This window comes from Nonomuraea sp. NPDC003804 (assembly GCF_040610675.1).
GTDB lineage: Bacteria > Actinomycetota > Actinomycetes > Streptosporangiales > Streptosporangiaceae > Nonomuraea.
Genome location: NZ_JBEXMT010000007.1, coordinates 55695 through 166262, shown reverse-complemented (window position 1 = coordinate 166262; position 110568 = coordinate 55695). Strand labels below are relative to the sequence as shown.

The window sequence follows — 110568 nt, the reverse complement described above, 5'->3', positions numbered from 1 at the left end:
CGCGCTGGGCGGGTCTGGGCAAGCGGTCGCCGATGCTGGCGGGCGTGTTCGCGTTCTTCCTGCTGGCCTTCGCCGGCATCCCGCTCACCAGCGGGTTCTTCGGTAAGTACGCGGTCTTCGCCGCCGCGGTGGCCAACGGCGCGACGCCGCTGGTCATCGTCGGTGTGGTCACCTCCGCGATCGCCGCGTTCTTCTACGTCCGCGTGATCGTGCTGATGTTCTTCAGCGAGCCCGCCGCCGACGGCCCGACCATCGCGGTGCCCTCTGCGGCCACCGCGGCTGTTATCACTCTCGCGGCAGCGGTTACGGTAGTGCTGGGGGTTTTCCCGCAGCCTGTCCTGGATCTCGCTGACAAGGCTGCATCTGCCTTGTTCATCCGCTAAGGGGAATATATGTCTGCGCCACCGGTTGTTGATCTTCCCATCGACGATGAGCGGTTGGCGCAAGACCTTGCCAGCGGTCTCGCCTCCGTCGAGAAACTACTGCGCACGTCGGTCGAGAGCGAGGACGCCTTCGTCACGGAGGCGTCCAAGCACCTCATCGAGGCCGGCGGCAAGCGTTTCCGCACGATGATGGTGCTGCTGGCCGCGCAGTTCGGCGATCCCTCCGCGCCGGGCGTCGTGCCCGCCGCGGTGGTGATCGAACTCACCCACCTGGCCACGCTGTACCACGACGACGTCATGGACGAGGCCCCCGTCCGCCGTGGCTCTCCCTCCGCCAACGCCCGCTGGGACAACACGGTGGCCATCCTCACCGGCGACTACCTGTTCGCGCAGGCGTCGGAGATCCTCGCCGACCTCGGCGCCGAGGCGATCAAGATCCAGGCGCAGACGTTCTCCCGCCTGGTGCGCGGGCAGATCCGCGAGACGATCGGGCCCGCCGAGGGCGTCGACCCGATCCACCACTACATCAGGGTGCTGGCCGACAAGACCGGCTCCCTCATCGCCACCTCGGGACGCTTCGGCGGCCTGCTGTCCGGCGCCCCCACCGACGTGGTCGAACGGCTGTCCAGCGCGTGCGAGGCCATCGGCGTGGCCTGGCAGCTCGGCGACGACCTGCTGGACGTGGCGTCCGAGTCCGCCGAGTCCGGCAAGACGCCCGGCACGGACCTGCGCGAAGGGATCAGGACGCTGCCCGTCCTCTACGCGCTGGAGTCGTCGCCGTCGGCGCGGCTGCGGGAACTGCTCCAGGGGCCGGTGGCCGAGGAGGACGTCGCCGAGGCCCTGCGGCTGCTGCGGGCCGACCAGGGGATGGCGCGGGCCCGGCAAGAGCTGGAGACGTGGGTGAACAGGGCGCGGGCCGACCTGGAGGCGCTGCCGGACATCCCGGCGCGGGCGGCGTTTCTGGCGCTGTGCGACTACGTGGTGGAGCGGTCGGGCTGAGGGTCCGCTCGGGCCACCCTGGGGACGGTCCTGCTGGGCGGGGTTTCAGGGGGCGCCGTGACGGCGGGGGCCGAAGTCCTGCTGGGCGGGGCGCTCGCGCCGGGCGGTCAGCGGTGATCGGCGGGGGCGCCGGACCGGCTTGCCGTACCGGAGAGAACGGGTTCGGGTTCCGCGCGGCGGGACCGCCGCGCCGCCCTGAGGCTGTCGTAGGTGAAGATCACCAGCGCCAGCCACACGATCGCGAAGCCCGCCCACCGGCTGGCGGGCATCGTCTCCTTCGCGATGAGCACGCCCACCAGGAACTGCAGGATCGGCGCGATGTACTGCAGCAGCCCGATCGTGGTCAGCGGCACCCTGATCGCGCTGGCCGTGAAGAACAGCAGCGGCACCGCCGTCACCAGGCCGCCGCCCGCCAGCAGCAGCGCGTGCCACGGCCCGTGGTCACCGAACGTCGCGCCGCCCGACTGCTCCAGGTACACCAGGTAGGCCAGCGCCGGCCCCAGCAGCACCAGCGTCTCGACCGTGAGGCTCTCCGCGGCGCCGACGTTCGCCTTCTTCTTCACCAGGCCGTAGATGCCGAAGCTGACCGCGAGCGTGAGCGCGATCCACGGCAGCCGGCCGTAGTCCAGGGCCAGCACGAGGACCGCCAGCGCGCCGAACCCCACCGCCGCCCACTGCAGCGGCCGCAGCCGCTCCTTCAGCAGGATCACTCCGAACAGCACGCTCACCAGCGGGTTGATGAAGTAGCCGAGCGCCGACTCCACCACGTGGCCCGAGTTGACGCCGTAGATGTAGGTGCCCCAGTTGGCCGTGATGAGCAACGCCGCCAGCCCCAGCAGCCCGAACTGCCTCGGCTCCAGGTGCCTGAACCACGACCAGTGCCTGCGTACGGCCAGGATCGCCACCACCGCCACCAGCGACCACGCCATGCGGTGCGCCAGGATCTCGATCGGTCCGGACGGCTTCAGCAGCGGCCAGTAGAGCGGGAAGAGGCCCCACAGGGAGTAGGCGGCGACACCATAGAGCACACCACGGCGTTGGTCAGGCATGTAACCCATCTTCGCCCCTTACTCCATTAAATACAAATGCGTATTGCTATCTGGGATGATGTAGGGACTCTTAAGTGTTTGGACATAGGGTTGATGGAGGAGGAGGTACAAGATGGGCTGGCTGTTCGGCTCGCACAAGACATCGATGGTGAACCCCTCGGACGCCCTACCCGGACGTTCGACACCGATACCCGTCCCCGCCCGCCACGCCGTCCTCGACGCTCCGCTCGTCGGCGCGCAGGGCGAGATCGCGGACTTCGGGCTCGGCTGCTTCTGGGGCGCCGAGCGGAAGTTCTGGCAGACCCCGGGCGTGATCTCCACGGCAGTCGGGTACCAGGGCGGCTACACCCCCAACCCCACGTACGAGGAGGTGTGTTCCGGCCTCACCGGACATGCCGAGGTCGTGAGGGTCTGGTACGACCCCGCGAAGGTGTCGTACGCCGACCTGCTCAAGGTGTTCTGGGAAGCGCACGACCCCACCCAGGGCATGCGCCAGGGCAACGACATGGGCACGCAGTACCGGTCGGCGGCGTACTTCCATTCGCCCGAGCAGGAGAAGGCGGCGCTGGCGTCCCGGGACGCCTACCAGCAGGTGCTGAGGTCGGCGGGCTACGGCGACATCACGACCGAGATCGCCCCGGCCGGCGAGTTCTACTACGCCGAGGAGTATCACCAGCAATATCTCTTTAAAATGCCCAACGGGTACTGCGGGATCGGTGGCACCGGCGTGTCCTGCCCCGTCGGTCTGACCTCCGGCGAAGCTTGACCTGTCGGGCGCGGGCCGTGCCGCCAGGGCGGCCGCGTTCGGGGACACATGAGCCCGTCCATCAGGTCGTGGAAGACGCGGTCCACAATGCGGATAGTGGAAGAGCGCGCATGCGGTCCCCGAATGGAAGCGTTTCCTGGCCCGCGTACAGGACGTACCCGGCAATGAGCCGGTCGCCCAGTTTGCGGGCCAGATGTTGCAAGCCTCTGAAGTCATCGGCGCGTACGGTTTCGGTGGCCTTGACTTCGATGCCGATGATCTCGCCAGAGGCTCGTTCGAGTATGCCGTCGACTTCGACCCCATCTCGATCTCGGTAGTGATAGAGCTGTACAGGCTCCTCGGACCACGTGAGCTGGCGGGCCAGCTCGCCGAGGGCGAAGTTCTCGATCAGCGGACCCACGGGTGCCGTTATGTCGGACACCCGGGACGGGGTCAGGCCTGCCAGATGGGCGCCAAGTCCAGAGTCGACCAGCAGTAGTTTGGGCGTCGCGATCGCGCGTGTGGTCGCGTTGGAAGACCAGGCCGGAATCCGTCTGATGACATACACCAGGTCGAGCAGGTCGATATAGCGCTTCACGGTGTTTCGAGGTAGCCCGAGATCGCGGCTGATGTTGTCGATCACAGTCAAGCCGCCCATCCGTCCGGCGAGGATGTTGAGCAGACGCCGCATATCGGCGGGTCGCTCGATATCGGACATCTGCTTGACGTCTCGGTTGATCAGATCGGAGATGTAGGACTCGAAGAAACGGGCTCTTCTGCGATGGGACGGGCGGTGGACGGCCTCCGGATAGCCTCCGCGCAGCGCGCGATGCAGGTAGTCGGGACGACGAAGTCCGGCAGCCGCGACCTTGAGATCAGGACCTTGCCGGAATGCCTCGTCCACGAAGCCGTCGTCGCTCCGTTCGATCTCTCCCTGGGAGAGCGGCCAGAGTTCGATTGTCTCGGATCTGCCGGGAAGCGCGTCCGGCAAGTCCCGGAGGCCCAGAAGCCGGGCGGATCCTGTCAGCAAGAAGCGCCCTGGCCGTGGATCGGCGTCTACTTCCCGCTTTATGGAGAGAAGGAGATCCGGTACGCGCTGGATCTCATCGATGAGAAGAAGTCCGTCATGATGCACGACGCCATCGGGATCCTGTCTCGCCGCCGCGCGTACGGCTGCCTGATCCAGGTAGATCTCGCCGGCTCCTGCCGTCTGACGCACGATCGCCTGGGCCAGAGTGCTCTTGCCGACCTGCCGGGCGCCATTGATCACCACTACACGGGTGTCGGTGAGGGCTTCCATCGCCATGGCCTCGGCGCGACGAGGGAAGAGCGTGAGTTCATCCGTGTCCACGGTGCGGAGAATACTCCGCACCGACATGCTCTGATGGCAGATTTGCCGTACATCTCTTGGCGGATCTGCCGCATCTGTAGTGGCTGATCTGCCGATCAGCGGCCCGGCCTCTCGGTCAGGAGGGGGAGGGTGGAACGAAGTGCCCAGATGTCGCTGCAACCTCCACGGAGGCACTGTCAAGAGTGCCGTCCGCTTCAGTCTTACACCACGGGACACGCCGGAGCCGTCCAGGGGGCGGTCCCCGTCGTCAGCATCCGAGTGGGAGGCATTTGATGCCTGAACTAAGGCGCTACCACCAGCAGTATTGGGAGAAGAGTCCCGGCGGCTACTGCGGCATCGACGGCACGGGCGTAGCCTGCCCGGTCGGTCTGACCTCTGGCGGTGCCTAGGCACGTATAGCGGTCGGCGTCTGCGTAGAGCGAAAGATCAGCCTCTTTGCTACTTCGGGTAGTAAACTGGTCTCATGGGCATGCCTGAGCGAGAGTTCGCCCCCGGGGACGGGCCGGCGGCGAAGGTCAGCGTCTCCCTGAGAGCTGGCAACATTCGCGCCGTCCGAGAGCGAGTTGGAGCCCGCGGGTTCTCCGCCTACGTTGACGCCGCTGTGGAACGCCAGATCGAGCGGGATCTTCTGGAGGAGGCGCTCCAGGCGAACGAGGCTTCCGGGCCGATCCCGCAGTCGATGCGTGACGAAGCGGCGGAGCTGTTCCGCCAGGTCAAATCGGCGCCTGAACTCCGGGAGGACGGATGGCGCGCGCACGAAGCAGGCTGAGTGCGGGAACCGTGGTTCTCGACTGCGAAGGGCTCGCCAAGTGGTGCGAGGCTGACCAGCGGGTGACCGCGCTTGTGCGGGAGGCGCAGGACAACGACTTCCGGGTTGTGGTCAGCGCGATGACACCGATCGAGGCGCAAGACGTTCGTATCAAGAGCGATCGCCTGCGGTGGTACCTGTCTCGCCTGAAGATCGAGCCTGTGACCGAGGACATCGCATCACGGGCGATCGAGCTTCTCCGAGGCGCCCGCCTGCACGGTCACAAGTACGCCATAGACGCGGTGGTGGCGGCTACCGCGCTGCGCTCGGTGAGGCCGGTCGTCGTATTCACGTCTGATGAGGGCGACCTGAGCAAGCTGTGCGGGAAAACCGTGAAGGTGGTCGCGGTCTGAGGGTACTTATGAGTGACCGAGCGCGAGTCGCCTCCGGCGAGGCATGAGGCGTCTTCATGACGCGTCATCAGGTTCGCCCGACGATCGCTCGGCGGCGTGCAACAGCTCCATGTACGTCAAGACTTCTATGCGGCTCAGAGGAGCGCAGCCTAAGCTTCAGAATCGACAGCGCACATCAGAACATGTTCTGACATACACTGCTGGCGTGAGTGCCAGCCATGCCGACGCAGTGACCTTCTCTGATCTGTCGAGAAATCCGCGAGCAGTCGCCGAACGTGCGGCACGCCTTGGACGGGTGCGTGTCACGCACCGAGACGCTCCAGACTTCTACCTGACTGCAGCGGATCGCGAAGAAGAGCGCGAACGGACGCTGGCCACCGCGTCTCGTTTGTTCCTTGCGTTGATCAAGCATGATCCCACCGCGCGTGCCCTGGTCATTGCCATGCCAGAGGTCTTTCCTTGGGTTCGCCATCTGTCTTCGACCGAGCTGCGTGCCTTCACGCTGGAATTGGTCGAGGCTCTCTCGGATGCGGCCGAGCTGGATGTCGATACCACTACCCAAGAGGTCATAGCGGGCTGGCGGGCCACCGCCAGGATCAAGGCAGATCCTGCTCACTACGCCGAGGCTCGTAAGGCCACGAGCGGTGATTTCGGGCCGGTCCAGGTCTCCGCGTGAGCCCGAAGCGCGGAGACCGGGTTACGGTGCCGCCCCCAGATGGCGAATGGGATGTTCGGTTCGGTACCAGCGAGGCTGTCCGGGGTTGGGAAGAGCTGTGCCGCCACGCTTGTCCGGTGGGCGTCGCGCCTGCGGGTGAGTGAACCTGGAGATCTTCAACGAGGTCTCGGCGCTGTGGGCGCGGCACGTCGGCCAGCCGTACCCGAGCATGGGAGAGAGGTCTTCCCGGACTTCGTGCTAGCCCCGAGCAGGCATCGTGACCTCGTACGTCGGCTCCCGGCGGGGTGAGAGCGATGCGGAGCAGCGGCGCGTCCTGAGCACGTGCGCCCGTGATCTGCGCTGGGTGCTGAAGCGCTTCGTGGCCGCGAGGCCCGCGACTATGTGGCCGGGTCCGTCAGGATCACGGACCTGATCCTCGGCCGGCACCGCCAACGTGCTCCTGGTGGTACGGCGGGCCGCTATGACGGAAGACGCAGGGTGAACGTGGTGCGGACACCTGGCACGCTGGCGACCGTGGCTGTGCCGCCGTGCGCCTCGGCCAGGTTGCGCACGATGGCGAGCCCGAGCCCGCTACCGCCGGTCTGGCGGTTGCGCGACTTCTCCGCCCGCCAGAACCGGTCGAAGACGTGCGGGAGGTACTCGGCGCGGATCCCGATCCCTGTGTCGGTCACCTCCACGACGACCTGGTCGCCATCCTGGTGAGCGCCCAGCGTGATGTGCCCGCCGCGTGGCGTGTAGCGCAGGGAGTTGGTCACCAGGTTGCCGATGGCCTGGCGGAGCCGTACCGGATCCGCGGTCAGCGAGGGGTCGTCGGTGACCACGGTGGTCAGCGTGAGCCCTGCGGCTTCGGCGCGGCCTCGGTGGGCGATGCTTACCTGGTCGAGGAGGTCGCCGAGATGGACGGGTTCGACGTGCAGGCGGAGCTTGCCCGCGTCGGCGAGGGCGAGCTCCTGAAGGTCGTCGACGATGTGCTGCAGCAGCAGGATCTCCTCGACCAGCGAGGCGATCAGCGCGGGGTCCAACTCGGCGACGCCGTCCTGGGCGGCCTCCAGCCAGCCCCTGAGGTTGCTCAGCGGTGTGCGCAGCTCGTGGGAGACGTCGCTGACCATGGCCTTGCGCTGCTCCTCCATGCGCTGGAGGTGTTCCGACATCTCGTTGAACGCCGTGGCGAGCTCGCTGATCTCGCCGGTGGTCCTGACCGTGACGCGGGCGGAGCTGTCCCCGTCGCGCATCCGCTGCGCGGCGTGAGTGAGCGCGTTGACGGGCCTGACCAGGCGCCTGGCCGCCATGACGCTCACGCCCACGGTCAGCACGAGCACGAGGAGAGCGGCGCCGGCGATCGAGGGCAGCGGTATGAGCCGGCCGGTGGCCTCGACGGGGGAGCCGATGTACAGGTACGCCGCGGGGGCGACGTAGGGATCGAGTTGTTCCTTGCGGCCCGTGACGATGCAGGAGGAGATCACCTGATCGGGTTCGGCGGCCGGCGGCATCGGCTGTCTTTCCTTGGACACCCAGGCGAAGTCGAGACCGACCGACCCTCTTCCCGCGCCCTTGCCCTTGAGGCACCTGCTGACCAGGAGGTTGAGTTGTTTCAACGCGGCCTTCTCGGTGCGTGTCGGCGTGCTGAAGGTGGTGGCGTCGCAGCCGCTCATCACGACGGGGGCCGCAGTCGGCACCGGCATCGGCATCGGCATCGGCATCGGACTTTGCACCGGTCTCGACTGCTGACCGACCCCCTGGTTGAGGGGCGTGACGAGGGGTCTGCCGGTGTTCGAGACGGTCACCTGTACGGCCTGCCCGGTGCGGGCCGTACAGGCGGCGTAGGCGTCGGCGGCCTTCCTCAGCCGCGCGCGGTCGCGGGCGGACAGCAGGAAAGGGCCCACCGCGCGTGGATCGATACGGTCCCTGGCCGCTCCCGGCACCAGGGTCACGTCCACGGCCAGCGGGTCGACGACGGCCGACACCTTGGCGGGCAGTGGGGTCCCGGCGGTCGCCGAGTCCGCGATGAGGGTGCCGCTCTCGGCGGCCAGCGCGATGCGGCGGCTGTTCTGGGTAGCGAGGTCGCGCAGGGTGGGGGCGACATCCGACCAGTTCGAGTGGCGGGACGCGTAGCCGAGCAGGCTGTTGTTGATCCGGGCGTCGCTGGCCAGCGTCTGGCCCTGCTCGCGCTGGATGGCGCCGGAGGTGCTGCTGGCAGCCAGCCACGCGGTCGCCGAGATCGAGCAGACCGCCACGACAGCCGAACTCGTGAGCAATCTGACGAACAACGACCTCATGCGTGGGTCAGTTTGTAGCCGACGCCGTACACGGTCAGCAGCCGGACCGGGCGGCGCGGATCAGGCTCGATCTTCTTGCGCAGGTTCATCACGTGCACGTCGACCGTGCGCTCGGTGATGAACCTGTCGAACCCGTGGATGCGCTCCAGCAACTGCTTCCTGGTGAACACCCGCTCCGGCTCGGCGGCCAGCGTCTCGATGATCCGGAACTCCGCGAGCGTGCAGTCCACCACCGTGTCCGCCGCGGTGACGGTGTGCCTGACCGGGTCCACGAGGAGATCGCCCGCCTGGAACACCCGCCGATCGGTGCCCTTGGACTTCCCGGTACGGCGCAGCAGGGTCCGCACGCGGGCCATCAGCTCACGCGGGCTGTACGGCTTGGCGACATAGTCGTCAGCACCGAGATCGAGCCCCAACAGCAGGTCATCCTCGGTGGACCTGGCGGTCAGCATCAGGATCGGCAGGTCGGACTCGGCACGCAACGCCCGGCAGACGTCCAACCCGTCGACCTTCGGCATCATGACGTCGAGCACCATGAGGTCGGGGTCCGCTCGCCGCGCCTCGTCGATCGCGGAACGCCCGTCGTGCACGACGTGGACCTCATGGCCCTCCCGCTCCAGGTACCGCCTGAGCAGTTCGGCCTGCTTGGGGTCGTCCTCGGCGACCAGTACGTACGCGCACATGAGCCGAGGCTATGCCCATGTCAGGGATGCACATGGGATTCGCATGACAACCAAACAGGTTTCACACATTCTGTCGCCAGGCTGCGGCAGGTGAGAACCAACCTGCTTCGTACGGCTGCTGCGGCGACACTCGCCTTCCTGCTGGCCGGCTGTGTGGGCAGCGCGGACAGCGCTGTACGGCCCGAGCCGGCGGCCGGCGCCGGTTCCGCGAGCAGCGCCGTACGGCCCGAGCCGGCGACCGGCGCCAGTTCGAAGATCGCGACCGTCAAGGGATCTCGGATCACGGTCTACAAGAACAAGGAGGGGATGGCACAGAGGACGATCACGAGTCCCAACGACTACGGCGCGGCGCGTGTCTTCCTGGTGGAACGCGATGAGGGCGAGTGGCTCCAGGTGCTGCTGCCGGTCCGGCCGAACGGCAGCAAGGGCTGGATCAAGGCCACCGACGTGACGCTTGCGGAGACCTCCTACCGGGTGGAGATCGATCGCGCGGCGTTCAGGTTCACGGTCTATGACGGCGACAGGCCGGTCAGGACGGGCAGGGTCGCGACGGGCGAAGCGGGCACACCGACACCTCCAGGTCGTTACTTCTTCACCGAGCTGGTGAAGCCCGCCGACCCGGGCGGGGCGTACGGCGCCTACGCCTTCGGGCTCAGCGGCTTCTCGCCGGTGCTGAAGAGCTTCGCCGGCGGCCCGGGCCAGCTGGCGATCCACGGGACGAACAAGCCCTCCGCCATCGGCACGCGGGCCAGCCACGGCTGCGTCCGGATCGGCAACGACGACATCACCTGGATGGCGAACAACCTGGCGATCGGTACTCCGGTCGTCATCCAGGGCTGAGGCCCAACGCGAATGAACAGGGGAATCCTATGAAGATCAAAGCCACGCTCGTCGGCATCGGCGCGGTCCTGGCGCTGACCGCGGGCCTCGCAGGCTTCTCGGGCACGGCCACGGCCGAACCCGCGAAGCCGGCTGCCTCGCCCGTCTCGCCCGCCCCGGCGCCGGCCGACCAGCGGCCAGTGGTCAAGACGACGGGGGGCCCGGAGCCCGTCGTCGCCAGGCCGGCCTACACCGGCTGATCGTGGTGCGACGCCGTAGCCCTCGGGTCTGCGGCGCTGCACCTTGGCACCCGCTCCTGCCCGCGGTCGCGTCAGCGACCAGGCCATCGCGGGCGGGAGCAGGAGCCGGTGCGTCAACACCGCGTGCCAGAACATGAAGAGACGCCGCCTTCCCGGATCGACCAGTCGACGCCGGTGGGGAGCGAGAGGCCGGCGTAGACCTGGTTGAGGACGGTGGGCAGCAGGGCCTGGGCCGTGGTCCTGCCGCCGGGCGACAAAGTCAGGTTCGTCCAGATCACCAGCGTGACCTCGTTGTCCGTGTCGTGGCCGATGAAGGAATTGAAGCCGGGCAGCTCACCGCCGTGGTAGTACATCGAGGCGTTCGGACCGAAGCGCTGGTAGGCGATGCCGTACCCGTACTTCTTCCCGTCGGCCGGCGCGGCCGGGTCCTCGGCTTGCGGGCTGTGGAGCCACTGCCGCTGGAACGCCGGGTTGAGGACCTTGCCCGTCACCAGGGCCTGGATCCAGGTGGCCAGTCGTCCGCGGTGGAGATGACGCCTCCGGCGGCGGCGGCGTAGGAGGGGTTCTGATGGGTGTAGTCCACCGGCCGGAGCTTCCCTGACCGGGCCGCCGCCTGCACGTCGGCGGGGTAGGGCCGGTCGACCAGCGCGTAGGCCGTTCCGCCGTACATGTAGCCGTGCGAAGAGGGCATGGGGAGCGACAGGTCGTCGGCGGCGGGCAGCGAGGTTCCCGTCAGCCCGAGCGGGACGAACAGCCGGTCCCGGAGCTCCATCAGCTCTCCAGTCGCTGGGTGTTCGGGGAAAACCTTACCTCCGTCGCGGACGGAGAGAGCTTATTTCCCGCACAACCGCGCCGCCTTCGTGCGGCCTTGGGAGCTCTCTGCAAAGTCGTGCGCTTCTGGAAAGTGCCGAACGGCTACTGCGGGAGAGCTCCCCAAGCGCCCGCAGATTGCCGATATGGCCTCCTGCGCCATGGCTGACTTTCCAGCCAGGCAGGCAATCGTGCCTGGCTGGCGGTCCTCCCGTTGCGTACCTTCCGGGTGATGTGTCACATCAACCCAGGCGAGGGGTTCTATGGCGGAGCAAGGGAGCAGGGAGGGCCGGCTGGGCCGGACCAGGCGCGCCGCCGAGGCGGCCCGCGATGCCTCCCGCGAGACGCGGACGGCGGCGGAAGAAACCAAGCGTCAGGTCATCGAGGCGCAGGAGGCGATCGCGCGGATAGAAGAGGCGGTGAGGAGAGTCGAGGAGACCCTCCGTGAGCGCCACATCCCCGAACGAGAAGCAACTCCAGGGGAAGAGGTGGGGCGGCTGCTCCTCGCCTACATGGAGCAGGGCTACAAGAAGGGCAGCTGGAACCACATCCGGATCAGCAAGATCTACGAGCGGCTACCGCATGCAGTGGAGGAGAACCTTCGAGGCGCCGCCCTTCTCGCGCGGAAGATCCTCTCCTTGGAGTCGCCGGAGAGTGACGTCATCGACAAGGGCGCCCGGGCGGTCTTCGAGGAGATGGCCAAGCGAGGGGCGATGACCGACTAAGCGTTCCCGGCCGACGGGCCGGCCCCCGGCCTGCGCGGTCAGTCGCAGTATTTCCAGGTGCCTTCCGGGGTGCCTCCGTGGACGGCGGGCTGGGAGCCGATGCGGATCGTTCCGTGGAACTGGACGCACAACTGGTCGGCGTAGGCGTAGACCGGGCCCGCGAACCACTTGTACCGCGTGCTGCCGTCGGCCACCCCGATGTCAGGGCTGTCGTACTTGTTGTTCCTGTTCTTGTCCGCGAGGAGCGCGACGTAGAGATAGCTTGTCCGTCCGACGTAGGGGCTCGCCACCCGGGCTATGGCGCACTTCCTGCGCGTGAGGCGGCTGTGGTAGAGCGAGACGGTGCCGTAGACCTCCCCGTCCTTCGCCCCTACCGTGATGGGATAGCTGGCTACCTTGCGGAACGAGTTCCCTCTGCAGGTGCCCTGGGGGTAGGCCTGCGCGGGAGTGGCGGACACCAGGGTGAGGGCGGCCGTGGCGGTCAGGGCCGTGCCGCTCGCGATCCAACGTGTGATCTTCAAGGGGCCCTCGCGTGACTGCGCAGAAGACGGCTGTCGACCATCTCTGACAAGGGGATGCGGAGAAGATCACGCTAGCACGACCATCTTGGGCCGCTCCTGTCAGAACTCCACTCTGAGATAGAGGGGCCTGTGGTCGGACATGGAGGTGGGCGGAGGGACGTGACACTGACGGGTGCCGCCTTTGGTGACGAACAGGTAGTCGAGCTTCTTGCGTCTCTCGCCGGCGCTGTGTGTCCAGCGCCCGGTACGGCTGCTCCCACGCTGGTCGCACTCGCGGTAGGCCTGGTAGGCGGGCACGATGGCACGCCGACCGGCGGCGCTGCCGTCCGTGCTGTCCGGAGGGGCGACGTTGAGGTCGCCGCCGAAGACGCTGTGGTAGCCGGGCTTGGCGGCGTAGGCCATCAGTTCCTTGATCTGCCTGGTGCGGTACGGCGCGCCGGGCTGCCGGTCATCGTAAGCCGTGCCCACTGACAGGTGCGTGCCGCACGCGTGGACGCGCTTGGCGGGGATGGTGGCGCAGAGCACCGCCCGCTTCACGTACCAAGGCGGTGTGGTCAGCGGAAGGCTCTGGAAGGTCGCCGTGTCGGCGGCGACGGCGACCGTGATGCTCTGGGTGCCTCGCGGGCGGCCGAGCTTGTCGGGGTGGCAGGCGTACGGGGCCCCGGTGTTCGAGGTGAGGGCGAACGAGCGGACGGTCCACTTGCGGCCGGTGCGCTGCCGCAGTCCCAGTTCCAGGGCACTGTCGGCCCCGGTGCAGAATTCCTGCAAGAAGATCACGTCGGGTCTGATGGGCTGGTTCACGGCATATTCGCCGATCGCCTGCGCCAACTGAGGGGCGTCGGCACGGTAGAGGCCGCAGGCAGGGTTCGTGCCTGTGCAGACGTTCCACGTCATCACGGCCACCGCCGTCCGCGTTTCGGCCACGGCGGCAGGCGGCAGCAACGCCAGGACGGCGACTGCCGCCGGTATCGCCCGTGCCTTCATGATCGGCTATTGAACCAAAATCATGATTGTCGCGCCCCACGAACCGGTATCTCCTCATGCGGGCTGTTCCAGGGGTACGTATGCCGGTTATTCGTTCCGGGCGTCGTGGCAGGTGAGGTCTCCTGCGTGCTGGGCAAGATCGGCGGAGTGAGGGCAGACTCTCTCTGACGCCCGGAGTCTTCCACGATTGCTTTCCGCCCGGTGGGCCTCGCTTCTCCTGGAGCCAGCCGGTCTTCAACGAGGTCTCGGTGCTGCGCCGGGGGGTCGGTCGCCGCAGCGGGTAGGGGCCGGTTGGTCGGCTGCGGCGCGGGCGTCGGTCAGGGGGCGAGGATGCGGATGCCGTCCCCAAGCAGCTTCACGCCGAGGACGGCGAACAGGACGGCCATGATGGCGGTGTTGTGCCGGGCGGCCCAGCCCCTCCAGTTGTCGAGCATGCTCTTGGCGCGTTCTCCCATGAGCAGGAAGACCGCCAGGGGCGCAAGGAGTCCCAGGGAGGCGATGATCACGAACACGGCCAGTACCGTGATCTGCTGCCCGGGTGGAATCGCGGCCGCGCTGATGGAGGCGCCTGCGGCGATGGTGAGCGGGGCGTTCTTGAGGTTGGCCGCCGACAGCACGATGCCGAGCCCGAAGACCTTGGCCGGTGAGAAGCGGTCGATCGCGGACATCCATTTGGGGAGCTCCGCCTCCGCGCCCGCGGAAGGTCGCCGGTGCCACTGCCGCCCGCCGAGCACGACGAGCAGCACGCCCAGGGCGAGCTTGAGGTCGCCCACCCAGGCGGCGGGCTTCGACGGGGTCGCGCCGGCGGCCGGCCCGCCGATCGCCAGCATCACCGCGCCGAGCGCGAAGAGCCCGATGACCCATCCCAGGGTGAACAGCAGCCCGTTGAGACGTCCCCTCGGCGTACCCAGGATGATGATGATGGCGATGATCGGGAGTGGGCTGATCGCGACCGCGGCGGCGAGCCCGAGCACATCACCGAGGGCTGTCCCCATGGCGTCCTCCAACGACGATCACAGATGATCTCGCTGACCAGGCGCTCGGGGTCAGGCTCGCACGCTCGGCGCGCGTCGCGCGGACGACCGAGGCGCCCGGGAGCCCTCCCGCACCCATCATCCCACCCGGTCGTGGGATCGTCGTGGCGGCCTTGGCGTGGTCACCCGCGTCCGCCGTCGGGTCGGCCCTCTTCTTCGCGTCGCCGGATCTGTCCAGCGCTGAACGCAGGAGGGGCGAGGCGGTCCTGGCGCTTCCCCTGTGGAGCGGGCGGGCTGCTAGCGTTCCGATGATCGTCCGACCAGGGCGGAACGGGGGTGTAGGCGAGCCCGCCGTGCAGGCGGCCGTCGCGGTAGAACTCCTCGTCCTGGAGTTCGGAGCCCATGGCGCCGGAGGCGAAGCAGGTGATGGCGAGGTGGCCGCCGGGGGCCAGCAGCCTGTCCAGCAGGTTCAGGTAGCTCACCCGGCGGTGCGGCGGCAGGTGGTGCAGGCAGCCGGAGTCGTAGACCAGGTCGTACCGGCCGGGCCGGAGGTCGGCGGTGAAAGCGTCGCCGCAGTGGAAGCGGACGTCGGCGCCGGCCGTCCTGGCGCGCTCCTCCGCCCAGGCCACAGCCGTCGGGGACAGGTCGATGGCGTCGACCTCGAAGCCGAGCGAGGCGAGGTGGATGGCATTGCGGCCGGGGCCGCAGCCCAGGTCCAGCGCGCGTCCGGGGCGGAGCATGCCGCGTTCGAGGTAGGACACGAGGCTCTCGTCCGGCTTGTCGGCGAAGAAGGGGACCGGCTTGGAGCGGTCGGTGTAGAAGTCGTCCCACCAGGTGGACGCCTGCTCCGTCCATCGGTCGGCGTCCGACGCGAACAGCCGGTCGAGCAGGTTCATGACGTCGTCCATGGTGCGGATGCTGCGGTTCACTCGGGCTCCCTCGACGGTGGTGGGCGGCGCTTCTGATCCTATGGAGCGGACGGTGCGTCGGCGCAGGTCGGATGCCGTTCTCTCGTCGTACTGGCAGCCGGGAAGCGCAGCGACGCCGGGGGCGGGGGCAGGACCGCCGGGGCCGTCCCACCACAGGGCCCCCACCAGAAGGCCAGAAAGTCCCCCGCCAAAGACCCCACCAGAAGGCCCCCCGCCAAAAGGCCCCCCAGAAGGCCACGCCAAAAGGCCTCACCAGAAAGGCCCCACCAAAAAGCCTGATCACAAGGCCCACCTCAAACGCCGGGGCAGGGGTGGGCCTTGAGGTGTGGTGGCGGGTGGGTGGATGGGGGCCGGAGGTCTGATGCGGGGGCGTGGTGACGGGTTACTGTGGGAAGTCACGGGGTGAGGTCGGGACATGGCCGCAGATAGGCGGCATGTTCGGAGGGATGAGGCAAGCGCCGCGGACGGGGTCGCCCCGGTGCGGGGAGAGACCGGTCCGCTGGGGGGATCACGCACCGCCCTGAAGGGGGCAGCCCATGTCGATCAAGGTCGAGACGCTCTCGGGCGAAACCGTCACACTGGACGACGACAAACTCGAAGAACTCCGGATGACCTTCCGGGGTTCGCTCATCACGCAGGAGGACGCCGACTACGACGCTGTCAGGGCGGTGCAGAACGGGCTGATCGATCGCCGTCCCGCCCTCGTCATCAGGTGCTCGGGCGCCGCGGACGTCATCGACGCGGTCAATCTCGCGCGCGAGTACGGCCTGCTGGCCGCGGTGCGCAGCGGCGGCCACAGCATCGCGGGGCACTCCGCGCGCGACGGCGCGCTGCTCATCGACCTGTCCGGGATGCGCGGCGTCTGGGTCGATCCCGACGCCCGTCTGGTGCGCGTCCAGGGTGGCGCCACGTGGGGCGACGTCGACAGGGAGGCCCAGGTGTTCAACCTCGCCGTTCCGGGCGGGGTGGTGTCGACGACCGGCGTCGCCGGGCTCACCCTGAGCGGCGGCATCGGGTGGCTGCACCGCAAGTACGGCCTGTCCTGCGACAACCTGCGCGCTGTCGAGATCGTCACGGCCGACGGACGGCTGCGGCGGGCCAGCGAGCTGGAGAACGATGACCTGTTCTGGGCGCTCCGGGGCGGCGGCGGCAACTTCGGCGTGGTCACCGCCTTCGAGTTCGCCGCCCAGCCCGTCGGCCCGATCGTGATGTGCGCGGTCCCGGTCTACGCCGACCACCAGGACGAGGTGTTCCGCGCCTGGAGCGACTGGGCCGGGACGGTGCCCGACGAGGTCACCACCAGGGCCATCTTCTGGACGATCCCGACGGATCCGCACATGCCGCCGGAGATCCACGGCAGGGACGTGCTCATCACCGGCGCCCTGTACGCGGGGCCGCCCGACGAGGGGGAGAAGGTGCTGCGGCCGCTACGGCAGCTCGGCACCCCGCTCGCCGATCTGAGCGCCCCGATGCCGTACCGCATGTTCCAGGCGGCCTTCGACTTCTTCTTCGTCAAGGGCCAGCTGTCCAGCTACTGGAAGTCGCTGATGCTCAGCGGGCCTCCCAGCCAGGCGGCGGACGTGATCGTACGGCACGGGCTCGCGCGGACCTCGCCGGAGTCCATGGTGCACGTGCCGCTGCTCGGCGGAGCGGTCAACCACGTGAATCCGCACGCGACGGCGTACGCCGCGCGCGACGCGAGCAGCATGCTGAGCGTGGACGCCAACTGGCGCGACCAGGACGCGGACGCTCACATCGCCTGGGTACGGCAGGTCATCGCCGATGCCGAGAAGTTCTCGACCGGCCGGCCGTACCTCAGCTTCGACAGCGCCGCGCCGGAAGAGACGCCGGAGGTGGTCCAGTCGGCCTTCGGCGACAACCTGGAGCGGCTGCGGGACGTCAAGCGGCGCTACGATCCGGACAACCTGTTCCGTCTCAACGCCAACGTCGTGCCCGTCTAGGGCTGCGCTGAACAAGGAGTGATCGGGGCGGGAAGGGCGCCGGCAAGGCCGGGTGGAAGGAATGTGACCGCCGATCCGGGGTCAAACGGTGATGACGACCTTGCCCGCCGCGCGTCCTTCGCGCAGGTAGCCGATCGCTTCGGCGGCCTGCGCGAGCGGGTAGGTGCGGTCGATCGCCGGGGTGAGCCGTCCCGCCTCGGCCAGCTCTGTCAGGGCCGGCAGGTCCGCCTGGCGGATGGTGGTGAACAGGGGGTGCAGCTTCTGGCCGACGAACCGGTCGAGGAGCAGCATCCGCAGCTGGCGGTCGGTGCCGGTCAGCCATCGTCCGCCGTTCTCGCCGCCGACGACGACCAGCGTCCCCCTGGGGGTGAGGCAGCGGCGCAGGAGTGACAGCCGGCGGTTGCCTCCCGTGTCGACGATGAGGTCGTAGCGGTGGCCTGCGGCGGCGAAGTCGTCACGGGTGTGGTCGATGACCTCGTCCGCGCCGATCGACCGGACCAGCGCGGTCTTCGCGGTGCTGCACACGCCGGTGACGTGCGCGTCCGACACCTTGGCCAGCTGGACGGCGAACGTGCCCACGCCGCCGCCCGCGCCGATGACCAGGACCCGCTGCCCCGCCCGTACGGTGGCCAGGGCCTGGAAGGCGGTGCAGGCGGAGGTGGGGATCGCGGCCGCCTGCTCGAAGGTGAGGGCGGCGGGTTTGGCCACAAGCCGGTTCTGGTGGGTGCCGGCGTACTCGGCGAAGGCGCCCTCGCAGGTGCCGTACACCTCGTCGCCCGGCTGGAAGCGGGTCACGTCGCGGCCGACGGCGGCGACCCGGCCGGCCACGTCCTGCCCGGGGACGCGGACCCGCGGCCTGCGCACGCCCATGGCGAGGCGGGCCAGGTACGGCACGCCGGTGACGTGATGCCAGACGCCCTGGTCGAGGCCCGCCGCGACGACCTGGACGAGCACGTCGTCGTCGCCGACGGCCGGTTGGTCGATGTCGGCGAGGCGGAGCCGGTCGGGCGGGCCGTAGGTGTCGCGGACGATCGCTTTCATGGTCATCCTTCGGTGTCGGGGTACTGGAAGACCTCGTCGAGGGGGGCGCCGAACACCCGGGCGATCCGGAAGGCCATCTCCAGCGACGGTGAGTACCGGCCCTGCTCGATGGCGATGACGGTCTGGCGGGTCACGCCGATGCGGTCGGCCAGCTCCGCCTGGGTCATCTCGCCGTGGGCGAAGCGGAGGGACCGGATCACGTTCGTGACCTTGGTGGGCTTGCCCATGGTCAGAATCCCCGGCGGTAGGCGACGATCCTGGCGATCGACGAGGCGACGGCCGAGAGGGCGAAGGCCAGGTAGAGGGCGTTGGCGATCCAGAAGTGCTCGATCCTCGCCAGCGCCAGGCCGAAGGCGGTCACGCCGCCGAGGACCAGGACGAGGTACTCGACGCGCTGGCCGTGGAGGTGGATGTCGACGTCGCGCTCGTCCCGCTTGCCGGCCTCTCCGGGGGAGGCGATCGCGGTCACGACGCTGCCGGCGATGTTCATGACGACGGCCACGGTGATGGCGGTGAGCAGCGGCCAGACGTAGGCGATGTGGGTGACGTCCGTGGTCGGGAGCTGCCGGAGGATGACGGCGAAGTAGACGATGGGCACGCCGGTCGCGATCGCGGCGTAGATCCAGACGCGTTTCTCCTCGATGGACACGTATACCCCTCATGTAAAAGAAAGTAGACATCGAGGAATGTAAAACAACGCGGACGTGAGGTCAAGAATTCTTGACATCCCGCCGACTGTTGACGGTGCGCGGCGGTCGACTCTAGCCTGAGTCATCTACCTATCAGTTGGTAGGTTTTGGATGTGAGGAGCGAGATGGACGACAAGCCCGGCGTGGGGGAGAAGCTCGCCTTCTTCTCAGGAGTGCTCGGCGGCGTGCTCATGGGCGCCGGCTCCGGCTTCCTGCTGCTGTACCTCACCGACGTCGTGGGCATGGGCGCGGCGGCCGTCGGCACGCTGATGCTGGTCGCCAGGATCGCCGACGGCGCCAGTGACCCGCTCATGGGCTACCTCGTCGACCACCTCCCGCCCACCCGGTGGGGCAGGTTCCGCCCGTACGTCCTCCTGGGCGCCGTGCTGTGCGTCTTCTGCGTCGTCGCGCTGTTCGTCGTGCCCGCGATGCTGCCGAACGCGCTCGTCGCGGTCTGGATCACCTACCTGCTGTGGGGCCTGCTGCTGGACCTCTTCCAGATCCCGATGACCTCGCTGGTGCCCGCGATCAGCGGCGACCCCCGCACCCGCGGCCAGCTGGCCGCGATCGTCGGCGTCACCGGGCTGTTCGCGGCGGCGCTGGCCACGGGGCTGACCCTGCCGGTGGTGAACGCCCTGGGCGGCGGGACCACCGGCTGGCTCACCTACGTCATCGGCTCGGCGGTCGCCGGGCTCTGCCTCGTGACCGTCATGGTGGCGCGGGTGCGCGAGCGGGTGGTGCCGCTCTCGCCGGAGCGGTACCGGCTGTCGGACGTGCGCAAGGTGTTCTTCTCCGGCAGGGCGGTGCCGATCCTGCTGCTGTCGAAGGTGTCGGTGCAGGCGGCCAGCGGGGCGCTGACGGCGGCGATGCCGTACTTCTTCCTGTACTACATCGGCGACCAGAAGTACCTGTCGGCCGCGGCGTTCGTGATGGCGATCCCGATGGTCGGCGGCGCCGTGGTGGTGCCGGCGCTGGCGCGGCGGGCAGGAGCGAAGCCGCTGTACGTGGCGAGCCTCGGGGTGTCGGTCACCGGGCTGGCGCTGCTGATGGTCGTGCCGACGGATCCGCTGCCCGTGCTGGCCTGCTTCGCCCTGACGGGGATCGGGTTCGGCGGCGCGGTGGCGCTCAGCCTGGTGCTGCTGGCCGAGCTCACCGACTACACCGAGTGGAAGCACGGGTTCAGGACGGAGGCGTCGCTGGCGGCGATGACGTCCTTCGCGGCCAAGGCGGGCGGCGGGATCGGCGGCGGCCTGCTGGCCTACACGCTCGCGCTGACCGGCTACCGCAGCGGCGGCGTGGCGCAGAGCGCGGAGACGCTGAACGGGATCCTCCTGGCGCAGAGCCTCGTGCCCGCGGGGATCGGCCTGGTGGGCGCGCTGGCGTTCACGGCCTACCCGATCAGCAGGGCCGTGGCGCGGGAGGCGGCCGAGCGGCTGGCCGAACGGCGCACGGCCGTGGTGGAGCCGGCGTGACCGGCGCGGCGACGGCACGGGGCCGGCGGCCGGACAGGGGAGGACATGTGATCGTCAAGACCGGGCAGGGTGCGGTGCGGGGACACGTCGAAGGGGGGATCGCCGCGTTCCTGGGGGTGCCCTATGCCGCCGCGCCGTACGGGGAGGACCGGTTCAGGGCGCCGCGGCCGCACGACCGCTGGGACGGCGTGCGCGACGCGACCCGCATGGGCCCGACGCCGCCGCAGCTGCCGTACACGGGAGGGCTGGAGAAGGTCCTGCCCAGCGTGATCATCGACGGCGACGAGATCCTCAACGTGAACATCTGGGCGCCCGCGGAGGGCGCCGGCCACCCCGTCATGGTCTGGCTGCCGGGCGGCGCGCTCACCAGGGGGAGCAACGCGCTCGGCACCTACGACGGGCGCGCCTTCGCCCGTGACGGCGTGGTGCTGGTGTCGGTCAACTACCGGCTGGGCGCCGAGGGCTTCTCGGTGCTCGACGGCGCGCCCCCGCACCTGGGGCTCGCCGACCAGGTGGCGGCGCTGCGCTGGGTGCGGGACAACATCGCGGCCTTCGGCGGCGATCCCGGCAGGGTCACGGTCGCGGGCCAGTCGGCGGGCGGCGGGTCGGTGGCCGCGCTCCTCGCCCATCCGTCGGCGAAGGAGCTGATGGCCGGGGCGGTCATCCAGAGCGGTCCGGTCGGGCCGGGCCCCGCGGGGTCCTCACGGCGGATCACCGACCTGATGGCCAAGGACCTCGGCATCCCCGCCACGCGGGAGGCGTTCGCCGCCGTGTCTCCGGCGGACCTGCTGGCCAGCCAGGCGCGGACGCAGCGCAAGAGTGCGGGCTTCGGGCCCGTGCCGGGGAACGAGCCGGTGGTGTCCGATCCGGGCGCCGCGCTGCTCGACGGCGCTGGGGCGGACATCCCGCTCCTGATGGGGTACACGGCCGAGGAGTACCGGCTGTGGTACGCGCCCACCGGGATGCTCGACAAGGTCACCTGGCTGCACCTGCTGGCCGCGCGGTTGAAGTTCAGGGTGCCGCGGAGGGAGCTCGCCGCGCTCCGGCGGGCCCACCCCGGGGCGAGCAGCGGCGAGATCCTCGGCGACCTGACCACGGAGCTGCTGCTGCGCCGGCCGATGCACGCGCTGGCCGAGGCCCGCGGGGCACGCACGTGGATGTACGAGTTCGGGTGGCGCTCGCCGGTCCACGGCCTCGGCGCGGCGCACGCGGTGGAGCTCAACTACGTCTTCGACACGCTCGGGACCCCGGAGGCCGAGGCGATCTGCGGGCCGGGCGGTCCGCAGGAGCTCGCCGACCGGATGCACGCCGCCTGGGTGCGCTTCGTCACGTACGGCGCGCCCGGCTGGCCGGCGTGGGAGGAGGGCCGCCCGGTGATGGTGTTCGACTCGCCGGGCGGCGGCGTGGTCAGGCTGCCAGGCTCGCCCTGATGGCCTCGAGCAGGGTCGTCCGCCACTCGCGGGCGACGGGCAGGAGCGCGGTGAGCCCGTGCGAGCCGTGCACCTGCCCCTCGAACTCCCTGTAGGTCACCGGCACCCCGGCGGCCGCCAGCCGTTCGGCGTAGCGGCTGCCGTCGTCGGCGAGCGGGTCGTACTGGGCCGTCAGGATGACGGCGGGGGGAAGGCCGGTCAGGTCGTCGGCGTGCAGCGGGGAGACCAGCGGATCGGTGGGGTCGTGGTCGCCGAGGTAGTTCTCGACGCACCAGCGGATCTCCTTGCTGGTCAGCACGTATCCCTCGGCGTACGTGTCGACCGAGGGGGACGACAGCGTCAGGTCGAGCGCGGGGATCTCCATGATCTGCAGGTTCAGCGCGGGTCCGCCGCGCGCCTTGGCCAGCAGCGCCATGGCGGCGGCGAGGTTGCCGCCCGCGCTCTCGCCCGCGACGCCGAGCCAGCCGGGGCCGAAGTCCTGCGCGGCCGCCCACTCCAGCGCGTGGTAGCAGTCGTCGACGTGGGCCGGAAAGCGGTGCTCGGGCGCCAGCCGGTAGTCGACGCTGACCACGGTGACGCCGGTCCCCGCGGCGATGGTCCTGCACCGCGTGTCGGTGTCGTCGGGGTGTCCCGACCACCAGCCGCCGCCGTGGTAGAAGACCAGCGTGCCCGTGCTGTTCCCGCCCGCGCGGTAGACCCGCGCGCCGATGCCGTCGGGCGGGACGGTCACGTCGTAGACCTCCGCCACGCTGGGCGCGGGCTCGACGTAACGCGTGTACGGGCGTTCCTCGGCGGATCGCGCGCGCTGTGCCCGGCGGCGTTCGGCGACGTCGTCGTGCTCCGGCGTGGGCAGGGACGAGTAGAGCTCGAGCAGGGGAACGAGGAGGGGATCGAGTGCCATGACAAAAACCTACCAACTGATAGGTGGTTTTGTTAGCCTTGACTTCATGGCCGCACGCAAGCTCTCCACCGTGGGCGCCGCCCGCCGGGAGCAGATCCTCGACGCCGCCCGCGATCTGTTCAGCATCAAGGGCTACCGGGGCGCATCCCTGCGCGACGTGGCCGCCCAGGTGGGCCTCACGCCGGCGGGCGTCCTGCACTACTTCCCTTCCAAGGAGGCTCTCCTGGCCGCCGTACTGCAGCAGCGAGACGACACCGACATCCCCTGGTTCGAGACGACATGGGCGCAGGCGGGCAGCTTCCGCGAGGCGACCCGCGAGCTGATGGCCCGCAACATGGCCGCGGCAGGCGTCATGCGGCTGTTCGTGACCCTGTCCGCCGAGGCCGTCGATCCACGACACCCCGCCCACGAGTTCTTCCGGCATCGCTACCGCACCAGCCGGGAGCTGTTCTCCAGCACCCTCGACAAGGCCAAGAGCAGGGGCGAGGTGAGCGACACGGCCATGGGGCCCGTGCTCATCGCCGTGCTCGACGGCCTCCAGACCCAGTGGCTGCTCGAACCCGACTTCGACCTGCTCGCCTCCCTCGACGACTACCTGGACACGATCGCCCCGTGAACGACCTGACCATCGCCGAAAAGGCGTCGCTGACCTCCGGCGCCTCCCTCTGGACCACCAAGCCCGTCGACCGCGCCGCAATCCCCTCGATCACGTTGAGCGACGGCCCGCACGGGGTGCGCCGCCAGATCGTCGGCGGAGACCATCTCGGCATCGGGCACAGCATCCCCGCCACCTGCATGCCGCCCGCCGTCGCCCTCGGCTCGTCATGGGACGCCGACCTGCTGCGCAGGGTCGGCGCCGCCCTGGGCACCGAGGCTCGCTCGCTGGGCGTGCAGGTGCTGCTCGGCCCCGGCATCAACATCAAGCGCTCGCCGCTGTGCGGGCGCAACTTCGAGTACCTGTCGGAGGACCCGCTGGTCAGCGGCGTGCTCGGCGCGGCGCTCGTGGAGGGCCTGCAGTCGCGCGGCGTCGGCGCGGCGCTCAAGCACTTCGCCGCCAACAACCAGGAGACCAACCGGCTGCGCGTGAGCGCCGAGGTCGACGAGCGCACCCTGCGCGAGATCTACCTCGCCGGGTTCGAGCACGTGATCAAGCAGGCCCGCCCGTGGACCGTGATGTGCGCCTACAACAAGGTCAACGGCGAGTACGCCTCGCAGAACCGCTGGCTGCTCACCCAGGTCCTGCGTGAGGAATGGGGCTTCGACGGCCTGGTCATGTCCGACTGGGGCGCGGTCGACGACCGGGTGGCGGGGGTGCGGGCAGGGCTCGACCTGGAGATGCCCACCTCGGGCGGCGTCACCGACGCGCAGATCGTCGAGGCCGTCCGCGACGGGCGGCTCGACCCCGAGCTGCTGGATCTCGCGGCCCAGCGGGTGCTCGCGCTGGTCGCGCGGGCGCAGGCCGCCCAGCCTGAGGCGGTACGGGCCGCCCGCGCCGGCGCCGCCCCTGGCGTCTTCCCGCACGCCGGCACGCCGGACTTCACCCGCGCCTACGAGGCGGCCCAGGCCGGCGGCGCGGTCGCGATCGCCGTGGCGGGCGCCGAGGAGCACCACCGGCTGGCCCGCGAGGTCGCCGGGCAGTGCGCGGTGCTGCTGAAGAACGACGGCGTGCTCCCGCTCGCCCCCACCGCCTCCGTCGCCGTCGTGGGCGAGCTCGCCCGCACCCCCCGCTACCAGGGCGCGGGAAGCTCGCAGATCATTCCGACCAGGCTCGACGACGCGCTGAGCGAGATGCGCGCCGCCGCCGGCGCCGATCTGCCCTTCGCGCCCGGCTACCGGCTCGACTCGAGCGAGCCCGACGACGAGCTGGTCGCCCAGGCCCGCGCCGTCGCGGCGGCGGCCGACGTCACCGTGGTCTTCCTCGGCCTGCCCGAGGGCGCGGAGTCGGAGGGCTACGACCGCACCCACCTCGACCTGCCCGCCGGCCAGCGCACGCTGCTCGACGCGGTGACCGCGACGGCCGCCAGGACCGTGGTGGTGCTGTCCAACGGCGGCGTGGTGACGGTGTCGGAGTGGGACGCGAAGGTCGCCGCGATCCTGGAGGGCTGGCTGCTCGGGCAAGCCGGCGGCGGCGCCGTCGCCGACATCCTGTTCGGCGTGGTCAACCCGTCAGGACGGCTGGCCGAGACGATCCCGCTGCGCCTGGAGGACACCCCCAGCTACCTCAACTTCCCCGGCGACCCCGACGAGGTGCGCTACGGCGAAGGCGTCTTCGTCGGCTACCGGTACCACGACGCCGTCGACGGCGAGGTCAGCTACCCCTTCGGCCACGGCCTGTCCTACACGAGCTTCGCCTACTCCGACCTGACCGTGTCGGTGACGGGAGCCGACGAGGAGATCGCGGTCGAGGTGGCGGCACGCGTCACCAACACCGGCGGCAGGCACGGGCGCGAGGTGGTCCAGCTGTACGTGTCGGCGCCGAGCGCAACGGTCAGGCGTCCGGTCAGGGAGCTGCGCGGCTTCACGAAGCTCGCGCTGGAGCCCGGCGAGAGCGCCGAGGTCCGCTTCACGCTCGGCTACCGCGACTTCGCCTTCTTCGACGTGGCCGGCGGCCGGTGGCAGGCGGAGTCCGGCACGGCGCGCGTCCACGTGGGCGCCTCCTCCCGTGACCTGCGCCTGTCCGCCGATGTCGGCCTCGACGTGCCCGGCAGGCGTCCCGTGCTCACGCCGGACTCGCCGCTCGGCGACTGGTTCGCCGACGCGGCCGGCCGTACGGCGCTGCTCGACGTGGTGCGGGAGCCCTCCCGCTTCCTGACCGACGACTACGTCAAGACGATCGGCTCGATCCCGCTGAGCCGCCTGGCCAGGTTCCCCGGCTCGAAGATCGACCCCGAGAGTCTCGAGGAGCTGGCGGCGAGGATGCGCGATGATCGACCGTGAGCGGCTGGTGCGCGGCCACAACGTGGTGGTGACCACATGGCATCCTTCGTCCACGCTCAGCGTCGGCAACGGTGACTTCGCCGTCAACGTGGACGTCACGGGGCTGCAGACCTTCCCGCGCGAGCACGAGCTGCTGCCCAGGCCGGTCGTGGTGACCGACGAGCACGGAGTCAGGCGGCTGCCGCCGCGGGAGTTCGACCTCGACGACTTCCCCGTGCCGCTGCGCGTCCAGTCGACGTGGGGCTGGTACGCCACGGCGCCCGGCCGGCCGTACACGCTGGACGAGGCCGCCACCGGCTACCGGACCAGGCGTGGCGAGGTGCGCTACCCCGACGGTCTGGGCCCGGCGCCGGAGGCGGCGGCGTGGCTGTACGCCAACCCGCGCCGGCTCGACCTCGGCAGGCTGGGGCTCGACTTCGCCGGCCGGCAGGTGGGCCTCGGCGACCTGACGGCCACGCGCGTGGAGCTCGACCTGTGGACCGGGTGCGTGCACGCGCGCTTCACAGTGTTCGGCCGTCCCGTCGAGGTGTGGACGGTCGTCCACCCGGACCGCGACCTGGTGGCCACCCGGGTGCGGTCCCCGCTGCTGGCGGACGGACGGTTGCGGCTCAGGCTGTCCTTCCCCGATCAGGCCGACCCGCTGCTGGAGGGCGAGAAGCTGCTCCAGGAGACCGTGTACGGCGAGGCGTGGGCCGAGCGGCGGGTCGGCGACGCCCGGTACGTCGTGGAGGTGGCGACGGACGGCGTGCTCGGCCCTGAGCTGCTGATCGGGACCACGGCGGACGAGCTCACCGCCACCGCCGCCTTCGCCGCAACCCGCGCCGGAACCCGCGCCGGCGACCTGCCCGCCTCCGAGCCGACCACCGGAACCCGCGCCGGCGACCTGCCCGCCTCCGAGCCGGCCACCGGAACCCGCGCCGGCGACCTGCCCGCCTTCGAGGAGGTGCGGCAGGTGGCCGCCGCGCACTGGCGCGACTTCTGGACCCGCGGCGCCGCCATCAGCTTCGAGGGCAGCTCCGACCCCCGCGCCCGCGAGCTGGAGCGCAGGGTCGTCCTGTCGCGCTACCTCACCGCCGTCCACTGCGCGGGCACCATGCCGCCCCAGGAGTCCGGGCTGGTCCACAACTCGTGGGGCGGCAAGTTCCACCTGGAGATGCACTGGTGGCACGCCGCCCACTTCGCCGTGTGGGGGCGGCCCGACCTGCTCGAACGGAGCCTCGGCTGGTACCGGGACATCCTCGGCGCGGCCGGGGAGACCGCCCGGCGGCAGGGCTACGCGGGAGCCAGGTGGCCCAAGCAGGTCGGCCCCGACGGGCGCGAGTCGCCGAGCGACATCGGCGCGTTCATCATCTGGCAGCAGCCGCACCCGATCTACTACGCCGAGCTGCTCCGGCTGAACGGCGGCGGCGACGCCGTGCTGGAACGCTACCGGGAGATCGTCCTCGAGACCGCCGCGTTCATGGCCGACTTCGCCGAGGAGGACGGCGGCACCTACCATCTCGGCCCTCCGGTCGTGCCCGCCCAGGAGACCTACTACCCGGACCGGGCCCGCACGGCCGACCCGACGTTCGAGCTGGCCTACTGGGCGTGGGCGCTCGGGGTCGCGCAGGACTGGCGGGAACGGCTGGGCATGGGCAGGTGCGCCGCCTGGGACGCCGTCATCGACGGCCTGGCCAGGCCGCCGGTCCGTGACGGGGTCTACGCGGCGGTGGCGGTCGAGCCGTACACGGTCACCGACGACCACCCCTCGATGCTGATGGCGCTCGGGTTCGTGCCGGAGACCCCGATGATCGATCGGGACACGATGGCCGCGACCTACGACGACGTGCTGGCCCGCTGGGACTTCTCCAGCACCTGGGGATGGGACTACCCGGTGCTCGCCATGTGCGCCACCAAGCTGGGCCGGCCCGAGGCGGCGGTCGACGCGCTGCTCATGGACACACCCAAGAACCGCACACTGGCCGGCGGGCACGTGCCGCAGTTCCGCGGCGGGCTGAGCGTCTACCTGCCCGCCAACGGCGGCCTGCTCGCGGCGGTGGCGATGATGGCGAAGGAGGGCGGCTTCCCGCGCGACGGCACCTGGAGGGTCAGGCAGGAGGGGTTCGGCGCCTTCCCGACCGGCACGGTGAGCTGTGCACCCGCACAGTAGGCTCCCCGCCATGGCCTACCCGTCGTTGGCGCGGCTCGCCACCGAGCTGCTGCGGGACGTGCCCGAGCTGACCGAGAAGATCTTCGCGGCGATCGTGGCCGAGGACGAGACCTACGCCGCTCTCGACCGGGACCTGCTGGCCGAGGTCAAGGAGCACAACCGGCGCAACCTGCTGGCCCAGCTCACCGACCTGGCCGAGCAGCGCGCGCCGTGCACGGGGGCGTCGAGGGAGACGGCGCGGCTGCGGGCGGCGCAGGGCTTCCCGCTCGGCGCGCTGCTCCACGCCTACCGGATCGGGTTCAGGGTGCTGTGGGAGAGCCTGGTGGAGCGGGCCACCGCCCACCCGGGCTATCCCGTCGACACGCTGGCCACCTCCATGACCGCGATCTGGACTCTCGTCGACGCCTACTCGGTGGCGGTGACCGAGAGCTACAGAGAGACCATGGTCGAGCTGACCAGGCACGACGAGCGGCAACGGCTGGTGCTGCTGGACGTGCTCATCGAGGGCAGGGTGAACGACTGGACGGCGCTCGACGGCAGCGCGCAGGCGCTCGGCCTGCCCGCGAAGGGGCCCTACGTGTGCGTGGTGGCCGACCCTGGCACGGCGATGCCGGGAGGGTGTGCGTGGCGGCTGCGCGCCGACGACCAGGTGGGCGTGATGCCGGCCCGCTCGGTGGCGGGGATGCGGGGCAGGGTGGGGGTCAGCCCGCCGTACGAGCGGCTGACCGAGACGGCGGCGGCGCTGCGTCTGGCCACGCTGGCGCGCGCCAGCCTGCCCGAGGGGGTCACGGGCGTGGCGACGGTGGACGCGCGGCCGGTCGGCGCGCTGCTGGCCGCCAGTCCCGACCTGGCCGAACGGCTGGCGGGCGCGATCCTGGGCCCGCTGCTGGGCCGGCGCGACACCACGCGGCTGCTGGAGGCGCTCGAGGCGTGGCTGTGGACCGGCGACTCGACCGCCGACCTGGCCAGACGCCTGTACTGCCACCGCAACACCGTCCGCAACCGGCTGGACCGGGTCGAGCAGCTCACCGGAAGGTCGCTGGAGCGTCCCGAGGACGTGACGGCGCTGTACACGGGGGTGCTCGCGCTGCGGCTGACGAATTGTGCGGCGGCACAAGAGGGTGACGGGAAGCGGCGGCCGGCGCCTAGTGACTCGGGGACACCGCTTCACCAGGATCTGGACATACCCGTCCACCTACCGAGGCACGCGCATGATCGTTGACACCACGTACGGCAAGCTGCGGGGACGGATGGAGGACGGCGTCGCGGTCTTCCGCGGCGTGCCGTACGCCGCGCCGCCCTTCGGCGACCTGCGCTTCCGCGCGCCCGAGCCGCCCGCCTCGTGGGAGGGGGTGCGCGACGCGCTGGAGTACGGCCCGACCGCCCCCAAACGCCCCTACGCGCCGCCGCTCGACACGATCCTCCCCGAGATCCACATCGACGGCGACGACTGCCTCAACCTCAACGTCTGGACCCCCGGCCTGTCGGGCCGCAGGCCCGTCATGGTGTGGGTGCACGGCGGGTCCAACCGCAACGGGTCCAACTCCGTGCCCGTCTACGACGGCGGCGCGTTCGCCCGCAGCGGCGTCGTGCTGGTGTCGATCAACTACCGGCTGGGCGTGGAGGGGTTCGGCAGCTTCCCCGACGCGCCGGAGAACCGCGGCCTGCTCGACCAGGTGGCGGCGCTGGAGTGGGTGCGCGACAACATCGAGGCGTTCGGCGGCGACCCCGGCAACGTGACGCTGTTCGGCGAGTCGGCGGGAGGCATCGACATCGCCGCGCTGCTGACCGTGCCGTCCGTCGCGGGGCTGTTCAGCCGGGCGATCGTGCAGAGCGGCCCGCCCGCGGTGGGCCCGCCCGCGGCCGCCAGGAAGACCACCGCGATGATCGCCAAGCTGCTCGGCGTGCCGCCCACGGCCGCGGCCTTCGCCGCGGTCGACCGCGAACGACTGCTCGACGCGCAGGTGGCGGTCTCCCGCAAGGGCTCGCTGACGGGCGGGCCGGGCTTCGGCCCGGTGCTCGACGGGGAACTGCTGACCGGGCGCGACCTCGATCCCGACAAGCCCGTGATCTTCGGGCACACCAGCGAGGAGTACCGGCTCTGGTTCGTGCCGACGGGCCTGGCGGCACGGCTCAAGCCGGTCATGGTGCGCCTGGCGCTGCTGAAGCTGCGGGTGCCCGGCCGGGTGTTCAGGGGGTACCGGGCGCTGCACCCCCGGCTGTCGCCCGGCGAGGCGTTCGGCCTGCTGATCACCGACCACCTGCTGCGCGTCCCGCTCAGGAAGCTGGCCGACGCCCGGCCCGCCGGGCGCACCTGGCTCTACGAGTTCGCCTGGCGGTCGCCGTCGCACGAGCTCGGGGCCGCGCACGCGATGGAGATCCCCTTCGTGTTCGCCACGACGGCGACGGCGGAGGCACAACTGATGACCGGGCCCGACACGCCGGCCGCGCTGACGCGCGCCATGCACGAGGCATGGGTGCGCTTCGCCGAGACGGGTGACCCCGGATGGCCCGCCTGGTCCGCCGCGACCAGGCCGACGCAGGTTTTCGACGAGAACAGCCGCGTGGTCGCCGACCACGCGGCCGAGGTGCACGAGCTGTGGAGCAGATGATGCGTTATCGCGACCCCGCCCTGTCCGTCGAGGATCGGGTGTCCGACCTCCTGCCCAGGATGACCCTGGAGGAGAAGGCCGGGCTGATGTTCCACACGCTCGCGGTCATCGGCGACTATCCCGACGGCGCCGACTTCCCCTCGCTGGAGGAGATGGTCGGCGAGCGGCACATGTCCCACTTCAACCTGTACGGCACGCACGCCGCGGGCACCATCGCCAGGTGGCAGAACGAGCTGCAGCAGCGGGCCAGGGAGACCAGGCTGGGCATCCCCGTGACGCTGTCGACCGACCCCAGGCACGCCTTCATCCAGAGCGTGGCCGCCTCGATGAGCGCCGGCGCGTTCTCGCAGTGGCCCGAGCCGCTCGGCCTGGCCGCGATCGGCGACCCCGCCCTGGTGCGCCGGTACGCCGACATCGTGCGCAGGGAGTACTGCGCGGTGGGCATCAGGGTCGCCCTGCACCCGCAGATCGACCTGGCCACCGAGCCGCGCTGGTCGCGGATCTCCGGCACGTTCGGCGAGGACGCCGCGCTCACCTCCAGGCTGGTCACCGCCTACCTGGAGGGCCTGCGCGGCGGGCCCGAGGTCGGTCCGCGCAGCGTGGCGGCCATGGTCAAGCACTTCCCCGGCGGCGGCCCGCAGAAGGACGGCCTCGACCCGCACTACGCCAACGGCCGCGAGCAGGTCTATCCGGGTGGCAGGTTCGAGCATCACCTGGAGCCGTTCCGCGCCGCGCTGGCGGCGGGCGCCACGCAGATCATGCCCTACTACGGCATGCCGGTCGGCACGCCGTACGAGGAGGTGGGGTTCGGCTTCAACCGCGGGGTCGTCACCGGGCTGCTCAGGGAGGAGCTCGGGTTCGACGGGATCGTCTGCACCGACTGGACGCTGGTCACCGACCGGGTGGTCTTCGGCGAGCCGATCCCCGCGCGGGCGTGGGGTGTGGAGCACCTGAGCCCGCCGGAACGCGTCCTGAAGATCATCGAGGCGGGTGCCGACCAGCTCGGCGGCGAGCACTGCACCGAGCTGGTGATCGAGCTGGTCAGGAGCGGCAGGGTCGCCGAGGACCGGATCGACGCCTCGGTGCGCAGGCTGCTGCGCGAGAAGTTCGTCCTCGGCCTGTTCGACCATCCCTTCGTGGATCCCGACGCGGCCGAGGAGATCGTCGGCAACGCCGTCTACCGGGCGGAGGGCGCCGCCGCCCAACGCGCCGCCGCGACGCTGCTCAAGGGGCCGCTGCCGGCACTTGGGGCCGGCGCGGCACCGAAGGTGTACGCCGAGGGGTTCACCACCGGCCTCGCGGCCTGGGGCGTGGAGACGGCCGAGCACCCGGGCGCCGCCGACCTGGCGGTGCTGCGGATCGACGCGCCCTACGAGAAGCGCTCCACCTGGTACGAGTCGATGTTCCGCGGCGGCCGGCTGGACTTCCCCGCCGAGCGGCTGGCCGAGATCCTGGCCCTGCTCGACGCGGTCCCGACCGTGGTCGTGATCAACCTGGACCGGCCCGCGGTCATCCCGGAGATCGCCGAGCGGGCCGCCGCGCTGGTGGCCGTCTACGGCGCGAGCGACGAGGCGGTGCTCGACGTCGTCTTCGGACGTGCCACGCCGAAGGGGCGCCTGCCCTTCCAGCTGCCCCGCTCGATGGCGGAGGTGGAGGCGGGCCGTCCTGACGTGCCGCAGGAGAGCGCCGACCCGCTGTTCCCGTTCGGCGCGGGGCTGTGCTGATGGCGCAGGGGAGGGACCGACGGCCGTCCCTCCCCTGCCGCCGGTCTAGCCGGACACGGGGGCGATCAGCGTGCCCGCGAACGCCCGTCTGAGCAGCCCCGCCCGCATCTCGTGCACCAGCGTGAACGTCACGGTGCCGGGCGCGATCCAGCCGCCGTGCGGATGGGCGAGCACCCGTACGGCCGCCGCCGCCACGCCCGCCTCGTGCAGCCTGGCCAGGTAGCGCTCGCCGTGCGCCCGCAGGGGGTCGTGCTCGGAGATCACCAGGGCGGCGGGCGGGAGCCCGGACAGGTCGGGCGCGTGCAGCGGCGAGACGTAGGGGTCGCGCGGATCGCCGTCGGCCCCCAGGTAGTAGGCGGCGTACCGGAGCACCTCGGCGCTCGTCAGGCCGCCGAGCCCGCCGTCCGCGTCGTTGCCCTCGGGCGTGAGGTCGAGCGCGGGCGCGTCGAGCTGCTGGAAGATCGGCAACGGCAGCCCCCTGTCCCTGAGCAGGAGGCAGAGCGCGGCCGTCAGGTTGGCGCCCGCCGAGGCGCCGCCGAGCGCGACCCTGCGCGGGTCGATCCCGAGCTCGCCCGCGTGGTCGAGCAGCCACAGGTAGGCGGCCAGGCAGTCCTCCAGCGGCAGGGGGTAGGGGTGCTCGGGCGCCAGCCGGTAGTCCACCGACGCCACCGCGCACGGCACCAGGCTCGCCAGGGGGCCGCACTCGACCTCGCCGGCGTCGAGGTCGCCCTTGTACCAGCCGCCGCCGTGCAGGAACACCAGCAGCGGAGCCGGCTCGGCGAGACCCTTCGGCCTGGTCAGCCGCACCGTGATCGCCCCGCCCTCGACCGGCACCCGGTGTTCCTCCACCAGGAGCGACGGGTCATGAGGTGGCGCGATGAGCAGCATCGTCGCGTTGGACCTGCGGCGCTCCTCGTCGAGGTCGCCGGGCGTGGCGGGCGGCAGCTCGGCCGCGTGCGCGGCGAGCCTGCCGTAGAGGTGGACAAGCGGGGGATCGAGGTGCATGAACGCTCCCGTCGTTCTCACTGGCCGAGGGCGGATCCCACGGCCGCCAGGTCGCGCTCCAGCGACCTGGCGTAGGACTCGATGGCGTCGACGAGGTCGACCTCGTCGGGGTCGAGCAGCCACTGGGTGGCCAGACCGTCGAGGGTGGCCAGGATCTCCGCCGCCTTGCGGGCGGGCACGACGTCGGCCCTGATCTCGCCGCGCTCCTGGCCGACCGCCAGCGCGTCGGCGAGAAGCGCGCGCATTTCCCGGTAGCGGTCGCGGAAGAACGCGTGCGCGGGATCACCCTCGTCCAGGTTCTCGGCGAGCAGCACGGCGAAGAGTTTGGTCAGGCCGCGTTCGGCGCTGTTCCGGTGGGCGTAGGCGGGCATCTCGCGGACGGTGGCGAGGCCGCCGAGCGCGGTCACCTCGCGCGCGTAGTCCATGCTGCGCGAGTCGCGCCACTCGATGACCGCTCTGAGCAGGCCCTCCTTGTTGCGGAAGTGGTAGAGGAGGCCGGGTTCGGTGATGCCGACGCGGGCCGCGATCTCAGTCATGCCGGTGCCTCTGAAGCCTCTTCTCGCGAACATCTCCGCGGCGATTCCGGCGATTTCCTCGCGTCGCCCCGATGCCCTTCTCTGTGCCATGTCCGGCATTCTAGATTATTACTTACTTAGTTGTAAGTAAGGAGCTTGGATGAGGATTTCCCGGGTGCGTGTCGAGCAGTTGAGCGAGCCGTTCCTCGGCATCGGCGTCGCCGACCCCCGGCTGTCGTGGACGACCGAGGCCGACGGGCCGTGGCGGCAGACCGCCTACGAGGTCGAGGCGCGTGGCCGGCGGGTGGTGGTCGAGTCGGACGCGTCGGTGCTGGTGCCCTGGCCGTTCGAGCCGCTGGCGTCGAGGGAACGGGTGACCGTACGGGTACGGGTGCGCGGCGCGGGCGGCTGGTCGGCGTGGAGCGCTCCGGTGCCCGTGGAGGCGGGCCTGCTGTCCGCCCACGACTGGTCGGCCCGCTTCGTCAGCCCGGGAGAGGGCCGCGACCTGCTGCGCGCCGAGTTCGACGCGCGGCCCGGCCTCACCCGCGCCCGCCTCTACGTCACCGCGCTCGGCGTCTACGAGGTGGAGCTCAACGGGCAGCGGGTCGGCGCCGACGTGCTCGCGCCCGGCTGGACCAGCTACGGTCACCGGCTGCGCTACCAGACCTTCGACGTCACCGGCCTGGTCAGACCGGGCCGCAACGCGATCGGCGCGATGCTCGGCGAGGGCTGGTACAGCGGCCGCATCGGCTTCGCCGACGCCGGCGTCCCCTACGGCGACGGCGTGGCGCTGCTGGCCCAGCTCGAGCTCGTCCACTCCGGCGACGAGGTCGAGCGCGTGGTGACCGGCACCCACTGGCTGGCCGCGAGCGGGCCGATCGTCTCCAGCGGCATCTACGACGGCGAGTCCTACGACGCGGGACGGGAGCGCCGCGGCTGGTCGCGGCCCGGCCACGACACCGAGGACTGGACGCCCGCCCTGGCCGTCGAGCGTGACCTCGCCACGCTGACCGCGCCCACGGGGCCGGCCGTCCGCCGCGTCGAGACGCTGAGCGGCCGGAGCGACGGCGCCGTCGTGGACTTCGGCCAGAACCTCGTCGGCCGCCTCAGGATCACGGCCGAAGGGCGCGCGGGCGAGCAGGTCGTCCTCAGGCACGCCGAGGTGCTGGAGGACGGCGAGCTGTGCACCCGCCCGCTGCGCACCGCCGCCGCCGTCGACACCTACACCCTGCGCGGCGGCGGGGAGGAGACGTGGGAGCCGCGCTTCACCTTCCACGGCTTCCGCTACGCCGCGATCGAGGGCCCGGTCACCGGGGCGCACGCGGTCGTCTGCCACACCGACATGGCGCGCACCGGCTGGTTCGAGTGCTCCGACCCGCTGCTCAACCGCCTGCACGAGAACGTCGTGTGGAGCATGCGCGGCAACTTCCTCGACCTGCCCACCGACTGCCCGCAGCGCGACGAGCGGCTCGGCTGGACCGGCGACCTGCAGGTCTTCGCCCCCACCGCGGCCTTCCTCTACGACTGCGCGGGACCGCTCACCTCCTGGCTCGCCGACCTGGCCGCCGAGCAGGGCGAGGACGGCTCGCTGCCGGTCGTCGTGCCCAACCCGTTCGGCCCCGAGGCGGTCTTCGCGGCCGCCGGATGGTGCGACGCCGCGGTCATCGTGCCCTGGACGCTGTACGAGAGGTACGGCGACGCGGGCATCCTCCAGGACCAGTTCGACAGCATGCGCCGCTGGGTCGACCACGTGGCGGCGCTCGGCGAGGAGTACCTCACCGGCCGCCAGTTCGGCGACTGGCTGGACCCGTCGGCGCCACCCGACCGGCCCGGCGAGGGCAGGACGCCGAAGCGGCTGGTGGCCGCCGCCTACCACGTCCGCTCGGCGGACCTGGTCGCCATGGCCGCCGACGTGCTCGACCGCCAGGCCGAGCACGACCGCTACACCGCGCTCGCCGCCGCGGCGCGCGCCGCCTTCGCCGAGGAGTTCGTCACCGCCGACGGGCAGGTCCTCGGCGACTCGGCCACCGGTTACGCGCTGGCCATCCGCTTCGGCCTGCTGCCCACCGGGGCGCAGCGCGTCCGGGCGGGCGCCCGGCTGGCCGCCCTCGTCGAGCGGGACGGCCACCGGATCCCCACCGGGTTCCTCGGCACGCCGCTGGTGTGCGACGCGCTCGCCGACACGGGCCACCTGGAGACCGCCTACCGGCTGCTGACCCAGCGCGCGTGCCCGTCGTGGCTGTATCCGGTGACCATGGGGGCCACCAGCGTCTGGGAGCGCTGGGACAGCATGCTGCCCGACGGGTCGGTCAACCCGGGGGAGATGACCTCCTTCAACCACTACGCGCTCGGCGCGGTCGCCGACTGGATGCACAGGACCGTCGCGGGGCTGGCGCCCGCCGCGCCCGGCTACCGCAGGCTGCTGGTGGCGCCGCGGCCGGGTGGCGGGCTGACGTGGGCGAAGGCGGAGCTGCGCACGCCGTACGGCATGGCGGAGACGCGCTGGTCGCTGGACGGCGGGCGGCTGGCCGTGGCGGCCGTGGTGCCGCCGAACACGACGGCGGTGGTCAGCCTGCCCGGCCGGGCGCCCTTCGAGGTCGGCTCGGGACACCACCACTGGTGACCGGAGCCCCGCCGGTCAGCAGGCGCGCCTGTCCTCGATGTGGGCGATCGCGAGCTCGTGGCCGTCCTGGCCACGCTTGCCCCGTCCGAACAGGCCGACGGTGAGGTCGTCGCGGGCTTCGAGCTCGTCCTCCGCGACGTAGGTGAGGATGTCGGGGTGGTGGCCCGTCACGGCCCAGCCGGGGGCGTCGTCCAGGTCGACGGTGATGAAGTCGCCCGCCGGCGTCCCCGGCCGCACGGGACCGTACTCGCGCAGCAGTTCCGTGGCCTGTTCGGCGAGGTCGTCGGCCGGTTCCGTCAGGATCACGCAGGTGCCGTTGGCGAACAGCACCCACGACGTGGCGGGGTGCAGCAGCCGCCGCCAGATCGCGATCACGCTCTCGTGGGTCATGGCGGCCACGGTAGTGATCGGCTACGACAGATCCGATCTACGCGATCCCGGTGCTGAGCTGCTGCTCCTCGGCCGCGACCCGGGCGTCGTAGGCCGAGCGCGCGGCCGCGACGTGCTGCTGGTGCTCCTCCGTCCAGACGACCAGCGTCTTGATCGCCTCGTGCAGCGTGGCGCCGAGCGGTGTGAGCGTGTAGTCGACGCGCGGCGGCACCACGGGGTGGACGGTCCGCCGGACCAGGCCGTCGCGCTCCAGCTGCCGCAGCGTCACCGTCAGCATGCGCTGGCTCACGCCGTCGATCTGGCGGCGCAGCTCGGTGAAGCGCATGGTGCGGCGCTCCAGGAGCGCGATCACCAGCAGCGACCACTTGTCGGCGATCCGGTCGAGGATCTGGCGGACCTCGCAGTCGGCCCGCGTGTCCCACTGGATCACCTCGTCATCCATGGTTTCGCAGGAGTAACTCGGTGCCTTTGAAGTGCCGTCTTCCACAGTTCCTCATGGTGACGCAGGATGCTCTCGGTTACAAGAAAGAACCGACATACCTTTCGATACCGAGGGATCACTGTGTCTGCCACCGTCTCATCACCGCCGCTCGACCGGATGACACCGCGTGCCTGGGGAATGCTCCTCGTCCTGTGCGGCGCGATCTTCCTCGAGGGCATCAACGTCGCCATGCTCAACGTGGCCCTCCCCGCGATCAGGACCGATCTCGGCCTGTCCACCGGCGAGCTGCAGTGGGTGATGAGCGCCTACGTGCTCGGCTACGGCGGTTTCATGCTGCTCGGCGGGCGGGCCGCCGACCTGTTCGGCCGGCGCGCGATGTTCCTGTCGTGGCTCGCGGTCTTCCTCGTGGTCTCCGCGCTCGGCGGGATGGCGAGCGAGGGCTGGATGCTGATCGCGGCGAGGTTCGTGGCGGGAGTCGCCGCCGCGGTCATGACACCCGCCGGCCTGTCGATCATCACGACCAGCTTCGAGGAGGGCAGGCAGCGCAACCAGGCGCTGCTGGTCTACTCGGGCACCGCGGCCGGCGGTTTCTCGCTCGGCCTGGTGCTCGGCGGCCTGCTCGCCGAGGCCGAGTGGCGCTGGGTGCTGTTCGCGCCCGCCGTACTCGCCCTGATCATCCTGGTGGCGGCGGTGCCGCTGATCCCGAAGGCCGACCAGCGGCGGCAGAAGGGGCAGCGCGTCGACCTGGCGGGCGCGGTCATGGTCACCGGCGCCATCATGCTGCTGGTCGTCGGCATCGAGCGCGCCACCCACGTGGGCCCCGGCGTCACGGCGGCCACGATAGCCGCCGGGCTGGCGCTGTTCGCGCTCTTCGTCGTGGTCGAGCGCCGCTCGCCCGCTCCTCTGGTACGGCTCGGCATCTTCCGTTCCGGACCGCTGGTGCGCGCCAACCTCGCGGGACTGCTGTTCTCGGCCTCGTTCTTCGGCTTCCAGTTCGTCGTCGTGCTCTACCTCCAGGAGCTGCGCGGCTGGACGTCGCTCGAGACGAGCCTGGCCATGCTGGCGATCGGCGCCGACGCCATCCTCGCGCCGACGTTGACGCCCAGGCTGGTCGACCGCTTCGGCAACGCCAAGGTCATCCTGTACGGCCTGCTCCTCGCGGTGCTGTCGTACGCGCTGTTCCTGCCGGTCGGCATGGACTGGACCTACGCCGCCATGTTCCCCACGATGATCATCCTCGGTGTGGCGTTCGCGCTCGCCTACGGCCCGCTGACGATCGTCGCCACCGACGGCGTCGACGAGAACGAGCAGGGCCTGGCGGGCGGACTGCTCTACACCTCCTTCCAGTTCGGCGCCGCGCTCGGCCTGGCCGCCACCACCGCCGTCATCGTCACCTCGCAGAACCTCGCGGACTCCTACCGGTCCGCCCTCGTCGTGCCGCTCGTCGCGGCCGGCCTGGCCGCCGCGGTCAGCGCCTTCGGACTCAGGAAGGGAAGCGCCCGATGACCATCGCCTTCAGCGACATCGAGCAGGAGTTCAACGCCTACGTCGGCTCGATCGTGTACTCCACCATGGTCACGGTCGACGCCGCCAACCGGCCGCGCACCCGCGTGCTCATCCCCGTCTGGGAGAACGTCGACGGCCAGCCCGTCGGCTGGCTGGCCACCTACCGGACCCCCGTGAAGGCCGCCCACCTGGCCGGCAATCCCCACACGAGCTTCTCCTACTGGTCGCGCGGCAACAACTCGGTCGCCGTCGACGCCGTCGCGGCCTGGGTCGACGACGGCGAGACCAGACGTCATGTCTGGGAGCTGTATCGCCGGACCAGCCCGCGGGGAGCGGGCTACGACCTCGGGAACTTCTGGACCTCGCCGGCCGACCCGAAGCTGCACGTCCTGCGGCTGGAGCCGTACCGGATCCAGGTCATCCGCGGCATGGACCTGCGCGGCAGGATCTGGCGGAAGGCACCCGCGCTCACCTGAGCCGCGCCGGGGCGAACCTGCCTCCGGAAGCGACGCGCTAGTCGTCCAGGCCGCGGGCGCTCAGGGCCTCGCCCAAGGCGTCCGCGTGGCGGAGGGCACTGACCACCAGCGGCACCGCGAACGCCCGCACGCTCCACGAGACGCCGCGCGCCCGCTGCGCGTCCCGCACCCTGGTCGCGAGCGCCGAGATGACCGGCACGCTGCGGACGGTCAGCGACAGCAGCAGCGACACGCGGAACGGGTCGATCCCGAACGCGCGCAGCGGCGCGAAGCAGCGCTCGAAGCAGGCGGTCATGTCGGCGAACCTGGTGGTGAGCGTGACCAGTCCGGCCAGCGCCACCGCGAGCACGATCCGCAGCGTGGACGAGACCGCGCCGTAGAGGTCCACCAGCGCGAACTGCATGACGAAGAGCACCACGGCGAACCAGCGCAGTGGTCTGACCTGCGCCCACGCCGCGGCCGGCCCCACACCCGAGACCGCGTAGAGCAGCACGACCAGCACCGTGAAGCCGCCGAGCCACAGCGGCGAGCCGAGCAGCAGCAGCGTCGTGCACAGCAGCGCGAGACCCAGCAGCTTCGCCCCCGCGGGCAGCCGGTGCAGGAACGAGTCGCCGGGCAGGTAGATCCCGGTCATGACATGAGGTCCCGGTAGTGGTCGATCGCCGCCTTCGGCGTGGAGTCGGCCACCACCCGGCCCTGGTCGAGCACGAGGACGCGGTCGAAGGAGTCGAGCAGGCCGAGATCGTGGGTGACGACGACCACCTGCTGGGGAAGCCGGCCCATCAGGTCGGCGACCTGGCGGGAGTGACGCAGGTCCAGCAGCGTGGTCGGCTCGTCCATGATCAGGATCTGCGGGTCGAGCACCAGCACCGAGCACAGGGCCAGCAGCTGCTTCTGCCCGCCCGACAGCTGGTGGGCGGGATGGTCGGCGTGGTCGGCCAGGCCGTACCTGGACAGGACGGCGCGCACCCGCTCGGCCACCTCGTCGCGGGACAGGCCCTTGCGCCGCAGCGAGAACGCGACGTCCTCGGCGACGGTCGGCATCACGATCTGCGCGTCGGGGTCGGTGAACAGGAACCCCACGTCCCGCCTGATGCGGGCGGCGTGGCGGCGCGTGTCGAGGCCGAGGACGGTGACGTCACCGGAGGTGGGCAGGGCCAGCCCGTTGATCAGGCGGGCGAGCGTGCTCTTGCCGGAACCGTTCGCGCCCACGACGCCGATCCTGCGCTCCGGCAGGGACAGCGTCAGGTCGGACAGCACCTCACGCTCGCCGAGCGTGACGTTGACGCCGCTGAACTCGATCATTCACACCACCTCGAACAGGGCCGCCACGCCCATGCCGCCGCCGACCGCGGCGGTCGCCAGCCCCAGCGTCCCCGAGGGCGCGCCGGAACGCACGAGCCTGCTGAACAGCCTGGTCACCACCACCGCGCCGGTCGCGCCCCACGGATGTCCGAGGGCGAGCGCGCCGCCGTCGGCGCAGACGCGATCCAGGTCGGCCTCCAGCGCGTCCGTCACCGCGAGCACCTGCGCGGCGAACGCCTCCACGATCTCCACCGCCGCGACGTCCGCCATGCGCACGCCGGTACGGCCCAGCACCCGCCGGACGGCCGGCACGGGACCCCAGCCGGGCAGCGCGGGATCGCATCCGGTGACCGCGCCGGCCACCAGCCGCAGACCCGGCAGCCCCGCGCGCAGCCGCTCGGGCACGACGGCGACCGCCGCCGCGCCGTCGCTGATCGGCGAGGAGTTGCCCGCGCTGACCGTGCCGCCGGGCACGAAGGCGGCGGGCAGCCGCGCCAGGGTCTCCCTGCGCAGCACGCGGGGCCGCTGGTCGGCGCGCCTGCCGTCGATCTCCACCAGCTCGTCGTCGAAGCGGGCGGCGACCGCTCTGGCGTGGCTGCGGAAGGCGTAGTCGTCCTGGCGCTCCCGGGAGATGCCGTGCGCGGCGGCCAGGGCCTCCGCGGCGGGTCCCATGTCGGGATCGGGATGGCCTGGGGGCGCGAAGGGCGCCCTCCGGTACGGCTCGGCGGCCCCGCGCATGGTCCGCAGCGGCGCCGTCGACGCGCTCTCCACGCCGCCGGCGATGACCAGGCCGGCGTCTCCCGCGCGGACCGCCTGGCCCGCCAGCAGGATCGCGGCCAGGCCGCTGCCGCACTGGCGGTCCACGGTGAGGCCGGGCACGTCGTGTCCCAGGCCGGCGGCGAGCGCCGAGACGCGGGCCAGGTTGCCGCCGGGGCCCATGCAGTTGCCGAGCACGACGTCGTCGACCGCCAGGTGCGGGACCTCGCCGGCGACCGCCGCGATCACGGGCGCGGCCAGCCGGTCGGCCGGCAGCGACTTGTAGGCGTGGCCCGCCGTCCCGATGGGGGTACGGCGCGCGGCCACGACGACAGGCTGCTCGCTCATGTCAGACGAGCCGCCTCAGCTCGGGATCGCCACCGGCCAGCCGGGCGGCGACCACGCCTCGGGCCGGCTTGCCCGTGGGGGTGCGCGGCAGGTCGCCCATGGCGTACCAGCGCCTCGGCCGCTGGGCGGCGTCGAGGCCGCCGCGCGCGATCGCGTCGAGCGCCGCCCGCGAGGGCGGCGAGCCCTCCAGCACCGCGGTCACGACCGAGCCGAGCCGGGGGTGCGGCGAGCCGACGACGACCAGGTCGGTGACGCCCGGCACGCCGCGCAGCACGGCCTCGACGTCCTCCGGCACCACGGTCGCGCCGCCGGTCTGGATCGCGCCGTCGCCGCGCCCGCGCAGCCGCAGCGGCTCTCCCCGCCGGTACGGCTCGGCGAGGTCGCCGACGCTCATCCAGCCCTCCCCGTCGGTCTTCAGCGGTCCTCGCGCCCCGGCGAGGTAGCCCTGCGACAGCCACGGCGAGCGCGCCCACACCTCGCCGGCGCGCACCTGGATCTCGACCTCGGGGAAGGGGCGCAGGCCCGTTCCGTCGACGTCGACGGCGATGAACGACGTCTCGGTCGAGCCGTAGTACGACACGACCCCCACCCCGGCCTGGGCGGCGACCTCCCACGCCTGCGGGGACAGCGCGGCGCCGCCGACCACCGCGGTGCGCAGCGGGCCGCCGACCTCCTCCAGCACGTCGATGACGGCCGGCAGGCGGTGCGGCACCACGTGGACGACGGTGGCCTTCCTGAGCTGGACGGTCAGCGAGCCGGGCGACCAGCGTCCGGGGACGATCACCGTCGCGCCGGTCGCCAGGGCGTGGACGGCCGCGAAGCCGTACAGGGAGGAGACCAGCGGTCCCGGCACGAGCACGACGTCGTCGGGGCCGATGCCGGCCAGCGCGCCGAGGTGCGGGAACGAGCCGGCCCAGGACGCGCGGGTGCGGATCACGGCGCGCGGCCTGCCGGTGCTGCCGGAGGTCAGGCACGCCCACGCCAGGTCGCCGGCGGCGGGAGCGGCCGGGACCCGCGCGCTCGCGGCGACCGGGAGGGGCGCGTCGACGTGCAGGTCGACGGGGACCGTATCGGCCACCCGCGCGCGCTGCTCCTCGTCGCACAGCAGCGGCGTGGCGCCCGCCAGGTCGGCGGCCAGCACGGCGACGAGCTGGTCGACCGGGTCGGACAGGGTGATCGCCACCAGTCCCTTGCCGTCAAGGGGCCTGGAGATCACCTCCTGCCACAGCTGGGCGTAGGTCAGGGAGCCTCGGGGACCGTACAGCGCCGGCTGGTGAGGACGCTCGACGGCGTGGCGCTGGACCTGTGCGGCGACGGGCATGCGCTGATCAACCGGCCTTGACCCGCTCGCGGTGGACGGCGGGGACGGCGTCGGGGTAGGCCCGCTGCGTGCCTCGCGCCACGAGCGTCGCGAGCACCGCCTTGGCCACGTCGCCGGGGATGAAGGCCAGGCTTCCCAGGGCCGCGGCGCCGAGCGGCAGCCCCGTGATGGCCGCCTGGACGGGGACGCCGAACAGGTAGATCACGCCGACGCCGCCCGCGAGGCAGGCGACGAGCAGGCGGAAGGTGCCGGGGTTCTTGCCGCCGCGCTCGACGATCCAGCCGGTGAGGGCCGCACCGGGGATCCAGCCGAGCAGGAAGCCCACCGAGGGCCCGGTGAACACGCCGAGACCGCCGCGCCCGCCCGCGAGCAGCGGCAGGCCCGCGGCCACCAGCACGACCAGGACGGTCACCGCGAGCGCGCCGCGCCACGAGCCGAGGATCGCGCCGGCCAGCATCACGCCGAACGTCTGCAGGGTGATGGGGACGGCGTTGCCGAAGAGGTTGAGCGCCCCCGGCAGGCCGAGGACGGCGATCAGCGCGGCGAACACGCTGATCCTGGCGATGTCCCCGGTAGGGAACCTGCGACGGCTGGGGGAATCATTCATCATGCGTCTGATCACACACCAGGATGTCCGGGATCGAGCATGGAGACTTCCCACAACATTCCGGCTGGTCGTCTGAGCGGCTGGGACGTGACAACGGTACCCGGCCCTCTGACATGCGTGGATCCGCCCGAGGCGGGTAGCGCTCCGGGTGGAGGTGCCGAAATGTCTGACACGAACGGGGTCGTCGAGTACCTCAGGACACGCTTCGGCAAGGAGGCGGACTCCCAGGCGCACCGGGCCGCGCGGAGCATCCGGCAGTGGTCCGACGAACTGGCGTCCGCGTCCGACACCGGCGAGCCGGGCTCGCCCGTGGACGCGGCGATGCAGGAGATCGCGGGCGTGGGGCTGCGCGCGGCCGACTACCTGGACCAGCGGGGATTCGCCGGGATCGTCGAGGACGTCAAGGACCTGGCCAGGAGGCGGCCCCTGCTCTTCGCCGCCGGAGCCGTGGCCCTCGGCATCGTCATCGGACGCGTGCTCGCCTCGGCCCGCGACGTCTCCACAGGCGACGCCTCCTCCTCCGAGGTCTCGCGGGAGGCGTCCTCGCGCGATGCCTCCTCTCGTGAGGCGTCCCTGCGGGAAGGCCGCACCCCTCCTCTTCCCCCGGCGTGAGGACGTGATCGACGCTGAGACGGCTACGCCCCCCTGATCAGGTCAGCGGTCGAACCAGCCTTTGACGTCGCTCAGGCTGAGGAGCGCGATCACGGCGACGGCGCCGATCAGGTGGACGTTGAGCAGGTCGGTGGGCCGCAGCAGGCCGTAGACCAGAAGGGGGACGGTCTGCACGACGGCCGTCAGCGCCTCGACGACCAGCGCGGTGACCCACACCCACCGGCGCCGGGACCGCCACCTGACCATGATCAGGAGCAGTGCGACGGGGATGACGATCGCCGGCAGGAAGACGGTCAGATCGAAGGGGGACCGGCCGAGAAGCCCCGCCACGACCATCAGGCCGAGGCAGCCGAAGGCGGTTTGGACGATCAGGATCACCCGTGCCACGGTCACGAGGGCGGGCGTCCCGGAGGCTAACTGGTCGCTCATCTCGCTAGCCAACCACGGAACGGGTGCTGCGCAGGAGGAGGACGCCGGTGAGGGCGACGAGCGCGGCGGTGCCGCCGTGCATGAAGTACGCCAGGGCGGGCACGCCGTGCTGGCTGAGGACCACGACGGCGTCGCCGAGCGGGATGGCGGCGATCGCGAGCATCGTCCAGCCCAGGGCGCGGCGCTGGCCGACGATCAGCAGGGTGAAGATGACGAGCCATTAGTTATTGCTTACTAAGTTTCGTGGGCACGAAAAACGCCGTCAGGGAGCGGCGAAGTTCGACCAGACGCGGTGGTCGGGAGGGAAGCCGAGCGACACGAGCGTGTTGATCAGCATGCCGTACGACATGAAGAACGTGGTCTCGTGGGCGTCGGCGCCGAGCAGCACGTGGATGGCGTCCCACCAGTCCTCCCACACCTTGCGGATCTCCGCGCCGAACTCGTCCTCCATGGCGGCGACGGCGACGTAGACCTGCATCTGCATGAGCAGCATGTCGCGGTCCTGGATGAGCCGCTTGTAGGCGGCGGCCATCGACATGTGGGGGTCGCCGGGGTCCGTGCCGTCCTCCAGTGCCTTCCGCGTCTCCGCCAGGCAGCGGGTGGCGGCGGCCAGGAAGATGGCCTGCTTGCCGGGGAAGAGCCGGAAGAGGTACGGCTGGCTGACCCCCACGCGGCGGGCGATCGCCTCGGTGGAGGTGCCGTGGTAGCCGCCGCGCGCGAACTCCGTGATCGCGGCGCGGATGACGCTCTCTCGCCGTTCCTCGGCGCTCATCCTGACCATGCGAATAAGTTAGTGGCCAATCACTAACAGGGTCAAGTTCGGCGCAGTGACCGGCGTCCAATAGTGTCCGGAGCATGAGCACTCACTTCGACGTTGTCGTCCTCGGCGCGGGGCCCGGGGGATACACGGCGGCGGTCCGCGCCGCCCAGCTCGGCCTTCGTACGGCCGTCATCGAGGAGAAGTACTGGGGCGGCGTCTGCCTGAACGTGGGCTGCATCCCCTCCAAGGCGCTGCTGCGCAACGCGGAGCTGGCGCACATCTTCACCAAGGAGGCCAAGACCTTCGGCATCAACGGTGAGGTGACCTTCGACTACGGCGCCGCCTTCGAGCGCAGCCGCAAGGTCGCCGACGGCCGGGTCAAGGGCGTCCACTTCCTGATGAAGAAGAACGCGATCACCGAGTTCGACGGGCGCGGCACCTTCATCGACGCCAACACCATCGAGGTGAACGGTGACACCGTCACCTTCGACCACTGCATCATCGCCGCGGGCACCACGACGAAGCTGATCCCCGGCACCACTCTCTCCGAGCGCGTGGTCACCTACGAGGAGCAGATCCTCACCGAGGAACTGCCCGGCAGCATCATCATCGCGGGCGCCGGCGCCATCGGCGTCGAGTTCGCCTACGTGCTGCACAACTACGGCGTCAAGGTGACGATCGTCGAGTTCCTCGACCGCATGGTCCCGCTGGAGGACGAGGAGGTGTCGAAGGAGCTGGCCAAGCGCTACCGCAAGCTCGGCATCGACGTCCTCACCTCCACCAGGGTCGACTCCATCGAGGACACCGGCGCCTCGGTCAAGGTGACCGTCACCAAGGACGGTCAGCAGCAGGTCCTCGAGGCCGACAAGGTGCTGCAGGCGATCGGCTTCCAGCCGCGCGTCGAGGGCTACGGCCTGGAGAAGACCGGCGTCAAGCTGACCGACCGCGGCGCCATCGCCGTCGACGGCCGCGGACGCACCAACGTGCCGCACATCTTCGCCATCGGCGACGTCACCGCCAAGCTGATGCTGGCGCACGCCGCCGAGGCCATGGCCATCATCGCCGCCGAGACGATCGGCGGCGCGGAGACCATGGAGGTCGACTTCGCGATGATCCCGCGCGCGACGTACTGCCAGCCGCAGATCGCCAGCTTCGGCTTCACCGAGGCGCAGGCGCGCGACCTGGGCTACGACGTGAAGGTCGTCAAGTTCCCCTTCACCGCGAACGGCAAGGCCCACGGCCTCGGCGACGCCCAGGGCTTCGTGAAGATCATCTCCGACACCACGCACGGCGAGCTGCTCGGCGCCCACCTGATCGGCCCCGAGGTCACCGAGCTGCTGCCCGAGCTGACCCTGGCCCAGCAGTGGGACCTGACCGTCCACGAGGTCGCCCGCAACGTCCACGCCCACCCGACGCTCGGTGAGGCGGTCAAGGAAGCGATCCACGGTCTCGCCGGCCACATGATCAACATGTGACGACTCCGGCCCCGGGAGAGGGCAGGCCGCCCGGGCTCGCCGGGCCGCCTGCCCTCTCCCGTTCGTCGCCGGTTTTCCGGGGACCCGCCCGAACTGTCGGTGCGGTTTGGTTACATCGTGGTCATGGGAGTGAGCGTCGAGGAGTTCCTGCGTATCGTCATGCGGCTGCCGGAGGTGTCGCAGCACGAGAGCGCCGGCTACGTCGGTTTCAAGGTGACGGGCAAGGGGTTCGGCTACCTGTGGGAGGAGACCGAGACGGTCGGGCTCAAGGCCACGATCGAGGAACAGCTCGCGATGGTCGCCGAACGGCCCGAGGTGTTCGAGGCCCAGTTCACGGCGGGCAGGTTCGGCTGGGTCGTGGTGCACCTCGACGGCATCGAGGCCGACGAGCTGAGCGAGATGGTCCTCGAGGCGTGGTCCCTGTCGGCGCCCAAACGGCTGCTGAGCGCCGTGTGATGCCCTTATGGGGCGCGTTTCGCGCGTGAAGGGCTCGGGCGGGGAGCCGGGGCCGGCCCTGTGGCGTGGTCAGCGGGGATCGACGATGCGGCCGTGCCTGATCGCGACGGCCAACAGCAGGACGGAGGCCGCGACCGCCACCCCGCGGGTAGAGCGTGCCGGCCTTCATGTGGGGCATCCCGGCCCGGTCCAGGCGCTGGAGCAGGGCGTAGCCGTAGTCCTCGCCGGTCTCGGCGAGCAGGGCCAGCACGGCGAGGTCGAGCACCCCGCGCAGCCACTGTGTCCGCCTGGACGTCACGTCCGCCATGAAAGGACGGTAACACCAACTAGTAGGCGTCGCATAGTAGTAGGCGTGACAGACTCAGGCGCAGCGGGACGGCCGGCGTCCGCGGGGCAGGGGCGGGCGTGTGACATGATCGGCGAGATCATGGTTTACTTCGCACCCGTGAACGTGACTCAGGGGTGGGACAGCGTGGCGACGCTGGTCGACGGCCGATGGATCGAACGGCGCCCGCGCCGGCCCGAGGTGGCCGGGCTGCTGATGATGGAGACCACGGTGATGCCATGGCTGGCGCCCCAGCTTCCGATGCGGGTCCCCGTGCCGCACGTGGCCGGCGACGACCCGCTGGTCGTCCGGCATGAGGCCGTTCCTGGCGACCCGGTGCGGGAGCTGACGGCTGCCCACGGCCGCCAGGTCGGCGCCTTCCTCGGGGCGCTCCACCGGGCGGACGTCGGGGAGGCGGTCGCGCGGGGCCTGCCCGACGACGCGGTGAAGGGACGCGAAGCCCTCGTCGAACGGCTGCGTGACGTGGTCGTGCCGCTGCTGCCCGACCCCCGTCCCGCGCATGCGCTGCTCGACAGGGTCGCGGGGTTGCCCGCCGACACGGTCGTCCACGCGGACCTCGGCCCCGAGCACCTGCTGTCCGAGGGCGGCGAGCTGACCGGCGTGATCGACTTCTCCGACGCCCACGTGGGCGACCGGGCGCTGGATCTGTCCTGGATCCTGTACGGCACGCCGCGCCCCTTCGCCGACGCCGTGGCCGCCGAGTACGGCGTGAGCGAGCAGGAGCGGGACCGCGCCCTGGTCTGGCACCGCCTGGGCCCCTGGCACGAGGTCCTGCACGGGCTCGACACCGATGACCCGTCCAGCGTCGAGTCCGGCCTGGCCGGGGTCGTGACGCGCCTCGACGCCGAGGGCTGAAGGGGAGAAGTCGAGGGCTGAAGGGGAGAAATCGGAATGCCGCCGCCGCGGCGGGGCCGCTAGCCTCGCGTCGTGACGGTTGCTCACGACGAGGTCTTCGCACGGTTCGGCATCCCGCCCCAGGAGTCGATCTACGCGCGCAGCGGTTCGCCACGCCCTCGAACGGCACGCGCGGCTGGTCACCGACTGATCCGCTCCTCTACCCTCGGGCTGTGGACAGCGAGAGCCGGGCGGCGGCCGGCCTGCTGACGGCCATGAGCCGGGCGGCGGCCGCGTTCGACGAGCTGCGCCATCCGTACGCCAGGCGCGAGCCGCTGACCTACTTCCAGCCGGACGGGTGGACGACCGGGGTGCTGTTCACCCTGCCCGACGGGCGGCTGGTGCGGTTCTCGGTGTCCTTGACCCACACCAGGACGGCCTTCCGCGTCAGCGGCGCGGCGCTGGTGGAGGAGCGGGCGCTGATCGAGCCGGTGGACCGGAGTTCCGGGAGCGTCCACGAGGTGGTGTCGATCCTGGAGGACACCGTGGGGGAGGTCGTCTCACCCGCGAGGTGGCTGCTCGACCGGCTGGTGGAGGAGATCGCGGAAGAGGTCACAGAGATCTGAGGCCCTGCAGCACGTCGCGCAGCACGCCCACGTCCTCGGCGGCGTGCCGTACGGTGACCAGCTGGCGTTCGCGCAGGTCGCCCAGCAGCACGCGGACCACGCCGATCGACAGCCCGGTGGTGGAGGCGACCTCGGCGACGGAGACGGGGTGGCGGCAGGCGGCGAGCACCCTGAGGTACTCGGGGGTGAGCCCGGCGGTGGGCGACGGCACGCCGGTGGCGGCCACGATGGCGATGAGGTCGAAGTCCTCGCCGGTCGGGCGGGTGCGGCCGCGCGTCATCATGTACGGCCGGACTAACCAGTCTTCACTCATTCCTCGCCTCCAGGAAGCGGCCACGCACTGGCACCCGCGGCCCCGTCGGTGACAGTATCCGCGGGGCCCTCGCGGCGACAAGGAAGGCTAGCCGGGCCGCAGCAGGACCGAGAGGGCGGCCGCACCGCCGGTGCCGTCGGCGACGGCGTCGGCCAGCACGCTGGTGATGGCGTCGTAGGCGTCGGGGTCGACCGCGCGCAACGCGCCCGGGTTCGACCAGATGAGCAGGTGCTCGCCGGGTGGCAGCCACGACAGGTCGGTGAGGCTGTCGTAGAGCGCGTCGAGGTTGTGCCCGAAGTAGCAGGGGAACCTCAGCGTGGCCGCGATCGCGGTCATCACGCCGTCGGGCGTGTGGAGCGCGGCTCCGTGGATGTGGTGCTCGAATCTCATCGTTTCACGTCTACCGCGACGAAGGACCGGTAGTGGTCTCCGGTGTAGTAGAGCTCCCCGGTCCGCTCTCCGGTCACGAGCCGTCGCGGGCCCCTGTCGCGTGCGCCTGGGGTGGGCACGGTGTACTCGTGGTAGTACCCGCGTTTGCGCTGTGGCAGGAGGCGTTCGCGGTTCTGGAAGACGACGCCGTCGCGCCGGTAGGGGAAGGGCCCGCCGTCCTGGATGAGGTGCCAGGTCGCCGCCGCCTCGGGCGGAAGCGTGGACAGCTCGCGTACCGGCAGGTCGGGTGGGGCGGCGGCTGCGGCGCTCCCGATGAAGGTTCCGATGGCCAGCGGGATCGCCGCGACGCCCCTGAGATTCACCTCACGTGACATACCCGGGCAAATGTGTAGACGAACGTTGTCTAGTTGTCAGACAATGTGCCCATGAAGAACGTCCTCGCCGCCGCGGTCCTCTGGGGTACGGCGGGCACGGCAGGCTTGCTGATCACCGCCGACCCCGTCTCCGTCGCGGCCGCCCGCCTCGTCATCGGCGGCCTCGCGCTCGCCTTCATGGCCAGAGGGGTGCGGATCACGCCCGCCCTGCTGCTGGGCGCGGTCGCCGTGGCCGCCTACCAGCTGTGCTTCTTCGCCGCGGTCAGCCGTACCGGGGTGGCCATCGGCACCGTCGTCGCCATCGGCAGCGGTCCGGTCTTCACCGGGCTGCTCTCCCGGCAGTTCTCGCCGCGCTGGGCCGCGGCGACCGCGGCGGCCATCGCGGGCTGCGCGGCGCTGATCGCCGGCGGCGAGGCCCAGGCGGGCGACCGGGTCCTCGAAGGGGTGCTCCTGGCCCTGCTCGGCGGCCTCATCTACGCCTTCTACGCGGTCACGGCGGCCCGCGCCATCAACGCGGGCGCGCCGTCCGACGGCGTGATGGGCGTCATGTTCGGCGGCGCCGCCGCCATCATGCTGCCGGTCCTGATCGCGACAGGCCCCGGCTGGCTCGCCGAGCCGCGCGGCCTGCCGGCCGCCCTCTACCTCGGCCTCGGCACCACCGCCCTGGCCTACTTCCTGTACGGCAGGGGCCTGCGCACCACCCCGGTCGCCACGGCGGCCACCCTCGCCCTCGCCGAACCGGCGGTGGCGGCGTTGCTCGGCGTCGTGGTGCTGCACGAGACTCTGAGCCCGGTCTCATGGGGCGGGCTGGTGCTGCTGGGCGCTAGCCTCGTGGCGGTGGCCGTCCCCGGAAGGGCCCGGGGGCGAGGGCCGATCCCAGAAAGGGAGTCGATCAGTGCTGAGACCGGTGTCGACGGTCAGCGCGCTGGCTGACGCGCTGCGGCAGCGGGTGCTGTCGGGTGAGATCGATCCGGGCACGTCGCTGCCCGAGCAGGAGCTCGCCGCGCTCTACGGCGTCGCCCGCCCCACGGTCAGGGAGGCGCTGGCCGTACTCGTGCACGAAGGGCTGCTCAGGCGCGAGCGCAACCGCAGCGCCTACGTCCCCGAGGTGACGATCGAGGATCTCGACGACCTGATGTTCGTGCGCAGGCCGCTGGAGGACCTGATGGCCCGCTCGCTGGCGGGCCGCCGGGTCGCCGAGGCCGACGCGGCGCTGGAACGGATGGCGGCGCTGCCGGACGAGGCGCCCTGGTCGGACGTGGTGGCCGAGCACATGGCGCTGCACCAGGCGCTGGTCGACGCCGTGGGCAGTCCGCGGCTGGTCAGGCTGTACGGCGTGCTGGCCGCCGAGACCCGGCTGGGCCTCGTCCGGCTGCGCCGGGTGTACGAGGACCGCGATCGGCTGGTGTCCGAACACCGCGCGCTTCTTGACGCGATCGCTCACGGTGACGCACAAGCGGCTGTCAAGGAACATCTCAGTCATTCCTGGGGCTCCGATCCCTTGCGGTAACCGGGCAGAAGTCGCAAGAATCGCGGCCATGCACGTGCCGGACTCCTACGTGTATGTCACCGAGGAGGGCGTGACCCGTCACTACGCTGACGGCAGCGTCGAGGCCCTCGCCTGGGAAGATGTCGTCGAGGTCCGGGTCGCGGCCGAGACGGAAGCCGAGATCCTCTACATCCTCCTCGACCGCGACGGGGAGGGCTGCGTCGTGCCGAAGTCGGCCACCGACGCCACGTTCCTCGCCCGCCTGCGCTACCTGCCCGACTTCGATCTCGACCGGTTGCACCTGGCGGCGCAGACCGCCCGTGACAAGGTGATCGTCGTGTGGCGCAGCCCGGAGCCGCCTTCCTCGCTCCCGGACCTCGAGTACGACTGATCACCCTGGGTGATCGATTGTGTACCTGGCATCATTGGACCGTTCCCGTCAAGCGTGACGCGCGTCCGATGTTGGTCATCTGCTGTTATTTCCGGATTCCGCATTGATCTTTAGTCTTTAGTGGGAATTGCCGCCCCTGGTGACGAAGCGAAAGGCGTTATCAATGGGGCGGAATGGGGCGTCTTGCGGTGTCGTAGCAGATTTCCAGGGTGGGGTGCTATGAGCGTGGGAGCGGGGGAGCCCGGTGTCGTGTTCCTTCAGGCGGCGCCACAACGGGCGCCGAGCATCTGGACTCGGAAGTATGTCCGCTTTCTTCGGGCAGGGGATGTCGCGTGCGCTTTTGCCGCCTGCATGGTGGTTCTGGGGACGAAACTGCTGTTCGGGGCGTACATCCCGGTCGAGGATGTCGTGGCCGGTGTCGCCCTGATGGCGTCCTGGCCCGTCACCATGCAGCTGAGCGCGGCCTACCGGGAGAGAGGGCACGGCGAGGGAAGTGAGGAATTTCGGGCGGTATTTAATGGCGGCGTGGGATTGATGGCAACCGTGGCAATTGGCGCATATGCCACGCAAACTAGCATCGCGCGCAGTCTGGTGATGGCCGCCCTTCCCCTCGCACTCGTCCTGACGCTGGCATTCCGGTTTCGGGTCCGCAAAAAACTGCATTTAGCCAGGGCCCACGGAAAGTACATGCGTCATGTCATCGCCGTGGGCCATCGCGCCGCCGTCCTCGATCTGATCATGCAGTTCCGCAGGGAGCCGCATCACGGGATGCGGGTCGTGGGGGTGTGCCTGCCCCGGACGCAGGGCGACCTCGACGTGGACGGTCTGCCGGTGCTCGGCGGGCTGCAGGACGTGGCCGCGGCCGTGTCCCTGACCCAGGCCGACGCCGTCGCCGTCGCCGCCTGCCCCGAGCTCGACGGCGACACGCTGCGCAGGCTCGCCTGGAGCCTGGAGGAGCAGCGCACCGACCTGTTCGTGGCGCCCGCGCTCATGGACGTGGCGGGTCCGCGCATCAGCATCCGCCCGGTCGCCGGGATGCCGCTGCTGCACGTGGACCACCCCGAGTTCGACGGGGCCAAGCAGATCGTCAAGAACGTCTTCGACCGCGTGCTGGCCGGCATCGCGATCGTCGTCCTGCTGCCGGCGTTCGCGCTGATCGCCCTGCTGATCCGGCTCACCAGCCCGGGGCCGGCGTTCTTCCGGCAGGTCAGGGTGGGCAAGGGCGGCGAAGAGTTCACGGTGTGGAAGTTCAGGACCATGATCGTGGACGCCGAGCGGCTCAAGCGCGCGCTGGAGCACGCCAACGACGGTGACGGCGTGCTGTTCAAGATTCGGAACGATCCAAGGATCACCAGGATCGGCGGATTCCTGCGCCGCTACTCCCTGGACGAGATCCCGCAGCTCTTCAACGTCATCAGCGGCCGGATGTCCCTGGTGGGCCCCCGGCCGCCGCTGCCGGAGGAAGTCGCCAAGTACGGCGCGGACGTACGGCGCAGGCTCGTCGTCAAGCCGGGCATGACCGGCCTGTGGCAGGTCAGCGGCCGGTCCGATCTCAGCTGGGAGGAGTCGGTCAGGCTCGACCTGCGTTACGTGGAGCGGTGGTCGCTCATCCTCGACCTCCAGATCCTGTGGAAGACCTGGTCGGCCGTGACCCGTGGAGAAGGGGCTTACTAGCGGTGAAAGCACTCGTGCTGGCGGGAGGCTCGGGCACCAGGCTACGGCCGATCACCCACACCTCCGCCAAGCAGCTCGTGCCCGTGGCCAACAAGCCCGTGCTCTTCTACGGCCTGGAGTCGATCGCGGCGGCGGGCGTCACCGAGATCGGCATGGTGGTGGGCGACACCCACGCCGAGATCGAGGCCGCGGTCGGCGACGGCGCCGCCTTCGGCACACAGGTCACCTACCTGCGCCAGACCGCTCCGCTCGGCCTCGCGCACGCCGTCCTCGTCGCCCGCGACTACCTGGGCGACGACGACTTCGTCATGTACCTCGGCGACAACTTCGTCGTCGGCGGGATCGGCGAGATCGTCTCCTCGTTCGCCGCCGAACGGCCCGACGCGCAGATCATGCTGACCAGGGTGGGCGACCCGCGCCAGTTCGGCGTGGCCGAGCTCGACCGCGACGGGCGGGTGGTCGGGCTGGAGGAGAAGCCCGCCGTGCCCAAGAGCGACCTCGCCCTCGTGGGGGTCTACCTGTTCAGCCCGGCCGTCCACGAGGCGGTTGCCGAGCTGAAGCCGTCGTGGCGGGGCGAGCTGGAGATCACCGACGCCATCCAGTGGCTGATCGACAACGGCCGCAGGGTGGAGTCGACCCGGATCACCGGCTACTGGAAGGACACCGGCAACGTCGAGGACATGCTCGAGGTGAACCGCCTGGTCCTGGAGTCGCTCGAACCGCGCCTGCTGGGCACCTCCACCGGCAGCGAGCTGATCGGCAGGGTCGTGGTGGAGCCGGGAGCGACGGTCGCCAACTCCCGTATCGTCGGTCCGGCGATCATCGGCGCGGGCGCGCGCGTCACCGACAGCTACGTCGGCCCCTTCACCTCCATCGGCGCCGACTGCGTCATCACCCGCAGCGAGATCGAGTACTCGATCGTGCTGCCCCGATCCTCCATCGAAGGGGTGCGCAGGATCGAGTCCTCCCTCATCGGCCACGACGTGCAGGTCACGCCCGCGCCCGACACACCAAGAGCCCACCGCCTCGTGCTGGGCGATCACAGCAAGGTGCAGATCAGTTCATGAAGAGAATCCTGGTCACAGGGGGTGCGGGCTTCATCGGCGCGCACTTCGCCCAGCTCGTCGCGGGCGAGGCCGAGGTGACCGTGCTGGACAGGCTGACGTACGCGGGGAACCGGCGCAACCTCGAGGAGGTCCCGCACACCTTCGTCCACGGCGACATCTGCGACCCCGGCCTGCTGGGCGAGGTCGTCCCCGGGCACGACCTCGTCGTCAACTTCGCCGCCGAGTCGCACGTGGACCGCTCGATCGAGGGCGCGGCCGAGTTCGTGCGCACCAACGTGCTCGGCACCCAGACGCTGATGGAGGCGTGCCTCGCGGCGGCCGTACCGCGGGTGGTGCAGGTCTCGACCGACGAGGTCTACGGCTCGATCGACACCGGGTCGTGGACGGAGGACGCGCCGCTGGCGCCGCGCTCGCCGTACGCGGCCTCGAAGGCGAGCGGCGACCTGATCGCCCGCGCCTACGCGATCACGCACGGGCTGAACGTGTCGATCACCAGGTGCGGCAACAACTACGGGCCGCGGCAGTACCCGGAGAAGGTCATCCCGCTGTTCGTGACCAACCTGCTCCAGGGCAGGAAGGTCCCGCTGTACGGCGACGGCGGCAACGTGCGCGACTGGATCCACGTCGCCGACCACTGCGCCGGCATCCGGCTGGTGGCCGAGCGGGGCGCCCCCGGCGAGGTCTACCACATCGCCGGCACCGCCGAGCTGACCAACAGGGAGCTGACCGGCCACCTCCTGGAGGCGTTCGGCAAGGGGTGGGACCAGGTCGAGCCGGTGGCCGACCGCAAGGGCCACGACCGCCGCTACTCCCTCGACGACAGCAGGCTGCGCGCGCTGGGCTACCGCGCGGCGATCCCCTTCGACCAGGGACTGAAGGAAACCGTCCGCTGGTACGCCGACCACCGGGACTGGTGGGCGTGAGCTGGCTGATCACCGGCGGCGGGAGCATGCTCGCCGCCGACCTGCTCGCGCTGCTGGCCCGCTCGGGAGAGCAGGTCATGGCGCCGACGCGTGCCGAGCTCGATCTGCGTGACGAGCGGGCGGTGCGTGAGCTGGTCAGCGGCTACCGGCCGCGCGTGGTGGTCAACTGCGCGGCGTGGACCGCCGTGGACGCGGCGGAGACCAGGGAGGCCGAGGCGCTGGCCATCAACGGGCGGGCGGTCGGGGTGCTGGCCGACGCGTGCTCGTGGGCGGGGGCGCGGCTGATCCACCTGTCGACCGACTACGTCTTCGACGGGCGCTCGCGCGTGCCGTACCGGGAGGACGACCAGCCGTCGCCGGTCAACGCCTACGGCAGGACGAAGCTGGCGGGCGAGCTCGCCGCCGCCGGGCACTACGTGGTGCGCACGGCCTGGCTCTACGGCGCGCACGGCCCCAACTTCGTCAGCACCATGATCAGGCTGGCCGCCGCGCGCGAGACCGTGGACGTCGTCGACGACCAGCGCGGCCAGCCGACGTGGACGGCCGACCTGGCCGCCTTCCTCGTCCGGCTGGCCGTGTCCGACCTGATGCCGGGCGTCTACCACGGCACGAGCTCGGGCGAGACCACCTGGTACGGCCTGGCCAGGGAGGTCTTCACCCTGCTCGGCGCGGACCCCGGCCGGGTGCGGCCGGTGCCGGGCGCTGCTTGTCCCCGACCCGCGTCCCGCCCCGCCAACAGCGTGCTGGCCAACACCAGGTGCGAGCCGATCAGGCACTGGCGGACGGCGCTGCACGCGGCCTGGCCGGCGCTGGCGACGGAGGAGGCCCGTCAGTGCCGTCCCGCGTAGAAGCGCCGGCAGGCGGCGTAGTCGGGCAGCAGCCCCGCCTCCAGGGCCGCCTCGAGGGTGGGCGCCGCGGCGTCCTTCTCCGACAGCAGCGGCTCCAGGTCCGGCCACGCGATGCCCAGGCTGAGCGGGTGCACGCCGTGCTCGCGGGACGGGGCGTACGGCGTGGAGCACAGGTAGACGACCGTGGCCTGCGCGCTCAGCGCCATGAACCCGTGCCCGAGGCCCTCGGCCACGTAGACGGCGGTCCGCTCGCGGTCGTCGAGCGTGACGGCCTCCCACCTGCCGAAGGTGGGGGAGCCGGCCCGGAGGTCGACCACGACGTCCAGGACGCTGCCGGCCGCGCACATCACGTACTTGGCCTGCCCCGGCGGCACGTCGGCGAAGTGGATCCCGCGCAGCACGCCCGCCTTGGACACCGAGACGTTGACCTGGGCGAGCTCGAAGGGAACCGGCAGGTCGGCGGCCCTGAATGCCTCCAGGAAGCTGCCGCGGGGATCGGCGTGGACCCGAGGGGTGAACGCCCACGCGCCGTCGATGCTGAGGGGCTTCATGATCCGAAGAGTAGCTGTAACACCCGCGCCTCCCACCCGAAGAACCCGTGTGTCTGGAGATGATGCATGACCATATGCCGGTTATGTGGTTCGCCTGATCTGGCGGACGTCGTCGACCTCGGCGCCACCCCGCCGTGCGAGCTGTTCCTCACCGCCGACCGGCTCGACCAGCCGGAGGCCACCTATCCGCTGCACCTGCGGGTGTGCACCTCCTGCTGGCTGGCGCAGCTGCCGCCGCTGATCACGCCGGAGGAGACGTTCACCGAGTACGCCTACTTCTCCTCCTACTCCTCCTCCTGGGTCGAGCACGCCAGGCGCTTCGTGGACGGGCTGGCGCTGCGGCCGGGGGCGTTCGTGGTCGAGGTGGCCAGCAACGACGGTTACCTGCTCCAGCACGTGGCCGCCCGCGGGGTGCGCTGCCTGGGCATCGAGCCGTCGGCCAACGTGGGCGCGGCGGCGGTGGAGAAGGGCGTGCCGACGCTGACGGCCTTCCTGACGCCCGAGACGGGGCGGCGGGTGCGCGAGGAGCACGGCCCCGCCGACGTCGTCGTGGCCAACAACGTCTACGCCCACATCCCCGACGTGGTGGGCTTCACCCAGGGCCTGCGCAGCCTGGTGGCCGACGACGGCGTCGTCTCCGTCGAGGTGCAGCACCTGCTGACGCTCGTGGAGCTCAACCAGTACGACACGATCTACCACGAGCACTTCCAGTACTACACGGTCGCCGCCGCGCAGCGGGCGCTGGCAAGCGGGGGTCTGACGCTCGTCGACGTCGACCTGCTTCCCACCCACGGCGGGTCGATCAGGCTCTGGGCCAAGCCGTACGGCACGCCGTCCCCGCGCGTGCACGACGTGATCGCCCGCGAGAAGGCCGCCGGGCTGCTGGAGCTGTCCGGATACGCCGACTTCGCCGGCCGGGTCGCCAAGGTCCGCCGCGACCTGCTGCGCTTCCTCATCGACGCGGCCGACGAGGGCAGGACCGTCGTGGGCTACGGCGCGCCTGGCAAGGGCAACACGCTGCTCAACCACTGCGGCGTCCGCCCCGACCTGCTGGCCTACACCGTCGACCGCAACCCCTACAAGCACGGCCGCTTCACTCCCGGCACGCGCATCCCCGTCCTGCCGCCCGAGCGGATCGCCGAGGACCGCCCCGACTACGTGCTCGTCCTGCCGTGGAACCTGCGGGACGAGCTGGTCGGGCAGCTCTCCTACGTCCACGAGTGGGGCGGCAGGCTGGTCTTCCCCATCCCGCGACTGGAGGTCGTGTGAAGGTCGTCCTCTTCTGCGGCGGTCGCGGCACCCGGATGCGCGACGGCGTCACCGACCTGCCCAAGCCGATGCAGCCGGTCGGCCCGCGCCCGCTCATCTGGCACGTGATGCGCTACTACGCCCACTACGGGCACAAGGAGTTCGTGCTGTGCCTGGGATACGGGGCCGAGCACATCAAGAGCTTCTTCCTGGACTACCAGGAGACCGCCTCCAACGACTTCGTCCTGCGTGACGGCAAGATCGAGCTGCTGTCGACGGACATCTCGGACTGGTCGATCTCCTTCGTCCACACCGGCACGGACTCGCCCATCGGCGAGCGGCTGCGCCGGGTGCGCGGCCACCTCGACGGGCAGGAGATGTTCCTGGCCAACTACGCCGACGTGCTCACCGACGCCCCGCTCGACGAGATGATCGACAACTTCCGGGCGTCGGACGCGGGCGCGTCGATGATGGTCGTGCCCCCGCCCGGCACCTTCCACTGCGTCGAGCTGGGGGCCGACGGCAGGGTCGGCGGCATCACGCCGGTCACCGAGATGCCGTTGTGGATCAACGGCGGCTACTTCGTCCTGCGCCCCGAGGTCTTCGACCGGATCCCGCCCGGCGGTGACCTGGTGGCCGACGCGTGCGCGGCGATGGCCAAGGAGGGCCGGCTGCTGGCCTACCCCTACCGGGGCTTCTGGCGGCCCACCGACACGGTCAAGGAGCGGGCCGCGCTGGACGAGGAGTACTCCAGGGGCGAGCGGCCCTGGGCGCTGTGGGAGGGAAGGCGGATCGCCGGTGTTTCGGCTCTCTCCCGCGCGGTCTGAGGAGATCGTGCTGCTCGGCGCCCACTGCGACGACGTGGCCATCGGGGCGGGCGGCACCCTGCTCGGCCTGTGCAGGGCCCGGCCGGGTCTGCGGGTCACGGCGCTGGTGCTGTCGGGCGGGGGCACCGTACGGGAGGCGGAGGAGCGCGCCGCGCTGGCCGCCTTCTGCCCGAAGGCCGAGCTCGACGTGCGCGTCCTCGACCTGCCCGACGGCCGCCTGCCCGCGCACTGGGAACGCGCCAAGCGGGCCCTGCACGAGCTGCGGGAGGGCTGCGACCCTTCGCTGATCCTCGCGCCCGCGCCGCACGACGCCCACCAGGACCATCGCGGCCTCGCCGCGCTGGTGCCCACCGTCTTCCGCGACCACCACGTGCTCGGCTACGAGATCCTCAAGTGGGAGTCCGACCTGGCCCAGCCCAGCGTCTTCGTGCCGCTGACCGACGACCTGATGGCCGAGAAGATCGGCCTGCTGCACGAGCACTATCCCTCGCAACACGGCCGGAGCTGGTTCGACGCCGAGGCCTTCGGCGCCCTGGCCCGGGTGCGCGGCGTGCAGTGCCAGCGCAGGTACGCCGAGGCGTTCCACGCCACCAAGCTCGTCATGGACCCCTGCTGATGACCAAGGAGCAGTTGTGCGCGTTCTGTTGACCGGCCACCAGGGCTATCTGGGCACCGTGATGGCACCCATCCTCACCGCGGCGGGCCACGAGGTGGTCGGCCTCGACTCCGGGCTGTTCGCCGACTGCGTGCTCGGCCCGGCACCCGCCGACCCGCCCGGTCATCCGGTGGACCTGCGCGACGTGCGGCCCGAGCACGTCGAGGGCTGCGACGCGGTGATCCACCTGGCGGCGCTGTCCAACGACCCGCTCGGCGCCCTCGCGCCCGAGCTGACCTACGACATCAACCACCACGCCGCCGTCCGGCTGGCCAGGCTCGCCCGCGACGCGGGCGTGCGGCGCTTCCTCTACGCCTCCACCTGCTCCGTCTACGGCGCGTCGGGAGGAGACGAGCTGGTCGCCGAGGACGCGCCGCTGCGGCCGGTCACCCCCTACGCCGAGTCCAAGGTGCGGGTCGAGGACGACCTCGCCGAACTGGCCGACGCCGACTTCTCGCCGGTGTTCCTGCGCAACGCCACCGCGTTCGGGTTCTCGCCGCGGCTGCGCGCCGACATCGTGCTGAACAATCTGGTCGGCCACGCGCTGCTGACCGGCACCGTACGGGTCCTGTCGGACGGCACGCCGTGGCGGCCGCTCGTCCACGCCCGTGACATCGCGCGCGCCTTCGAGCTGGCGCTGGCCGCGCCGCGCGAGGCCGTCCACGCCAGGGCCTTCAACGTCGGCTCGGAGCAGAACAACGTGACCGTCGCGGAGATCGCGGCCGAGGTCGTCGCGGCCGTACCGGGATCGCGGCTGCTCATCACCGGGGAGGCGGGCAACGACCCCCGCTCCTACCGGGTGGACTTCGCCCGCATCCGCGCCGCGCTGCCCGGCTACGAGGCGGGCTGGTCGGTCAAGGCGGGCGCCCACGAGCTGGTCGACGCCTACCGGGAGCACGGCCTGACCCAGGACGCCTTCGACCACCGCTTCACCCGCCTGGCCAGGATCGCCGCCCGGCGCGCCGACGGCACGGTCGACGAGACGCTGCGCCCATGAGGGAGCTGGTCGAGCGGCTGCACCCGATCTGCCGCAGCATGACGGGCGACGGCGTGCGGCGCACGCTGGCGATCATCGCCGAGACGATCCCGCTGGACCTGCACGAGGTGCCCACGGGAACCCGGGTCCTCGACTGGGTCGTGCCCCAGGAGTGGAACATCACCGACGCCTACGTCAAGGACGCGACGGGGCGCAGGGTGATCGACTTCGCCCGGTCGCCGCTGCACGTCGTCGGCAACAGCGTGCCGGTCGCGGCCACGATGACGCTGGAGGAGCTGCGCCCGCGCCTGCACACGCTGCCCGAGCAGCCTGACCTGGTGCCGTACCGGACCGGCTACTTCAAGCGCGACTGGGGCTTCTGCCTCAGCGAGAACGCGCTGAAGGAGCTGCCCGAGGGCGAGTACGAGGTCCGCATCGACGCCACGCTGGCCGACGGGCACCTGACCTACGGCGAGCACGTGGTGCGCGGCCGTACCGCCGACGAGGTGCTCATCTCGTGCCACACCTGCCATCCCGCGCTGGCCAACGAGACGCTCGCGGGCATCGCGGTGGCCGTCGAGCTGGCGGCCAGGCTGGCGCGCCGGCGGCCCCGCCTCACCTACCGGTTCCTGTTCGCGCCCGCGGCGCTGGGCGCGATCGCCTGGCTGGCCCGCAACAGGGACGCGGCGCACCGGGTCAGGCACGGCCTCGTGCTGGCCTGCGCCGGAGATCCGGGACGGCTGACCTACAAGCGCAGCCGCAGGGGCGACGCGCTGATCGACAGGGCGGCGGCGCACGTGCTGTCCACCCGCGAGCACGAGCTGCGCGACTTCGTCCCGTTCGGCTACGACGAGCGCCACTTCTGCTCGCCGGGCTTCGACCTGCCGGTCGGGCGGCTCACCAGAACGCCCAACGGCGAGTTCCCCGAGTACCACACCTCGGCGGACGACCCCTCGTTCGTCACCGAGGAGGCGATGGCGGACACCCTCGCCGCCGTCGAGGAGATCGTGCACGTCCTGGAGGAGGAAGGCACCTACATCAATCTCGAGCCGTACGGCGAGCCGTGGCTCGGACCACGAGGGCTGTACGGACGTCCCGACATCGACCAGATGGCGATCCTGTGGGTGCTCAACCTCTCCGACGGGGAGCACGGCCTGCTGGACATCGCGATTCGTTCGGGGCTCCCTTTCACCGCGGTGAGCGCTGCCGCGAGCGCACTAGCACGAGCCGGTCTGCTGAAAGAGGAGGAACACGATGATCGAGTACAGGGTCGGGGACCTGGTTGAGGTCCTCAGCGCCGAGGAGATCATGGCCACGCTCGACGAGAACGGCGAGCTCGACGGCTTGCCGTTCATGCCGGAGATGCTGGCCTTCTGCGGCCGGCGGATGACGGTCGCCAAGGTCGCGCACAAGCTGTGCGACACCGTCGAGCGCACCGGCATCCGGCGGATGCGCGACGCCGTCCACCTGGCCGAAGCGCGGTGCGACGGACAGGCGCACGGCGGCTGCCAGGCCGCCTGCCTCACCTACTGGAAGACGGCCTGGCTGAGGAGGGCCGACGGGCGGGAGCGGCCGCGGGCGGCCGGACCCGTCGACGTCACCCTCCTGGAGCGCGCCACCAGGAAGGCGCCGTTCGAGGACGGCGCCCCCCGCTACTCCTGCCAGTCGACGGAGATCCTGCGGGCGGCCCCGGAGCGCCTGCCGCTCAAGGACCTGCGCCAGTTCCTGTGGGACTACCGCTCGGGCAACACCGGCGCGCTCGAGACCCTGCGCGGTTTCCTGATCGCCCTGTTCGGCCGGCTGCAGGTGTGGAGCACCAGGATCCTGCCCCGGCGGCTGTGGTTCAGGGACGGGCTGCCGTGGGGGTTCCTCAAGGGCCGGGTCGCGGGCCCCACACCCGTTGCCACGCTCGACCTCGAACCCGGAGAGTTGGTGCGTGTCAGGTCCAAGGACGAGATCGCCGGCACCCTCGACGCCAACCTCCGCAACAGGGGCATGGGCTTCGACAACGACCTGGCCATGTACTGCGGCAAGACCGGCGTCGTCACCGGGAGGGTCGAGCGCTGCCTCGACGAGACGACCGGGCGGATGCTCGAGATGAAGACGCCCAGCGTCCTCATCGAGGGGTTCGTCTGCCCCGGCAGGCACAACTTCAACTGCCCCCGCGGCCACTTCGGCTACTGGCGGGAGATCTGGCTCGAACGAGTCGAGTGAAGGAGCGGAAGGCACATGCCGGAGACTGAGATCACCGACAGGGCGGGGTCGGCGGGCAAGGGCCTGAGGTGGGGGCTGGTGGCGCGGGTGGCCACCCGGCTCGCCTCCTTCGGCATGGGGCTGGTCCTCGCGCGCCTGCTGGCGCCCGCCGACTTCGGCGTCTACGCGGTCGCACTGGCCGCCCAGCAGTTCCTCTGGCACATCAACGACGCCGGCATCGTGGCCGCGATCGTCCAGTGGCGCGGCAGGATCGAGGAGGTGCTGCCCACCGCGACCACGATGGTGCTGACCTTCAGCCTCACCGTCTACGCCGCGTTATGGTTCGGCGCCCCCGCCTTCGCCGGGTTCGCGGGCAACGCCGAGGCCGCCGGCATGGTCAGGGTCATGGCGCTGCTGATCGTCATCGACGGATTCGTCGGGGTGCGCAGCGCCGTCCTGCTGCGCAGGTTCCAGCAGGGGAAGATCGCCCTGGCCACCATGATCGGCGTGGGCGTGCAGGTGCCGGTCGCGATCGGCGGCGCGCTGGCGGGCGCCGGGCCGTACAGCTTCGCCTTCGGGGCCGTCGCCTCCACCGGGGTGAGCGGCATCCTGATGATCATCTGGTCCGGGGCGCCGATCAGGTTCGGGCTGCGCCGCGAGCCGATGCTCAGGCTGCTGCGCTTCGGCATGCCGCTGGCCCTCGGCCTGGGCGTGGAGGCCCTGCTGCTGAACGCCGACTCCATCATCGTCGGCAAGGTGTTCGGCGCCACCGTGCTCGGCTACTACCTGCTGGCGCTCAACGTCTCTAACTGGGTCCCCGGGCTGATCGGAGAGGCGTTGCGGCACGTCACGCTGCCCGGCTTCTCCAGGGTCGCCGACGAGCGTCCCGAGGACCTGTCGGCCAAGGTGCAGCAGATCGTGCCCATGCTGCTGATCGTGGTGACGCCGGTCGCGGTGCTGGTCGGCGTGCTGGCGCCGGTCGTGGTGCCGTTCCTGTACGGCGAGCGGTGGCTGCCCTCGGCCGCGGCCCTGTCGTTCCTCATGGTGCTCATGGCCGTGCGGATGGTCATGAACACCTGCTCCGACGTGCTCACCTCGGTGGGCGCGGTCGGCTCCATCGCGATGCTCAAGGTCGTGTGGGCGGTGACGCTCATCCCGTCCCTGTACGCGGGCGCGCTCCTCGGCGGCATCCGCGGCGTGGCGATCGCGCACGCCGCCGTCGGCGTGCTGGTCACCCTGCCGCTGACCGGGGTGCTGCTGCGCCGGGCGGGCGTCGCGCTCGGGCCGATCGGCCCCGCGGCGGTCCGGCCGCTGCTCGGCGGGCTGGCGGCGGGCGGGACCGCCTGGCTGGTGATGACGGCGACCGACGGCGCCTTCTCCCTGGTACGGCTCGCGCTCGCGGGCGCCGCCGGCCTGGTCGCCTACGTTCTGGTGGGGATCTCCCGCGCCAGGTTCAGGGAGATCCGCACCCTCGTCGCCGGCTGACTCAGCCGGTCCTGCCGCGCACCAGCCCCACGCCCACGTGGGCGAGGTTGCGGGCCATCGGCACAACGTTGCGCCGCAGCCACGGGCGCATCGCGGCGTAGGCCCGCAGGCGCGCGCCGGGACGCATCGGCGTGTGGTTGATGACGCGCACCAGGCAGCGGCCCTCCTCCACGTTCGGCAGGAACCAGCGCGGGTTCTCCCGCGGCGCCTCGCGCCTGCGGAAGGTCCGCGCGTGGTTGGCCCTGCTGACGCTGCCGGCGTGGTTGCGGTGCCACAGCAGCGGCTCGTCGACCGCGACCATGGGGCCGAGCAGCGCGAGCTGCGCCAGGAGCACCCTGTCGCAGGCCACGACCGGTTGCAGCGGCATCGCCCGCTCCAGGACCTCGCGCCGCATCAGGCCGTAGAACTGCAGCGTCTCGTCGTAGAAGTCGAGCTTGGCGCGCAGCCGTACGATCGGGTCGGGATGGTCGGTGGCCGCCGTGGTGCGCCAGACCTCGATCAGCGTGCCCTCGCCGTCGACCTCCTCGGCGCCGGAGAAGGCCATCGAGGCCTCCGGGCGGTCGCGCAGCGCGGCCGCCAGCAGCGACAGGCGGTCCTTGCGGTACTCGTCGTCGGAGGTCACCCAGGCGAAGAAGGCGCCGCGCGTCTCCCTGACGATCCGGTTGTGCGTGGCGATGACGCCGATGTTACGGTCACGCCGCAGGTAGCGGACGCGTGGATCGTTCCTGGCCGCCTCCCGGCAGATCTCCTCGGTCGCGTCGGTCGAGCAGTTGTCGGCGATGACGAGCTCGAAGTCGGCGTCCTCCTGGGCGAGGATCGAGGCCAGCGATCCGCTCAGGTACGGCTCGCCGTTGTAGACGCACAGACCGAGCCCGATCTCCGGTGCCGCGCGCCCCACGAACGAGGGTGAATTTTCGGCCATTTGTCAGCCTCCATTACGGCGAAGCAAAAAGGCATGTCTGGATTTATCCGGGCTGGACTCGCTAGTCGGATAACCGTAACGTTGAAGGGCGATCTTCAGATAGAGGGCTGTAGGACCTGGTGGCGGATCGCCAGGAATATGTACCAATGCCAGAGGCGTGGGGGGTACATGTGGGCTTCTGGGAGAGTATTTTTGCGCTGTTACGTCGGAAATGGGTGACCTTACCGGTCCTCCTCGTCTCCACAGGTCTGGCCACCGTGGCCTTCTTCCAGGTTCCGGCCCGCTACGCGGCCAGCTCGTCCATGATCCTCGTCGCCCCTCCTTCGGGCGGCACCCTGTCCCTCGACAAGACCAAGCCGGTCGGCCTGACCAACCCGCTGCTGCAGTACAGCGACAGCATGCGGACGGTCGCCGGCATCCTCATCCTGACCATGAACAACCCCGCGATCCAGAAGGAACTGGGCATCGTGGAGGGCGGCGAGATCAAGCTCACCGTCGACGACGGCCGCTCCAACGCCGAGCTCATGGGCATCACCACGGCGGGCCCGTTCGTCCACGTCGCGGTGGAGGCGCCCGCCGGTGTGACCGTCCTGGACACCATCGCCAGGACGGAGAAGCGCATCCGCGCCGAGCTGCTCAACCAGCAGCGCATCCTGGGCGCTCCGCACAGCACCTACATCGCGCTCAACGACGTGACCACCCTCGCTCCCAAGGCGGTGTGGAGCAACACGATCATGGCGACGGCCGGGGCCTTCGGCTTGGGGGTGGCGCTGGGGCTCGGGTTGGCGTACCTGGTGGTCCTCCGCCGTGGCCGGGCCGTACCGGTGGCCGAGAACCGGCCCGAGCCGGCGGAAAAGAAGATCACACCGCCGCGCAAGATCAATGGCAGGGTCCTGGTCTTCGCCGAAGGCAGGGAAAAGGCCAGGAATGTGGAATCCACCGCCGACCGAACGACGCCGATCCCGGTCGTGAAAGACGATGACGAACCGGAAAACAGCTGATTTATCGTGCTTTATCGGTTAGTGGGGAGACGAGTTGGATTTCTGGGCGGCGATCGGGGTCGTGCTGCGGCGATGGTACGTCGCCGTCCCCGCCCTGCTGGTGACGCTCGCCGGCTCCTACGGGATCTACACGAGCATCCCGCCGATGTACCAGTCGTCGGCCGTGCTGTCGCTGACCGTGCCGATCACCGGGCCGTCCACGCTGGGCGACCGGCGCGACCAGATCATGGAAGCCAACCCGCTGCTGAACTACAACTACGGGCTGAACATGACCGCGGAGGTCCTCGTCCAGATCCTGGGCGCCGAGGACACGATGACCAAGCTCGGCGCCCGGCCGCACGGCGAGACCACCTACGAGGTCAACAACGGCAGCCCCAACCCCGAACTGCTCTTCAGCCAGCCGTTCGTCCTCATCGAGGGGATGAGCTCCGACCCGCGGGCCGCCAAGGAGATCGTCTCGCGGGTGACCCAGCGGGCCAGGGCCGAGCTCGACAAGCGGCAGGTCCAGCTCAAGGCCCCGCCCACGACGTTCATCGTGCTCACCGAGATCCTGCCGCCCACCGACGCCGTGGCGCTGCGCAACGACCGCCTGCGCTACACCGCGGCCGTCCTGCTCCTCGGCCTGCTGGCCAGCCTGGCCGCCGCCTTCGCCACCGAAAGCGCGACGGCGGCGCTGCGCCGCCGGTCGGAACGTGCCAAACCGGCACCCGCCGTGCCCGAGCGGGAAGAGGTGCTCCAGCCGTGACCGCGGTGCTCGCGCCGCCGGTCACGGACCGGCCCGCGCGCCGGCGAGCCGACGGCGCCACGTTCGCCGCGCTCTTCGTCGTCATCCTCATGATCGTGCCCGCGCGGCTCATCCTCAGGGGCCTGCCGTTCGCGCTCACCCCCGCCGAGGCGGTCGGCCTGTTCGCGGCGCTGTGGTGGATGTGCGCCCACTTCACGCTCACGCTCGGCGCGGCCAAGGGCGCCAACCCGGTGCGCACGGCCGTCTACCTCTACGCGGTCGCCTACCTGGCCAGCTACGCCCAGGCCGCCGTCGCCTACCTCGAGCCGCGCCAGCTCGACCTGGCCGACCACATCGGCGTCATCGCGCTCGCCCTGGTCGGCGTGGCGCTGGTGGCCTGCGACGGGGTCCACGGCCGCGACCGCATCGACCTGGTGCTGAAGACGGCGGTCGTGGCAGGGGCGATCCTCGGCGTGATCGGCGGCATCCAGTTCCTCCTCTCCTACGACCCCACGATGGACATCGTCGTGCCGGGCACGCGCGTCAGGGGCGAGGCGCCCGCGATCCTCGAACGCAACGGCCTGAACAGGGCCGCGGCCACCACCAGCCATCCCATCGAGTTCGGCGTGGTGTGCTCGATGATCCTGCCCATCGCGCTGCACTACGCCTTCGCCGCCCGCGAGCGGGGCCTGCCCGCGCTGCGCTGGTGGGTGTGCTGCGCGCTCGTCGCCGCCGGGCTGGTGTTCTCCGCGTCCCGCTCGCCCGTGCTCGGGCTGCTCGCCGCGGGACTGCTGCTGCTGTCGCACTGGCCCGCCAGGCGGCGCGTCCAGGCGATCATCGCGCTCGTCTTCTTCCTCGCCGTCGTACGGCTGGCCGCCCCCGGCCTCGTCGGCGCCATCGCGGGACTGTTCGACAACATCGGCAACGACTCCAGCATCCGCTACCGGACGGCCGACTACGCGATCGCGCTCAACGCGATCGAGCAGCACCCGCTGCTCGGCAGGGGCCACGGCACCTGGTATCCGCCCTACGACATCGTCTTCGACAACCAGTACCTGCTGACGGCCGTCGAAGGCGGCCTGCTCGGCGTGGCGACCCTGGTGGGCCTGTTCGGCACCGCCATCTGGGCCGCGCTGCGGGCCCGCTACCTGTCGAGCGACCCGACCACCCGCGACCTGGGCCTGAGCCTGGCCGCCTCGCTCCTGGTCACCCTGGTGGGCTGCGCGACCTTCGACCTCAACTCCTTCGAGACGACCAGCGGGATCGCCTTCCTGTTCGTCGGCCTGTCGGGCGCGCTGCTGCGCTCGGTGCGTGCCGTACCGGACGGGGTGCGCGCGCCGGGTGAGCCGGCGGGCGATCGGGCGGCGCGGTGAGGGCTCCCGTCCCGGGGCGTGTCCGCGTCGGCGCGGTCGCGGTCATGGCACTCAGCGAAGCCGACGTCGCCGACCACGTCGCCGCCGGCTGGGCACGTGGCGCCGGCGGCTCGATCGTCACCGCCAACATCGACATCGTCCGCAAGGCCAGCCGCGACCCCGCGCTCGCCGCGCTGGTGGCAGGAGCGGAGCTGGTCGTCGCCGACGGCATGCCGGTGGTCTGGGCGGCGAGGCTCGCCGGGCTCGCCGTGCCCGAGCGCGTCACGGGCGCCTCGCTGGTCTGGAGCCTCAGCGAGCGCGCCGCCGCGGAGGGCCGCTCGGTCTTCCTGCTCGGCGGCGAGCCGGGCGTCGCCGAGCGCGCGGGGGAGGAGCTGGCCAAGCGCTGCCCCGGCCTGCGCGTGGCGGGCTGCCACGCGCCGCCCTTCGGCTTCGACGCCACCGACCGCGGCATGCGGGCGGCCGTGGCCGAGGTCGTGGCCGCCGCCCCCGACCTCGTGCTGGTCGGGCTGGGCTTCCCCAAGCAGGAGAAGACCATCGCCGCCCTCCGCCCCCTGCTGCCGCACGCCTGGCACCTGGGCTGCGGCGCGGGCATCCCGATGGCCGCGGGGCAGTTCAGCCGCGCTCCCGCGCTCCTGCAGCGGGCCGGCGGCGAGTGGCTGCACCGGCTGTGGCTGGAGCCCGGCCGGCTGGCCCGCCGCTACCTGCGGGAGGACGCCCCCTTCGCTGTCAAGGTGCTCACCGTCGCCGCCGCCCGGCGGCTCACCGGACGCAGGCCCTGAGCTCGCGAGAATGGTTGGTTCATGCCCCTTGCCGTGGTGATCGTCACCTATGCCGCCGCCGAGATCATCGAGGACTGCCTGCGGTCGCTCGGTCCAGGGCTCGACGGCGTGCCCGACGCCCGCATCATCGTGGTGGACAACGCCTCACCCGATGACACCGTCGAGCGGGTCCGCGCCTACGGCCAGGGCGTCGAGCTGATCGAGACCGGCCGCAACGGCGGCTTCGCCTTCGGGGTGAACGCCGGCCTGGCCGCCGCCGCGGGCCGCGACGTCCTGGTGCTCAACGCCGACATCAGGCTGCGGCCGCGCGCGGTCGCCCTGCTGCTGCGGGCGCTGGACCGGCCCGGCGTGGGCATCGCCGTACCGCGGCTGCTCGACGAGCACGGAGCCCTGCAGCTTTCGCTGCGCCGGCGGCCCACCGTGCTCAGGGCGCTGGGCGAGGCCGCGCTCGGCGGGTTCCGCGCGGGCCGGATCGCGCCGCTGGGCGAGCTGGTGGCCGACCCGCGCGACTACCTGCGGGCGCGCACCGTCGACTGGGCGACCGGCGCGGCGTGGCTGGTCTCGCGCGCCTGCGCCGAGGCGCTGGGCCCGCTCGACGAGCGCTACTTCCTGTACTCGGAGGAGACGGAGTACATGCTGCGCGCGGGCCGGCACGGCTTCGCCGTACGGTACGAGCCCGAGGCCGTCGCCGTGCACCTCGGCGGCGACCAGGTGGCCTCCGACCGGCTCTGGGCGCTGGCCGCCGCCAACCGGGTGCGCCTGCACCGCAGCCTGTACGGCAGGCCGCGCGGCGCGCTGATGCGCGCGGCCGTCACCCTCAACGAGGCCGGCAGGGCGCCGGCCAGGGCCAGGCACCGGGCGGCGCTGCGCGAGCTGCTCACCATGGCCGAGTGGCCGTCCGCGCCGGGCGCCACCCCGGTCCCGCCAGGCGCCACCCCGGTCCCGCCAGGCGCGACCGCGCCCCCGCCGGGTGCCGCCCCGCCCCCGCCGGGCTACGTCTGCTTCTCCGCGCAGGACTGGTGGTACCACAACCGGGCGCACTCCGACTTCCAGCTCATGCGCCACCTGTCGGCCCAGCGCAGGGTGCTGGTCGTCAACAGCATCGGCCTGCGCATGCCGGTGCCCGGCAGGTCCACGAACACGCTGCGGCGCATCGGCCGCAAGCTGCGCAGCGTCGCCAAGTTCGTCCGGCGGCCCGCGCCGGACTTCTACGTCATGTCGCCGCTCCCGCTGCCGCTGTACGGCTCCTCGTTAGGCAGGAAGGCGAGCGCGCTCCTGGTCAGAGCCCAGGTGGCGGCGGTGTGCGCGGCGCTCGGCCTGCGCCGTCCGGTGGTCGTCGTCACCCTGCCGACGGCCTGGGACGTGGTGCGGCCGATGCCGCGCAGGGCGCTGGTCTTCAACCGTTCCGACCGGCACTCCGCCTTCCCCGAGGGCGGCGGGCAGGCCGTCAAGGACATGGAGACCCGGCTCCTGCGCCACGCCGACAGCGTCGTCTACGTCAGCAGGACCCTCATGGCCGAGGACGCCGCGCTGGCCGGCGACCGGGCGCACTTCCTCGACCACGGCGTGGACCTGGCGCACTTCACCCGCGTGCCCGCCGAGCGGTGGCCGGCGGACGTGCGCCGCCTCCCCGGTCCGCGCGTCGGCTTCTTCGGCGCGCTCGACGACTTCGTCGTCGACTTCGACCTGCTGGAGCGGGTGGCGCTGGAGCTGCCCGAGGTCTCGCTGGTGCTCATCGGTGACGCCAACGGGCCCATCGAGCGGCTGACCAGGCATCCCAACGTCCACTGGCTGGGCTTCCGTCCCTACGAGCTGATCCCCGCCTACGGCTCGGCCTTCGACGTCGCCCTCATGCCGTGGCTGGACAACGACTGGATCAGGCACGCCAACCCGATCAAGCTGAAGGAGTACCTGGCGCTGGGCCTGCCCGTCGTCAGCACCGACTACGGCGAGCTGTCCCGCTACACCGACAGGGTCCGCGTGGCGGCCGGCGCCGACCTGTTCGTCAAGGCGATCAGGGTCTCGCTGGCCGAGGGCCCGCCGCGGCCACCCGACGCGCTGCGCGCCTCGGTGCTCGGCGACGACTGGTCGGTTCGCGCCGCCGAGCTGCGGGCGCTGGCCGAGAGGCCGCCCGGGTGAGGAGGCGGTACGCGCTCACGGCGATCCTGCTGGCGCTGACCGCCTGCACGGCGCCCGCCGGTGACGATCTCGCGCCGGTCAGGGTCGAGCTGGAACCGGTCGCGTGGGAGGGCGGCCCGCGCTACTACGAACGCTTCCCCGCGGCGGTGCGGGCCGGCTGGAGCAAGCCCTCCTTCTTCCCCGTCGGGGTGTGGTTCGCCGCCGTGCGCACGCGCGAGGACGTGACCACCGACCGGGCGGCGGGCATCAACACCTACTTCGAGCTGACCGGGGACAGCGACCCGCGCCTGCTGCGCCGGTACCGCATGTCCGCGCTGACGAGCCGGCCGCTGCCCGGCCACGGCGCCGAGACCGTGGGCTGGCTCGTCGGCACCGAGGCCGACATGTGGGGCGGTCCGGGGTACGCCCGCTGGTCGGGCGTGGCGGGTTTCGGCGCGCCCGCCTGCGTGCCCGCGAAGGCCGGCTGCGGCCACACCGCCATGCGCGCCCTCTCCCGCCGCCTGCCCGACGACGGCCGCCTGCGCTACGCCACCTACGGCAAGGGCGTCATGTACTGGCTCACCAGTGACCAGGCCGCCAGGTTCGTCAACGGCTACACCGACGCCGTCTCCACGAGCCTCTACTGGTACACCGACCGGGCCGCCTGCGAGGAGGGCGGGCGCTTCATGAACCTGGCGAGCGCCCACTGCCGCCTGGCGGCCAACTACGGCGAGACCATCGACAGGCAGCGCACGCTCGACGCCAAGGACGCGCGCCTGCAACCGGTCTACGCCATCGTCGAGCTCGGCCGGCCGCGCGAGGGGGACGGCGCCATCACGCCCCGGCAGGTCGGCGGCGCGGTGCTGAGCTCGCTGATCCACGGCGCCCGCGGGGTCATCTACCTGGGCCACAGCGCGGGGCGGGCGTGCCGTACCACCGGCCTGCTGCGGGCGCCGTGCGGGGCCCGGGTCAGGGCCGCCGTGACCGAGCTCAACCGGCGGATCGCGCGCCTCGCGCCCGTCCTGAACAGCCCGTCCTTCAGGTACGGCTACGCGCCCGGCCTCGACACGATGCTGAAGCGGCACGACGGTTTCCTCTACCTCTTCGCGATGCTCGAGCGAGGTGGGAGCATGGGGCCGCGCGCGATCACCATCCCCAGCGAGCTGTCGACGGCCCGCGAGGCGGAGGTGCTGTTCGAGAACAGGACCGTCGCCATCGGCGCGGACGGCAGGTTCGCCGACTCGTTCGACTCCGAGGACACCTACCACATCTACAAGATCAGGATCGGGGAGGCGTGACCGTGAGAAGGAGCTACGTGCTCGGCGGGGTGGCGGCCGTAGCGGTGCTGGCGGCCGTCCTGTTCGCCGTGGTCCCTGGCGCGCTGCCGCGCCGGCCGGCGGCCGTGACCCTGGACCTGCCGCGGGTGCCGTGGGAGGGCGGCCCCGCCTACTACGGGCGCTTCCCCGTGGCCGCGGCCCGGGGGTGGACGGATCCGTCGTTCTTCCCCATCGGCGTCTGGTACGAGTCGGTGCTGGCCGAGAAGGACGTGCTGGCCGACAAGGAGGCCGGGATCAACCTCTACGTCGAGCTCACTGGTGACAGCGACCTGAAGCTGGTCGACAAGCACGGGATGTCGGCGATGACGACCAGGCCGCTGCCCGGGTCGGGGCCGGAGACGGTGGGCTGGGTGATCGCCGACGAGGCCGACATGTTCCCGCGGCCGGGCAACGCCCGGTGGGACGGCAGGTTCGCCGGGGCGGGCGACCCCTGCGTCCCGCCCAAGGGCGAGGGGTGCGGCTTCACCGCGATGAGGACGCAGAAGGACAAGCTGCCCAAGGGCGACGGCCGCATGTACTACGCCAACTTCGGCAAGGGCGTCGGCATGTGGTGGAGCGACAAGGACAACAGCCAGTTCGTCAACGGCTACACCGATCTGGTCTCGGCCGACATGTACTGGTACACCGACGCGGGGATCTGCGTCGAAGCCAAAACGATCCTGAAATTTCCGGACAATGAGTGCCCGCGGGCGGCCGGCTACGGCTGGCTCATGGACAAGCAGCGCCGGCTCGACGCCATGGACGGCAAGCTCCAGCCCGTCTACAACTTCGTCGAGGTCGGCTGGCCCTTCAGCGACCGGAACAGGACCGGACTGCGGGCCGTCGAACCGGAGCAGGTGAAGGGCGCGGTGATGAGCTCGATCATCCACGAGGCCCGCGGCATCCTCTACTTCAACCACAGCTTCGGCGGCCCCTGCGTCAGCCACCACGCGTTGCGCGAGCCGTGCTACCGGCCGGTCAGGGCCGCCGTCACCGAGGTCAACCGGCAGATCAAGCAGCTGGCGCCGGTCCTCAACACCCAGTCCTACGCCTACGACTTCGGCGAGGGCCTGGAGACCATGCTGAAGGGCCAGGGCGGCTCCTTCTACGTCTTCGCCATGATCGAGCGGGGCAGCGAACCCGGCAGCCGCTCACTGACCCTGCCCGCCGAGCTGGCCGGGACCGCCGAGGTGGAGGTGCTCTTCGAGAACCGCACGATCCCTGTCGAGCACGGGCGCTTCACCGACACGTTCGCCTCCGAGCACGGCTACCACATCTACAGGATCAGCCAATCGCGATGATCGACTTGACCAGGCCGCCCATCCGCTCGAAGGCGATCGTGGAGGTGGGGAAGTAGTAGCGCATCTCCGTCACGCTCAGCAGCTCCACCTCCATGGCGTCGCGCAGCGCGTGCAGCCGGTCCCGCGGCGCGGTGTGCACCAGCGGCCAGTGGCTGATGATCAGCCGCCGGGCGGCGACGGGCAGGAACTGGAAGCCGGGGAAGAGCACGTGCGGCTCGACGGGGAAGTAGCGGTAGGGGACCTGCACCCAGTGGCGGCGGGCCAGCGCCCGGACGTTGTCGGCGAAGCGCTCGCGCCGGATGTGGCCGCCGACGTGCTCGATGACGGCGTTGGAGTAGACGAGGTCGTAGTCGCCGTCCAGGATCGCCTTCGGCAGCTCGGTGGCGTCGGCGCGGTCGGCCCTGGCCCAGGAGGGCAGGTCGGTGGGCGGGTCCATCAGGTTGACCAGGTGCAGGCGGGCCGGCCGTACCGGAGCCCGCTCCCACGCGGAGAACGTGCCGCCGAGGTCGATCACCGACATCTCGGAGATGTTCGGGAAGGCGGCCGCGAACCGGTCCCAGCGCCGCCGCCTGGCCCGGGCGCCCACGGAGTTCGGCGCGTCCACGAACCGGTTGCGTAACGCCTGCAGCGTGCCCATGACCATCCCCCTCTGATCGCGAACTCAGCGTGGGGTGTATCGGTCCAAACGGGGCCACCGTTACGGGGCGGGCGCCTGCCGCCCGCCCCGTCAGGTCAGCTGATGCGCCAGGTGTCGCCGCCCATGAGCAGGTCGCTGAGGTCGCCGGGGCCCTTCTGCGCCACGGCCTCCTCCAACTGGCCGGCCATCAGGGTGTCGTAGGCCGGCCGGTCGACCTGCCGGAAGATGCCGATCGGCACGTGCTCGAAGGCCGGCTCGTCCAGGCGCGACAGCGCGAACGCCACCGACGGGTCGGGGTTGTGCGCGTCGTGCACCAGCACGCGGTCGCCCGCCTCTGCCAGCGGCACCACCTCGATGCCGCCGCCGTCGTTCCTGACGACGGCCTTGGTGGCGCTGACGATCGGCTGGCCGTGCTCCAGGCGCAGCGTGATGTCGTCGCGGACCTCGGGGTCCTTGAGCGGCTCGAAAGCGTTGTCGTTGAAGATGTTGCAGTTCTGGTAGATCTCCACCAGCGACGTGCCCCGGTGGGCGGTGGCCTCGCGCAGCACCGACTGCAGGTGCTTGCGGTCGGAGTCGATCGTGCGGGCCACGAACGACGCCTCGGCGCCCAGCGCCAGCGAGATCGGGTTGAACGGCTTGTCCAGCGAGCCCATGGGCGTCGACTTGGTGATCTTGCCGATCTCGGAGGTGGGGGAGTACTGGCCCTTGGTCAGACCGTAGATCCTGTTGTTGAACAGCAGGACGTTGAGGTTGACGTTACGGCGCAGCGCGTGGATGAGGTGGTTGCCGCCGATCGACAGCGCGTCGCCGTCACCCGTGACCACCCACACGCTCAGGTCGGGCCTGCTGGCCGCGAGCCCCGTCGCGATCGCCGGCGCCCGGCCGTGGATGGAGTGGAAGCCGTAGGTGTTGAGGTAGTACGGGAAGCGGCTGGAGCAGCCGATGCCGGAGACGAACACGATGTTCTCGCGCCGCAGCCCCAGCTCGGGCAGGAAGCTCTGCACCGCGGCCAGGATGGCGTAGTCGCCGCAGCCGGGGCACCAGCGGACCTCCTGGTCGGACTTGAAGTCCTTCAGGGTCTGCTTCCCCTCCGCCTTGGGGATCAGGGCCAGCCCCTTGCCGTTGACGAGTTCACTCACTGTCGATCACGTCCTGGATGACTCCGGCCAGCTCCTCGGCCTTGAACGGGAGCCCGCGCACGCGGTTGTAGCTGATGATGTCGACAAGGAAACGCGCGCGCAGCAGCAGCGCCAGCTGGCCGAGGTTGATCTCCGGCAGGAGCACCTTGTCGTAGCTCTTGAGCACGTCGCCGGTGTTGGCGGGCAGCGGGTTGAGGTGCCGCAGGTGCGCCTGCGCGACCTTGCCGCCGTCCTTCCTGATCCGGCGCACGGCCGCGGCGATGGGCCCGTAGGTCGAGCCCCAGCCGATGACCAGCACCTTGGCGTCGCCCGTCGGGTCGTCGACCTCGAGGTCGGGCACGTCGATGCCGTCGATCTTGGCCTGGCGGAGCCTGACCATGCGGTCGTGGTTGTTGGGGTCGTAGGAGATGTTGCCCGAGCCGTCGGACTTCTCGATGCCGCCGATGCGGTGCTCGAGGCCGGCCGTGCCGGGAATCGCCCACGGGCGGGCCAGCGTCTCGCTGTCGCGCCGGTAGGGCTGGAACTCCTCGTCCGTCGCCGTGGCGAACGTCGTGGAGATGTCCGGCAGGTCGGCGATGTCGGGCAGCCGCCACGGCTCCGAGCCGTTGGCCAGGTAGCCGTCGGACAGCAGGTAGACGGGCGTGCGGTACTTCAGCGCGATCCGCGCCGCCTCGATCGCGGCGTCGAAGCAGTCGCTCGGCGAGGAGGGCGCCACGATCGGCACCGGCGACTCGCCGTTGCGGCCGAACATGGCCATCAGCAGGTCGGTCTGCTCGGTCTTGGTCGGCATGCCCGTCGAGGGGCCCGCGCGCTGCACGTCGACGAGGATCAGCGGCAGCTCGGTCATGACCGCCAGGCCGACCGTCTCGGCCTTCAGCGCCACGCCGGGACCGCTGGTGGTCGTCACGCCGAGTGCACCGCCGAAGGCGGCGCCGAGCGCCGCGCCGACGCCGGCGATCTCGTCCTCCGCCTGGAAGGTGCGCACGCCGAAGCGCTTGTGCTTGGACAGCTCGTGGAGGATGTCGCTGGCCGGGGTGATCGGGTAGGAGCCGAGGAACAGCGGCAGCTTCGCCTGCACGCCGGCCGCGATCAGGCCGTAGGCCAGCGCCTGGTTGCCCGAGATGTTGCGGTAGACGCCCGGCTCCAGCTTGGCGGGCTTGACCTCGTAGGAGACCGAGAACGACTCGGTGGTCTCCCCGTAGTTCCAGCCGGCCTGGAAGGCCGCGATGTTGGCCTTGGCGATCTCGGGCTTCTTGGCGAACTTCTGCTCGAGGAAGGTGATCGTGTGCTCGGTGGGCCGGTGGTAGAGCCAGCTCAGCAGCCCGAGCGCGAACATGTTCTTGGAACGCTCGGCGTCCTTCTTCGACAGGTCGAAGTTCTCGAGCGCCTTCACCGTGAGCGAGGTCAGCGGCATCGCGTGGACGCGCCACTCGCTGAGCGAGCCGTCCTCGAGCGGGTTGGCGTCGTAGCCGACCTTCTGCAGGTTGCGCTTGGTGAACTCGTCGGTGTTGGCGATGATGTCGGCGCCCCTGGGCAGGTCGCCCAGGTTGGCCTTCAGCGCCGCGGGGTTCATGGCAACGAGGACGTTCGGCGCGTCACCCGGCGTCAGGATGTCGTGGTCCGCGAAGTGGAGCTGGAAGCTCGACACACCGGGGAGCGTTCCTGCGGGTGCCCGGATCTCGGCGGGGAAGTTGGGCAGAGTGGACAGGTCGTTGCCGAACTCCGCCGTTCCGGCCGTGAAACGGTCGCCGGTGAGCTGCATCCCGTCGCCAGAGTCGCCGGCGAACCGGATGATCACTCTGTCGAGTTGCTGAACCTGCTTGGTCACAGCGAAGTCCTCCTCGACTGCGCTCGTGGCACGTTCTCAAATTCCATGCTAAGTCCTCGGGGGTCACACGTTTCCGTGAGGAGCATCACGGGTAAACGCGGTGAAATCAGGCAGACGCGAGAGAACGACTAGGACGACACAGCCCTGCCGCGAGCCGGCACAGGTCGATGTGCAGGCGGGCGAAGAGGACGGTTCGGTTCACGCTGCCTAACTATATGCGCCCACGAAGGCTTACCTACGTCAGGGGCTGCTTACCCGAGGAGTAGACGCGGCCAGGCGCCATTCCGGGCGCGTCGTACAGCTCGGGGACCGTGACGAACGCGTAGCCCTGCGCGGTCAGCTGCCGCAGGATCTCCGGCAGGGCCTGGACCGCCGTGTCCTGGCCGTCGTGCATGAGGACGATCGCCCCGGGATGCGCGCCGGAGACGGCGTGCCGTACCACCTGCGCGGCGTCGGCGCCGTTCGAGTCCTTCGTGTCGACGTCCCAGGAGACCAGCGAGAGGCCCATCCGGCGGGCGGCGTTCTTGACCTCCTCGCTCACCGCCCCGTACGGCGCGCGGGCGAGGGTGGGCGTCTGCCCCATCTGGACGCTGATCGCGCTCTGCGCCCTGGCGAAGGCGTTGGTGACCTTGCTGCTCGACAGCTTGGTCAGGTCGTGGTGCGACCAGGTGTGGTTGCCGACCAGGTGGCCCTTCTCGCGCATGAGGCCGACCAGCCCCGGGTTGGCCGCGACGTTGGTGCCCACCGTGAAGAACGTGGCTCTCGCGCCGTACCTGTCCAGCGTCTCCAGCAGCTGTCGCGTGGCGGGCCCCGGCCCGTCGTCGAACGTCAGGGCGACGCACTTGATCTTGGCGCAGTCGACGCCGCTGGCCCTCGAGCTCACGGCCGGCGGGCTCTTGACGGAGGCCCCGCTGACCACGGGTGACGGAATGGCGTCCTTCGCGGCCGCCAGCGCCCGCCAGCCGGTCGGCGACAGCAGCGGTTCCACCCGCTTCTTCGGTACGGCCACGGCCACCCTGCCCAGCGCGCCCGGCCCCACCTGGTAGTCGTCGAACTCGACGACGAGGTCGCCCTGGCTGTTGAAGGCCATCGAGTCGAACAGCTCCCGGTCGGCGCCCACCGCGTCGTAGTCGAGTTCGGCGGCGCGTTTCTTCAGCTCGGCCCGGACGAGCGTCGCCAGCGGGGGCAGCGCCGTCACCAGGTCGGGAGACTCGACGACCTTGTCGCTGACCCTGTCGTACCAAACCGTTCGGAGCGAGTTGGCCCAGCCGGCCCCGGCGAACTCGCCGGTGCGCAGGCGCACGCCGACGACGTCGCGGGTGGCGGCGGTCAGCTGCCAGTCGGTGTTGAGCTCGGCGCGCGGCTGCGGGGGCGCGGCGGCCGAGACCCGCGCGAAGCGGCTCATCCGGCTCTCGGCCAGCGAGCGGAGTCTCGCGTTGAGGCCGGGCGTGTCCTTGAGCTCGGGGTAGGCGATGTACACATCCCGGTCACCCGCGTCGCCGTGGGTGAGTGTCCTGGTCGTCAGACCTGGGACCTCGGAAGGATCGACAAAGCTGATCATGGTGGGTTCGGCGGGGACGCGCAGTTCCCGCTCGGGGGAGGCGGTGGCCATTCCGCAGCCGCTGGCGGCGACCGCGATAAGCGCGATTCCTCCGAAGAATCGCCTTTTATGCATGCAGGTCAGGCTAAGGGGGCATATACCCCTTTTGCCCCGATTTGATAGTAAGAGGACAGAGCCTTTGGCCGGGGTTACGATCGGCACATGGGTGGCTACTTCGGCTCCTACGCGCTGGTCTTCGCGCTGTTCGTCATCGGCGTGGCCATCGTGGCCGGCGCCCTCATGGCCAACCGCCTGCTGCGCCCCTCCCGGCCGACGGCCGACAAGCTCACCACCTACGAGTGCGGCGTCGACCCCGTCGGCGAGGGGTGGGCGCAGTCGCAGGTCCGCTACTACGTCTTCACCTACCTGTACGTGGTGTTCGCCGTCGACGCGGTGTTCCTCTTCCCGTGGGCGACGGTCTTCGCCGCTCCCGGCTACGGGATGACCACGCTGGTCGAGATGTTCGTGTTCCTGGGGTTCATCGCGCTCGGCATCGTCTACGCCTGGCGCAAGCGCGTGCTCACCTGGACGTGACCTCCTTGCGGGCGCGCCGGTGCCGGCATCCCGGGAGATCGGCCCGTCACCGGCGGCCCCGTGACGATCTCGCGACGGAGCGTGGTGTCGGCGGCCTCATATTTGGCGCTCCCTTGGCATTTCGATGGGCGACTATCCAAACTATTGAGCCAGGTGATCGCCGACGTGGCCTTTCGATGGTCGGGTCTCCGAACAATCGGACAGCGTGTCCGGCCGGGTCCGGTCGAGATGTGGCGGTGCCCCTCTACTCCTCCGGCACCAGGCGTTGGAGAATGGCGACATGGCCGATCTTCCGATGCCGACTGTGGGGCCGGTCTCCCGGCTGGCGCCGAAGCCGATGCGCTTCGTGCTCAACTGGGGACGGCGCTACTCCCTGTGGGTCTTCAACTTCGGGCTGGCGTGCTGTGCGATCGAGTTCATCGCCACCTCGATGAGCAGGCACGACTTCATCCGCTTCGGCGTGATCCCGTTCGCGAACGGACCCCGGCAGGCGGACCTCATGATCGTCTCCGGGACCGTCACCGACAAGATGGCCCCCGCCGTCAAACGCCTCTACGAGCAGATGCCCGACCCCAAGTACGTCATCTCCTTCGGCGCCTGCTCCAACACCGGCGGCCCGTACTGGGACTCCTACTGCGTGACCAAGGGAGTCGACCAGATCATTCCCGTCGACGTCTACGTCCCCGGCTGCCCGCCCAGGCCGGAGGCGCTGCTGCACGGCATCATGAAGCTCCAGGAGAAGATCGCGGCGGAACGGCTCGGCGACCGTTACGTCCTGTCCCTTCCCGGCCAGGAGGACGCGTGACGCTCAGCGCGCATTTCGGGGACCGGGCGCAGCTCAGTGAGTCGTGGGGCGAGCGCACCGTCGACGTGGCCCCGGCCGACTGGATCGAGCTGCTGACCTTCTGCCGGGACACCGGCCACGAGTTCTTCGACTGGCTGACCGGCGTGGACGAACCGCCGGACGCGTTCGGGATCGTCGCGCACGTCTACAACCCGTCCACGCGCGACCGGCTGCTGTTGCGGACGACGGTCTCCCGTGCCGACCCGCGCCTGCCGTCCGCTGTCGGCGTGTACCGGGGAGCCAACTGGCACGAGCGGGAGACGTTCGAGATGTTCGGGGTGGTCTTCGAGGAGCACCCCTACCTGGTGCCGCTGCTGCTGCCCGACGGCTTCGAAGGGCATCCGCTGCGGAAGGACTTCGTGCTGGCGGCGAGGGTCGCCAAGCCCTGGCCAGGGGCCAAGGAGCCGGGCGAGTCCGGCCACGGCGCACCGAGCCGCCGCAAGACGCTCCCGCCCGGCGTACCCGCCGACTGGGCGGGCACCGCCCCCGCCGCCCAGCCACCCCGACCGTCGTCTCCCGCACCACCCGCGCCCGTGGAGGAGCCTGATGGGTGAAGTCCTCGACATCGTCCTGAGCTTCGTCGTCATCCTGCTCGTCTTCCTGCTCCTGCCGCTGATCGTCGGCCAGACCGAGCACAAGGTCATGGCCCACATGCAGTCACGCCTCGGCCCCATGTACGCCGGCGGCTTCCACGGCTGGGCCCAGCTCATCGCCGACGGCGTCAAGTTCGCCCAGAAAGAGGACGTGATCCCCGCCGCCGCCGACCGGCGTGTCTTCCAGATCGCGCCGGGCGTCGCGCTCGTCCCCTACCTGCTCGTCCTGATCGTCATCCCCATCGGCCCCGGCCTCGTCGCCGTGGACCTCGACCTCGGCCTGTTCTACGTCCTCGCGGTCATGGGCATCGGCGTGCTCGGCGCGATCATGGCCGGGTGGGCCTCGGCCAACAAGTACTCGGTGCTCGGCGGGATGCGCGCGGCGGCCCAGCTCATGTCCTACGAGCTCCCTCTGGTCCTGTCGGCGTCGTCGGTGGCCATGGCGGCGGGCACGCTTTCCCTGCACGGCATCGTCGAGGCGTGGCAGTGGTGGTGGCTGCCCTGGCAGGCGATCGGCGGGGTGGTCTTCTTCCTCGCCGGGCTCGCCGAGCTGCGCCGCCCACCGTTCGACATGCCCATCGCCGAGTCCGAGATCATCATGGGTCCGATGACCGAGTACACAGGCATGCGGTTCGCCCTGTTCATGCTGTCCGAGTACGTCGGCATCGTGGTCCTGTGCCTCCTCACGACGGTGTTGTTCCTGGGCGGCTGGCACGGCCCGCTGCTGCCCGGCGTGGTGTGGACCTTCCTCAAGGTGTTCGCGCTGGCGTTCCTGGTGATCTGGCTGCGGGTCAGCTTCCCCCGGCTCCGGGAGGACCAGTTGCAGCGCCTCGCCTGGGTGGGACTGGTCCCGCTCGCCCTGCTGCAGTTGGCGATCACGGGTGTCGTCAAGGTCGCCGCGGGATGACCGTGTGGCCGTCGGGCACGCTGATGGATCGGCTGGCCGTCGACGTGGGTGCCGAACTCCTCGCGCTGGCCCCGGCGAGAATGCGCCGGCCGGGGGACGTGCTCATCCACCAGGGCGTGCCGGACGGCGGGCACGTGTTCGTCCTGCGCGCCCCCGCGGACGGCAGGACGGCGCTGGTGAAGGTGACGGCCACCATGGAGAGCGGCGACGACGTGCTGCTCGGCATCCGGGTCAGTGGCGACATGGTGGGGGAGCTGGCCCTGCTGCGCGGCACCCCGCGCTCGGCGACGGTGATGCTGTGCTCCGAGGCGCTGGTGCACGCGATCCCGCCCGGGGTGTTCTCGGAGTTCGTCAAGCGGCGTCCGGCCGTGTGGGCGGCGGTGGCGCAGATGATCGCCGACCGTCTTGACTGGGCGAACCGTCGCAGGCTGGACATGGCCACGCTGAGCGTCACGGGCAGGGTGGCGCAAGTCCTCACCGATCTCGTCGACCGGCACGGGTTCGAGGCGCCCGGCGGTTTCGACGTGGGGGTGAGCCTGACCCAGGCGGAGCTCGGACGGCTGGTCGGCGCCCGCGAGGACGCGGTCAACAAGGCGATGCGCCTGTTGCGGGCGAAGGGGCTCGCGGATACGCGATACCGGCGGGTAACGGTTCACGACCTGCAAGGATTACGGGACTTCTCGCTAATCTCCTGAATTGCGGATATATACGCCTTTCTTTCTTGGTGCCTGTGCCAGACTTGATCGTCACGCGACCGGGAGAGAAGATGAGCAGCGCAAATTTGCCCGATATAGCCACTTTTATCTGGGGTGCGGTGGCTTCTGGGAGTCTTGAGAGAATTGGTGCATATGGCACTGAATCGACTGTCGAGGCGGTCAAATCCCTCTGGCAGCGGCTGAAGGACTCGCGAGCCGAGAAGGGGCTGCCTGAGACCCCGGCAAGCCGCGAGGAGCTCTACGAGGGCCTGGTCGCGCTCCTCATCGAGGATCCAGGGACGGCCCCGCTGGTCCGGCGGATCGAACTGACCGCCCACGCGGACCAGGTCGTGCACAACGTGTTCGACGGCACGGTCACCATGCACGGCGGCACCATCGGCATCAGCAACGGGCCGCGGTGACGGTGTCGGCTTCACCCGTCCGCAGCATGCTCGTGTCGATCGACGTCGTCGGTTACAGCCTTCGCGACGATGGTGGTCAAGAAGAGATCCAGGCGGCTTTGGTGCGGCTTATCCGGGAATCGGCGCGCTGTGCCGTACTCGACATCGATGGCTGGTCGTTGCAGCCGTCAGGAGACGGCGTGTTCGCCGTCATTCCGCCGACCGAGTCCGAGCCGAGGATCGTCGACGACTTCATTCGGCATCTCAACAGGCTGCTCAAACGGCACAATGCCGCCAGAAACGGGGACGACAGGCTTCGTCTCAGAGTGGCGGCCCACGTCGGCGTCGTCAGCGCCGCCGACAACGGTTTCGCGGGAGAGCCCGCCGTGGTCGTGGGCCGGCTGCTCGACTCGGCTCCCCTGCGCGCCGCCATCGCCGCCGCGGACGACGCCCACCTGGCGCTGCTCCTTTCCCGGGACGTCTACCAGGGCACGGTCGCGGGCGGATACACCACGGTGGAACCGTCGGACTTCCGGCAGGTGAAGATCCAGGTGAAGAAGTACAGCGGCGAGGCGTGGCTGTTCGTGCCCGGCGCCGACGTGCACGGCCTGGACCTGCCCGAGGCGACCGGCGCGGCCGAAGCCGCTCCCAGCGCCAAGACCGCCGGTCAGGTCGTGCACACCGTCTTCCACGGCGACGTACGGCTGGACGGCGGAGTGATCGGAATCTCGAACAACTGACGACGGAGCGAACGGTGACCCAGTCGTCCGAGCCGCCCGCGGCGGAGACGCCGAACGAACGCATCTACGCCAACCAGACGGCGAACACCACCTTCAACGGGTCGGTCTACCTGACGAACGGCGCGATCGGGTTCGGCGGGCCCTCGTCGAGCGTTCCCGCCCAGCGGGCGGCGGGCAGGATGCCGCAGCAGATGATCGACGCGGCCACCCGGGCCTACGCGCCCCCTCCCGCGCACGACCACGCCGTCGAGGCGCTGCGCAAAGACCGTGTCATCGTCCTGTACGGCCCGCAGGGAAGCGGCAAGCGCGCAGGCGCCATCAACGTGGCCACGAGTGTCGATCCGGGCATCCCGCTGGTCATGCCGCTCCCCGACCAGGAACTCGGCCAGCTGGCCGAGCGCAGCTATGAGAAGAACATCGTCTACCTCGTGTTCGGCTGGTCCGGCGACGAGGCGGCGACCGACGCGGGCGACGCGAGCCTGGCACTGCTGACGGAGAACGTCCTCAAGGCCGGGGCCTACATGATCATCACGAGTGGTGATCCGATCTCGAGCCCGCAGTCCCCGGCGGTGCCGCATTTCGCCTGGCGGCCACCGGCCGTGGAGGACGTCCTTCGCGTCAACGGGGCGACGGGGGCGGAGCAGTACCACGCCCAGCTGCGACAGCACAGCCTGGCGGACGTGGTCCAGTTCGCGAGGGACGTCTCGTCGGGCAGGCGGCCGGAGGACTCCCTCAACGACCTGGACCCCAAGCTGTGGTCCGACGTGCAGAAATGGTTCGGCGGCGATCCGTCGCACCGGGAGGTCCTGGAGGTGGCCGCCCTGCTGTTCCTCGAAGGGCTGCCGGAGGGCCGCTTCGAGGCGAAGTTCGCCGCCCTCGTCGACCGGGTGCTGCCGCCTTCGCCCGAGGAAGGCGCCGAGGCCGTCCCCAAGGGTTTCACGCAGAGCCGCAAGCGGTCCGACGACTCCCTCATCACGACCGTCAAGCGCGTGGCGGAGGGCGAGAACGCCATCGCGGGGCAGTTCAGACGCTGCGTGGTCTTCCGCAAGGAGGGCTATCGCGCGCGCGTGGCGGCGGAGCTCTGCGACCGCTACCCGGCCGACTTCTGGAAGCCGCTGTTCGCCTGGTTGCACGAGGTGGTGGTCCAGCCCGACGACCTCGCCATGAGCGAGCTCGCCACGGGGCTCGCGCTCGTGGCCCGCGACGACTTCGACAGCGTCAGGGAGCAGTTCCTCCAGCCGTGGTCCGCCGGCGAGCGCGGGCGGCGCGGCTGGAACGCGGCCGTCGAGGTGCTGTGGTCGATGTGCCTCGACGAGAGCCTCGCGCCGCTGGCCAGGCAGACGGCCATCCGCTGGGCGCGCAGCAGGGAGCCGTTGCGCCAGCGGGCGGCCGCGCTGGCCTTCTCCAGCCTGGTCGGCGTCCTGTACACCGGAGATGCCCTGCACTACCTGTGGCAGCTCACCGAGGAGGAGACCGCAGGCGAGAGCGCCTCCCTGGCGATCGTCGGCCTCTACCAGACCCTCAGCTGGACCGACACCGGCGCGCACCGGTTCCTGCTGGACGATCTCGGGGAGCGGCTGCGCCGTTTCTCCAGGCCGGGCACGCCGCGGCTGGCACGCGCCCTGCGGGTCGCCGTCATGGTGCTCGAGGCGCCCGGTGAGGACGGGATGCCGTTGGCCGTACGGCATCTGCGGCGCGGAGACAGGGACGTCAAGCTGTTCGCCAGGCTCTGGGCGGCCGCCATGGTCAACAGGCCGAGCAGGAGCACGGTCTTCGACACCCTCTACAACGTGCTCGACGCGCTCGACCGGCTGACGCCGCCGCCGGTGGAACTCGTGGAGAGCCTGTACCGCGACCTGGCCGACGCGCTGCCCGTCCGCGAGCACGCCCCCTTCAACCGCGACTTCCGGCGACATGCGACACGGCGCAGGAGCGGGACGAGCCCCCAACGCCTTTTCATGATCCTACTTCCGAAGATCTTCCCATCCGAGGACTGGTAAGCATGCCGTACCCCATCAGCAGCAGCGCCTCCTTACGACCCGTCGAGCGCCAGCGCTGGCGCAAGGCGGCACGGGCGGTGGACGAGATACCGATGCCCTTGCCGCACGAGGTCGTCGTGCTGGCGGTCGGCGGCGGCCATGTCCGCAGCGACGAGAAGAGCCTCGGCCCGGCCGACGAGCACGTCGTCAACGCCACCGGCTACAGCGTCGTCGACATGCGAAAGGACCAGCCCGTCGAGGTCGACCTCACGCTGCCCTCCAGCGGGCTGGACGAGTTCCTCCTGCGGGTCATCTTCACCTGCAGCGTCACCGATCCCATCACGGTCGCCCGCAACGGGCATACCGACCTGGCCGTGCCGCTGCAGGCGTACGTGAAGGGCTACCACCGCATCCACCAGCTCGGCCTCGACCACCCCATCGAGGCGCGAGCGAGCGTGCAGGACGACGCGCTCACCGAGCTCAGCATCTACAGCCAGGCGCAGCCACCGCTGGTCTCCGGCATGCTCGTCCGGCTGGCCGCGATAGAGGTCCTCACCCCCGACGAGGTGATCGCGGAGAAGCGCGCCGCCGAGCAGGAGGCCAAGGACCACGAGCGCAGGCGGCGCGAGATGGCCTTCGAGCACGACCTGACCGCCAGGCGCCGCACGTACGAGATGGACGACCTGCGACAGGAGCACGACCTGACCGCGAGGCGGCGTGCCTACCAGATGGACGATCTGCAGCAGGAGCACGACCTGACCGCCAGGCGGCGCGGGTACGAGATGGACGACCTGCAGCACGAGCAGGACCGCACGCGCGTCGAACGCCGTTTCGCCCACGAACTGGATCGCGAGGAGACCGAGTTCGAGCTCGAGCAGCGCCAGCGCAGGCTGGCCGCCGACCTCAGGCACGCGCGCACCTTCCACGAGGAGACCGGTTCCGACCCCTACGCCGTGATCTCCTACGCGGTCGCCCGAGGGGAGCTGAGCTCCACCGAGCTCATGCGCCGGCTGGACGAGGCGGAGCAGGTACGGCGGAACCTCGACGAGCAGGAGCGGCGCAGGCGCCTGGAGTGGGAGGCCGACAGGGACAAACGCGAATGGGAGGCGTTCCAGGAGGTCAGGGCCTTCGAACGGCAGAAGGAGCTGCGGGCGCAGGAGCTCGACGCGGCCCAGGACGAGCGCGAGTTCGAACTGCGCAAGGAAGGGCTACGGCTGGGCCAGGAGAAGGAGAGCCGGCAACAGGAATGGGAGCTCAGCCGCGAGGACCGCACGTGGGCCCGGCACAAGGAGGAGTTCCAGCTCCAATGGGAGAAGGAGCAGCGGGCACAGCAACTCGAGGCCGCCAAGGAGGAGCGTGACCACGAGCTGCGCAAGGAGGAGCTGCGGCTGAAGCAGGAGCAGGAGCAGCTCAAGCAGCAGCTGGCCGCGCAGCGCGAGCAGCGGGAGTGGGAGGCCGGGCGGGCGCAGCAGGACTGGGAGCGGGAGAAGGAACGGCAGGAGATCCTGATCGCGCAGGAGAACCGGCAGAACCTCGCCACCCTCACCGGCAAGGCCATCGACCGCGGGCTCGCCGACCACTCCGACATGGGGCAGTTCCTCATCGAGCAACTGATCGACAACGGCACCCCGGCGGAGGCGCGCACCGCCGTGACGCCCGCTCAGCAGGCGTCGGCTCTCGAGTCTTCGGGACAGGACGACGACATGTCCGCCCCGAGGGAGGAGAGCGTCGGTGACGACTGAAGCCGCGCCGGTCGAAACTCATCAGGCGGAACTGGACCGGATGGCGCCGGTGCGCCGCCGGTTCGGGATCCCGCGGATGCTCCGGATGGTGTCGGGGGTGAACGAATCCATCCTCGACTGGGTCCCGGAGGACCGTCCCACTCTCACCAGGACGGGTGCGATCATCCTGTCCACCGCCCTCATGGCCGCGGCCTCGTTGTGGATCGTCGTCCACGAGGTCTTCGGTGCCTCCATGCCGGCCAGCGTGGCCGCCGCGGCCATCTGGGGGACCGTGATCTGCGTGTTCGACAGCTGGCTCGTCACCAGCACGCACGGCGTGACGGGGCGTGACCGCGTCGCGCGCCTCCTGCCCCGGCTGGCGATCTCGGTGCTGATCGGGGTCGTCATCTCGGAACCGCTGACGCTGAAGGCGTTCGAGTCGGCCGTGATCGAGCAGGTGGCCGAGGACCGGCGGCTCGCCGACCAGGAGCTCAGGGCCGGGTTCAAGCGTTGCTATCCAGGCTGGGACCAGCAGCCCCCCACCGGCTGCGACGACTTCAAGCTCGATGTCCCGCGGGCCGACACCCGCACGCTCGAAGCCACCATCGCGCAGCGGGACCAGCGGCAGAAGGAAGTGGCCAGGCTCAAGAAACTGGAAACCTCGCAGGCCGCGCTGGAGGGCAAGGAGTGCCTCGGCACGGGCGCCGGCCAGGGTTTCACCGGCCGGCCGGGCAACGGCTACTGGTGCGGACGACGGCGAGCGGCCACCGACACGACACGCCAGGCTCTGCAGACCAAGGAGCAGGAACTCCAGAAACTGGAACAGACGGTCACGCAGCTCACCAACGATCGGGCGACGGCCGCCGCCACGTACGAACAAGCCGTCTCCACCGGCATCGCCGCCGAGATCTCGCGACGGTCCGCCGCCCGCAGCCGGCAGCCGGGGCTGCTGGAGCAGTTCCGCGCGCTGAGCAGCCTGACCGCCGCCAACTGGGCCGTCTTCTGGGCGCACCTGGTGCTGGCCGGCCTGCTGATCGTCATCGACTGCTTTCCGGTGCTCACCAAGCTGATCAGCAAGCCCAGCGCCTACGATCGGCGGCTCGCCGCCCAGCGCGAGAGCAAGGAGCGCCTCCACGACAACGACCTGCGGCTCAACGAACGGCTGCGAACGGGAGACGGCGAGATCCGGCTGCACAAGGAAGAGCTGCGGGTACGGCACGCGATCGAGGACAGCGACCACGAGGTGCGGCTCTCGGCAGCGCGTAGGGAGGCCGAGCTCAGGGCACGCATGGACCAGTTGGCCAAGCAGGCGAAGCAGGCCAGGGTCACTGGACAATGGCCAGCATGATCTCGGCGGCGGTGGGGCGCTCCGAGGGCGACTTGGACAGCGCGGGCCCCACCACGCCGCGTAACGACGGCGGGAGCGGCGACAGGTCGGGGTGCAGGTTGAGCACCCGGTTGAAGACGGCCGGCACGGTGTCCTCGCCGAACGCGGGACGCCCCGTCGCCGCGAAGGTCATCGTCACCGCCCAGCTGAAGACGTCGGACGGCGGGCCGACGGGCGTGCCGGACAGCTGCTCGGGCGACATGTACGGCGGAGTGCCCGCCATCTTGCCGGTCATCGTGGAGTGGTCGAGCGAGCGCGCGATCCCGAAGTCGATCACGCGGGGGCCGTCGGAGCCGATCAGGACGTTGCTGGGCTTGAAGTCGCGGTGGACGACCCCCGCCTTGTGGATGGCCGCCAGCGCCCCGGACGTGGCAAGCGCGAGCCTGGTCAGGCTGTCCTCGTCGCGCGGCCCCCGGTCGCGGACGAGCTGCTCGAGCGAGGGCCCCGCCACGTACTCGCTCACTGTGTAGGCCAGGTCGGGGGCGATGCTGACGTCGAGCAGCCTGGCCGTGGAGAACGTGGCGACCCTGCGGGCGGCGTCGACCTCGCGGGCGAACCGGCTGCGCGCGTGCTCGTCGCCCAGATCGTGGAGCACCTTGACGGCCACCCGGGTGCCGTTGGGCGCGGCGGCGAGGTAGACCGCGCCCTGGCCGCCGCGGCCCAGGAGGCGCAGCACGCGATAGTGGCCGATCCACTCGGGCTCGCCCATGCGCCGCGCGTGGCCTGTGGGGTGGGTGGCGCGGTCGTGCACGGGCAGCGGCGGAGGACGCATGGTGCCGGGCATGCGGCCGGGCGGGTGTCCGGGCATGGAGCCGGGCATGGAGCCGGGCGGGGGGCCGGGCAGGTGGCCGGGCATGGTGCCGGCCGGGGGCGTGGGCGCAGGGGCGGATCCGGACCGCCCTCTCGCCATCAGGGGGACGAGGATGCCGCTGTGGATAACTCCGCCGATCCAGCTCGCCATCAGGCACAGCCCGACGAGCCCGAACAGCCAGTCGGGCGCATGCGAGATGTCGTCGTAGCTCCACACGACGATCATGAACGCACTGACGCAGGCGCCGTACAGGGCGGCGGAGATGACGAGCCACTTGCTCTGCAGCCAGAACGCCGCGAACCCGATGGTGAACGGCGTGGCCAGGCCGCACGTGAGCAACGGGACCACGGCCCAGGCGACGGCGGCCGTCCAGGCTCCGGCGCTGGGTCGGTGGGGGCGGGGGTGCGGCATGGGCGAGAGAGTATCGGGTAGCGGCGACATAAGCAGGGGTGTGGACGGCGGCTGTGGATAACCCGCACGTATCCTGTGGATGACTGTGGAAAACCTTGGGGACAACAGGCTGATGGATTCACCTGCGACGCATAGTGCGTCATGATGTTGAATCATGGCACGGATACCTGGAGTAGGGCTGGTGAAGGGGCTTTCGGTCACCCTTCGCCACATGCTGCGCAGGTCCGTGACCCAGCAGTATCCCGAGGTCCGGCCGGAGCTGCCCGCCCGTAGCCGCGGTGTCATCGCGCTGGTGGAGGAGAACTGCACCTCCTGCATGCTGTGCGCCCGCGAGTGCCCCGACTGGTGCATCTACATCGATTCGCACAAGGAGACACTGCCCGCGCCCGAGGGCGGCAGGCCCAGGCAGCGCAACGTGCTCGACAGGTTCGCGATCGACTTCGCGCTGTGCATGTACTGCGGGATCTGCATCGAGGTGTGCCCGTTCGACGCGCTGTTCTGGGCGCCGGAGTTCGAGTACGCCGAGGGGGACATCAGGAACCTCCTGCACGAGAAGGACAGGCTGCGGGAGTGGACGCAGGCCGTGCCGCCGCCTCCCGCACACGAGGTGGGAGCCGAGCCGCCCAAGGAGCTCGCGGCGACCGTCCGGCCGACCCGTACGCCGGGCGGCGCGCCCGGCCGTACGGGGGAGGGCGCTGCGCCAGCCCGCGGCGAGGGAGCCGGTCGGGCTGCGGCTCGTGGCGAGGGAGCCGGGCGGGCTGCGGCCGGCCGTACGGGGGAGAGGGCGACGGCGCGCGGCCGTGCGGAAGGAACGGCACCGGCCGAGACGCCTGCCGAACGCGCGACGGCCCGAGCCGAGACGACGCCGGGCGAGGCCTCCGCACACCGACCCGGAGGACCAGCGGAAGTGACCGGTGCCGCCGGGCGCACGGCTGGAGGAGCGGCTGGCGTCGCACCGGGAACATCGGGCCCGCGAGAGGCCGCACCAGGAACATCCGGCACGTCGGAGGTCGCACCGGAAACGTCCGGCGCGCCCGGGAGTGCGTCGGACGCATCAGACGTGGGCGAGACCGCACGGGACAGGTCAGGCGAGCCCGGAGCTGCACCGGGTTCCGGCAAGCCCGAAACCGCGCCACCGCGTAGGTCCGGCACGCCCGAGGCCGCGGAGAGCGGGACGAGCACGCCCGAGGCTGAGGAAAGCACGGCGAGCGCGTCCGAGACCGCGAAGAGCGCGACGAGTAAGCCCGAGGCCGCGGAGAGCGGGACGAGCACGTCCGAGACCGCGGAGAGCGCGGCGCGCATGTCCGAGACTGCGGCAGGCGGGACGCGCGGCGCCGAACAGACGGGGCAAGACGCCACGGGCCGGGCCCAGGGCCGGACCGGCGAGGGCGGGAGCGGTGAGGGCCAGCCCGAGGCGGCGCCCGCAGCCGGACAGACCCAGCGCGAGGCCCGTCCCCGTTCCGCCCGGATGAGCAACGTGCGCGGCATCCGCCCGCCCGGAGCGCTGCCCACCCCGCCGCAGCCCCCGCGGACAGGTTCATCCACAGGCCGCTCGCCGGACGAAGAGTTTTCCACAGGTTCCGGCGCGTCGTCGTCGCCGCCGGAGTCGGCGGAGCAGACTGCTGCCACCGAGCCGCGCAGGCGACGGATGGTCGATCCGCGTTCCATCCGTCCGCCGGGCGGGCTGAAGCGTCACGAGACACAGGAGCCCGAGGAGGACTAGTGACCGCGGCGGTGCCTTCCTACCTGTCCCCCACAGGGCAAGAAATCGTCTTCCTGCTCCTGGGTGCGGTGGCGGTCGGATCCGCACTGCTCGTCGTGACCACCAGGCAACTCGTCCATGCCGCCCTCTGGCTCGTGGTCTCCTTCGGCGCGCTCGCCGGGTGCTACCTCGTGCTGACCGCCGAGTTCGTCGCGTGGGTGCAGGTGCTCATCTACGTCGGCGCGGTCGTGGTGCTGCTGCTGTTCGGCATCATGCTCACCCGCGCACCCATCGGCAGGTCGGCCGACCTCGACAGCGACAACAGAATCGTGGCCGCCGTGGTCGCGCTGGCGACGGCGGGCGTGCTGGTCGCCGTGGTCATCGACGGCTTCCGCCACGCCTACACCCCGCTCGAGCCCGGCGGCGGTGCGGCGGGAGAGCTCGGCGCGAGCGTCTTCCGCACGTGGGTGCTGCCGTTCGAGGCGCTCTCGGTCCTGCTGCTCGCCGCGTTGGTCGGAGCCATCGTGATCTCGCGCACCGACATCAGACCGGACGACACGCCCCCGACCGCCGAGGGCAGGGGGAAGTAGTGCACATCGTCTACCCGGCCGTCGTCTCCGCGCTGCTCTTCTCCATCGGTGTGTACGGCGTGCTCGCCCGCCGCAACACCATCCTGGTGCTGATGTCGGTCGAGCTGATGCTCAACGCGGTCAACCTCAACCTGGTCGCCTTCGACGTCTGGCTGCGCGACCGGCTCCATGGCGGACAGGTGCTCACACTGTTCGTCATCGTGATCGCCGCCGCCGAGCTCGGCGTCGGGCTGGCCATCGTCCTGGCGGTCTACCGCAACCGCAAGACCGTCGACCTCGATCGGCTCCGCGACCTGTCCGAACTCGACGCCGTCGCGAGCCTCACCACCCCGAGTCCGTCCCCACCGCATCCGGTCCAGGAGGGCCAGGACCAGGTGAGCTCGCGTCAGACGAGTTCGGGTCAGCAGGGCCCGGGTCAGGTGAGTTCGGGTCAGGTGAGTTCGGGTCAGCAGGGCCCGGGTCAGGTGAACTCGGGTCAGGAGGGCCCGGACGAGGAAGGCCCCGGTCAGGAGGGCCCAGGTCAGGCGAGCTTGAGCCAGGCGGCGCAGAGCCAGGAGGCGCAGAGCCAGGAAAACCCGGCACAGGAGGGCCGCGCGGCGCCTCCGGAGAGTGGCGAAGGTTCCCCAGAGGGCGGCGAAGGTGTCCCGCCGGGCGGCGAAGGGGTCCCGTCGCGTGACGAAGGTGTCCCGGAAAGCGGCGAAGGTGTCCCGGAGGGTGGCGAAGGCGCGCCGGCCACAGGCGACGGTGCACCAGGTGCCCCCAGGCCAGGAGAGCGTGCGAGCCGAGGGAGAGCCCAGTGAGCCGCAGCTACGTCGACTCCTTCCCGGCGATCATCATCGTCCTGCCGTTCCTGGCGGCCGCCGCCGGCCTGCTGCTGTCCCGCTGGCCGCGCGGCCACATCCCACGCACCGGCCCGCCCCAGGCGGTGTCCGGCCATGACCTGCCGTACGGCTCGGCCGTCCACCCCGCGCTGGAAAGCGCCGACGCCAAGGCCAACCGCAGGGCCGCGTGGTTCGCGGTGGTCCCGGCCACCGCCGCCGCGGTGCTGGCGTTCTGGCTGGCGGCCGGCCAGGGGTTCGCCTTCTTCCACCGCCTGGCCGCCGAGCCGGCCCAGGGCCAGGCCGCCCGAGCGGGCGCCACGTACGGCACGATCGAGACCGGCGGGGTCCCCATCGCGCTGACGCTCCAGGCCGACCAGCTCTCCGCGATCGTCGCCGTCCTGGTCACGATCGTCGCGCTCGCCGTCCAGATCTACTCGATCGGCTACCTGAAGGACGACCCCCGCTACCCGTCCTACAGCGCGTTCATCAGCCTGTTCACCAGCGCCATGCTGCTGGTCGTCTACGCGGGCGACCTGCTCCTCCTCTACGTCGGCTGGGAGATCATGGGGCTCTGCTCCTACCTGCTGATCGGCCACTGGTGGGAGGAGCGCGCCAACTCCAGAGCCGCGGTCAAGGCCTTCCTGGTCACCCGCCTCGGCGACGTGGGTTTCCTGTTCGGCATCTTCGTCCTCGGCCTGTCGGCGGGCAGCTTCAGGATCGACGACGTGATCGCGAAGGTGCCCGAGTCGCCGACCGCCACCGTCGTCACCGCGACGATGCTGCTGCTGGCGGGGGTCGCGGGCAAGAGCGCGCAGGTGCCGCTGCACACCTGGCTGCCCGACGCGATGGCGGGCCCGACGCCGATCAGCGCGCTCATCCACGCCGCCACGATGGTCGCGGCCGGGATCTTCCTGGTCGCCCGGCTCTTCCAAGTGTTCCTCGCCGCGCCGCCCACGCTCGACGTCCTGGCCGTGCTCGCCGCGCTCGGCATGCTCGGAGCGGCGCTGGCCGCCCTCGCCCATGACGACCTCAAACGCGTGCTGGCCTACTCCACCATCAGCCAGCTCGCCTTCATGGCCGCCGCGCTCGCCGCGGGGTCCGACACCGCGGCGATCTTCCACCTGCTCACTCACGGAGCGTTCAAGGCGCTGCTGTTCCTGTGCGCGGGCGCGGTCATCCACCACGTCGGCTCCAACCTGATGAGCCAGATGGGCGGCCTCCGGCGCGAGCTGCGCGTCACGTTCGTCGCCATGACGATCGGCTTCGCCGCGCTCATGGGCCTGCCGCCGACCAGCGGTTTCTTCAGCAAGGACGGCGTGCTGGCCGCCGTCGAGCACGCGGTCGGCGCCGGCACGCTCACCGACGCCGCCGGCCTGCTCCTCTACGCGTGCGCGCTGGCGACGGTCGCCGTCACCGGCGCCTACGCCACCCGCGCATGGCTGCGCACCTTCTTCGGCCGGGAACGGTCGCTGGCCCTGCCCGAACCGCAGCCCGGCACCGCCCACGTCGTCGACACCCGCGAGGCGCCGCCCTCCATGCTCGGCCCTGTCGTGGTGCTCGCCGTCCCCGCCCTGGGGCTTGGTTTCCTCGGCGCCGGCCACCTCAGCTGGGGCACCGCGGCCATCAGCGTCGCGCTCGCGCTGCTGGGCGCCGGCATCGTCTACGCGGTGTGGCGCGGAGACCCGCTGGCCGATCCCGCCAAGATCCTCGGCCCGCTCCGGGTGCCGGCCGAACGGGCCTTCTACGTCGACACCGTCTACAACGCGCTGTTCGTCCGGCCTGTTCTGGCGCTGGCCGGGCTGGTGGTGCGGACCGACGACAGGGTGGTCGACGGCGCGGTGCGCGGCTCGGGCCGTACCACGCAGGGAGCCTCCGGCCTGCTGCGCCTGGCACAGAACGGCAACGTGCAGCTCTACGTCAGCGGCGTCCTCGCGGGCGTCCTGCTGATCGCGGTGGGGGCGGTGGTGCTCGGATGACCTGGCTGTCCGTCGCGCTGCTCGCGGTGCCGCTGCTCGGCGCCGGCGTCCTGCTCGTGCCCGCCGCGGCGGGCCGTCTCCGGCTCATCGGCCTCGCCGTCTCGGGTCTCACCCTCGCGCTCGCGGTCATGCTCGCGGCGACCTTCGCGTACGGCCAGGCGGCGCGACCCCAGTTCACCGTCGACCTGCCCTGGATCCCCGGCCTCGGCCTGCGCTTCCACCTGGGGGTCGACGGCATCTCCCTGCCACTCGTCGTCCTCACCGCGCTCCTGACGTTCCTCTGCTTCGTCTACCTGTGCTGGAGCCCCGGCCACCTGCCCGCGCGCCCCAGGGCCCTGCTGTTCACCCTGCTCGTCCTCGAAGTCGGCATGCTCGGCACGTTCCTCGCCCTCGACCTGCTGCTGTTCTTCGTGTTCTTCGAGGTCGTGCTCATCCCGATGTACTTCGTGATCGCCATCTGGGGCGGTCAGGGGCGCCGCGCCGCAGCGATCAAGTTCATCCTCTACACCCTGCTCGGGTCGGTCGTGCTGCTGCTCGGCCTGCTGCTGATCTGGACGCAGACCGGCACGCTCGACATCGTGGCCCTGACCCAGGCGCACGGCGCCGGACTGTCGCGCTCGGTACAGGTGCTCGCCTTCGTCGCGATCGGCCTCGGCCTGGCGGTCAAGACCCCGATGTGGCCCCTGCACACCTGGCTCCCCGACGCGCACACCGAGGCGCCGACCGTCGGCTCGGTGCTGCTGGCGGGTGTGCTGCTCAAGATGGGCACGTACGGCTTCGCCAGGATCGCCATCCCCGTCCTGCCCGAGGGCGCCGCCACCGTCGCCCCGTGGCTGGGCGCCTTCGCCGTCGTCGGCATCGTCTACGGCGCACTGGCCTGTCTCGCCCAGAGCGACCTCAAACGGATGATCGCCTACTCCTCCATCGGCCACATGGGCTTCGTCCTGCTCGGCTTCGCCACGCTGACCACCGTCGGCATCAACGGCGCCCTGTTCGCCAACGTCGCCCACGGTCTGATCACCGGCCTGCTGTTCTTCCTGGCCGGCGCCGTCAAGGAAAGGTACGGCACCGCCGACATGCCCACCCTCGGCGGCGGCATGCTGGCCCGCTACCGCCACCTGGGCTCGCTGCTCACCTTCGCGTCCATCGCCTCGCTCGGGCTGCCGGGGCTGGCCGGGTTCTGGGGCGAGATGCTGGCGCTCCTGGGTGCCTTCCAACCGGCACCCGGGCTGCCCAGGCCGCTCTTCCTGGCGTACATGGCGATCGGCGGGATCGGCGCGGTGCTGACCGCCGCGTACTTCCTCACCATGCTGTCCCGGGTCACGCACGGGCAGCCGGCGGAGGTGCGCCCACAGGGTGACCAGGCACGCGCCGCCGCCCCGTTCGACCAGGGCGGCCCTGACATCGCGCGAGACGACCACGGCGAACTGGTCGCGGCGCAAGGCGCGCGGGTCGGTCCCGACATGGCGCGACTCGCCAGTGGCGGGCCCGGCGGCGAAGACACGGCTGCCTCCGCGCCGGACCGGAGCGGGGCCGAGGCACGGGAAGGCGACCAGGGCGCGGCCGTCGCCACGCTCGACCGCAGAGGGCTCGACGTGCGGGGATACGAGTTCGTGGCGTGGGTGCCGCTCGTCGTGCTGACTCTGGTCTTCGGGCTCTGGCCGAAGGCGCTCCTGGCGCTGACCACGCCCGCCGTCCAGATGCTGCTGGGAGGCACGCCATGACCGCTCTGTCTCCTCCTGCCGGCCAGGCGGCTGCGATCTCCTCTGCTCGCCAGGCGCTCGAGCTTCCCACGCTTGCATGGGTAAGCAGGTTCCGCAGGGCTCGGCAGCCGAGGGCGGTGGCGTCATGATCCAGACGATCGACTACTTCGCCATCGCGCCGCCGCTGGTCCTGACCGTGGTCGCGGGGTTGGTGCTGCTGCTCGACGCTTTCCTGGCGCACTCGGCGGCGGTCCGGACGGCGCTCGGAGTCGTGTCCCTCACCGGCGTCGCGGTCGCGCTCGGGTTCGTCGTGGCGCAGGCGGTGGGGGGCCGAACCCTGCGGACGTTCTGCGTCCCACCGGACCTGGCGGGCCACGGTCCTCCGGCCTGCTCGTTCGTGGTCGACACGTTCACGCTCGTCCTGGCGGGGCTGGCGCTCGTCGCCGGAGCGGTGGTCGTGCTGCTGTCGATGACCGAGCTGGCGGGTGGCCGCATCCCGGTCGGGGAGTGGTACTTCCTGCTGCTCTGCACGCTCGTCGGCGCCGCCACCCTGCCCGCCTCGCGTGACCTGATCATGCTGGTCGTCGCCCTCGAGCTGGTCTCGCTGCCGGTCTTCGCGCTGACAGCGCTCAAACGCTACGACGGCAGGGCCTCCGAGGCCGCGGTCAAGCTCTTCCTGGTCTCCGTGGTGTCCACGGCGATCATGCTGTTCGGCGTCTCCTTGCTCTACGGCATGAGCGGCACCGTCCACCTGTCGCGCCTGGGCGAGGCGTTGGGCGCGTCCGGCCTGACGGCGGCGTCGGGCGGGGCCGGTCCGGGCGGGGCGTTGGGCGGGGCCGGTCTGGGCGGGGCTCTGGACGGCGTGCACCTGTCAGCGGTCGTGGGCGGCGCGGTGCCCGCCGGACAGCAGGGATCCGCCGCCGGCTACGCCTCGGCGCTGGAGATCACCACGGGCCTGCCCATGGTGGTGACCGTCGGAGTGGTGCTCGTGGTGGCGGGGTTCGCCTTCAAGATCGCCGCTGTGCCGTTCCACTCCTGGGCGGGCGACGTCTACCAGGGCGCGCCGATCCCCGTGGCCGCGCTGCTCTCGGTCGTCTCCAAGGCGGCGGGGTTCGCGGGGCTCATCCTCGTCCTGACGAGCGCGCTGCACGGGCAGACGCGGACCTGGGCGCCCATCGTCGCCATCGTCTCGGCGCTCACGATGACGGTCGGCAACCTCCTGGCGATGCGGCAGCGCTCCGCCGTACGGCTGCTGGCGTGGTCCTCCGTCGCGCAGTCCGGTTACATCCTCGCGCCGCTCGCGGTGATCACGGTGGCGAGGAGCGGCGGGCTGGCGGCCGGGGCGTCGGTGGCGTACCTGGTGTTCTACGCGGCCATGAACCTCGGGGCGTTCGCGGTGGTCATGCTGATGTCCAGGACCAGCCCGGGCAACGAGATCGACGACTACCGCGGGCTGGTGTTCAGGCGCCCGGCGGCCGCGCTGGCGCTGGCGTTCAGCCTGATCTGCCTGGCCGGCCTGCCCCCTGGCCTCGCGGGCCTGTTCGCCAAGGTCGTCGTCTTCCGTGAGATCGTCAACGGCGGTCTCGGCTGGCTGGCCGTGGTCATGGCCGTCAACACGGTCATCGGCCTCTACTACTACATCGTGTGGACCGCGCGCCTGTTCGCCCCCGCGGCCGAGCCGACCGGCGACGCCCAGCGCCGTACGGGTCAGCCGGCGGCCGTGTGGGTGGCGATCGGCTTGACGTTCGCGGTGGCGGTGCTGTTCTCCGTCGCGCCCCAGCTGGTCCTCGATGTAGCCGCACTGTAACCACTCCATTCCCACAGGTCACGGCGGTCGGGAACGCTCGGCGTGGGCATCGACGTTGGTACAGGTGAGCCCACACCTCGGAAGGGGGGAACCCTTGCATCACAACGGTCTGCGTACGGCCCTCCTGCTGGGGCTGCTCTCCGCGTCGATGATCGCGGTGGGGGCATGGCTGGGCGGCGGTACAGGTGTCCAGCTGGCGGTCCTGCTCGCGCTGGCCGGTAGCGGGGTCGCCTACTTCTTCTCGGACCGGATCGCCCTTTCGGCCATGCGGGCCAGACCGTTGAGCGAGGTCGAGCAGCCGACCCTGTACCGGATCGTGCGCGAGCTGTCCACTGAGGCCAGGCAACCGATGCCGCGGCTGTACATCTCGCCGACGGTCCAGCCGAACGCCTTCGCGACCGGACGCAATCCGCGTAACGCGGTGGTGTGCGTGACCTACGGGTTGACACAGTTGCTCGACGAGCGTGAGTTGCGCGGGGTGATCGGGCACGAGCTGTCACACGTCTACAACCGGGACATCCTGATCTCGTCCGTGGCCGGAGCGCTGGCCACGATGATCACCTGGCTGAGCTACGTGGCGGTGTTCTTCGGCGGGTCGGACGACGACGAGGGGCCGGGCTTCCTCGGGGCGCTGCTCATGATGCTGCTCGGGCCCGTGGCGGCGGGCATGGTGCACATGGCGGTCGCGCGGACGCGAGAGTTCCACGCCGACGAGTCGGGGGCGCGGCTGACCGGCGACCCGCTCGCGCTGGCGTCGGCCCTGCGCAAGATCGAGATGGGGGTCAGGCGGTTGCCGCTGCCGGAGAACAGCCGGTTGACGTCGGCGTCGCACATGATGATCGCCAACCCGTTCAGCGGGAGCGGGCTGGGGCGGATGTTCTCCACTCACCCGTCCACGGCGGAGCGGGTCGCCCGGCTGGAGCGGATGGCGGGCTACCGCCGCTGAACCTCGGCGTGCGGCGGCCTCGTGGGTCAGTCGCCGGCCAGGTGGACGTCCCAGGTGTCCCGGCTGAGCGTGAAGCGGTCCGCCAGGCGTGCCGACGCGTCCCGCAGGTCGATCGACCGCGCGACGTAGGTGCGTGGCTCGGTGAAGGTCAGCAGGGTGAGCCGCGTCGAGGAGTCCCAGGTCAGCATCCGGGGCTGCTCCGCGGCGGGAACCTTCACTCGTACCGGCGTTCGTGGCTCCGTCGCGCCGGCGGTGCCGTCGTGCCGTACCGGGTCGTGGAACCGTACCGAAACGCGTGAGCCCTCGCGGGCGGCTGCGGCGAGCGTCGTGCCGCCGGGAGCCAGGGCGCCCCATCCCGTCAACGGAACGCCCGCCGACGGAACGGCAGCGCCCGGACGGTAGACGGCGGTCTCCTTCATGTCGAGCACCAGCCGCAGCAGTCGCCCGTCGGGGCTGAATCCCTGGACGCGGGCGGGTGGGGGAAGGGGCCACGTCTTTCCGGTGGCCACCTCGATGACGGTGGGAGGGCGCTGGGTGCTGCTGACGACGGGGTCGACGACCAGGAAGCGACCGTGCGGGCCGAGCCGAAGGGTGACGTCCGACATGCGCAGGCCGTACGGCAGGCGGCCGGCCTGGCCGGGGACGGGGGTGCGCTTGCCTGACGGGACGTTCCTGACCACCAGGCGGTGGTTGGTGGTGGCGAAATAGGCGACATGCCGGCCGTAGGGGTCGACGGAGATGGGAGCCCGGAGGGCCTGTTCGCGTCCCCTGGCGTCGAGGGAGCGGACCTGCGCGTCGGGCAGGTCGAACGTCTTGCCGCCGCGCAACCACAGCCGCCAGGGGCTGCAGACGCGCCGCTTGCCGGTCGCGCCGGGACAGGAGGCGAGCCCGGCATAGCGGACGGCCGCCCGTTGAGCTCGCGCAGGTGTCAGGCTCGGCGTCGCCGACGATCCGGACATCGCAGGCTCCTGGACCCTCCAGGCCGCGGCTTCCGGGACGGCGGGGGTGCCGCCGAGGATGAGGGAGCCTGCGGCCAGGAGGGGGACGAGCATGGCAGCCACCCTAACGACCGGACCAGTCCAGGGATGACCTTATCGGCCACGTCGAACAGCGCTCTGGTCCGTCAGACGGGAGATGGGGGGCGTACAGGAGCGGGTGGCAGCGAGAGGCGGGGGCGCGGGATGGAGTCTGGCCGGGGGAGGCGGCGACGAGGCGGGTGGAAGCGCCCCAGCGCGTGGCCGGCCGCCGGCCAGGGGCCGAAGAAGGTCAGGAGTGGGTGGTGACGGGGTCGGTTTCCGCGGGATTCAGGGCGGGCAGCCCGTCGATGCTCTCCCTGTTGTTCTTGGCGCGGTAGGCGCGCTTCTGCTGCACGTCCTTGCGTTCCGACCACTGGTCGAGCAGTGCGCGGTCGTCCTCGAAGGCCATGAAGGGTACGGCGTAGCCGCACGAGTCGGAGATGCGGTCGCAGCTGATCACGATGATCGACCGCACGCCCGGATGCGGTCCGAAGCGCGTGAGCAGGCCGGGGAACTCCGGGTCGGTGTGGGTGACGACGCGGCCGGTGCCGTACAGGCGGACAATCTTGGGCGGCCCCTGGAAGGCGCAGAACATGACCGTGACGCGGCCGTTCTCGCGCAGGTGGGCGATGGTCTCGACACCGGAGCCGTCGAGGTCGAGGTAGGCGACGGTCAGGTCGTCGAGGACGGTGAAGGTGTCGGCGTAGCCCTTGGGTGAGACGTTGACGTGGCCGCCGGACTCGGGGGCGGTGGCCACGAAGTAGACCGGCTGCGCGGAGATGAACTCACGCAGCCGGTCTGTCAGCTTCTCGTAGATTTTCCCCATAAGGCACGATAACTGGGGTCAGTCGCCGGGCAACCACCACGTCCAGGCGCCGGACTTGATGCGGAACGAGTCGCGAACGGAGGTCGCCCCCGTCTCCGGGTTGAGCGCGCGCTTGATCGCCTTGGAGGTGTTGCCCTCGGCGTCCGACGTGACGGTCCAGAGCGTGACGTCGCCCGAGGTGTTCCAGACCAGCCGGCTCGGCGACTCGCCCGCGGGCAGGCGGAGGGTGACGGCGTCGGAGACCGCGTCCGCGGACAGGTCGTAGGTGCGCAGCCGCGTCTTGCCGTTCGTCTGCGGGCTGACGATCACCAACCCGACCGTGACGCCGTCGTCGGCCAGCCCGATCGGCGCGTTGTTCGCCACGACCTGCGGCACGACCCTGCTCTGCACCTCGGTGCCCGACTCGTCGTAGACGGCCAGCTCCGTGGTGTTGTCGTCGGTGCCGCGGGTGGTGAGCAGGTGCGAGCCGTCGGGGCTGAACCCCTGGACGGTCTCGTTGCCGGGGATCTTGTGGATCGCGTTCGTCTTGAGGTCGACCAGGAGCGAGGGCAGCTTGCCGGGGTCGTCGTAGTAGTCGATGACGAGGCGGCGTCCGTCAGGGGAGAAGGTGGGGTCCACGCCCAGCATGCCGGTGCTCTTGGGCGCCAGCGCCGCCGTGCCGGGCAGCGCCTTGACCGAGCCGGACGCCAGGTCACGGATGACGAGCTTGCGGTCGGCGGCACGGAAGTAGCCGACGAGCCGGCCGTCGCCGCTGATCGCGACCGGCGCGCTCGCCTCCTTGTCGATCTTCCCGCCCGCCACCGTGGGATGCACGACCGCGTCCTTGAGCTGGACGTCCTTGCCGTTGCCCAGCGCCAGATGCCACGGGCCGCACGGGACGGTGTAGTCCTTCTTGGCACAGGCGGCGACCCACCCGTACCTGACCTCGCTCTTCGCCGCCGCCTGGGCGGGCGTGACCATGAGTACCGAGGCGGCGGTGGCCACGGCGAGCAGTGCGAACCCGCGGGTACGGTTCATCCTTCTTCCTTTCGTCACAAGGTAGATGCGGCTGGTCAGCGAAAGGTTGCGTAACAATCAGGCCATGGTCGTTCAGAACGGATTACGCCTGCGCATGACCCAGGCGGAACGCAGGTTGTGGCGGGCGTTCCACTCGGGCACGCAGGTTCAGCTGGGGGACAATCCGGTCGGCATCGGCCGTACCGCAGGGGAGAACGCGCCCGCCGACGGCGCGACGTGGGGCCCCGAGCGCACGGTCAGGGCACAGGTGATCGTGGCGCTGCTGCTCGGCGCGCGCGAGCCCGGGGTGGGCACGGTGCCCGCCGTACGGCTGCGCGGCGCGAGGATCACCGGACGCCTGGAGCTGCGCGGCGGCACCGTGGACCACGAGCTCTCGCTCAGCGGCTGCTACCTCGACGAGGCGCCCGACTTCGGCGGCAGCGTCACCAGGACCATGCGCTTCACCGACTGCTACATGCCCGGCTTCAACGGCGGCGGCCTGCGCGTCGCCGGGCACCTCAGCCTGTCGGGGGCGCACGTCACCGGCACGGTACGGCTGGCCCGCGCCACGTTCGAGAACGGCCTGTGGATGGGCGGGACCAAGATCGACGGTGGCGTGTACACGGGCGCGCTGACCGTAGACGCCGGCTACTACCTGGAGAACGCCGAGGTCTCCGGCGGGCTCAGGCTGGTCGGCGCGCGGTTGAACGGCGGGCTCTTCCTGAACGGCGCGACGCTCCGCAATCCCGGCGCCGACGCGCTGACCGGCGACAGCATGGTCGTCGAGGACGTCCTGCAGTGCGGGAAGGGGTTCACCGCCCTGGGCTGCCTGAGGCTGCGCGGGGCCCGCATCAACGGCAACCTGTCGATCAGCGGCGTCCTGCGCAGCCCCGACACCCCCTACGCGCTGCACGCCAGCCACATCGAGGCGCGCGAGGTCTACCTGAAGTACGCCGAACCCGTCGAGGGCGTGGTCAGCCTCGCCCACTCCCGCATCGGCACGCTGCATGACGACCCCGCCACGTGGCCCGCCGAGCTGCGGCTGAACGGCCTGGTCTACGACACCCTGCGCGGCGGCGGGGTGGGACGTCGGGTCGAGTGGGTCTCGCGCGACCCGCGCGGGTTCCTGCCGCAGCCGTACGAGCAGCTGGCCGCCTGGTACCTGCGCGACGGCAACGACACCCTCGCCCGCCGTACCCTGCTCGCCAAGCAGCGGGCCCGCCGCCGCACGTTCGGCGCCGGCGGGCGGCTGTGGGGCCGGCTGCTCGACGCCACCGTCGGGTACGGCTACCGCCCCTGGCTGGCGGCGCTGTGGTTCGCGCTTCTGCTGGCGGTGGGGACCGTGGTGTTCGGCATGGAGCCGCCCAGGGCGCTGAAACCGGCCGAGAGCCCGGGGTTCGACTCCTTCGCCTACACCTTCGACCTGCTGCTGCCGTTGCCCACCTTCGGGCAGCGCGAGCTGTTCGACCCGGCGGGGTGGACGCAGGGGCTGGCGTACGCGCTGATCACGTCCGGCTGGATCCTCGCCACGGCGCTGATCGCGGGCGCCACCCGGGTGCTGCGACCCTCCTGAGCCACCGCCCGACCGGCGAGCCGCACCCAGCCCGCCCCACCCGCCGCCCGCCCGCACATCCGGCGCTCACCCGGCCCGTCTTGCTCGTCGAGTGCGCCGGGCCGGGACCGGTCGGGCGGGTGAAGCGCGCGTCAGACGAGTTGGACGACCGCCCGGGCCTTGGACAGCACCCGCGCGTCACCAGCCATGGCGGTCAGCCCGATGACCACCCGCTTGTCCTCCAGCTTCTCCTCGACGACCCCGCTGACAGTGATCGTCGCGCCGGTGTCGTCGTCCGGGACGACCACCATCGAGGAGAAACGCACGCCGTAGTCGACGACCGCGGCCGGATCGCCGGCCCAGTCGGTGAGGAAGCGGCCGCCCTGCGCCATGGTGAACATGCCGTGGGCGATGACGTCGGGCAGGCCGACCGTCTTGGCGAAGCGCTCGTTCCAGTGGATCGGGTTGAAGTCGCCGGACGCGCCCGCGTACATCACGAGGTTGACCCGGCGCACCTGGTAGTCGGCGGCCGGAAGCTCCTGGCCGACCTCGACCTCGTCGTACTTCACCGTGGCCGCCATCTCAGCCCGCCCCTCCGCGCTCGACGATCGTGTTGTAGGTGGTGCAGACCGGCTCCCCGGCCACCGTCGTGACGTCGCTCCTGATCGTCAGCAGCTCGTTGCGGCCCGCGCTGCGGATCTCGGTGATCGTCGAGGTGGTGACGAGCTCGTCGCCGGGGTAGATCGGGCGGGTGTACTCGAAACGCTGCTCCCCGTGGACGACCATGGCCAGGTTGAGGCCCAGGTCGGGGTCGCCGAGCGCGTCGCCGCCGCTCTGCAGGCTGAACACGATGGGGAAGGTCGGCGGGGCGACCACGTCGGGATGCCCGGCGGCCTGCGCGGCCTCCCGGTCCCGGTAGATGGGGTTGCTGTCACCGATAGCCGCGGCGAACTCCTTGATCTTCACCCGGCTGACCTCGTACGAGGTGGTGGACGTGTAGGTCCGACCCACGAAATCACGGTTCAAGGCCATCAGTGCCCGTGCTCCTTAGGTGCGTTCTGGGCTGTTGAGCCGACGGTAACAGAACAACATTCGGCTGTCGCTGGTCCACGACCCAAGGAAGGGTCCACGACCCAAGGAAAGGCGCACGGCCCAAGGAAGGGTGTGGGATCCCGGAGAGCGCGGGGTCCAGGAGGGCGCGAGGTCCAAAGGCGTTGGGATCCAGGAGGGCGCGGAGTCCAGGAAGGTGCAGGACCCGGATAAGGGTGCGAATCCATGGAGGGTGCGGGACCCGGGGAGGTGCGGGACCTCAGGGGAAGCCCAGGGCGCGGGATCCAGGGAACGACAAACGGCGCCCCCCGTGGAGGACGCCGTTTGTGCTGAATGCGTCAGGAGCGCCGAGCGGCAGCCCGGTCGCCGTCTGCCGTGCCGTACACCTGGCTCGGTGGCTGGACTTGCAGCCGCCGGCGCGGACCTCGGCCGGTCTCGCGGTGGGACGCCGTGCGTGGCGCCCACGGGCGCGGACCTAGCGGGTCTCGCGGTGCGCCTGGTGGGTGCGGCAGTTGGGGCAGTACTTCTTCAGCTCAAGCCGATCCGGGTCGTTGCGCCGGTTCTTCCGCGTGATGTAGTTGCGGTGCTTGCACTCCTGGCAGGCCAGCGTGATCTTCGGCCTAACGTCGGTGGCAGCCACGTGGGAGTGCCTTTCTACGTTTGGGACTGGGACACACCCGTGCCCGAGCGATGCACTCGGGTTCGGGTAGTAGCGGAGGCCGGACTTGAACCGGCGACACAACGATTATGAGCCGTTTGCTCTGCCTGACTGAGCTACTCCGCCTTGCTGCCGGTCGAAACTCCCGGCCAGTGAAGGATACCCGACCCTCGGAGTAGTCACGAACATGCCACGACTTCACCGGGTCGAGCGAGGTGCTTCCCAGTATGCCTCAGGAACCCCCCGCACCTGAAATCCATACAAGAAACGCCCGACCTCAAGGAAGGGCGGGCGTTCGAGCTGGGAGCCCCCAAACGGAATCGAACCGTTGACCTTCTCCTTACCATGGAGACGCTCTGCCGACTGAGCTATAGGGGCCTGTCCGCCGGGCCTTGCGGCGCTGTCGGACAGGTGTAACCATACACGGCCCCTAGCGATGATGCGAACTGGTGCGGCCCGCGAGCTCGACCACCTCGCACAGGTCCGCCAGGTCCACGTGCATCGCGACGGCTTCGACCGAAAAGCAGTCGGCCACGAGCCGGCCGTATCTCCGGACGCGGAGAACCTGCTGTCCCGCGCGCACCGCGGGAACGATCTCCAGCCCTCTCGGGCCCACCCAGCGCCTGTTCATAGCGGCACAGAGTAGACCTCAGGTCTCTCATTTTTCGGAAGTCGTCACGGGTTACAGCCATACCAAAACGGTTCATGTGCCACGCGAGTCGCAAAACACCGTGACGCGGGTCTCAGAAGCGGTAGTAGCCGACGAGGTTCTTGCGCCGGTCGACACGGTCCACGCGCACGACGGCCCCCGTCTCCGGGGCGTTCATCATCCGGCCGCCGCCGAGATAGATCCCCACGTGCTTGGTCCTCGGCCTGCCGAAGAACACCAGGTCGCCCGGCTCCGGCCGGTCGACGCGGCGCATCCTGCGCAGGTGCTCGTCGGTGTTGCCGGGCCCCAGCACGTCCGCCCCGTACGCGCGGGCGTAGACCACCCGGGTCAGCCCCGAGCAGTCCAGCCCCCGCGTCCGGGTCGCGGGACACGGCTTGATCTTGCCGGTGTACCCCTGGCACGTTCCAGTCGACGGCCCCGGATCCTCCTTGTGCCCGCCGCCCCAGGAGTAGGGGATCCCCTGGTACTGGTAGGCCAGGCGGACGATGGACGGCATGGCGAGCTGGCGGAGCGGCATCGACGCCGGCACCGCCAGGAGGAGGACGGCTAACGCGCCGAGAGCGAGAGCTCGACCGAGCCCACCGTCACGTCGACGCCGACTCTGCCCGTGGCCTTCGAGGGCTTGGTCGCGATGGTGATCCGCAACGAGTGTCCTGGATTGACCTTGGGGATGAGGCATCGCACCGCCGTACCGCTGAACGAGCAACCGGGACCCGCCTTGACCACCTTCTGACCGCCGAACGTGCGGCCCTCGAGCCTGACGTCGGTGACAGGGTGGACACCGGTGTTCTTCAGCGTGATCGTGTAGAGCTTCCTGCTTCTGGCCGCCCCGGTCACCGTCACCTCGGCGGGCGGGTTGGCCAGCGCCTTGAGCTGCGACTCCGAGCCGTTGAACGAGTTCTGGCCGCCGATCAGGGGGCCTTTGTCGGCCGACTGCCAGAAGGTGTGCTTCTTCCATCCTGAGGGGAGTTCGCCGGGTTCGGTGCCCCAGCGGGCCAGCCACAGCGGATTCTTCGCGAACTTCTTGGAGTCGCCCGTGCAGGTCTTCCACCAGCTGGTGGTCGTGTAGATGACCGCATGGCGCCTCGTGCGCTCGCGGTAACGCCTGGTGAAGTCGCCGATCCAGGTGACCATGTCCTCGGGGGACAGGTCGTAGCAGGAGTTCTTGCCGTTCTTGTCCTTGTAGGGGTTGTCCTCGACGTCGAGCACGCCGGGCAGGGTCAGGCCGTCGGAGGTCCACGCGCCGCCGTTGTCGACGAAGAAGTCCGCCTGGGCGGCTCCGTCCGTCTCGTGCGGCTGGGCGAAGTGGTAGGCGCCCCTGAGCAGCCCCGCCGCCGCGGCTCCGCCGTGCTGCGCGGCGAAGCGCGGGTTGCGGTAGTCGGCGCCCTCGGTGGCCTGGACGAACGCGAACCGGCCGCCGCCGTCGCGGACCTTGGCCCAGTCGACGTCGCCGGTCCAGTTGCTCACGTCCACGCCTTGCACCTCGTCCGCCGCGTGGGCGGTCGCGGGGGCTAACAGTCCGGCCACCGAGATCGCGGCCGCCAGCGTCAGGCGTCTCATACGCGTCCTTCCGGGGGGGTGACAGAGGCATGATCTTCTCGAAGGACGGCGGAACGCCGCAACCTCTGGAGAACTGGACGCCATGGACCACACCGGCACATCCTCGCCCGCACACCCGCCCGCGAAGCGGACCGCGTCAAGCGGGAACGATCCTCTCGTCGTACCCGTGCTGGACGCCGGCGGGCGGTTCGTGCTGCGCCGCTGGGAGCTGGGTGACGTCGAGGCCGTGCGGGAGGCGGCGCGGGACCCGTACATCCCGCTGATCACCAGCGTGCCACCGGTCTACAGCGAGGCGGAGGGCGCCGCCTTCGTCCGGCGGCAGTGGGACAGGGCCGAGACCGGGGCCGGCTACTCCTTCGCGATCGCGGACGCCCGCTCCGGCCGCGCGGTGGGCCAGATCGGCCTGTGGCCGGGCGCCAACGGCCGGGCGTCGGTGGGGTACTGGGTGGCGGGTTCGGCCCGCGGGCAGGGCGTCGCGTCCGCCGCCCTGCTGGCGGTCTCGGCCTGGGGGCTGGACGAGCTGCGCATCCCGCGGCTGGAGCTGCACGTCGAGCCGTGGAACGGGGGTTCGTGGAAGGCCGCCGAGCGGGCCGGGTTCGAGCGGGAGGGTCTGCTGCGCAGTTGGATGGAGGTGGGCGGCGCGCGCAGGGACATGTACGTCTACGCGAAGATCACTGGTACGGATCGGTGATCTCGCGCAGGCGGGTCAGCGCGCGGCGGAGGTGGGCGGCGTCGCGACTGCCGAGGTGCCGCGTCCATTCCGCTTCGACGTCGGCCTCCACCGTCCTGGCCACCGCGACCGCCGCCCGGCCGCGTGCGGCGATCCGCACGAGCCTGGCCCGCGCGTCGGTGGGGTCGGGCACCCGTTCGACGTAGCCCGCCCGTTCGAGCTGGTCGACGAGGAACGTGGTCGTCTGCTTGGTGACCCTGGCCTGCTCGGCCAGGTCGCTCACCCGCGCCGCCTGGCCGTCCGGCGTGGGGTCGGTCCCTGATGCCGTGGGCCAGAGACGCCATATCGGCCGTCGAAGGGTTGGCAAAGCCGGATCGGCCCTTTCCGGCCCGCCCGGTCTGCCTGCGGTAAAGGCTCGGCAACAGCACGGTACTCGAACCATGAATCGCAGGGGTTCGTCCCGACCGGGGCAAGACGATCGTCACTGGGCTGCGGGATCACCCGCGCCGGCATGGTCACGCGCGGCGAACGAACGGATGCATTCATGCGCGATGTGAAGATCGGGCGGCCGATGGGCGATGGCGGAGCGGACCGGGAGGGGCGCGGATGAACGCGCCTGTCGCCATCCGGACGAAGACGGCGTTCCGGCCCGAGCTCGCACCGGACGGCACGGCGGAACCGGTCGTCGATGTTGTCATCCCGGTGCTGAACGAGGAACTGGCGCTCCCCGGGTGCGTCAAGACGCTGCACGCCTTCCTGTCGGAGTCGTTCCCGCTGCCGTGGCGCATCACGATCGCCGACAACGGCAGCACCGACCGGACCTGGCCCATCGCGCAGGAGCTCAGCCGTACCCACGAGAACGTGTACGCGCGGCGGCTGGACATCAGGGGCCGCGGGGCGGCGCTGAAGCAGACCTGGCGGGAGAGCCCGGCCGCGATCGTCGCCTACATGGACGTCGACCTGTCCACCGACCTGGACGCGTTCCTGCCGCTGGTGGCCCCGCTGATCAGCGGCCACTCCGAGGTGGCCATCGGGACGCGGCTCGCGCGTACGGCCCGGGTGCACCGCAGCGCCAAGCGGGAGATCGTCTCCCGCGCCTACAACATGATCATCAGGATGGGCTTCGGGGCCGGGTTCAGCGACGCGCAGTGCGGTTTCAAGGCCGTCCGGGCCGACCGGGTCCGGCCGCTCCTGGACAAGATCGCCGACGACAAGTGGTTCTTCGACACGGAGCTGCTGCTGCTGGCCGAGTACAACGGGCTGCGCATCCACGAGACACCCGTCGACTGGTACGAGGACGTAGACACCCGCGTCAAGGTCTGCCGCACCGCCTATGACGATCTCCGCGGCCTGTGGCGCATGGCCTGGGCGATGTCGACGGGCGCGGCGCGGGTGCCGATGCCCAGGCGCTCGGAGCTCGCGCCGCTCCACCCGCAGGCCACGATCGCCGAGCCGCGCAACCCGCTGCTGGCCAAGCTGCTGTCGTTCGCGCTGGTCGGAGTGGTCAGCACGGTGCTGCACACGCTCCTGTACCTGCTGCTGCGCACCGCCTGGTCTCCCGCGATGGCCAACCTGGCCGCGCTCTGCGTGGCCACGCTGTTCAACACCGAGGCCAACCGGCGCTGGACCTTCCGCCGCCACGGCGGCCCCCGGCTGCGCGCCCACTTCCGTGCCGGGTTGCTGTTCGCGCTGAACTACCTGGTGACCACGGTCGTCGTCACGGCAGTCGTCCAGTCCCTGCCCGAACACGGGCGGGGCCTGGAGGTC

General features: G+C 70.8%; 112 protein-coding genes, 2 tRNA genes and 2 pseudogenes (2 of these 116 running past the window's edge). 67 read left to right on the top strand and 49 right to left on the bottom strand.

Features of this window, described 5'->3' with window-relative positions:
* Both nuoN and ABZX22_RS11970 read left to right on the top strand, forming a co-directional pair.
* Positions 1–383, top strand: the final stretch of a protein-coding gene (nuoN, locus tag ABZX22_RS11975) for an NADH-quinone oxidoreductase subunit NuoN (RefSeq protein ID WP_354907752.1). 1171 nt of this gene lie to the left of the window's left edge; the window shows 383 of its 1554 coding nt (coding positions 1172–1554); its start codon lies off the left edge, out of view; the stop codon is at positions 381–383.
* Between the two features lie 9 nt (positions 384–392).
* Complete coding sequence (locus tag ABZX22_RS11970) at positions 393–1382, top strand: polyprenyl synthetase family protein (protein ID WP_354907750.1); 990 nt, start codon at positions 393–395, stop codon at positions 1380–1382.
* Between the two features lie 107 nt (positions 1383–1489).
* Here ABZX22_RS11970 and rarD read toward each other — a convergent pair whose 3' ends face one another.
* Positions 1490–2431 (bottom strand): EamA family transporter RarD, encoded by a 942-nt coding sequence (gene rarD, locus ABZX22_RS11965; protein WP_354907749.1) that lies wholly within the window; start codon positions 2429–2431, stop codon positions 1490–1492.
* 112 nt (positions 2432–2543) lie between these two features.
* Between rarD and msrA the strand changes: the two genes are divergently transcribed.
* Positions 2544–3197: a peptide-methionine (S)-S-oxide reductase MsrA gene (gene msrA / locus ABZX22_RS11960; RefSeq protein WP_354907747.1), complete on the top strand. Its 654-nt coding sequence runs from the start codon at positions 2544–2546 to the stop codon at positions 3195–3197.
* A gap of 61 nt (positions 3198–3258) precedes the next feature.
* Here msrA and ABZX22_RS11955 read toward each other — a convergent pair whose 3' ends face one another.
* A complete protein-coding gene (locus ABZX22_RS11955) occupies positions 3259–4527 on the bottom strand; it encodes an ATP-binding protein (RefSeq protein ID WP_354907745.1) in 1269 nt (422 codons plus the stop codon).
* 601 nt (positions 4528–5128) lie between these two features.
* On the opposite strand from ABZX22_RS11955, the gene ABZX22_RS11950 reads away from it, so the two are divergent.
* From ABZX22_RS11950 to ABZX22_RS11940, 3 genes are all read left to right on the top strand, one after another.
* Complete coding sequence (locus tag ABZX22_RS11950) at positions 5129–5296, top strand: hypothetical protein (RefSeq protein ID WP_354907744.1); 168 nt, start codon at positions 5129–5131, stop codon at positions 5294–5296.
* A gap of 11 nt (positions 5297–5307) precedes the next feature.
* Complete coding sequence (locus ABZX22_RS11945; protein ID WP_354907742.1) at positions 5308–5688, top strand: PIN domain-containing protein; 381 nt, start codon at positions 5308–5310, stop codon at positions 5686–5688.
* A 205-nt stretch (positions 5689–5893) separates the two neighbouring features.
* Positions 5894–6364, top strand: a complete 471-nt coding sequence (locus ABZX22_RS11940) for a hypothetical protein (protein WP_354907740.1) — start codon at positions 5894–5896, stop codon at positions 6362–6364.
* 458 nt (positions 6365–6822) lie between these two features.
* Here ABZX22_RS11940 and ABZX22_RS11935 read toward each other — a convergent pair whose 3' ends face one another.
* Together ABZX22_RS11935 and ABZX22_RS11930 are read right to left on the bottom strand one after the other, a co-directional pair.
* Entirely contained in the window at positions 6823–8640 is a 1818-nt protein-coding gene (locus ABZX22_RS11935; RefSeq protein WP_354907739.1) for an ATP-binding protein, read from the bottom strand.
* Positions 8637–9323: a response regulator transcription factor gene (locus ABZX22_RS11930; protein ID WP_354907737.1), complete on the bottom strand. Its 687-nt coding sequence runs from the start codon at positions 9321–9323 to the stop codon at positions 8637–8639. Before ABZX22_RS11930 ends, ABZX22_RS11935 begins: the two co-directional genes overlap by 4 nt.
* Before the next feature lie 90 nt (positions 9324–9413).
* Between ABZX22_RS11930 and ABZX22_RS11925 the strand changes: the two genes are divergently transcribed.
* Positions 9414–10163, top strand: a complete 750-nt coding sequence (locus tag ABZX22_RS11925) for a L,D-transpeptidase (RefSeq protein ID WP_354907735.1) — start codon at positions 9414–9416, stop codon at positions 10161–10163.
* A gap of 29 nt (positions 10164–10192) precedes the next feature.
* The gene (locus ABZX22_RS11920) at positions 10193–10402 is read left to right on the top strand and encodes a hypothetical protein (RefSeq protein WP_354907734.1); all 210 of its coding nucleotides are present in this window, start codon (positions 10193–10195) and stop codon (positions 10400–10402) included.
* Positions 10403–10515: 113 nt separating this feature from the next.
* Here the strand turns inward: ABZX22_RS11920 and ABZX22_RS11915 are convergent, their stop codons facing one another.
* A complete protein-coding gene (locus ABZX22_RS11915; RefSeq protein ID WP_354907732.1) occupies positions 10516–10893 on the bottom strand; it encodes a serine hydrolase in 378 nt (125 codons plus the stop codon).
* The gene (locus tag ABZX22_RS11910; protein ID WP_354907730.1) at positions 10890–11174 is read right to left on the bottom strand and encodes a hypothetical protein; all 285 of its coding nucleotides are present in this window, start codon (positions 11172–11174) and stop codon (positions 10890–10892) included. The genes ABZX22_RS11915 and ABZX22_RS11910 overlap by 4 nt, the downstream gene beginning before the upstream one ends.
* A 301-nt stretch (positions 11175–11475) precedes the next feature.
* Between ABZX22_RS11910 and ABZX22_RS11905 the strand changes: the two genes are divergently transcribed.
* Positions 11476–11937 carry a hypothetical protein gene (locus tag ABZX22_RS11905; RefSeq protein WP_354907729.1) on the top strand — a complete coding sequence of 154 codons (462 nt, stop codon included), beginning with the start codon at positions 11476–11478 and terminating at the stop codon, positions 11935–11937.
* A gap of 38 nt (positions 11938–11975) precedes the next feature.
* Here ABZX22_RS11905 and ABZX22_RS11900 read toward each other — a convergent pair whose 3' ends face one another.
* From ABZX22_RS11900 to ABZX22_RS11885, 4 genes are all read right to left on the bottom strand, one after another.
* On the bottom strand, positions 11976–12458 hold the full coding sequence (locus tag ABZX22_RS11900; protein WP_354907728.1) for a hypothetical protein: 483 nt from the start codon (positions 12456–12458) through the stop codon (positions 11976–11978).
* 99 nt (positions 12459–12557) lie between these two features.
* On the bottom strand, positions 12558–13442 hold the full coding sequence (locus ABZX22_RS11895; protein WP_354907726.1) for an endonuclease/exonuclease/phosphatase family protein: 885 nt from the start codon (positions 13440–13442) through the stop codon (positions 12558–12560).
* A 317-nt stretch (positions 13443–13759) separates the two neighbouring features.
* Complete coding sequence (locus ABZX22_RS11890) at positions 13760–14437, bottom strand: GAP family protein (protein ID WP_354907725.1); 678 nt, start codon at positions 14435–14437, stop codon at positions 13760–13762.
* Positions 14438–14598: 161 nt separating this feature from the next.
* Positions 14599–15345 (bottom strand): class I SAM-dependent methyltransferase, encoded by a 747-nt coding sequence (locus ABZX22_RS11885; RefSeq protein ID WP_354907724.1) that lies wholly within the window; start codon positions 15343–15345, stop codon positions 14599–14601.
* A gap of 536 nt (positions 15346–15881) precedes the next feature.
* Here ABZX22_RS11885 and ABZX22_RS11880 point away from each other — a divergent pair.
* A complete protein-coding gene (locus ABZX22_RS11880; protein WP_354907722.1) occupies positions 15882–17306 on the top strand; it encodes an FAD-binding oxidoreductase in 1425 nt (474 codons plus the stop codon).
* Between the two features lie 81 nt (positions 17307–17387).
* Here the strand turns inward: ABZX22_RS11880 and ABZX22_RS11875 are convergent, their stop codons facing one another.
* Genes ABZX22_RS11875 through ABZX22_RS11865 form a run of 3 tightly spaced genes read right to left on the bottom strand, consistent with a single transcriptional unit; the run spans position 17388 to position 18996 of the window.
* Positions 17388–18347, bottom strand: a complete 960-nt coding sequence (locus ABZX22_RS11875; RefSeq protein WP_354907720.1) for an NAD(P)-dependent alcohol dehydrogenase — start codon at positions 18345–18347, stop codon at positions 17388–17390.
* A gap of 2 nt (positions 18348–18349) precedes the next feature.
* On the bottom strand, positions 18350–18574 hold the full coding sequence (locus ABZX22_RS11870; RefSeq protein WP_354907718.1) for a helix-turn-helix transcriptional regulator: 225 nt from the start codon (positions 18572–18574) through the stop codon (positions 18350–18352).
* 2 nt (positions 18575–18576) lie between these two features.
* A complete protein-coding gene (locus ABZX22_RS11865; protein ID WP_354907717.1) occupies positions 18577–18996 on the bottom strand; it encodes a hypothetical protein in 420 nt (139 codons plus the stop codon).
* A gap of 153 nt (positions 18997–19149) precedes the next feature.
* On the opposite strand from ABZX22_RS11865, the gene ABZX22_RS11860 reads away from it, so the two are divergent.
* Positions 19150–20508 carry a glycoside-pentoside-hexuronide (GPH):cation symporter gene (locus ABZX22_RS11860; RefSeq protein ID WP_354907716.1) on the top strand — a complete coding sequence of 453 codons (1359 nt, stop codon included), beginning with the start codon at positions 19150–19152 and terminating at the stop codon, positions 20506–20508.
* 47 nt (positions 20509–20555) lie between these two features.
* Entirely contained in the window at positions 20556–21938 is a 1383-nt protein-coding gene (locus tag ABZX22_RS11855) for a carboxylesterase family protein (protein WP_354907714.1), read from the top strand.
* Here the strand turns inward: ABZX22_RS11855 and ABZX22_RS11850 are convergent.
* Positions 21916–22839: an alpha/beta hydrolase gene (locus ABZX22_RS11850; protein ID WP_354907713.1), complete on the bottom strand. Its 924-nt coding sequence runs from the start codon at positions 22837–22839 to the stop codon at positions 21916–21918. The genes ABZX22_RS11855 and ABZX22_RS11850 overlap by 23 nt on opposite strands.
* A gap of 46 nt (positions 22840–22885) precedes the next feature.
* Between ABZX22_RS11850 and ABZX22_RS11845 the strand changes: the two genes are divergently transcribed.
* The 6 genes from ABZX22_RS11845 to ABZX22_RS11820 are packed head-to-tail and all read left to right on the top strand — an operon-like array spanning position 22886 to position 32261.
* Positions 22886–23455: a helix-turn-helix domain-containing protein gene (locus ABZX22_RS11845; RefSeq protein ID WP_354907711.1), complete on the top strand. Its 570-nt coding sequence runs from the start codon at positions 22886–22888 to the stop codon at positions 23453–23455.
* Positions 23452–25776 carry a glycoside hydrolase family 3 C-terminal domain-containing protein gene (locus ABZX22_RS11840; protein ID WP_354907709.1) on the top strand — a complete coding sequence of 775 codons (2325 nt, stop codon included), beginning with the start codon at positions 23452–23454 and terminating at the stop codon, positions 25774–25776. Before ABZX22_RS11845 ends, ABZX22_RS11840 begins: the two co-directional genes overlap by 4 nt.
* Entirely contained in the window at positions 25763–27925 is a 2163-nt protein-coding gene (locus ABZX22_RS11835; RefSeq protein ID WP_354907708.1) for a hypothetical protein, read from the top strand. Before ABZX22_RS11840 ends, ABZX22_RS11835 begins: the two co-directional genes overlap by 14 nt.
* Positions 27926–27935: 10 nt before the next feature.
* Positions 27936–29147 (top strand): helix-turn-helix domain-containing protein, encoded by a 1212-nt coding sequence (locus tag ABZX22_RS11830; protein ID WP_354907707.1) that lies wholly within the window; start codon positions 27936–27938, stop codon positions 29145–29147.
* Positions 29137–30537 (top strand): carboxylesterase family protein, encoded by a 1401-nt coding sequence (locus ABZX22_RS11825; protein WP_354907706.1) that lies wholly within the window; start codon positions 29137–29139, stop codon positions 30535–30537. The genes ABZX22_RS11830 and ABZX22_RS11825 overlap by 11 nt, the downstream gene beginning before the upstream one ends.
* On the top strand, positions 30534–32261 hold the full coding sequence (locus ABZX22_RS11820) for a glycoside hydrolase family 3 N-terminal domain-containing protein (RefSeq protein WP_354907951.1): 1728 nt from the start codon (positions 30534–30536) through the stop codon (positions 32259–32261). The genes ABZX22_RS11825 and ABZX22_RS11820 overlap by 4 nt, the downstream gene beginning before the upstream one ends.
* Positions 32262–32306: 45 nt before the next feature.
* Here ABZX22_RS11820 and ABZX22_RS11815 read toward each other — a convergent pair whose 3' ends face one another.
* Positions 32307–33266: an alpha/beta hydrolase gene (locus tag ABZX22_RS11815; protein WP_354907704.1), complete on the bottom strand. Its 960-nt coding sequence runs from the start codon at positions 33264–33266 to the stop codon at positions 32307–32309.
* 17 nt (positions 33267–33283) lie between these two features.
* Positions 33284–33835 carry a TetR/AcrR family transcriptional regulator gene (locus ABZX22_RS11810; RefSeq protein WP_354907949.1) on the bottom strand — a complete coding sequence of 184 codons (552 nt, stop codon included), beginning with the start codon at positions 33833–33835 and terminating at the stop codon, positions 33284–33286.
* 106 nt (positions 33836–33941) lie between these two features.
* Here ABZX22_RS11810 and ABZX22_RS11805 point away from each other — a divergent pair, with 106 nt between their 5' ends.
* Positions 33942–36404 (top strand): glycoside hydrolase family 78 protein, encoded by a 2463-nt coding sequence (locus ABZX22_RS11805; RefSeq protein ID WP_354907703.1) that lies wholly within the window; start codon positions 33942–33944, stop codon positions 36402–36404.
* A 15-nt stretch (positions 36405–36419) separates the two neighbouring features.
* On the opposite strand, the gene ABZX22_RS11800 is transcribed toward ABZX22_RS11805, so the two are convergent.
* Both ABZX22_RS11800 and ABZX22_RS11795 read right to left on the bottom strand, forming a co-directional pair.
* A complete protein-coding gene (locus ABZX22_RS11800) occupies positions 36420–36794 on the bottom strand; it encodes a hypothetical protein (protein WP_354907701.1) in 375 nt (124 codons plus the stop codon).
* Between the two features lie 37 nt (positions 36795–36831).
* Positions 36832–37236, bottom strand: a complete 405-nt coding sequence (locus tag ABZX22_RS11795) for a helix-turn-helix domain-containing protein (protein WP_354907700.1) — start codon at positions 37234–37236, stop codon at positions 36832–36834.
* Between the two features lie 156 nt (positions 37237–37392).
* Between ABZX22_RS11795 and ABZX22_RS11790 the strand changes: the two genes are divergently transcribed.
* Positions 37393–38742 (top strand): MFS transporter, encoded by a 1350-nt coding sequence (locus ABZX22_RS11790; RefSeq protein ID WP_354907699.1) that lies wholly within the window; start codon positions 37393–37395, stop codon positions 38740–38742.
* Positions 38739–39218: a pyridoxamine 5'-phosphate oxidase family protein gene (locus ABZX22_RS11785; protein ID WP_354907698.1), complete on the top strand. Its 480-nt coding sequence runs from the start codon at positions 38739–38741 to the stop codon at positions 39216–39218. Before ABZX22_RS11790 ends, ABZX22_RS11785 begins: the two co-directional genes overlap by 4 nt.
* 37 nt (positions 39219–39255) lie before the next feature.
* Here ABZX22_RS11785 and ABZX22_RS11780 read toward each other — a convergent pair whose 3' ends face one another.
* Genes ABZX22_RS11780 through ABZX22_RS11760 form a run of 5 tightly spaced genes read right to left on the bottom strand, consistent with a single transcriptional unit; the run spans position 39256 to position 43558 of the window.
* Positions 39256–39852, bottom strand: coding sequence for an energy-coupling factor transporter transmembrane protein EcfT (locus ABZX22_RS11780; RefSeq protein ID WP_354907697.1), 597 nt, complete (start codon positions 39850–39852; stop codon positions 39256–39258).
* Positions 39849–40523 (bottom strand): ABC transporter ATP-binding protein, encoded by a 675-nt coding sequence (locus ABZX22_RS11775; protein WP_354907695.1) that lies wholly within the window; start codon positions 40521–40523, stop codon positions 39849–39851. The genes ABZX22_RS11780 and ABZX22_RS11775 overlap by 4 nt, the downstream gene beginning before the upstream one ends.
* On the bottom strand, positions 40524–41627 hold the full coding sequence (locus tag ABZX22_RS11770) for a thiolase family protein (RefSeq protein ID WP_354907694.1): 1104 nt from the start codon (positions 41625–41627) through the stop codon (positions 40524–40526).
* 1 nt (position 41628) lies between these two features.
* Positions 41629–42948: a fatty acid--CoA ligase family protein gene (locus tag ABZX22_RS11765; protein WP_354907692.1), complete on the bottom strand. Its 1320-nt coding sequence runs from the start codon at positions 42946–42948 to the stop codon at positions 41629–41631.
* Positions 42949–42955: 7 nt separating this feature from the next.
* On the bottom strand, positions 42956–43558 hold the full coding sequence (locus tag ABZX22_RS11760; protein WP_354907691.1) for a biotin transporter BioY: 603 nt from the start codon (positions 43556–43558) through the stop codon (positions 42956–42958).
* 159 nt (positions 43559–43717) lie between these two features.
* Between ABZX22_RS11760 and ABZX22_RS11755 the strand changes: the two genes are divergently transcribed.
* On the top strand, positions 43718–44167 hold the full coding sequence (locus ABZX22_RS11755; protein WP_354907689.1) for a hypothetical protein: 450 nt from the start codon (positions 43718–43720) through the stop codon (positions 44165–44167).
* Between the two features lie 42 nt (positions 44168–44209).
* Here ABZX22_RS11755 and ABZX22_RS11750 read toward each other — a convergent pair whose 3' ends face one another.
* Genes ABZX22_RS11750 through ABZX22_RS11740 form a run of 3 tightly spaced genes read right to left on the bottom strand, consistent with a single transcriptional unit; the run spans position 44210 to position 45377 of the window.
* The gene (locus ABZX22_RS11750; protein ID WP_354907687.1) at positions 44210–44596 is read right to left on the bottom strand and encodes a hypothetical protein; all 387 of its coding nucleotides are present in this window, start codon (positions 44594–44596) and stop codon (positions 44210–44212) included.
* Between the two features lie 4 nt (positions 44597–44600).
* The gene (locus tag ABZX22_RS11745) at positions 44601–44807 is read right to left on the bottom strand and encodes a DUF4267 domain-containing protein (RefSeq protein ID WP_354907948.1); all 207 of its coding nucleotides are present in this window, start codon (positions 44805–44807) and stop codon (positions 44601–44603) included.
* 51 nt (positions 44808–44858) lie between these two features.
* Positions 44859–45377 (bottom strand): TetR/AcrR family transcriptional regulator, encoded by a 519-nt coding sequence (locus ABZX22_RS11740; RefSeq protein ID WP_354907686.1) that lies wholly within the window; start codon positions 45375–45377, stop codon positions 44859–44861.
* A 74-nt stretch (positions 45378–45451) separates the two neighbouring features.
* Between ABZX22_RS11740 and lpdA the strand changes: the two genes are divergently transcribed.
* The 4 genes from lpdA to ABZX22_RS11720 all read left to right on the top strand — a co-directional run bounded on the left by lpdA (position 45452) and on the right by ABZX22_RS11720 (position 49093).
* Positions 45452–46831: a dihydrolipoyl dehydrogenase gene (gene lpdA / locus ABZX22_RS11735; protein WP_354907685.1), complete on the top strand. Its 1380-nt coding sequence runs from the start codon at positions 45452–45454 to the stop codon at positions 46829–46831.
* Positions 46832–46954: 123 nt separating this feature from the next.
* On the top strand, positions 46955–47287 hold the full coding sequence (locus ABZX22_RS11730) for an MmcQ/YjbR family DNA-binding protein (RefSeq protein ID WP_354907684.1): 333 nt from the start codon (positions 46955–46957) through the stop codon (positions 47285–47287).
* A 445-nt stretch (positions 47288–47732) separates the two neighbouring features.
* Positions 47733–48488 carry an aminoglycoside phosphotransferase family protein gene (locus tag ABZX22_RS11725; protein WP_354907682.1) on the top strand — a complete coding sequence of 252 codons (756 nt, stop codon included), beginning with the start codon at positions 47733–47735 and terminating at the stop codon, positions 48486–48488.
* A 212-nt stretch (positions 48489–48700) separates the two neighbouring features.
* Positions 48701–49093 carry a hypothetical protein gene (locus ABZX22_RS11720; RefSeq protein ID WP_354907681.1) on the top strand — a complete coding sequence of 131 codons (393 nt, stop codon included), beginning with the start codon at positions 48701–48703 and terminating at the stop codon, positions 49091–49093.
* On the opposite strand, the gene ABZX22_RS11715 is transcribed toward ABZX22_RS11720, so the two are convergent.
* The 3 genes from ABZX22_RS11715 to ABZX22_RS11705 form a co-directional block, all read right to left on the bottom strand.
* The gene (locus ABZX22_RS11715; protein ID WP_354907680.1) at positions 49080–49406 is read right to left on the bottom strand and encodes a DUF742 domain-containing protein; all 327 of its coding nucleotides are present in this window, start codon (positions 49404–49406) and stop codon (positions 49080–49082) included. The genes ABZX22_RS11720 and ABZX22_RS11715 overlap by 14 nt on opposite strands.
* Positions 49407–49493: 87 nt before the next feature.
* Positions 49494–49796 (bottom strand): barstar family protein, encoded by a 303-nt coding sequence (locus tag ABZX22_RS11710; protein ID WP_354907679.1) that lies wholly within the window; start codon positions 49794–49796, stop codon positions 49494–49496.
* Complete coding sequence (locus tag ABZX22_RS11705) at positions 49793–50170, bottom strand: ribonuclease domain-containing protein (RefSeq protein WP_354907675.1); 378 nt, start codon at positions 50168–50170, stop codon at positions 49793–49795. The genes ABZX22_RS11710 and ABZX22_RS11705 overlap by 4 nt, the downstream gene beginning before the upstream one ends.
* Positions 50171–50221: 51 nt before the next feature.
* Here ABZX22_RS11705 and ABZX22_RS11700 point away from each other — a divergent pair, with 51 nt between their 5' ends.
* From ABZX22_RS11700 to rfbD, 7 genes are all read left to right on the top strand, one after another.
* Positions 50222–51103 (top strand): EamA family transporter, encoded by an 882-nt coding sequence (locus ABZX22_RS11700; protein ID WP_354907674.1) that lies wholly within the window; start codon positions 50222–50224, stop codon positions 51101–51103.
* On the top strand, positions 51066–51680 hold the full coding sequence (locus ABZX22_RS11695) for a GntR family transcriptional regulator (RefSeq protein ID WP_354907673.1): 615 nt from the start codon (positions 51066–51068) through the stop codon (positions 51678–51680). Before ABZX22_RS11700 ends, ABZX22_RS11695 begins: the two co-directional genes overlap by 38 nt.
* A 28-nt stretch (positions 51681–51708) precedes the next feature.
* Positions 51709–52050, top strand: coding sequence for a hypothetical protein (locus ABZX22_RS11690; protein WP_354907672.1), 342 nt, complete (start codon positions 51709–51711; stop codon positions 52048–52050).
* A gap of 219 nt (positions 52051–52269) precedes the next feature.
* Positions 52270–53724: a sugar transferase gene (locus tag ABZX22_RS11685; protein WP_354907671.1), complete on the top strand. Its 1455-nt coding sequence runs from the start codon at positions 52270–52272 to the stop codon at positions 53722–53724.
* Between the two features lie 2 nt (positions 53725–53726).
* On the top strand, positions 53727–54791 hold the full coding sequence (locus ABZX22_RS11680) for a glucose-1-phosphate thymidylyltransferase (protein WP_354907670.1): 1065 nt from the start codon (positions 53727–53729) through the stop codon (positions 54789–54791).
* On the top strand, positions 54788–55714 hold the full coding sequence (gene rfbB, locus ABZX22_RS11675) for a dTDP-glucose 4,6-dehydratase (RefSeq protein ID WP_354907668.1): 927 nt from the start codon (positions 54788–54790) through the stop codon (positions 55712–55714). Before ABZX22_RS11680 ends, rfbB begins: the two co-directional genes overlap by 4 nt.
* The gene (rfbD, locus tag ABZX22_RS11670; protein WP_354907666.1) at positions 55711–56562 is read left to right on the top strand and encodes a dTDP-4-dehydrorhamnose reductase; all 852 of its coding nucleotides are present in this window, start codon (positions 55711–55713) and stop codon (positions 56560–56562) included. Before rfbB ends, rfbD begins: the two co-directional genes overlap by 4 nt.
* On the opposite strand, the gene rfbC is transcribed toward rfbD, so the two are convergent.
* Positions 56544–57113, bottom strand: a complete 570-nt coding sequence (gene rfbC, locus ABZX22_RS11665; protein WP_354907664.1) for a dTDP-4-dehydrorhamnose 3,5-epimerase — start codon at positions 57111–57113, stop codon at positions 56544–56546. The two genes, rfbD and rfbC, sit on opposite strands and share 19 nt — an antisense overlap.
* Positions 57114–57179: 66 nt before the next feature.
* On the opposite strand from rfbC, the gene ABZX22_RS11660 reads away from it, so the two are divergent.
* Genes ABZX22_RS11660 through ABZX22_RS11630 form a run of 7 tightly spaced genes read left to right on the top strand, consistent with a single transcriptional unit; the run spans position 57180 to position 64497 of the window.
* On the top strand, positions 57180–58382 hold the full coding sequence (locus ABZX22_RS11660) for a class I SAM-dependent methyltransferase (protein ID WP_354907663.1): 1203 nt from the start codon (positions 57180–57182) through the stop codon (positions 58380–58382).
* Positions 58379–59188, top strand: coding sequence for a sugar phosphate nucleotidyltransferase (locus ABZX22_RS11655; RefSeq protein ID WP_354907661.1), 810 nt, complete (start codon positions 58379–58381; stop codon positions 59186–59188). Before ABZX22_RS11660 ends, ABZX22_RS11655 begins: the two co-directional genes overlap by 4 nt.
* A complete protein-coding gene (locus tag ABZX22_RS11650; protein ID WP_354907659.1) occupies positions 59160–59804 on the top strand; it encodes a PIG-L family deacetylase in 645 nt (214 codons plus the stop codon). The genes ABZX22_RS11655 and ABZX22_RS11650 overlap by 29 nt, the downstream gene beginning before the upstream one ends.
* Before the next feature lie 16 nt (positions 59805–59820).
* Positions 59821–60840, top strand: coding sequence for an SDR family oxidoreductase (locus ABZX22_RS11645; protein ID WP_354907657.1), 1020 nt, complete (start codon positions 59821–59823; stop codon positions 60838–60840).
* On the top strand, positions 60837–62105 hold the full coding sequence (locus tag ABZX22_RS11640) for a DUF4910 domain-containing protein (protein ID WP_354907656.1): 1269 nt from the start codon (positions 60837–60839) through the stop codon (positions 62103–62105). The genes ABZX22_RS11645 and ABZX22_RS11640 overlap by 4 nt, the downstream gene beginning before the upstream one ends.
* Positions 62074–63033, top strand: a complete 960-nt coding sequence (locus ABZX22_RS11635) for a hypothetical protein (protein ID WP_354907655.1) — start codon at positions 62074–62076, stop codon at positions 63031–63033. Before ABZX22_RS11640 ends, ABZX22_RS11635 begins: the two co-directional genes overlap by 32 nt.
* A gap of 15 nt (positions 63034–63048) precedes the next feature.
* Positions 63049–64497: an oligosaccharide flippase family protein gene (locus tag ABZX22_RS11630; protein WP_354907653.1), complete on the top strand. Its 1449-nt coding sequence runs from the start codon at positions 63049–63051 to the stop codon at positions 64495–64497.
* A 1-nt stretch (position 64498) separates the two neighbouring features.
* Here the strand turns inward: ABZX22_RS11630 and ABZX22_RS11625 are convergent, their stop codons facing one another.
* Entirely contained in the window at positions 64499–65419 is a 921-nt protein-coding gene (locus ABZX22_RS11625) for a glycosyltransferase (RefSeq protein WP_354907651.1), read from the bottom strand.
* Positions 65420–65589: 170 nt separating this feature from the next.
* On the opposite strand from ABZX22_RS11625, the gene ABZX22_RS11620 reads away from it, so the two are divergent.
* The 7 genes from ABZX22_RS11620 to ABZX22_RS11590 are packed head-to-tail and all read left to right on the top strand — an operon-like array spanning position 65590 to position 74031.
* The gene (locus ABZX22_RS11620) at positions 65590–66420 is read left to right on the top strand and encodes a hypothetical protein (RefSeq protein ID WP_354907650.1); all 831 of its coding nucleotides are present in this window, start codon (positions 65590–65592) and stop codon (positions 66418–66420) included.
* 34 nt (positions 66421–66454) lie between these two features.
* Positions 66455–67165 (top strand): hypothetical protein, encoded by a 711-nt coding sequence (locus ABZX22_RS11615; RefSeq protein WP_354907649.1) that lies wholly within the window; start codon positions 66455–66457, stop codon positions 67163–67165.
* Positions 67162–68517 (top strand): O-antigen ligase family protein, encoded by a 1356-nt coding sequence (locus tag ABZX22_RS11610; RefSeq protein ID WP_354907647.1) that lies wholly within the window; start codon positions 67162–67164, stop codon positions 68515–68517. Before ABZX22_RS11615 ends, ABZX22_RS11610 begins: the two co-directional genes overlap by 4 nt.
* 44 nt (positions 68518–68561) lie before the next feature.
* Positions 68562–69296 carry a WecB/TagA/CpsF family glycosyltransferase gene (locus tag ABZX22_RS11605; protein WP_354907645.1) on the top strand — a complete coding sequence of 245 codons (735 nt, stop codon included), beginning with the start codon at positions 68562–68564 and terminating at the stop codon, positions 69294–69296.
* A 21-nt stretch (positions 69297–69317) separates the two neighbouring features.
* Positions 69318–71435 (top strand): glycosyltransferase, encoded by a 2118-nt coding sequence (locus ABZX22_RS11600; RefSeq protein WP_354907643.1) that lies wholly within the window; start codon positions 69318–69320, stop codon positions 71433–71435.
* Positions 71432–72712 (top strand): hypothetical protein, encoded by a 1281-nt coding sequence (locus ABZX22_RS11595; RefSeq protein WP_354907642.1) that lies wholly within the window; start codon positions 71432–71434, stop codon positions 72710–72712. Before ABZX22_RS11600 ends, ABZX22_RS11595 begins: the two co-directional genes overlap by 4 nt.
* Positions 72709–74031, top strand: coding sequence for a hypothetical protein (locus tag ABZX22_RS11590; RefSeq protein WP_354907641.1), 1323 nt, complete (start codon positions 72709–72711; stop codon positions 74029–74031). The genes ABZX22_RS11595 and ABZX22_RS11590 overlap by 4 nt, the downstream gene beginning before the upstream one ends.
* On the opposite strand, the gene ABZX22_RS11585 is transcribed toward ABZX22_RS11590, so the two are convergent.
* The 4 genes from ABZX22_RS11585 to ABZX22_RS11570 all read right to left on the bottom strand — a co-directional run bounded on the left by ABZX22_RS11585 (position 74015) and on the right by ABZX22_RS11570 (position 79310).
* Positions 74015–74668, bottom strand: coding sequence for a hypothetical protein (locus ABZX22_RS11585; RefSeq protein ID WP_354907640.1), 654 nt, complete (start codon positions 74666–74668; stop codon positions 74015–74017). The genes ABZX22_RS11590 and ABZX22_RS11585 overlap by 17 nt on opposite strands.
* A 95-nt stretch (positions 74669–74763) precedes the next feature.
* Positions 74764–75807 carry a 2-oxoacid:ferredoxin oxidoreductase subunit beta gene (locus tag ABZX22_RS11580; protein WP_354907639.1) on the bottom strand — a complete coding sequence of 348 codons (1044 nt, stop codon included), beginning with the start codon at positions 75805–75807 and terminating at the stop codon, positions 74764–74766.
* Complete coding sequence (locus tag ABZX22_RS11575) at positions 75800–77635, bottom strand: 2-oxoacid:acceptor oxidoreductase subunit alpha (RefSeq protein ID WP_354907638.1); 1836 nt, start codon at positions 77633–77635, stop codon at positions 75800–75802. Before ABZX22_RS11575 ends, ABZX22_RS11580 begins: the two co-directional genes overlap by 8 nt.
* Before the next feature lie 235 nt (positions 77636–77870).
* Positions 77871–79310, bottom strand: a complete 1440-nt coding sequence (locus tag ABZX22_RS11570; protein ID WP_354907637.1) for a polysaccharide deacetylase family protein — start codon at positions 79308–79310, stop codon at positions 77871–77873.
* 87 nt (positions 79311–79397) lie between these two features.
* Between ABZX22_RS11570 and ndhC the strand changes: the two genes are divergently transcribed.
* The 10 genes from ndhC (at position 79398) to ABZX22_RS11520 (ending at position 88997) form a co-directional block, all read left to right on the top strand.
* Complete coding sequence (gene ndhC / locus ABZX22_RS11565; RefSeq protein ID WP_354907636.1) at positions 79398–79769, top strand: NADH-quinone oxidoreductase subunit A; 372 nt, start codon at positions 79398–79400, stop codon at positions 79767–79769.
* Positions 79770–80106: 337 nt separating this feature from the next.
* Positions 80107–80574: an NADH-quinone oxidoreductase subunit B family protein gene (locus ABZX22_RS11560; RefSeq protein WP_354907947.1), complete on the top strand. Its 468-nt coding sequence runs from the start codon at positions 80107–80109 to the stop codon at positions 80572–80574.
* Positions 80571–81167 carry an NADH-quinone oxidoreductase subunit C gene (locus ABZX22_RS11555; RefSeq protein WP_354907634.1) on the top strand — a complete coding sequence of 199 codons (597 nt, stop codon included), beginning with the start codon at positions 80571–80573 and terminating at the stop codon, positions 81165–81167. Before ABZX22_RS11560 ends, ABZX22_RS11555 begins: the two co-directional genes overlap by 4 nt.
* Complete coding sequence (gene nuoH / locus ABZX22_RS11550) at positions 81160–82113, top strand: NADH-quinone oxidoreductase subunit NuoH (protein WP_354907632.1); 954 nt, start codon at positions 81160–81162, stop codon at positions 82111–82113. Before ABZX22_RS11555 ends, nuoH begins: the two co-directional genes overlap by 8 nt.
* Complete coding sequence (locus ABZX22_RS11545) at positions 82110–82808, top strand: Crp/Fnr family transcriptional regulator (protein ID WP_354907631.1); 699 nt, start codon at positions 82110–82112, stop codon at positions 82806–82808. The genes nuoH and ABZX22_RS11545 overlap by 4 nt, the downstream gene beginning before the upstream one ends.
* A 71-nt stretch (positions 82809–82879) precedes the next feature.
* Positions 82880–83230 carry a hypothetical protein gene (locus ABZX22_RS11540; protein ID WP_354907629.1) on the top strand — a complete coding sequence of 117 codons (351 nt, stop codon included), beginning with the start codon at positions 82880–82882 and terminating at the stop codon, positions 83228–83230.
* 179 nt (positions 83231–83409) lie between these two features.
* Positions 83410–83949, top strand: a complete 540-nt coding sequence (locus ABZX22_RS11535) for a hypothetical protein (protein WP_354907627.1) — start codon at positions 83410–83412, stop codon at positions 83947–83949.
* Positions 83950–83963: 14 nt separating this feature from the next.
* The gene (locus tag ABZX22_RS11530) at positions 83964–85949 is read left to right on the top strand and encodes a hypothetical protein (protein ID WP_354907626.1); all 1986 of its coding nucleotides are present in this window, start codon (positions 83964–83966) and stop codon (positions 85947–85949) included.
* 2 nt (positions 85950–85951) lie between these two features.
* Positions 85952–87670, top strand: coding sequence for a hypothetical protein (locus tag ABZX22_RS11525; RefSeq protein ID WP_354907624.1), 1719 nt, complete (start codon positions 85952–85954; stop codon positions 87668–87670).
* 97 nt (positions 87671–87767) lie between these two features.
* Positions 87768–88997 carry a DUF4407 domain-containing protein gene (locus ABZX22_RS11520; protein WP_354907622.1) on the top strand — a complete coding sequence of 410 codons (1230 nt, stop codon included), beginning with the start codon at positions 87768–87770 and terminating at the stop codon, positions 88995–88997.
* Here ABZX22_RS11520 and ABZX22_RS11515 read toward each other — a convergent pair.
* A complete protein-coding gene (locus tag ABZX22_RS11515) occupies positions 88975–90258 on the bottom strand; it encodes a serine/threonine-protein kinase (RefSeq protein ID WP_354907621.1) in 1284 nt (427 codons plus the stop codon). The two genes, ABZX22_RS11520 and ABZX22_RS11515, sit on opposite strands and share 23 nt — an antisense overlap.
* A gap of 211 nt (positions 90259–90469) precedes the next feature.
* Here ABZX22_RS11515 and ABZX22_RS11510 point away from each other — a divergent pair, with 211 nt between their 5' ends.
* The 3 genes and pseudogenes from ABZX22_RS11510 to nuoK all read left to right on the top strand — a co-directional run.
* Positions 90470–91981, top strand: coding sequence for a 4Fe-4S binding protein (locus ABZX22_RS11510; protein WP_354907620.1), 1512 nt, complete (start codon positions 90470–90472; stop codon positions 91979–91981).
* Positions 91981–92550: an NADH-quinone oxidoreductase subunit J gene (locus tag ABZX22_RS11505; protein WP_354907619.1), complete on the top strand. Its 570-nt coding sequence runs from the start codon at positions 91981–91983 to the stop codon at positions 92548–92550. The genes ABZX22_RS11510 and ABZX22_RS11505 overlap by 1 nt, the downstream gene beginning before the upstream one ends.
* A pseudogene (gene nuoK / locus ABZX22_RS11500) lies at positions 92550–92834 on the top strand (NADH-quinone oxidoreductase subunit NuoK); the annotation flags it as partial. The gene ABZX22_RS11505 and the pseudogene nuoK, both read left to right, overlap by 1 nt.
* Before the next feature lie 129 nt (positions 92835–92963).
* On the opposite strand, the pseudogene ABZX22_RS11495 reads toward nuoK, so the two are convergent.
* A pseudogene (locus ABZX22_RS11495) lies at positions 92964–93059 on the bottom strand (hypothetical protein); the annotation flags it as partial.
* A gap of 287 nt (positions 93060–93346) precedes the next feature.
* Here ABZX22_RS11495 and ABZX22_RS11490 point away from each other — a divergent pair.
* The 4 genes from ABZX22_RS11490 (at position 93347) to htpX (ending at position 99803) form a co-directional block, all read left to right on the top strand.
* Positions 93347–95347, top strand: coding sequence for an NADH-quinone oxidoreductase subunit L (locus tag ABZX22_RS11490; protein WP_354907617.1), 2001 nt, complete (start codon positions 93347–93349; stop codon positions 95345–95347).
* Positions 95344–97071: an NADH-quinone oxidoreductase subunit M gene (locus tag ABZX22_RS11485; protein ID WP_354907615.1), complete on the top strand. Its 1728-nt coding sequence runs from the start codon at positions 95344–95346 to the stop codon at positions 97069–97071. Before ABZX22_RS11490 ends, ABZX22_RS11485 begins: the two co-directional genes overlap by 4 nt.
* Positions 97072–97147: 76 nt before the next feature.
* On the top strand, positions 97148–98857 hold the full coding sequence (locus tag ABZX22_RS11480) for an NADH-quinone oxidoreductase subunit N (RefSeq protein WP_354907613.1): 1710 nt from the start codon (positions 97148–97150) through the stop codon (positions 98855–98857).
* Positions 98858–98951: 94 nt separating this feature from the next.
* On the top strand, positions 98952–99803 hold the full coding sequence (gene htpX / locus ABZX22_RS11475; RefSeq protein ID WP_354907611.1) for a zinc metalloprotease HtpX: 852 nt from the start codon (positions 98952–98954) through the stop codon (positions 99801–99803).
* A 26-nt stretch (positions 99804–99829) separates the two neighbouring features.
* On the opposite strand, the gene ABZX22_RS11470 is transcribed toward htpX, so the two are convergent.
* The 3 genes from ABZX22_RS11470 to ABZX22_RS11460 all read right to left on the bottom strand — a co-directional run bounded on the left by ABZX22_RS11470 (position 99830) and on the right by ABZX22_RS11460 (position 102662).
* Entirely contained in the window at positions 99830–100855 is a 1026-nt protein-coding gene (locus ABZX22_RS11470) for a hypothetical protein (RefSeq protein WP_354907610.1), read from the bottom strand.
* A gap of 214 nt (positions 100856–101069) precedes the next feature.
* Entirely contained in the window at positions 101070–101645 is a 576-nt protein-coding gene (locus tag ABZX22_RS11465) for a pyridoxamine 5'-phosphate oxidase family protein (protein ID WP_354907609.1), read from the bottom strand.
* 18 nt (positions 101646–101663) lie between these two features.
* Complete coding sequence (locus ABZX22_RS11460; protein ID WP_354907608.1) at positions 101664–102662, bottom strand: hypothetical protein; 999 nt, start codon at positions 102660–102662, stop codon at positions 101664–101666.
* 64 nt (positions 102663–102726) lie between these two features.
* Between ABZX22_RS11460 and ABZX22_RS11455 the strand changes: the two genes are divergently transcribed.
* The gene (locus tag ABZX22_RS11455; RefSeq protein ID WP_354907607.1) at positions 102727–104214 is read left to right on the top strand and encodes a hypothetical protein; all 1488 of its coding nucleotides are present in this window, start codon (positions 102727–102729) and stop codon (positions 104212–104214) included.
* 131 nt (positions 104215–104345) lie between these two features.
* Here the strand turns inward: ABZX22_RS11455 and ABZX22_RS11450 are convergent, their stop codons facing one another.
* The 8 genes from ABZX22_RS11450 to ABZX22_RS11415 form a co-directional block, all read right to left on the bottom strand.
* Positions 104346–104774 carry a MaoC family dehydratase gene (locus ABZX22_RS11450; RefSeq protein WP_354907605.1) on the bottom strand — a complete coding sequence of 143 codons (429 nt, stop codon included), beginning with the start codon at positions 104772–104774 and terminating at the stop codon, positions 104346–104348.
* A gap of 1 nt (position 104775) precedes the next feature.
* Positions 104776–105225, bottom strand: a complete 450-nt coding sequence (locus tag ABZX22_RS11445; protein ID WP_354907604.1) for a MaoC family dehydratase N-terminal domain-containing protein — start codon at positions 105223–105225, stop codon at positions 104776–104778.
* Between the two features lie 493 nt (positions 105226–105718).
* Entirely contained in the window at positions 105719–105883 is a 165-nt protein-coding gene (gene rpmG / locus ABZX22_RS11440; RefSeq protein ID WP_181616146.1) for a 50S ribosomal protein L33, read from the bottom strand.
* A gap of 70 nt (positions 105884–105953) precedes the next feature.
* A tRNA-Met gene (locus ABZX22_RS11435) sits at positions 105954–106027 on the bottom strand.
* A gap of 179 nt (positions 106028–106206) precedes the next feature.
* Positions 106207–106279: transfer RNA gene (locus tag ABZX22_RS11430), tRNA-Thr, on the bottom strand.
* Between the two features lie 52 nt (positions 106280–106331).
* On the bottom strand, positions 106332–106532 hold the full coding sequence (locus ABZX22_RS11425; RefSeq protein WP_354907603.1) for a transposase: 201 nt from the start codon (positions 106530–106532) through the stop codon (positions 106332–106334).
* A 112-nt stretch (positions 106533–106644) separates the two neighbouring features.
* Positions 106645–107088, bottom strand: a complete 444-nt coding sequence (locus tag ABZX22_RS11420; protein ID WP_354907601.1) for an NlpC/P60 family protein — start codon at positions 107086–107088, stop codon at positions 106645–106647.
* A gap of 29 nt (positions 107089–107117) precedes the next feature.
* The gene (locus ABZX22_RS11415; RefSeq protein WP_354907600.1) at positions 107118–108131 is read right to left on the bottom strand and encodes a GH25 family lysozyme; all 1014 of its coding nucleotides are present in this window, start codon (positions 108129–108131) and stop codon (positions 107118–107120) included.
* 166 nt (positions 108132–108297) lie between these two features.
* Here ABZX22_RS11415 and ABZX22_RS11410 point away from each other — a divergent pair, with 166 nt between their 5' ends.
* On the top strand, positions 108298–108822 hold the full coding sequence (locus tag ABZX22_RS11410; protein ID WP_354907599.1) for a GNAT family protein: 525 nt from the start codon (positions 108298–108300) through the stop codon (positions 108820–108822).
* Here the strand turns inward: ABZX22_RS11410 and ABZX22_RS11405 are convergent.
* A complete protein-coding gene (locus ABZX22_RS11405; protein WP_354907597.1) occupies positions 108803–109084 on the bottom strand; it encodes a MarR family transcriptional regulator in 282 nt (93 codons plus the stop codon). The two genes, ABZX22_RS11410 and ABZX22_RS11405, sit on opposite strands and share 20 nt — an antisense overlap.
* A 323-nt stretch (positions 109085–109407) precedes the next feature.
* Here ABZX22_RS11405 and ABZX22_RS11400 point away from each other — a divergent pair, with 323 nt between their 5' ends.
* Positions 109408–110568: the 5' portion of a glycosyltransferase gene (locus ABZX22_RS11400; RefSeq protein ID WP_354907595.1), read on the top strand. 99 nt of this gene lie beyond the right edge of the window; 1161 of the gene's 1260 nt are visible here — the first part of the coding sequence; its start codon is at positions 109408–109410; the stop codon falls past the right edge of the window.

What these genes read in the sequence shown, in the direction of transcription:
- ABZX22_RS11455 (WP_354907607.1), top strand. Translation starts at nt 102,727, where the DNA reads ATGGTCGTTCAGAACGGATTACGCCTGCGCATGACCCAGGCGGAACGC.
- ABZX22_RS11895 (WP_354907726.1), bottom strand. Translation starts at nt 13,442, where the DNA reads ATGAAGGCACGGGCGATACCGGCGGCAGTCGCCGTCCTGGCGTTGCTG.
- ABZX22_RS11820 (WP_354907951.1), top strand. Translation starts at nt 30,534, where the DNA reads ATGATGCGTTATCGCGACCCCGCCCTGTCCGTCGAGGATCGGGTGTCC.
- ABZX22_RS11705 (WP_354907675.1), bottom strand. Translation starts at nt 50,170, where the DNA reads ATGTCACGTGAGGTGAATCTCAGGGGCGTCGCGGCGATCCCGCTGGCC.
- ABZX22_RS11830 (WP_354907707.1), top strand. Translation starts at nt 27,936, where the DNA reads ATGGCCTACCCGTCGTTGGCGCGGCTCGCCACCGAGCTGCTGCGGGAC.
- nuoH (WP_354907632.1), top strand. Translation starts at nt 81,160, where the DNA reads ATGGGTGAAGTCCTCGACATCGTCCTGAGCTTCGTCGTCATCCTGCTC.
- ABZX22_RS11570 (WP_354907637.1), bottom strand. Translation starts at nt 79,310, where the DNA reads ATGCATAAAAGGCGATTCTTCGGAGGAATCGCGCTTATCGCGGTCGCC.
- ABZX22_RS11795 (WP_354907700.1), bottom strand. Translation starts at nt 37,236, where the DNA reads ATGGATGACGAGGTGATCCAGTGGGACACGCGGGCCGACTGCGAGGTC.
- ABZX22_RS11835 (WP_354907708.1), top strand. Translation starts at nt 25,763, where the DNA reads ATGATCGACCGTGAGCGGCTGGTGCGCGGCCACAACGTGGTGGTGACC.
- ABZX22_RS11810 (WP_354907949.1), bottom strand. Translation starts at nt 33,835, where the DNA reads ATGTTCGCGAGAAGAGGCTTCAGAGGCACCGGCATGACTGAGATCGCG.
- ABZX22_RS11635 (WP_354907655.1), top strand. Translation starts at nt 62,074, where the DNA reads ATGATCGAGTACAGGGTCGGGGACCTGGTTGAGGTCCTCAGCGCCGAG.
- msrA (WP_354907747.1), top strand. Translation starts at nt 2,544, where the DNA reads ATGGGCTGGCTGTTCGGCTCGCACAAGACATCGATGGTGAACCCCTCG.
- ABZX22_RS11930 (WP_354907737.1), bottom strand. Translation starts at nt 9,323, where the DNA reads ATGTGCGCGTACGTACTGGTCGCCGAGGACGACCCCAAGCAGGCCGAA.
- ABZX22_RS11420 (WP_354907601.1), bottom strand. Translation starts at nt 107,088, where the DNA reads ATGCCGCTCCGCCAGCTCGCCATGCCGTCCATCGTCCGCCTGGCCTAC.
- ABZX22_RS11460 (WP_354907608.1), bottom strand. Translation starts at nt 102,662, where the DNA reads ATGAACCGTACCCGCGGGTTCGCACTGCTCGCCGTGGCCACCGCCGCC.
- ABZX22_RS11760 (WP_354907691.1), bottom strand. Translation starts at nt 43,558, where the DNA reads ATGATGAATGATTCCCCCAGCCGTCGCAGGTTCCCTACCGGGGACATC.
- ABZX22_RS11875 (WP_354907720.1), bottom strand. Translation starts at nt 18,347, where the DNA reads ATGAAAGCGATCGTCCGCGACACCTACGGCCCGCCCGACCGGCTCCGC.
- ABZX22_RS11685 (WP_354907671.1), top strand. Translation starts at nt 52,270, where the DNA reads ATGAGCGTGGGAGCGGGGGAGCCCGGTGTCGTGTTCCTTCAGGCGGCG.
- ABZX22_RS11910 (WP_354907730.1), bottom strand. Translation starts at nt 11,174, where the DNA reads ATGGAGCTCCGGGACCGGCTGTTCGTCCCGCTCGGGCTGACGGGAACC.
- ABZX22_RS11765 (WP_354907692.1), bottom strand. Translation starts at nt 42,948, where the DNA reads ATGCCCGTCGCCGCACAGGTCCAGCGCCACGCCGTCGAGCGTCCTCAC.
- ABZX22_RS11485 (WP_354907615.1), top strand. Translation starts at nt 95,344, where the DNA reads ATGACCTGGCTGTCCGTCGCGCTGCTCGCGGTGCCGCTGCTCGGCGCC.
- lpdA (WP_354907685.1), top strand. Translation starts at nt 45,452, where the DNA reads ATGAGCACTCACTTCGACGTTGTCGTCCTCGGCGCGGGGCCCGGGGGA.
- ABZX22_RS11545 (WP_354907631.1), top strand. Translation starts at nt 82,110, where the DNA reads ATGACCGTGTGGCCGTCGGGCACGCTGATGGATCGGCTGGCCGTCGAC.
- rarD (WP_354907749.1), bottom strand. Translation starts at nt 2,431, where the DNA reads ATGCCTGACCAACGCCGTGGTGTGCTCTATGGTGTCGCCGCCTACTCC.
- rfbB (WP_354907668.1), top strand. Translation starts at nt 54,788, where the DNA reads ATGAAGAGAATCCTGGTCACAGGGGGTGCGGGCTTCATCGGCGCGCAC.
- ABZX22_RS11630 (WP_354907653.1), top strand. Translation starts at nt 63,049, where the DNA reads ATGCCGGAGACTGAGATCACCGACAGGGCGGGGTCGGCGGGCAAGGGC.
- ABZX22_RS11825 (WP_354907706.1), top strand. Translation starts at nt 29,137, where the DNA reads ATGATCGTTGACACCACGTACGGCAAGCTGCGGGGACGGATGGAGGAC.
- ABZX22_RS11625 (WP_354907651.1), bottom strand. Translation starts at nt 65,419, where the DNA reads ATGGCCGAAAATTCACCCTCGTTCGTGGGGCGCGCGGCACCGGAGATC.
- ABZX22_RS11425 (WP_354907603.1), bottom strand. Translation starts at nt 106,532, where the DNA reads ATGAACAGGCGCTGGGTGGGCCCGAGAGGGCTGGAGATCGTTCCCGCG.
- ABZX22_RS11510 (WP_354907620.1), top strand. Translation starts at nt 90,470, where the DNA reads ATGCTGCGCAGGTCCGTGACCCAGCAGTATCCCGAGGTCCGGCCGGAG.
- ABZX22_RS11870 (WP_354907718.1), bottom strand. Translation starts at nt 18,574, where the DNA reads ATGGGCAAGCCCACCAAGGTCACGAACGTGATCCGGTCCCTCCGCTTC.
- ABZX22_RS11800 (WP_354907701.1), bottom strand. Translation starts at nt 36,794, where the DNA reads ATGACCCACGAGAGCGTGATCGCGATCTGGCGGCGGCTGCTGCACCCC.
- ABZX22_RS11660 (WP_354907663.1), top strand. Translation starts at nt 57,180, where the DNA reads ATGACCATATGCCGGTTATGTGGTTCGCCTGATCTGGCGGACGTCGTC.
- ABZX22_RS11640 (WP_354907656.1), top strand. Translation starts at nt 60,837, where the DNA reads ATGAGGGAGCTGGTCGAGCGGCTGCACCCGATCTGCCGCAGCATGACG.
- ABZX22_RS11445 (WP_354907604.1), bottom strand. Translation starts at nt 105,225, where the DNA reads ATGGCCTTGAACCGTGATTTCGTGGGTCGGACCTACACGTCCACCACC.
- ABZX22_RS11740 (WP_354907686.1), bottom strand. Translation starts at nt 45,377, where the DNA reads ATGGTCAGGATGAGCGCCGAGGAACGGCGAGAGAGCGTCATCCGCGCC.
- ABZX22_RS11935 (WP_354907739.1), bottom strand. Translation starts at nt 8,640, where the DNA reads ATGAGGTCGTTGTTCGTCAGATTGCTCACGAGTTCGGCTGTCGTGGCG.
- ABZX22_RS11845 (WP_354907711.1), top strand. Translation starts at nt 22,886, where the DNA reads ATGGCCGCACGCAAGCTCTCCACCGTGGGCGCCGCCCGCCGGGAGCAG.
- ABZX22_RS11450 (WP_354907605.1), bottom strand. Translation starts at nt 104,774, where the DNA reads ATGGCGGCCACGGTGAAGTACGACGAGGTCGAGGTCGGCCAGGAGCTT.
- ABZX22_RS11415 (WP_354907600.1), bottom strand. Translation starts at nt 108,131, where the DNA reads ATGAGACGCCTGACGCTGGCGGCCGCGATCTCGGTGGCCGGACTGTTA.
- ABZX22_RS11710 (WP_354907679.1), bottom strand. Translation starts at nt 49,796, where the DNA reads ATGAGATTCGAGCACCACATCCACGGAGCCGCGCTCCACACGCCCGAC.
- ABZX22_RS11465 (WP_354907609.1), bottom strand. Translation starts at nt 101,645, where the DNA reads ATGGGGAAAATCTACGAGAAGCTGACAGACCGGCTGCGTGAGTTCATC.
- ABZX22_RS11920 (WP_354907734.1), top strand. Translation starts at nt 10,193, where the DNA reads ATGAAGATCAAAGCCACGCTCGTCGGCATCGGCGCGGTCCTGGCGCTG.
- ABZX22_RS11605 (WP_354907645.1), top strand. Translation starts at nt 68,562, where the DNA reads ATGGCACTCAGCGAAGCCGACGTCGCCGACCACGTCGCCGCCGGCTGG.
- ABZX22_RS11585 (WP_354907640.1), bottom strand. Translation starts at nt 74,668, where the DNA reads ATGGGCACGCTGCAGGCGTTACGCAACCGGTTCGTGGACGCGCCGAAC.
- ABZX22_RS11770 (WP_354907694.1), bottom strand. Translation starts at nt 41,627, where the DNA reads ATGAGCGAGCAGCCTGTCGTCGTGGCCGCGCGCCGTACCCCCATCGGG.
- ABZX22_RS11560 (WP_354907947.1), top strand. Translation starts at nt 80,107, where the DNA reads ATGCGCTTCGTGCTCAACTGGGGACGGCGCTACTCCCTGTGGGTCTTC.
- ABZX22_RS11785 (WP_354907698.1), top strand. Translation starts at nt 38,739, where the DNA reads ATGACCATCGCCTTCAGCGACATCGAGCAGGAGTTCAACGCCTACGTC.
- ABZX22_RS11775 (WP_354907695.1), bottom strand. Translation starts at nt 40,523, where the DNA reads ATGATCGAGTTCAGCGGCGTCAACGTCACGCTCGGCGAGCGTGAGGTG.
- ABZX22_RS11715 (WP_354907680.1), bottom strand. Translation starts at nt 49,406, where the DNA reads ATGAGTGAAGACTGGTTAGTCCGGCCGTACATGATGACGCGCGGCCGC.
- ABZX22_RS11970 (WP_354907750.1), top strand. Translation starts at nt 393, where the DNA reads ATGTCTGCGCCACCGGTTGTTGATCTTCCCATCGACGATGAGCGGTTG.
- ABZX22_RS11515 (WP_354907621.1), bottom strand. Translation starts at nt 90,258, where the DNA reads ATGCCGCACCCCCGCCCCCACCGACCCAGCGCCGGAGCCTGGACGGCC.
- ABZX22_RS11700 (WP_354907674.1), top strand. Translation starts at nt 50,222, where the DNA reads ATGAAGAACGTCCTCGCCGCCGCGGTCCTCTGGGGTACGGCGGGCACG.
- ABZX22_RS11780 (WP_354907697.1), bottom strand. Translation starts at nt 39,852, where the DNA reads ATGACCGGGATCTACCTGCCCGGCGACTCGTTCCTGCACCGGCTGCCC.
- ABZX22_RS11525 (WP_354907624.1), top strand. Translation starts at nt 85,952, where the DNA reads ATGCCGTACCCCATCAGCAGCAGCGCCTCCTTACGACCCGTCGAGCGC.
- ABZX22_RS11750 (WP_354907687.1), bottom strand. Translation starts at nt 44,596, where the DNA reads ATGAGCGACCAGTTAGCCTCCGGGACGCCCGCCCTCGTGACCGTGGCA.
- ABZX22_RS11790 (WP_354907699.1), top strand. Translation starts at nt 37,393, where the DNA reads ATGACACCGCGTGCCTGGGGAATGCTCCTCGTCCTGTGCGGCGCGATC.
- ABZX22_RS11890 (WP_354907725.1), bottom strand. Translation starts at nt 14,437, where the DNA reads ATGGGGACAGCCCTCGGTGATGTGCTCGGGCTCGCCGCCGCGGTCGCG.
- ABZX22_RS11815 (WP_354907704.1), bottom strand. Translation starts at nt 33,266, where the DNA reads ATGCACCTCGATCCCCCGCTTGTCCACCTCTACGGCAGGCTCGCCGCG.
- ABZX22_RS11905 (WP_354907729.1), top strand. Translation starts at nt 11,476, where the DNA reads ATGGCGGAGCAAGGGAGCAGGGAGGGCCGGCTGGGCCGGACCAGGCGC.
- ABZX22_RS11755 (WP_354907689.1), top strand. Translation starts at nt 43,718, where the DNA reads ATGTCTGACACGAACGGGGTCGTCGAGTACCTCAGGACACGCTTCGGC.
- ABZX22_RS11470 (WP_354907610.1), bottom strand. Translation starts at nt 100,855, where the DNA reads ATGCTCGTCCCCCTCCTGGCCGCAGGCTCCCTCATCCTCGGCGGCACC.
- ABZX22_RS11600 (WP_354907643.1), top strand. Translation starts at nt 69,318, where the DNA reads ATGCCCCTTGCCGTGGTGATCGTCACCTATGCCGCCGCCGAGATCATC.
- ndhC (WP_354907636.1), top strand. Translation starts at nt 79,398, where the DNA reads ATGGGTGGCTACTTCGGCTCCTACGCGCTGGTCTTCGCGCTGTTCGTC.
- ABZX22_RS11730 (WP_354907684.1), top strand. Translation starts at nt 46,955, where the DNA reads ATGGGAGTGAGCGTCGAGGAGTTCCTGCGTATCGTCATGCGGCTGCCG.
- ABZX22_RS11850 (WP_354907713.1), bottom strand. Translation starts at nt 22,839, where the DNA reads ATGGCACTCGATCCCCTCCTCGTTCCCCTGCTCGAGCTCTACTCGTCC.
- ABZX22_RS11880 (WP_354907722.1), top strand. Translation starts at nt 15,882, where the DNA reads ATGTCGATCAAGGTCGAGACGCTCTCGGGCGAAACCGTCACACTGGAC.
- ABZX22_RS11805 (WP_354907703.1), top strand. Translation starts at nt 33,942, where the DNA reads ATGAGGATTTCCCGGGTGCGTGTCGAGCAGTTGAGCGAGCCGTTCCTC.
- ABZX22_RS11690 (WP_354907672.1), top strand. Translation starts at nt 51,709, where the DNA reads ATGCACGTGCCGGACTCCTACGTGTATGTCACCGAGGAGGGCGTGACC.
- rfbC (WP_354907664.1), bottom strand. Translation starts at nt 57,113, where the DNA reads ATGAAGCCCCTCAGCATCGACGGCGCGTGGGCGTTCACCCCTCGGGTC.
- ABZX22_RS11480 (WP_354907613.1), top strand. Translation starts at nt 97,148, where the DNA reads ATGGGTAAGCAGGTTCCGCAGGGCTCGGCAGCCGAGGGCGGTGGCGTC.
- ABZX22_RS11540 (WP_354907629.1), top strand. Translation starts at nt 82,880, where the DNA reads ATGAGCAGCGCAAATTTGCCCGATATAGCCACTTTTATCTGGGGTGCG.